General features: G+C 32.8%; 109 protein-coding genes and 1 pseudogene (1 of these 110 running past the window's edge). 56 read left to right on the top strand and 54 right to left on the bottom strand.

The window, feature by feature from the left end; all coding sequences use genetic code 11:
- The 5 genes from Q0828_RS05510 to acs all read left to right on the top strand — a co-directional run.
- Positions 1-36, top strand: partial view of a sensor histidine kinase gene (locus Q0828_RS05510; RefSeq protein ID WP_298418401.1) — the 3' portion only. The gene continues 2,655 nt to the left of window position 1, outside the view; the window shows 36 of its 2,691 coding nt (coding positions 2,656-2,691); its start codon lies beyond the left edge, outside the window; its stop codon occupies positions 34-36.
- A 21-nt stretch (positions 37-57) separates the two neighbouring features.
- Positions 58-420, top strand: coding sequence for a response regulator (locus tag Q0828_RS05505; RefSeq protein WP_298418400.1), 363 nt, complete (start codon positions 58-60; stop codon positions 418-420).
- Positions 421-492: 72 nt separating this feature from the next.
- Complete coding sequence (locus tag Q0828_RS05500) at positions 493-717, top strand: hypothetical protein (RefSeq protein ID WP_298418398.1); 225 nt, start codon at positions 493-495, stop codon at positions 715-717.
- A complete protein-coding gene (locus Q0828_RS05495) occupies positions 714-2,609 on the top strand; it encodes an acetate--CoA ligase (RefSeq protein ID WP_298418397.1) in 1,896 nt (631 codons plus the stop codon). The genes Q0828_RS05500 and Q0828_RS05495 overlap by 4 nt, the downstream gene beginning before the upstream one ends.
- Before the next feature lie 30 nt (positions 2,610-2,639).
- On the top strand, positions 2,640-4,547 hold the full coding sequence (gene acs, locus Q0828_RS05490) for an acetate--CoA ligase (RefSeq protein WP_298418395.1): 1,908 nt from the start codon (positions 2,640-2,642) through the stop codon (positions 4,545-4,547).
- Between the two features lie 79 nt (positions 4,548-4,626).
- On the opposite strand, the gene Q0828_RS05485 is transcribed toward acs, so the two are convergent.
- The 3 genes from Q0828_RS05485 to Q0828_RS05475 all read right to left on the bottom strand — a co-directional run bounded on the left by Q0828_RS05485 (position 4,627) and on the right by Q0828_RS05475 (position 6,518).
- Entirely contained in the window at positions 4,627-5,025 is a 399-nt protein-coding gene (locus tag Q0828_RS05485; RefSeq protein WP_298418393.1) for a heme-binding protein, read from the bottom strand.
- 116 nt (positions 5,026-5,141) lie between these two features.
- Complete coding sequence (locus Q0828_RS05480; protein ID WP_298418391.1) at positions 5,142-5,981, bottom strand: helix-turn-helix domain-containing protein; 840 nt, start codon at positions 5,979-5,981, stop codon at positions 5,142-5,144.
- An 87-nt stretch (positions 5,982-6,068) separates the two neighbouring features.
- Complete coding sequence (locus tag Q0828_RS05475) at positions 6,069-6,518, bottom strand: GNAT family N-acetyltransferase (RefSeq protein WP_298418389.1); 450 nt, start codon at positions 6,516-6,518, stop codon at positions 6,069-6,071.
- Positions 6,519-6,665: 147 nt separating this feature from the next.
- Between Q0828_RS05475 and Q0828_RS05470 the strand changes: the two genes are divergently transcribed.
- Positions 6,666-6,821 carry a hypothetical protein gene (locus tag Q0828_RS05470; RefSeq protein ID WP_298418388.1) on the top strand — a complete coding sequence of 52 codons (156 nt, stop codon included), beginning with the start codon at positions 6,666-6,668 and terminating at the stop codon, positions 6,819-6,821.
- A 47-nt stretch (positions 6,822-6,868) separates the two neighbouring features.
- Here the strand turns inward: Q0828_RS05470 and Q0828_RS05465 are convergent, their stop codons facing one another.
- From Q0828_RS05465 to Q0828_RS05445, 5 genes are all read right to left on the bottom strand, one after another.
- Positions 6,869-8,218, bottom strand: a complete 1,350-nt coding sequence (locus tag Q0828_RS05465; RefSeq protein ID WP_298418387.1) for a DEAD/DEAH box helicase — start codon at positions 8,216-8,218, stop codon at positions 6,869-6,871.
- 56 nt (positions 8,219-8,274) lie between these two features.
- The gene (locus tag Q0828_RS05460; RefSeq protein ID WP_298418386.1) at positions 8,275-9,216 is read right to left on the bottom strand and encodes a YitT family protein; all 942 of its coding nucleotides are present in this window, start codon (positions 9,214-9,216) and stop codon (positions 8,275-8,277) included.
- A gap of 172 nt (positions 9,217-9,388) precedes the next feature.
- Positions 9,389-9,580, bottom strand: a complete 192-nt coding sequence (locus Q0828_RS05455) for a hypothetical protein (RefSeq protein ID WP_298418385.1) — start codon at positions 9,578-9,580, stop codon at positions 9,389-9,391.
- Positions 9,581-9,821: 241 nt separating this feature from the next.
- Positions 9,822-10,019: a hypothetical protein gene (locus Q0828_RS05450; RefSeq protein ID WP_298418384.1), complete on the bottom strand. Its 198-nt coding sequence runs from the start codon at positions 10,017-10,019 to the stop codon at positions 9,822-9,824.
- Between the two features lie 212 nt (positions 10,020-10,231).
- On the bottom strand, positions 10,232-11,770 hold the full coding sequence (locus tag Q0828_RS05445; protein WP_298418383.1) for a sulfatase-like hydrolase/transferase: 1,539 nt from the start codon (positions 11,768-11,770) through the stop codon (positions 10,232-10,234).
- A gap of 209 nt (positions 11,771-11,979) precedes the next feature.
- On the opposite strand from Q0828_RS05445, the gene Q0828_RS05440 reads away from it, so the two are divergent.
- Together Q0828_RS05440 and Q0828_RS05435 are read left to right on the top strand one after the other, a co-directional pair.
- A complete protein-coding gene (locus Q0828_RS05440) occupies positions 11,980-12,315 on the top strand; it encodes a hypothetical protein (protein WP_298418382.1) in 336 nt (111 codons plus the stop codon).
- Positions 12,316-12,325: 10 nt separating this feature from the next.
- Positions 12,326-13,852 (top strand): hypothetical protein, encoded by a 1,527-nt coding sequence (locus Q0828_RS05435; protein ID WP_298418380.1) that lies wholly within the window; start codon positions 12,326-12,328, stop codon positions 13,850-13,852.
- 3 nt (positions 13,853-13,855) lie between these two features.
- Here the strand turns inward: Q0828_RS05435 and Q0828_RS05430 are convergent, their stop codons facing one another.
- The 9 genes from Q0828_RS05430 to Q0828_RS05390 all read right to left on the bottom strand — a co-directional run bounded on the left by Q0828_RS05430 (position 13,856) and on the right by Q0828_RS05390 (position 20,188).
- On the bottom strand, positions 13,856-14,194 hold the full coding sequence (locus Q0828_RS05430; protein WP_298418377.1) for a hypothetical protein: 339 nt from the start codon (positions 14,192-14,194) through the stop codon (positions 13,856-13,858).
- Positions 14,195-14,206: 12 nt separating this feature from the next.
- Positions 14,207-14,740 carry a hypothetical protein gene (locus Q0828_RS05425; protein WP_298418376.1) on the bottom strand — a complete coding sequence of 178 codons (534 nt, stop codon included), beginning with the start codon at positions 14,738-14,740 and terminating at the stop codon, positions 14,207-14,209.
- A gap of 30 nt (positions 14,741-14,770) precedes the next feature.
- Positions 14,771-15,631 carry a GNAT family N-acetyltransferase gene (locus Q0828_RS05420; RefSeq protein WP_298418374.1) on the bottom strand — a complete coding sequence of 287 codons (861 nt, stop codon included), beginning with the start codon at positions 15,629-15,631 and terminating at the stop codon, positions 14,771-14,773.
- A gap of 23 nt (positions 15,632-15,654) precedes the next feature.
- Entirely contained in the window at positions 15,655-16,266 is a 612-nt protein-coding gene (locus Q0828_RS05415; protein ID WP_298418373.1) for a hypothetical protein, read from the bottom strand.
- Between the two features lie 105 nt (positions 16,267-16,371).
- Entirely contained in the window at positions 16,372-17,628 is a 1,257-nt protein-coding gene (locus Q0828_RS05410; protein WP_298418371.1) for an SH3 domain-containing protein, read from the bottom strand.
- 164 nt (positions 17,629-17,792) lie between these two features.
- Positions 17,793-18,185, bottom strand: coding sequence for a hypothetical protein (locus Q0828_RS05405; protein ID WP_298418370.1), 393 nt, complete (start codon positions 18,183-18,185; stop codon positions 17,793-17,795).
- Positions 18,182-19,426 carry a sigma-70 family RNA polymerase sigma factor gene (locus Q0828_RS05400; protein WP_298418369.1) on the bottom strand — a complete coding sequence of 415 codons (1,245 nt, stop codon included), beginning with the start codon at positions 19,424-19,426 and terminating at the stop codon, positions 18,182-18,184. Before Q0828_RS05400 ends, Q0828_RS05405 begins: the two co-directional genes overlap by 4 nt.
- Positions 19,426-19,779, bottom strand: coding sequence for a YciI family protein (locus tag Q0828_RS05395; protein ID WP_298418367.1), 354 nt, complete (start codon positions 19,777-19,779; stop codon positions 19,426-19,428). Before Q0828_RS05395 ends, Q0828_RS05400 begins: the two co-directional genes overlap by 1 nt.
- Positions 19,780-19,849: 70 nt before the next feature.
- Positions 19,850-20,188 carry a helix-turn-helix domain-containing protein gene (locus Q0828_RS05390; RefSeq protein WP_298418365.1) on the bottom strand — a complete coding sequence of 113 codons (339 nt, stop codon included), beginning with the start codon at positions 20,186-20,188 and terminating at the stop codon, positions 19,850-19,852.
- A gap of 104 nt (positions 20,189-20,292) precedes the next feature.
- Here Q0828_RS05390 and Q0828_RS05385 point away from each other — a divergent pair, with 104 nt between their 5' ends.
- A complete protein-coding gene (locus Q0828_RS05385) occupies positions 20,293-21,030 on the top strand; it encodes an SDR family oxidoreductase (RefSeq protein WP_298418363.1) in 738 nt (245 codons plus the stop codon).
- 6 nt (positions 21,031-21,036) lie between these two features.
- On the opposite strand, the gene Q0828_RS05380 is transcribed toward Q0828_RS05385, so the two are convergent.
- The gene (locus tag Q0828_RS05380) at positions 21,037-21,753 is read right to left on the bottom strand and encodes a hypothetical protein (protein ID WP_298418361.1); all 717 of its coding nucleotides are present in this window, start codon (positions 21,751-21,753) and stop codon (positions 21,037-21,039) included.
- Positions 21,754-21,978: 225 nt separating this feature from the next.
- Between Q0828_RS05380 and Q0828_RS05375 the strand changes: the two genes are divergently transcribed.
- Entirely contained in the window at positions 21,979-22,713 is a 735-nt protein-coding gene (locus tag Q0828_RS05375; protein ID WP_298418359.1) for a hypothetical protein, read from the top strand.
- Here the strand turns inward: Q0828_RS05375 and Q0828_RS05370 are convergent.
- Positions 22,706-23,476, bottom strand: a complete 771-nt coding sequence (locus Q0828_RS05370; protein WP_298418357.1) for an SGNH/GDSL hydrolase family protein — start codon at positions 23,474-23,476, stop codon at positions 22,706-22,708. The genes Q0828_RS05375 and Q0828_RS05370 overlap by 8 nt on opposite strands.
- Before the next feature lie 93 nt (positions 23,477-23,569).
- Here Q0828_RS05370 and Q0828_RS05365 point away from each other — a divergent pair, with 93 nt between their 5' ends.
- Genes Q0828_RS05365 through Q0828_RS05350 form a run of 4 tightly spaced genes read left to right on the top strand, consistent with a single transcriptional unit; the run spans position 23,570 to position 26,977 of the window.
- Complete coding sequence (locus tag Q0828_RS05365; RefSeq protein ID WP_298418356.1) at positions 23,570-23,713, top strand: DUF2256 domain-containing protein; 144 nt, start codon at positions 23,570-23,572, stop codon at positions 23,711-23,713.
- Positions 23,706-25,004, top strand: coding sequence for a DASH family cryptochrome (locus Q0828_RS05360; RefSeq protein WP_298418354.1), 1,299 nt, complete (start codon positions 23,706-23,708; stop codon positions 25,002-25,004). Before Q0828_RS05365 ends, Q0828_RS05360 begins: the two co-directional genes overlap by 8 nt.
- Entirely contained in the window at positions 25,005-26,540 is a 1,536-nt protein-coding gene (locus Q0828_RS05355; protein ID WP_298418352.1) for a cryptochrome/photolyase family protein, read from the top strand. It abuts the gene before it with no gap.
- Between the two features lie 17 nt (positions 26,541-26,557).
- Positions 26,558-26,977 carry a DUF2452 domain-containing protein gene (locus Q0828_RS05350; protein ID WP_298418351.1) on the top strand — a complete coding sequence of 140 codons (420 nt, stop codon included), beginning with the start codon at positions 26,558-26,560 and terminating at the stop codon, positions 26,975-26,977.
- A gap of 62 nt (positions 26,978-27,039) precedes the next feature.
- Here the strand turns inward: Q0828_RS05350 and Q0828_RS05345 are convergent, their stop codons facing one another.
- From Q0828_RS05345 to Q0828_RS05330, 4 genes are all read right to left on the bottom strand, one after another.
- Positions 27,040-27,657 (bottom strand): hypothetical protein, encoded by a 618-nt coding sequence (locus tag Q0828_RS05345; RefSeq protein ID WP_298418349.1) that lies wholly within the window; start codon positions 27,655-27,657, stop codon positions 27,040-27,042.
- Positions 27,641-28,135, bottom strand: coding sequence for an RNA polymerase sigma factor (locus tag Q0828_RS05340; protein WP_298418348.1), 495 nt, complete (start codon positions 28,133-28,135; stop codon positions 27,641-27,643). The genes Q0828_RS05345 and Q0828_RS05340 overlap by 17 nt, the downstream gene beginning before the upstream one ends.
- A gap of 236 nt (positions 28,136-28,371) precedes the next feature.
- On the bottom strand, positions 28,372-29,403 hold the full coding sequence (locus Q0828_RS05335; protein WP_298418347.1) for a hypothetical protein: 1,032 nt from the start codon (positions 29,401-29,403) through the stop codon (positions 28,372-28,374).
- A 186-nt stretch (positions 29,404-29,589) separates the two neighbouring features.
- A complete protein-coding gene (locus Q0828_RS05330; RefSeq protein WP_298418345.1) occupies positions 29,590-30,897 on the bottom strand; it encodes an aryl-sulfate sulfotransferase in 1,308 nt (435 codons plus the stop codon).
- Positions 30,898-31,158: 261 nt separating this feature from the next.
- Here Q0828_RS05330 and Q0828_RS05325 point away from each other — a divergent pair, with 261 nt between their 5' ends.
- Positions 31,159-31,905, top strand: a complete 747-nt coding sequence (locus tag Q0828_RS05325) for a zinc-dependent peptidase (RefSeq protein WP_298418343.1) — start codon at positions 31,159-31,161, stop codon at positions 31,903-31,905.
- On the opposite strand, the gene Q0828_RS05320 is transcribed toward Q0828_RS05325, so the two are convergent.
- The 4 genes from Q0828_RS05320 to Q0828_RS05305 form a co-directional block, all read right to left on the bottom strand.
- Entirely contained in the window at positions 31,902-32,558 is a 657-nt protein-coding gene (locus Q0828_RS05320; RefSeq protein ID WP_298418341.1) for a histidine kinase, read from the bottom strand. The genes Q0828_RS05325 and Q0828_RS05320 overlap by 4 nt on opposite strands.
- Before the next feature lie 444 nt (positions 32,559-33,002).
- Complete coding sequence (rpe, locus tag Q0828_RS05315) at positions 33,003-33,662, bottom strand: ribulose-phosphate 3-epimerase (protein ID WP_298418338.1); 660 nt, start codon at positions 33,660-33,662, stop codon at positions 33,003-33,005.
- Between the two features lie 136 nt (positions 33,663-33,798).
- Positions 33,799-34,662, bottom strand: a complete 864-nt coding sequence (locus Q0828_RS05310) for a sigma-70 family RNA polymerase sigma factor (RefSeq protein ID WP_007096854.1) — start codon at positions 34,660-34,662, stop codon at positions 33,799-33,801.
- A 135-nt stretch (positions 34,663-34,797) separates the two neighbouring features.
- Positions 34,798-35,559, bottom strand: coding sequence for a 7-carboxy-7-deazaguanine synthase QueE (locus tag Q0828_RS05305; RefSeq protein ID WP_298418333.1), 762 nt, complete (start codon positions 35,557-35,559; stop codon positions 34,798-34,800).
- A gap of 189 nt (positions 35,560-35,748) precedes the next feature.
- Here Q0828_RS05305 and Q0828_RS05300 point away from each other — a divergent pair, with 189 nt between their 5' ends.
- From Q0828_RS05300 to Q0828_RS05270, 7 genes are all read left to right on the top strand, one after another.
- Positions 35,749-38,058 carry a phosphotransferase gene (locus Q0828_RS05300; protein ID WP_298418331.1) on the top strand — a complete coding sequence of 770 codons (2,310 nt, stop codon included), beginning with the start codon at positions 35,749-35,751 and terminating at the stop codon, positions 38,056-38,058.
- The gene (locus tag Q0828_RS05295) at positions 38,045-38,566 is read left to right on the top strand and encodes a CDP-archaeol synthase (protein WP_366523562.1); all 522 of its coding nucleotides are present in this window, start codon (positions 38,045-38,047) and stop codon (positions 38,564-38,566) included. Before Q0828_RS05300 ends, Q0828_RS05295 begins: the two co-directional genes overlap by 14 nt.
- A 2-nt stretch (positions 38,567-38,568) precedes the next feature.
- Entirely contained in the window at positions 38,569-39,159 is a 591-nt protein-coding gene (locus Q0828_RS05290; RefSeq protein WP_298418328.1) for a CDP-alcohol phosphatidyltransferase family protein, read from the top strand.
- 9 nt (positions 39,160-39,168) lie between these two features.
- Positions 39,169-39,576, top strand: a complete 408-nt coding sequence (locus Q0828_RS05285; RefSeq protein ID WP_298418326.1) for a GtrA family protein — start codon at positions 39,169-39,171, stop codon at positions 39,574-39,576.
- 209 nt (positions 39,577-39,785) lie between these two features.
- On the top strand, positions 39,786-40,892 hold the full coding sequence (locus Q0828_RS05280) for a helix-turn-helix transcriptional regulator (protein ID WP_298418324.1): 1,107 nt from the start codon (positions 39,786-39,788) through the stop codon (positions 40,890-40,892).
- 93 nt (positions 40,893-40,985) lie between these two features.
- Positions 40,986-41,333, top strand: a complete 348-nt coding sequence (locus Q0828_RS05275; protein WP_298418322.1) for a hypothetical protein — start codon at positions 40,986-40,988, stop codon at positions 41,331-41,333.
- A 42-nt stretch (positions 41,334-41,375) separates the two neighbouring features.
- Positions 41,376-41,885 carry a hypothetical protein gene (locus Q0828_RS05270; RefSeq protein ID WP_298418320.1) on the top strand — a complete coding sequence of 170 codons (510 nt, stop codon included), beginning with the start codon at positions 41,376-41,378 and terminating at the stop codon, positions 41,883-41,885.
- Positions 41,886-41,972: 87 nt separating this feature from the next.
- On the opposite strand, the gene Q0828_RS05265 is transcribed toward Q0828_RS05270, so the two are convergent.
- The 6 genes from Q0828_RS05265 to Q0828_RS05240 form a co-directional block, all read right to left on the bottom strand.
- Positions 41,973-44,210, bottom strand: coding sequence for a polyribonucleotide nucleotidyltransferase (locus tag Q0828_RS05265; RefSeq protein WP_298418319.1), 2,238 nt, complete (start codon positions 44,208-44,210; stop codon positions 41,973-41,975).
- Positions 44,211-44,376: 166 nt separating this feature from the next.
- Positions 44,377-44,646 carry a 30S ribosomal protein S15 gene (gene rpsO / locus Q0828_RS05260; RefSeq protein WP_298418317.1) on the bottom strand — a complete coding sequence of 90 codons (270 nt, stop codon included), beginning with the start codon at positions 44,644-44,646 and terminating at the stop codon, positions 44,377-44,379.
- A 190-nt stretch (positions 44,647-44,836) separates the two neighbouring features.
- Positions 44,837-45,451: a hypothetical protein gene (locus Q0828_RS05255; protein ID WP_298418316.1), complete on the bottom strand. Its 615-nt coding sequence runs from the start codon at positions 45,449-45,451 to the stop codon at positions 44,837-44,839.
- 183 nt (positions 45,452-45,634) lie between these two features.
- Entirely contained in the window at positions 45,635-46,492 is an 858-nt protein-coding gene (accD, locus tag Q0828_RS05250; RefSeq protein WP_298418315.1) for an acetyl-CoA carboxylase, carboxyltransferase subunit beta, read from the bottom strand.
- A 462-nt stretch (positions 46,493-46,954) separates the two neighbouring features.
- The gene (gene fbaA, locus Q0828_RS05245; protein WP_298418314.1) at positions 46,955-48,022 is read right to left on the bottom strand and encodes a class II fructose-bisphosphate aldolase; all 1,068 of its coding nucleotides are present in this window, start codon (positions 48,020-48,022) and stop codon (positions 46,955-46,957) included.
- Positions 48,023-48,514: 492 nt separating this feature from the next.
- A complete protein-coding gene (locus Q0828_RS05240) occupies positions 48,515-51,055 on the bottom strand; it encodes a BamA/TamA family outer membrane protein (protein WP_298418312.1) in 2,541 nt (846 codons plus the stop codon).
- 38 nt (positions 51,056-51,093) lie between these two features.
- On the opposite strand from Q0828_RS05240, the gene Q0828_RS05235 reads away from it, so the two are divergent.
- The gene (locus tag Q0828_RS05235) at positions 51,094-51,816 is read left to right on the top strand and encodes an RNA methyltransferase (RefSeq protein ID WP_298418311.1); all 723 of its coding nucleotides are present in this window, start codon (positions 51,094-51,096) and stop codon (positions 51,814-51,816) included.
- A 15-nt stretch (positions 51,817-51,831) separates the two neighbouring features.
- On the opposite strand, the gene Q0828_RS05230 is transcribed toward Q0828_RS05235, so the two are convergent.
- The 5 genes from Q0828_RS05230 to ubiE all read right to left on the bottom strand — a co-directional run bounded on the left by Q0828_RS05230 (position 51,832) and on the right by ubiE (position 55,188).
- Positions 51,832-52,557 carry a GNAT family N-acetyltransferase gene (locus Q0828_RS05230; RefSeq protein WP_298418309.1) on the bottom strand — a complete coding sequence of 242 codons (726 nt, stop codon included), beginning with the start codon at positions 52,555-52,557 and terminating at the stop codon, positions 51,832-51,834.
- Entirely contained in the window at positions 52,554-53,003 is a 450-nt protein-coding gene (locus Q0828_RS05225; protein WP_298418307.1) for a DMT family transporter, read from the bottom strand. The genes Q0828_RS05230 and Q0828_RS05225 overlap by 4 nt, the downstream gene beginning before the upstream one ends.
- Before the next feature lie 115 nt (positions 53,004-53,118).
- On the bottom strand, positions 53,119-53,718 hold the full coding sequence (locus Q0828_RS05220; protein ID WP_298418305.1) for a Crp/Fnr family transcriptional regulator: 600 nt from the start codon (positions 53,716-53,718) through the stop codon (positions 53,119-53,121).
- A 16-nt stretch (positions 53,719-53,734) separates the two neighbouring features.
- Entirely contained in the window at positions 53,735-54,454 is a 720-nt protein-coding gene (locus Q0828_RS05215; protein ID WP_298418303.1) for a porin family protein, read from the bottom strand.
- 5 nt (positions 54,455-54,459) lie between these two features.
- Positions 54,460-55,188, bottom strand: a complete 729-nt coding sequence (gene ubiE, locus Q0828_RS05210) for a bifunctional demethylmenaquinone methyltransferase/2-methoxy-6-polyprenyl-1,4-benzoquinol methylase UbiE (RefSeq protein WP_298418301.1) — start codon at positions 55,186-55,188, stop codon at positions 54,460-54,462.
- Between the two features lie 161 nt (positions 55,189-55,349).
- Between ubiE and trkA the strand changes: the two genes are divergently transcribed.
- The 3 genes from trkA to Q0828_RS05195 all read left to right on the top strand — a co-directional run bounded on the left by trkA (position 55,350) and on the right by Q0828_RS05195 (position 58,538).
- Complete coding sequence (trkA, locus tag Q0828_RS05205; RefSeq protein WP_298418299.1) at positions 55,350-56,699, top strand: Trk system potassium transporter TrkA; 1,350 nt, start codon at positions 55,350-55,352, stop codon at positions 56,697-56,699.
- Positions 56,700-56,708: 9 nt separating this feature from the next.
- Positions 56,709-58,199, top strand: coding sequence for a potassium transporter TrkG (locus Q0828_RS05200; RefSeq protein WP_298418297.1), 1,491 nt, complete (start codon positions 56,709-56,711; stop codon positions 58,197-58,199).
- 105 nt (positions 58,200-58,304) lie between these two features.
- Positions 58,305-58,538 (top strand): hypothetical protein, encoded by a 234-nt coding sequence (locus Q0828_RS05195; protein ID WP_298418295.1) that lies wholly within the window; start codon positions 58,305-58,307, stop codon positions 58,536-58,538.
- 577 nt (positions 58,539-59,115) lie between these two features.
- Here Q0828_RS05195 and Q0828_RS05190 read toward each other — a convergent pair.
- Entirely contained in the window at positions 59,116-60,297 is a 1,182-nt protein-coding gene (locus Q0828_RS05190) for a pyridoxal phosphate-dependent aminotransferase (RefSeq protein ID WP_298418294.1), read from the bottom strand.
- Between the two features lie 100 nt (positions 60,298-60,397).
- Here Q0828_RS05190 and Q0828_RS05185 point away from each other — a divergent pair, with 100 nt between their 5' ends.
- Entirely contained in the window at positions 60,398-61,126 is a 729-nt protein-coding gene (locus Q0828_RS05185) for a hypothetical protein (RefSeq protein ID WP_298418291.1), read from the top strand.
- 46 nt (positions 61,127-61,172) lie between these two features.
- Here Q0828_RS05185 and Q0828_RS05180 read toward each other — a convergent pair whose 3' ends face one another.
- Positions 61,173-62,219, bottom strand: coding sequence for a fatty acid desaturase (locus Q0828_RS05180; RefSeq protein ID WP_298418289.1), 1,047 nt, complete (start codon positions 62,217-62,219; stop codon positions 61,173-61,175).
- Between the two features lie 117 nt (positions 62,220-62,336).
- On the opposite strand from Q0828_RS05180, the gene rsmG reads away from it, so the two are divergent.
- Positions 62,337-62,966 (top strand): 16S rRNA (guanine(527)-N(7))-methyltransferase RsmG, encoded by a 630-nt coding sequence (gene rsmG / locus Q0828_RS05175; RefSeq protein WP_298418288.1) that lies wholly within the window; start codon positions 62,337-62,339, stop codon positions 62,964-62,966.
- Between the two features lie 87 nt (positions 62,967-63,053).
- Here rsmG and Q0828_RS05170 read toward each other — a convergent pair whose 3' ends face one another.
- On the bottom strand, positions 63,054-64,733 hold the full coding sequence (locus tag Q0828_RS05170; protein WP_298418286.1) for a DUF6029 family protein: 1,680 nt from the start codon (positions 64,731-64,733) through the stop codon (positions 63,054-63,056).
- 50 nt (positions 64,734-64,783) lie between these two features.
- Positions 64,784-65,272 carry a TlpA disulfide reductase family protein gene (locus tag Q0828_RS05165; RefSeq protein ID WP_298418285.1) on the bottom strand — a complete coding sequence of 163 codons (489 nt, stop codon included), beginning with the start codon at positions 65,270-65,272 and terminating at the stop codon, positions 64,784-64,786.
- A gap of 230 nt (positions 65,273-65,502) precedes the next feature.
- Between Q0828_RS05165 and Q0828_RS05160 the strand changes: the two genes are divergently transcribed.
- Entirely contained in the window at positions 65,503-66,813 is a 1,311-nt protein-coding gene (locus Q0828_RS05160; RefSeq protein WP_298418283.1) for an Omp28-related outer membrane protein, read from the top strand.
- A gap of 165 nt (positions 66,814-66,978) precedes the next feature.
- Positions 66,979-67,131, top strand: coding sequence for a hypothetical protein (locus Q0828_RS05155; RefSeq protein ID WP_298418281.1), 153 nt, complete (start codon positions 66,979-66,981; stop codon positions 67,129-67,131).
- A 90-nt stretch (positions 67,132-67,221) separates the two neighbouring features.
- On the opposite strand, the gene pruA is transcribed toward Q0828_RS05155, so the two are convergent.
- Positions 67,222-68,847 (bottom strand): L-glutamate gamma-semialdehyde dehydrogenase, encoded by a 1,626-nt coding sequence (gene pruA / locus Q0828_RS05150; protein ID WP_298418280.1) that lies wholly within the window; start codon positions 68,845-68,847, stop codon positions 67,222-67,224.
- 201 nt (positions 68,848-69,048) lie between these two features.
- Between pruA and Q0828_RS05145 the strand changes: the two genes are divergently transcribed.
- Together Q0828_RS05145 and Q0828_RS05140 are read left to right on the top strand one after the other, a co-directional pair.
- Positions 69,049-69,777, top strand: a complete 729-nt coding sequence (locus tag Q0828_RS05145) for an NRDE family protein (RefSeq protein WP_298418279.1) — start codon at positions 69,049-69,051, stop codon at positions 69,775-69,777.
- On the top strand, positions 69,770-70,783 hold the full coding sequence (locus Q0828_RS05140) for a DUF6695 family protein (protein ID WP_298418278.1): 1,014 nt from the start codon (positions 69,770-69,772) through the stop codon (positions 70,781-70,783). The genes Q0828_RS05145 and Q0828_RS05140 overlap by 8 nt, the downstream gene beginning before the upstream one ends.
- A 21-nt stretch (positions 70,784-70,804) precedes the next feature.
- Here Q0828_RS05140 and Q0828_RS05135 read toward each other — a convergent pair whose 3' ends face one another.
- Entirely contained in the window at positions 70,805-71,395 is a 591-nt protein-coding gene (locus Q0828_RS05135) for a hypothetical protein (protein ID WP_298418277.1), read from the bottom strand.
- Between the two features lie 88 nt (positions 71,396-71,483).
- Between Q0828_RS05135 and Q0828_RS05130 the strand changes: the two genes are divergently transcribed.
- On the top strand, positions 71,484-72,464 hold the full coding sequence (locus Q0828_RS05130) for a hypothetical protein (protein ID WP_298418276.1): 981 nt from the start codon (positions 71,484-71,486) through the stop codon (positions 72,462-72,464).
- A 60-nt stretch (positions 72,465-72,524) separates the two neighbouring features.
- Here the strand turns inward: Q0828_RS05130 and apaG are convergent, their stop codons facing one another.
- On the bottom strand, positions 72,525-72,911 hold the full coding sequence (gene apaG, locus Q0828_RS05125) for a Co2+/Mg2+ efflux protein ApaG (RefSeq protein ID WP_046757257.1): 387 nt from the start codon (positions 72,909-72,911) through the stop codon (positions 72,525-72,527).
- A 120-nt stretch (positions 72,912-73,031) separates the two neighbouring features.
- The gene (locus tag Q0828_RS05120) at positions 73,032-74,291 is read right to left on the bottom strand and encodes a DUF5103 domain-containing protein (RefSeq protein ID WP_298418273.1); all 1,260 of its coding nucleotides are present in this window, start codon (positions 74,289-74,291) and stop codon (positions 73,032-73,034) included.
- 190 nt (positions 74,292-74,481) lie between these two features.
- Between Q0828_RS05120 and Q0828_RS05115 the strand changes: the two genes are divergently transcribed.
- The 12 genes from Q0828_RS05115 (at position 74,482) to Q0828_RS05060 (ending at position 86,120) form a co-directional block, all read left to right on the top strand.
- Entirely contained in the window at positions 74,482-75,831 is a 1,350-nt protein-coding gene (locus Q0828_RS05115) for a Na(+)-translocating NADH-quinone reductase subunit A (RefSeq protein WP_298418271.1), read from the top strand.
- Positions 75,831-77,030 carry an NADH:ubiquinone reductase (Na(+)-transporting) subunit B gene (locus tag Q0828_RS05110; RefSeq protein ID WP_298418270.1) on the top strand — a complete coding sequence of 400 codons (1,200 nt, stop codon included), beginning with the start codon at positions 75,831-75,833 and terminating at the stop codon, positions 77,028-77,030. The genes Q0828_RS05115 and Q0828_RS05110 overlap by 1 nt, the downstream gene beginning before the upstream one ends.
- Before the next feature lie 2 nt (positions 77,031-77,032).
- Positions 77,033-77,782, top strand: a complete 750-nt coding sequence (locus Q0828_RS05105; RefSeq protein WP_298418269.1) for a Na(+)-translocating NADH-quinone reductase subunit C — start codon at positions 77,033-77,035, stop codon at positions 77,780-77,782.
- 6 nt (positions 77,783-77,788) lie between these two features.
- Positions 77,789-78,427, top strand: coding sequence for an NADH:ubiquinone reductase (Na(+)-transporting) subunit D (locus Q0828_RS05100; protein ID WP_298418268.1), 639 nt, complete (start codon positions 77,789-77,791; stop codon positions 78,425-78,427).
- Positions 78,428-78,502: 75 nt separating this feature from the next.
- Complete coding sequence (gene nqrE / locus Q0828_RS05095) at positions 78,503-79,228, top strand: NADH:ubiquinone reductase (Na(+)-transporting) subunit E (protein ID WP_298418267.1); 726 nt, start codon at positions 78,503-78,505, stop codon at positions 79,226-79,228.
- 1 nt (position 79,229) lies between these two features.
- Positions 79,230-80,537: an NADH:ubiquinone reductase (Na(+)-transporting) subunit F gene (nqrF, locus tag Q0828_RS05090; RefSeq protein ID WP_298418266.1), complete on the top strand. Its 1,308-nt coding sequence runs from the start codon at positions 79,230-79,232 to the stop codon at positions 80,535-80,537.
- A 184-nt stretch (positions 80,538-80,721) separates the two neighbouring features.
- The gene (locus Q0828_RS05085) at positions 80,722-83,457 is read left to right on the top strand and encodes a prolyl oligopeptidase family serine peptidase (RefSeq protein ID WP_298418265.1); all 2,736 of its coding nucleotides are present in this window, start codon (positions 80,722-80,724) and stop codon (positions 83,455-83,457) included.
- 242 nt (positions 83,458-83,699) lie between these two features.
- Positions 83,700-84,065, top strand: coding sequence for a Na(+)-translocating NADH-quinone reductase subunit F (locus Q0828_RS05080; RefSeq protein WP_298419521.1), 366 nt, complete (start codon positions 83,700-83,702; stop codon positions 84,063-84,065).
- A gap of 3 nt (positions 84,066-84,068) precedes the next feature.
- Positions 84,069-85,091: an FAD:protein FMN transferase gene (locus tag Q0828_RS05075; RefSeq protein ID WP_298418264.1), complete on the top strand. Its 1,023-nt coding sequence runs from the start codon at positions 84,069-84,071 to the stop codon at positions 85,089-85,091.
- A 112-nt stretch (positions 85,092-85,203) separates the two neighbouring features.
- Entirely contained in the window at positions 85,204-85,458 is a 255-nt protein-coding gene (locus Q0828_RS05070) for a class I lanthipeptide (RefSeq protein WP_298418263.1), read from the top strand.
- Positions 85,459-85,558: 100 nt separating this feature from the next.
- The gene (locus tag Q0828_RS05065; RefSeq protein WP_298418262.1) at positions 85,559-85,837 is read left to right on the top strand and encodes a hypothetical protein; all 279 of its coding nucleotides are present in this window, start codon (positions 85,559-85,561) and stop codon (positions 85,835-85,837) included.
- Positions 85,838-85,874: 37 nt separating this feature from the next.
- Entirely contained in the window at positions 85,875-86,120 is a 246-nt protein-coding gene (locus Q0828_RS05060; RefSeq protein WP_298418261.1) for a hypothetical protein, read from the top strand.
- 86 nt (positions 86,121-86,206) lie between these two features.
- Here Q0828_RS05060 and Q0828_RS05055 read toward each other — a convergent pair whose 3' ends face one another.
- Positions 86,207-87,772, bottom strand: coding sequence for a hypothetical protein (locus Q0828_RS05055; RefSeq protein WP_298418260.1), 1,566 nt, complete (start codon positions 87,770-87,772; stop codon positions 86,207-86,209).
- Entirely contained in the window at positions 87,769-88,125 is a 357-nt protein-coding gene (locus Q0828_RS05050; protein WP_298418259.1) for a hypothetical protein, read from the bottom strand. Before Q0828_RS05050 ends, Q0828_RS05055 begins: the two co-directional genes overlap by 4 nt.
- 165 nt (positions 88,126-88,290) lie before the next feature.
- Here Q0828_RS05050 and Q0828_RS05045 point away from each other — a divergent pair, with 165 nt between their 5' ends.
- From Q0828_RS05045 to Q0828_RS05010, 9 genes and pseudogenes are all read left to right on the top strand, one after another.
- Positions 88,291-91,239, top strand: coding sequence for a histidine kinase (locus Q0828_RS05045; protein ID WP_298418257.1), 2,949 nt, complete (start codon positions 88,291-88,293; stop codon positions 91,237-91,239).
- 26 nt (positions 91,240-91,265) lie between these two features.
- Complete coding sequence (locus tag Q0828_RS05040; RefSeq protein ID WP_298418256.1) at positions 91,266-92,018, top strand: LytTR family DNA-binding domain-containing protein; 753 nt, start codon at positions 91,266-91,268, stop codon at positions 92,016-92,018.
- A gap of 96 nt (positions 92,019-92,114) precedes the next feature.
- The gene (locus Q0828_RS05035; protein WP_298418254.1) at positions 92,115-96,623 is read left to right on the top strand and encodes a choice-of-anchor Q domain-containing protein; all 4,509 of its coding nucleotides are present in this window, start codon (positions 92,115-92,117) and stop codon (positions 96,621-96,623) included.
- 44 nt (positions 96,624-96,667) lie between these two features.
- Positions 96,668-96,802 (top strand): annotated as a pseudogene (locus Q0828_RS24505) (T9SS type A sorting domain-containing protein); the annotation flags it as partial.
- A 150-nt stretch (positions 96,803-96,952) separates the two neighbouring features.
- The gene (locus tag Q0828_RS05030; protein WP_298418252.1) at positions 96,953-97,627 is read left to right on the top strand and encodes a T9SS type A sorting domain-containing protein; all 675 of its coding nucleotides are present in this window, start codon (positions 96,953-96,955) and stop codon (positions 97,625-97,627) included.
- 16 nt (positions 97,628-97,643) lie between these two features.
- Complete coding sequence (locus Q0828_RS05025; protein ID WP_298418251.1) at positions 97,644-98,759, top strand: T9SS type A sorting domain-containing protein; 1,116 nt, start codon at positions 97,644-97,646, stop codon at positions 98,757-98,759.
- Between the two features lie 115 nt (positions 98,760-98,874).
- Positions 98,875-99,195: an IPT/TIG domain-containing protein gene (locus Q0828_RS05020; RefSeq protein ID WP_298418249.1), complete on the top strand. Its 321-nt coding sequence runs from the start codon at positions 98,875-98,877 to the stop codon at positions 99,193-99,195.
- Positions 99,196-99,606: 411 nt separating this feature from the next.
- On the top strand, positions 99,607-100,185 hold the full coding sequence (locus Q0828_RS05015) for a Crp/Fnr family transcriptional regulator (RefSeq protein ID WP_298418247.1): 579 nt from the start codon (positions 99,607-99,609) through the stop codon (positions 100,183-100,185).
- 78 nt (positions 100,186-100,263) lie between these two features.
- Entirely contained in the window at positions 100,264-100,953 is a 690-nt protein-coding gene (locus Q0828_RS05010; RefSeq protein ID WP_298418245.1) for a hypothetical protein, read from the top strand.
- A gap of 87 nt (positions 100,954-101,040) precedes the next feature.
- On the opposite strand, the gene Q0828_RS05005 is transcribed toward Q0828_RS05010, so the two are convergent.
- Genes Q0828_RS05005 through gpmI form a run of 5 tightly spaced genes read right to left on the bottom strand, consistent with a single transcriptional unit; the run spans position 101,041 to position 105,183 of the window.
- The gene (locus Q0828_RS05005; RefSeq protein ID WP_298418243.1) at positions 101,041-101,805 is read right to left on the bottom strand and encodes a class I SAM-dependent methyltransferase; all 765 of its coding nucleotides are present in this window, start codon (positions 101,803-101,805) and stop codon (positions 101,041-101,043) included.
- A 17-nt stretch (positions 101,806-101,822) separates the two neighbouring features.
- Positions 101,823-102,626: a type I methionyl aminopeptidase gene (gene map, locus Q0828_RS05000; protein ID WP_298418241.1), complete on the bottom strand. Its 804-nt coding sequence runs from the start codon at positions 102,624-102,626 to the stop codon at positions 101,823-101,825.
- Positions 102,623-103,027 (bottom strand): BT0820 family HAD-type phosphatase, encoded by a 405-nt coding sequence (locus Q0828_RS04995; RefSeq protein ID WP_298418239.1) that lies wholly within the window; start codon positions 103,025-103,027, stop codon positions 102,623-102,625. Before Q0828_RS04995 ends, map begins: the two co-directional genes overlap by 4 nt.
- A gap of 51 nt (positions 103,028-103,078) precedes the next feature.
- Entirely contained in the window at positions 103,079-103,666 is a 588-nt protein-coding gene (locus Q0828_RS04990; RefSeq protein WP_298418237.1) for a thioredoxin family protein, read from the bottom strand.
- Positions 103,666-105,183 (bottom strand): 2,3-bisphosphoglycerate-independent phosphoglycerate mutase, encoded by a 1,518-nt coding sequence (gene gpmI, locus Q0828_RS04985; RefSeq protein ID WP_298418235.1) that lies wholly within the window; start codon positions 105,181-105,183, stop codon positions 103,666-103,668. Before gpmI ends, Q0828_RS04990 begins: the two co-directional genes overlap by 1 nt.
- Positions 105,184-105,532: 349 nt before the next feature.
- On the opposite strand from gpmI, the gene Q0828_RS04980 reads away from it, so the two are divergent.
- Positions 105,533-105,922, top strand: coding sequence for an ankyrin repeat domain-containing protein (locus tag Q0828_RS04980; RefSeq protein ID WP_298418233.1), 390 nt, complete (start codon positions 105,533-105,535; stop codon positions 105,920-105,922).
- A 72-nt stretch (positions 105,923-105,994) separates the two neighbouring features.
- Here Q0828_RS04980 and Q0828_RS04975 read toward each other — a convergent pair whose 3' ends face one another.
- Positions 105,995-106,168 carry a hypothetical protein gene (locus tag Q0828_RS04975; protein ID WP_298418231.1) on the bottom strand — a complete coding sequence of 58 codons (174 nt, stop codon included), beginning with the start codon at positions 106,166-106,168 and terminating at the stop codon, positions 105,995-105,997.
- 1,259 nt (positions 106,169-107,427) lie between these two features.
- Here Q0828_RS04975 and Q0828_RS04970 point away from each other — a divergent pair.
- A partial coding sequence (locus Q0828_RS04970) for a choice-of-anchor U domain-containing protein (protein WP_298418229.1) occupies positions 107,428-115,343 on the top strand: 7,916 nt, incomplete at its 3' end.

The following is a 115,343-nucleotide window of genomic DNA, read 5'->3' as shown; positions in this document are numbered from 1 at the left end:
GGTGCAACACTTGTTTTTACGCTACCTTTTACCTAACTTGTTGTCAGTTACAAAACAATGAGAAAAATTTTAATTGTTGACGACGAACCAAACATTGTAATGTCGTTAGAATACGCTTTCAAAAAACAAAATTTTGAAGTATTCATCGCGCGAGATGGAAGTGAAGCATTAGAAATATTGAAGCATCAAATACCCGATGTGGTTTTGCTTGATATTATGATGCCCAATGTAGATGGTTATCAAACGTTGACACACATAAGAGAAAATGAAAGTCTAAAACATACAAAAGTTGTGTTTTTAACGGCTAAAAATAAAGCTTCAGATATTGAAAAGGGATTAGAACTTGGAGCAGATAAATATTTAACAAAACCCTTTTCAGTCAAAAAAATAATTTCAGAAATGCTGGAATTACTAACATAAAAGTCTTTTACGTCTTTTTTAAAATATTGGTTTTGTGTGCAAACAAACAGTATTTAATTAAAGTTTGAAGACATGAAATTTCGTATCAATCCATTAGCGTCAGACATTATCATAACAATCTACGCTGTCATAACACTATTCGTTCGATTTAAATATGAAAACGAAGCAAATGTAAGCACCATGAATTCTTTAGTTATGGGTATTTGTTTTATTGTATTTATATGGGCACTTATAAAATTGAAAGTGTTAAATCCTAACTGGTTCGGTTTATTCAATCCTAAAAAATCGAAATCATGAAGTATCAAGAATTTTATGATAAAAGTATCAAAGAACCAGAAGTTTTTTGGCGTGAACAAGCCAATAAATTAGATTGGTTTACAAAACCAAATACAATACTTTCCAAAGATGAAAATCACTATGATCAATGGTTTGCCGATGGTGAACTTAATCTAAGTTATTTGTGTATAGACAAACATATTCAAGATGGTTTTGGAGATCAAAATGCAATCATTTACGACTCACCAGTTACGGGAAAAAAACAACACATTAACTTTCATAAACTGCATGAAGAAGTTTCCAAACTTGCTGGCGGATTGCAACAATTAGGATTGCAAAAAGGTGATACATGTATCATCTACATGCCCATGATTCCACAAGCTATATATGCCATGTTAGCCTGTGTACGAATTGGCGTCATTCACTCTGTGGTATTTGGTGGATTTGCGCCGCATGAATTGGCAATTCGTATTGATGATTGCAAGCCAAAAGCGATCATTACAGCTTCCAATGGAATTGAAATCAAACGAATTATTCCATACAAACCATTTGTAGATGAAGCTATTGAAAAAGCAATATATACACCTGAAAAAGTCATTATTTTTGATCGGAAACTAGATGTAGAAATTCCACAAAAAAGCTATGATGTCGATTATGAAACACTCATAAATAATGCGCCTTCGGTTGAAGCAGTTTCGGTAAAATCAACACATCCATCCTACATTTTATACACTTCTGGAACAACAGGAACACCCAAAGGAATCATCAGAGATACTGGCGGTTATGCTACAGCCTTAAAATTTTCAATGAAATATATCTATGGAGTTGATGAAGGCGATACGTATTGGGCGGCAAGTGATGTCGGTTGGGTTGTAGGACACAGTTATATCGTGTACGGACCATTATTAAACCGAAATACAACAATTCTTTTCGAAGGAAAACCTATCAAAACACCTGATGCTTCTACGTTTTGGCGTGTAATAAGTGAACACAAAGTAAAAGTTATGTTTACAGCACCAACAGCGATTAGAGCCATTAAAAAAGAAGATCCAGAAGGAAAATTATTGAGAAAATTTGATGTATCATGTTTACAATATCAATTTCTAGCAGGCGAACGTTGTGATGTAGCTACGCTCAATTGGACAGAAGAAAAACTCAATGTTCCTGTCATTGATCATTGGTGGCAAACGGAAAGTGGCTGGCCAATGTTGGCAAATATGATTGGCGTAGAGTTACAACGAATCAGAGCTGGATCAGCAGGTTTTCCTGTGTGCGGATATGACATTCAAATCTTAAATGAAGCAGGAAAAAAAGTCCTATTCAGTCAAGAAGGTTTTGTAGTAGCCAAGTTGCCTTTGCCTCCTGGAACTTTGCAAAATCTTTGGGGAAATACAGAACGCTTCAAAAAAGGATATTTAGAGCGTTTTCCAGGTTATTATTTCTCTGGCGATGGTGGATGCAAAGATGAAGATGGTTATGTTTTCATAACTGGTAGAGTAGATGACATCATCAATGTGGCTGGACATCGTTTGTCAACGGCAGAAATGGAAGAAATTGTGGCATCGCACAAATCGGTTGCAGAATGTGCTGTATTTGGTGTACATTGTGAAATAAAAGGGCAAAAACCATTAGGTTTGATCGTTTTAAAATCTGGCGAAAGCCTTTCAACAACTCATGTTCAAAACGAAATTATTCAAGAAGTACGACATGAAATTGGCGCTGTAGCTTCTTTTAAAGACGTATTAGTTGTAAATCGATTGCCGAAAACGCGAAGTGGAAAAATTCTTCGTAAATTATTGCGCAATATTGCCGATCAAAACGAATACAAAATACCATCAACCATTGATGATAAAACCATTATAAACGAAATACAAACAATATATAAAAAACACCAGATTGGTATTTACAAGTAGAGATCAATCAATTTAAAAAATAAATTAACCATGAGTAATTATCATATAAAACACTTAGAAGAATACTATCAAGTATACAGAAAGTCAGTTCGAAATCCAGAAGTTTTTTGGGAAGAAATTGCAGAAGAACATTTCATGTGGCGAAAAAAGTGGGACAATGTTTTAAGTTGGGATTTTTCAAAGCCAGAAGTAAAATGGTTTGAAGGTGCACAACTCAATATTACAGAAAACTGTATAGACCGTCATTTATATACGCGTGGCGATAAAACAGCGATTATTTTTGAACCAAACAATCCAGAGGAAGCTGCACAACACATTTCATATAGAGAATTGCACGAAAAAGTATGTCGTTTTGCAAATGTGCTAAAAAATCAAGGCATTCAAAAAGGCGATCGTGTATGTATCTATTTACCAATGATTCCTGAATTGGCAATTTCTGTATTAGCGTGCGCGCGAATTGGAGCAATCCATTCTGTTGTCTTTGCAGGATTCTCCTCCACAGCATTATCAACAAGAATCAATGATGCAACGTGTAAAATGGTCATCACAAGTGACGGTTCATATCGAGGTGCAAAAACGATCGATTTAAAAGGAATTGTAGATGAAGCATTGAAAGATTGTGAGTGTGTTGAATCGGTTTTAGTAGCTAAACGAATCAATTCAGAGATTCATATGGAAGCTGGACGAGATCATTGGTTACAACCTTTATTGGATGAAGCATACACGGATTATGAACCAGAAATTATGAATGCAGAAGATCCTTTATTTATTCTATACACTTCAGGTTCTACAGGAAAACCAAAAGGAATGGTGCACACAACGGCAGGTTACATGGTGTACAGTGCGTATACGTTTAAAAATGTATTTCAATACCGTGAAAAAGATGTTTATTGGTGTACAGCCGATATTGGTTGGATTACAGGACATAGTTACATTGTGTATGGTCCGTTATGTAATGGAGCAACCACTGTAATGTTTGAAGGCGTACCAAGTTATCCAGATTTTGGACGTTTTTGGGAAATAGTAGAAAAACATAAAGTCAATCAATTTTATACAGCACCAACTGCTATTCGTGCGTTGGCAAAAGAAGGTGTAGAACATTTAGAAAAACATGATTTGTCATCGTTAAAAGTATTAGGAACGGTTGGAGAACCAATCAACGAAGAAGCTTGGCATTGGTATGATGACAATGTTGGAAAACGAAAAGCACCTATTGTAGATACTTGGTGGCAAACAGAAACTGGTGGCATTATGATAACGCCAATTGCTTTTGCAACACCAACAAAACCAACGTACGCAACTTTACCTTTTATCGGAATTCAACCTGCATTGATGGACGAAAACGGTAAGGAAATCAAAGGAAATCAAGTAGATGGACGTTTATGTATCAAGTTTCCTTGGCCAAGTATGGCACGAACTATTTGGGGAAATCATCAGCGTTACAAAGACACGTATTTCTCAGCGTATGAAAACAAATACTTTACAGGAGATGGCGCTTTGCGCGATGAAGTTGGGTATTACCGAATTACAGGTAGAGTAGATGATGTCATTATAGTTTCAGGTCACAACTTAGGAACGGCGCCAATTGAAGATGCAATTAACGAACATCCTGCAGTAGCAGAATCAGCAATTGTAGGATTTCCTCACGATGTCAAAGGTAATGCATTGTATGGTTATGTAACTTTAAAAGAAACTGGAGAAAGCAGAAATCATGATAATCTTCGCAAAGAAATCAATCAAATCATTACAGAACAAATAGGTCCGATTGCGAAGCTAAATAAAGTGCAATTTACACAAGGCTTACCAAAAACACGTTCTGGAAAAATCATGCGTCGTATTTTGCGAAAAATTGCAGGGAAAGATGCTGAAAACTTAGGCGATATTAGTACGTTACTAAATCCAGAAGTTGTTCAGGACATAAAGGATAATGCTTTGTAGAAAGTAATAAAATCGAAAAAAAGCGGTTTGCAACTATTATTGTTAAACCGCTTTTTTATTTGTAATCAATCAGTAAATATTAAATTGCCAAAGCTCCAGCTTCTGCAACTGTATGATCGTTTTCTACAGAACTTCCACTCACGCCAATAGCGCCAATAATTTCGCCTGCTGCGTTTTTAATTGGCACACCACCAGGAAACGTAATTAATCCATTATTAGAGTGTTCAATATTGTAAAGTGCGCCACCAGGTTGTGATAACTCTCCAATGATTCCTGTATTCATATCAAAATAACGTGCTGTTTTTGCTTTTTTGATAGAGATGTCTAATGAGCCTAACCAAGCACCATCCATACGTGCAAATGCTACTAAGTTTGCTCCTGCATCAACTATTGCAATATTCATCTTTGTATCTATTTCGATAGATTTACCTTGTGCTATTGAAATTATTTTTTCTGCTTGTTTTAATGTAATATTCATAATTTTCCTTTTTATCATTTATTAATAATGATGCAAAAATAGAAAGACGCTACGCATCTAATATTACTAAATAAGGTCATTAGTTTATGAAAAAAGGTCAAAAATTAGGTAAAGAATTATAAAGAGATTTTACTAGGACTAAATCCGAACTTATTTTTAAAGGCAATACTAAAGTTTGAAAGGTTATTGTAGCCAAAATCTAAATAAATATCTGAAGGCTTACAATCTCCTTGTTCTAACATTTCTTTTGCTTTTTGAAGCCGTTTGTTTTGCAACCATTTCCCTGGAGAAACATCATATTCTTTAATAAAATGACGTTTAAAAGTGGATAAACTCATATTACATAAAAAGGCAATCTCTTCCAATTTTAAATTGGAATGTATTTTACTCTCAACAATTTTTTTAAAAGCAGAAGTCTCTTTAACGATTAAAGATTGTAAATAAAGCTTAAACGTATCTCCGTATTTATTGATAAGATAGAGTAGGAGTTCTTCAAATTTTACAGAAAGTAAGTTTTCCATGAAAATTGCGGGCGCTTCATGAATAGTTACTAACGAATTTAAATAAGAAGTAATATATGCATCATTCCGAATTACAAAATAAGGAACTTCATCTCTTAAAATTGATCTTGCTTCGGTGTGTTTTTCTAAAAATTCTTTAAGAACTTTCTCTGAAAAGAATAAAAGTTTACAATAATAAATGGCTTCTGTTTCTAACAACTCTGTCCACAACCAATTTCCTTTTTTAAGAAGTAAAGATTGATCTTTATTGACAGCAATTGAATTGCCAGCAAAATGAACTTGTTTTTTTCCAACCTGCAAAAAGCTAAACATATTCATGCCTAAGTTGACTTTGCTTTTCACAACGTCATTTGTCATTTTAAAATCGTAGACAAATAGATCAGGTCTCTTTTTAGTGTTACTAAGATAAATTTCGGGTATGTTTTCTATTGCCATATAGCGTTTTTAGCTTGTGATAAACACGAGTACATACGAAGTTCTTACTTATTTTTTAGGATGACTAATTTTATTGTGTAAATAATTCTAAATTCTCCGTTCAAATTTTACTTTCCGAACTCCATGATCGGTGTCCCATTGTTTCACTTCTTTGAAGCCAAATTTCTTATATAATTCAGTAGCAGGTTTATTTTTCAATCCCGTTTCGACCATAAATAAATTTGAATCAAATGTGTCAAAAACGAATTCCATTAGCCGTTTTGCAATACCTTGCCGGAAGAATTTTGGAGCAACAACCAAACTATTAATGTATGTATATTTAGTAGTATGATTAATTTCAATAACTCCTGCGAGTTCATTGTTTTTCAAGTATCCAAAAAATAGGGTGTCACTATTAATATAACTTTCCAGAGGTCTTTTTAAAGGAGGAAAATTAATTGCATTTAATAATTTGGCTTCAACGGCATAAGAAACTTGAAAAACAGCACGTATTTCAGTAGCTACTTCTTTGTTGGTATGTTGAAGTTTCTGTATCATTTTTTTATTGCAGTTGTGTAATTTTCACCTTGTTAAAGATACAGTTTTTAATCACGTTTGATTCATAAAACGGAGGTTATAATTCTTGTTTTTAGCTTTTTGCTGTTATACTTTCATGTCATTATTAACCTTAAAAATCATTTAGATATGAAAAAAAGAAATCTTAAATCATTAGGACTTAAAAAAGAAATTATCTCTAAAATTAACGAGATTGTAAAAGGAGGAAGAGGATACCCAACGTATTTATCTTTACCATATTCAGACTGTTGGTGTTGGAGTGCAGATAAAGATACACAGCCTTAAAATTATTTATAAGCTGAGTGAAATTTCAAGGCTTTACTCAGCTTATTTTACTTTCGCTTCTTGTTACGTTTATTGTAATTTTTATCACCTCTTGTTTTTGGCTTTTTATACTTTTTTGCAATTTCTCTTCGGTATGATCCACCTTGATTGGTTTTCTTATTTTTTTCTTTCTTTTCATGAAAACCAGGCGCTAATCCTGTCGTTTTTGAAGGATTGTTAATCTCGCGAATGCGTGTTTGTTCTTCAGGAGCTAATTCATTAGAAATAGAAACTTCTTCAGGAAATTCTAGTTGTGGAATTTCGTATTTCATTAAAGTTTCAATCGCTTCCTTGTATTCTTTTTCTTTTGCAGTATACAACAAAATAGAATTTCCTTTTGCTTCTGCTCGTCCTGTTCTACCAATACGATGCATGTAGTTTTCAGGATAATTTGGCGTATTAAAATTGAATACATGTGTAATCATTTCCAAATCCAAACCACGCGCCATTACATCAGTAGCAATCAAAATACGATTCATGCCTTCATTAAATTGATTGATAGAACGCAAACGGTAATTTTGTGTTTTGTTCGAATGAATCACACAAGATTCTTCCCCAAATTCAGGTTTTAAACAATCAAACAAACGATCTGCAATACGTTTATTAGAAATAAAGACCAACACTTTGCTATACGTTTCCTTATCTTTTAACAAGTGTTTTAGCAGATTCACTTTCGTGTAAAAGTTTTGAACTGCATAGCAGGTTTGCGAAATATTGTCTAACGGTGTTCCACTTACTGCGATAGAAATTGTGTGTGGAGCAGTAAAGAAATCATCAATCAACACACTAACATCATCTGTCATTGTTGCCGAAAACATAATATTTTGACGATGTTCAGGAAGTAATTCCAAGATATTAGTAATCTGAAAACGAAAACCTAAATCTAACATGACGTCAACTTCATCAATTACTAGTTTCTTAATCGCTTTTAATTGCAAAGCTCTACTCAAAACCAAATCATATAAACGTCCAGGAGTTGCTACAATAATATCAGCACCTTGTTGTAATGATTGTGCTTGTGTATTCATATTCACGCCACCATACACACCAACGGTACGCACATTGATATATTTGGCAAATAATTCAATCTGTTCTACTACTTGGACTACCAATTCACGCGTGGGTACTAGTACTAAAATTCTTGGATTAACTTGCTTTGAAAATTTCAAATCACGTAACAATGGCAACATGTATGCAAATGTTTTTCCTGTTCCAGTTTGTGCAATACCAACCACATCTTTCCCTGAACGAATCACAGAAAATGATTCTTCTTGAATTGGTGTTGGTGTTGTGAAACCTAAATCTTCAATCGCATAATGCAACTGCTTTGATAAGTCAAAATCCTGAAAAGTAGACATAACTGTTTAAATTTTGCGCAAATGTAGTGTATTTCATGATGTTAGGATGCAGAAATCTATTGCTGTTTTGTTTTTTCTGCATTTACAATAGCTTTTTCAACATTTTTATCTTGTTGTGAGTATAAAGCTGGTGTTAATTTTTTGAGTCCTTCTTTGGTCAGGTATTTAGTTAAAATACCACCTTTAATATTGTTTACATCAAATTCTATGATAAAAGCATTGGGATCAACTTTCTCAATTAAGTTATAGGTTCTACGAATGTCAATTCTGTTAATTACGGTGTGGATGATCTCTTTTTCGATTTGCATACCGCGTTTTCCATAACCTCTGGCGCCTTTATATAAAGTGGTTCCTGCTCCGACAGTTTTGATTAATGCTGCTTCTATTTGAGTAGAATACTCTGAGACAATCATCAAACCGACAAAATCTTCAAAACCTTCAATCATTAAATCAATGATTTTGGCAGTGACCAAAAATGTAAGAACCGAATACATGGCAATTTCTACAGAAAGTACTTTGGCAGTAATAGCAAATAATATAGCATTAAATCCTAAAATAATTTTTCCAATACTAATTCCTAAACGATCATTGAGAAAAATTCCTAATATTTCAGAACCATCTAATACAGCTCCGTTTTTTATTGTCAAACCAATTCCTGCGCCTAAGAATAATCCACCAAAAATGGCAATTAGTAATTTGTCATCAGTAACTGAAGAAAAGTTTTCAAAGTGAATAAAAATAGCCAATCCAATAATGGAAAGAATCGATTTAACAAAAATGCGTTTAGAAAGAGTAAACCAAGCTAAGATTAAAAACGGAATGCTTACAATGAGTAAAATAACTGAGATATCAACCTTGTATATTTCACTAAGAAGAATGGCAATTCCTGTAGCACCACCATCTAAAAAACCATTAGGTAATAAAAACATTTTTAGTCCAATACTTGCCAGAAGAATTCCGATAAAGATTTGAAAAATTTCTGAAAAAAGTTGTTTCATATAGCAAGTTTTGAGTTGTAAAATATTTTGTCAAAAATAACGAAAAACTTGCGGCTATAATCATAAGAACTTTTTATGACTGTACTCGACAGGTTCTTATGAGTAGCCTATTTTTTAACCATAAAAAAGAAAAAGCAACCCGAAGATTGCTTTTTAAAATACTATTAATTTACTATTGTTTTGGCTTTGGTACTTGTAAATCACAAACAACGCCATCATATGTATTATTACAACCAGTTTCTGACTGCGCGCATACAAGCGGGTGAATAATAGAAATTAATGTTCCTCCTTTAATAGTAGATGAACTTAAATTTGAAATAGATTTTTTGTTAAGTGTTAATGATTTCAAGTTTCTTTTTTTCATGGTGTAAAAATTTAAAAGTTAGATGGTAAATGTATACGATTGACCTTTTGAAAGCAATAAGTGTAAGTGCCTATTTATAAATGGAGAAGTATGAAAGTAAAAAAATAAGAGGCATAATGAGTTCAAATTAATGATAATATCTTTCTGCAAAAAAGTAAAAATTAGGAGCTACAATCATAAATAAGAAATAAAGAAAAAGCAATCCGAAGATTGCTTTTAAATTACATTACTATTAAATTTATTATTGTTTAGGCTTAGGTGTTTGTAAATCACAAACAATTCCATCTTCACAATGTGTATTGATACAAGTTCCTTCTGACTGCGCACATACAAGCGGATGAATAATAGACACTAATGTACCTCCTTTAATGGCAGCCGAATTAAAATTTGAAATAGACTTTTTATTAAGTTTTAATGTCTTAAGATTTCTTTTTTTCATGATATAAAATTTAAAAAGTTAGATGGTAAATGTATATGATAGATCGGTTGAAAGCAATAAGTACAAGTGCCGATTTATAAATGGAGATGTAAATTTAATATGAATAAAGAATCGGTAAATTAAGTAAAACGTCTAAAAGAGGATATTGCTTCTTTTGTTAAGAAAAAAAGCTACTTATGATGTATAAGTAGCTTTTAGTAGTAAAAAATGGTTTACATATTTTGATTTAATGCAATTGGTCCATCAGATATGGTATTGCGACGTAAGAGACGTTTTTCTGCTTCATGCAACTTTTTAGCTAAGTCATTTCTGATTTCTTTGTATTCAGGATTGTATGCTAAGTTTTCCATTTCATTATCTTCATTATCTGTCAATTTATACAATTCATACATTGTTGGGTAACTTCCTAATGCATGAAAATAATAGGCAAATTTCCATTCTTTAGTTCGAATACAACGAATTCGATTCGCCGCTAAAACTGCCGAAGCATGATCTGCCGAACTTGCTTTGGTATCGTCAAATGTAAACATGATTTCATCCTGAACACCAGTGCCGTTTGTAATGATTGGTAATAAGTTGTTTCCTTGTAATGCTTTAGAAGGGCGTTTTATATTTGCAATTTCCGCCATTGTAGGCATAATATCTATCAACGTTGCTAATTCGTTAGAATTTCGTTGTGGAATTTTTTCTCCGTTTTCATCTTTACTAGGAAATAGAATTGGGTTTGAAAAAACCATAGGAACATTGAGTGTTTCTTCATATACGTTGAATGCTTTTTGACGCATACCGCCATGTGCTAATCCCATTTCTCCATGATCTGAAATACGAATCACTAAAGCATCATCTGCCATTCGGTTTCCAGCTTCACTCACATGATATAATTCAGCAATAAACTCTCCAATTTGTTTGTCAATCTTTGTGAGTGTATGTGCATAGAAGTTAATATAATTTAGCTTTTTTTTATCATCTGGTAAATCGCCTAAAAGTATGTTTGCAGATTGTACAATTTGAAACTGCGCCATTGGTTTTTTATTCTTAAGTAAATCTTCATCTAAAGAATATGGTAATCCAACACTTCTACCAAGCCAATCTTCTTCAGAATACCCATAGTTTACACCATTTGGATAGGCTAATACATCATGCGGATTTACCAATGAAAGGACTAAGCAAAACGGAACACGCTCTTTACCACTTTCACGTGCTGTACGAACTTGTTGTAAAAAATCAATTCCTTGCTGAATGTACATTTCATCATGATTTGCATAACCACCACCAAAATTTTGTGGTTTTACATCTTCTCCCGCATCAGGAGCAACCCAGCCTTTAAAGCCTGTCAAAGCAATCTCGGAAGCTGTTAAACCGTTTTCAGTTTCTCCTTTACTCAAGTGCCATTTTCCACGATATTGCACATCATATCCATCACCTGAAAGCATGCGTGCCATATTATAAATTCTTGGATCAAGTTGTGTTTCGGAGTCAGAATAACGTCCGCCAAAAGTAAGTGTTTGTGTCACTCCATGTTGTGACGGATATACGCCTGTGAATAGTGTTGTTCTACTTGGTGAACACATACAAGAATTACAAAATGCTTTGTTGAATGTAAAACCATTGTCTTTTAAAAATGTCATGGTTTCTAAGTTTTCAGCTTCCCAACCTGTTGGAAAGTTTCGAGTTGCACGTTCTTGATCCGTAATGATTAGAATCATATCTGGTTGTTCAGGTAGTTTGGCTCTTTGTTCAGAAAAATTCATAAGGTTTAGTTTTTATTTAAGTTGAATATCTTATAAATTTCCAAGTTGCATAAGCGTGCAAATACGCTACTCTAAAAGCCAGTAAAAGTACTTGTAGTTGCACTATTTTTTATTGTTGTTATTGGTTGATTTATGGTTTTTTCCTATCTTTTCAGAGTGAAAATTTCTTAAAATCATTAAAATATATATTAACTAATTACATTAACATTATGGGACTTAAAAAAGCAATCGAAGGATTAGATAAAGCAGTTAAAGATTTAACGTCATTACACGTGCAAACTTATACAGGTGAAACAACTATTTCTGTGGATAGTGATAAACCTTTTGCAGATATGCTTGCAGTTATTGAAGCAGGAAAAACAGATGCTAAACTTGTTTTGGTCGCAGAAACGCTTGCCAAATTTGATGGTGACTCGTATAATTTTGTAAAGAAAAACTTAGATGATGTTCCTGATATTGCTTTAGAAGTACATAAAAATGCTGTAAAAGCAGGAATTGAAACACGTATTGGCTTGCTAGGCTTATTTAAAGGACTTATAAAATAAGATCATCTACATGAGTGGATTTCCAGCATATACATATCGGGAAGTATCAGGCACACCAATTAATCAATTAGGAGGTTTTGAAACCATTCTAAATGGTGTTGCAAACAATGGTTTTGTGAATAGAGTACCAGTTGACAAAACTGAAGCTTTTCAGATGCAGCACCAAAAAATTAGAATTCAAACCATTGCTACACGCTTATACTTGCTTGGATATCTACGAAGAGACTTTAAGCCAAAACGAATACATAAGAAAATTGAAAAAATTAAAAGAGCTACACTAGCGTTTCAAAAAGATGCCAACCTAACACAAGATAGTTGGGTTGGCGATGAAACGTGGTATGCACTTGATGAGTTGGTAAGTTTCGAGTCTACATTTACAAATGAAAGGTGGTTTGTAAATGGACGCATAAAGCCAGAAGTGCAACATGCCATGCATAGAGCTATTCAATTACGACTTTGGTCTTTGGGATTATATGGAAAAAAACCAAGGCCGAAATTTAAGTTGTTAACTAGAAGAGCTTTATACAATTTTACACGAATTCTTCACATGTTCGCTATACGAAAACGGAGTTTTGTAAGTGATTTTAATACAGAAACCCTCATACTTCTTTTTGATCAAGAGAAACTAGTTCACTTTATAAAAAAACGAAGTGTCGTAACAAGAAATGTGTTTAACTTGATGCTAGCTACTGATAAAGAAGAGGAAGATGAAACACTGTCTAAAAATTTTATGGTGAATTGTGCCAAAATAGAACTTTGGTTATTAGGCTTTAAACTACGAGTAGATGTAAAACTGAGTTATAATTATGAATATGGAAGCGGTATTTGGAATGCACTTGCTGAGTTTCACAGAGAGTTTGAAGGAAGAAAAGTACATATAGCAGAAAAGCTAGCTAAAAACGTTTCCCCAAGACTTTTTGTAAGTCTGGCAAATGCTTTAAAATCTGAAGAATCGTATAAAGAAGATGATGCAAGTGAAGAAATAGCACAACAACTTTTTGTGAAAAATAATACGGCAGAAACAACAAGTAATATTCAAAAAGCGTGGGGTTTTATAAAAGAAACAGGCATGCGTTTGTGGGATGGATTAAAACGTGTTTGGCGCTGGATTAAAAAAATAGGGAAAAAGGTTGTCACTTTTATTCAACACAATTTATTTAAAGGATTCTACCGTTTTGTATCAAAATCATTTAAAATTGTAACGCGAGGAATTGGTGCTATTGTGAAATCTATTGGTGTCTATATCAAAGGTGGAATGGTAACTGAAGGTATGTTTTTTAAGTTTTCAAAAGACATGGACACTTCTGTATATATTGACGCTAATATAAGTAATGAAAATGCTGAAGCTGGTTCGTTTGCATTATTAAAACAAACAACTGCCTTTAAACTTGGTTGTAAAATTGTAGGATGGATATTCTATATTTTTAAAAACCTTTCTCTTGGATTATGGGGTTGGGCAAAAATTCTCTTTTCATTATTAAAAGGCTATAAGGAATTACGTGTTTTGTATCATGACTTTAAATTGATTGCTAGTTAATGTTTATTGAGTCAGTTCTATGTATTCAGAAGTTCCGCCAGATAAATCTCCATTGAGCCAAACCCAGTTAAAATTTAATTGCAATTTCCCATCAGGATGTTTTGTGATGATTCCTGTAGAACTTCCTACTTTTAACTCACCATCGTTTGTTAAACATTGAAACAATAATTCAATTGTATCGTTCGCAGTTTGTTTTCCAACAATGAAACCTTCTTTAATTTCTCCACCTTTATATGTTCCTGTAATGATTTTTCCATCTTGGAAATAATGAAAAATAGTTTCGTTAGAAGAAAGGCCATTTTTATTTTCGGTGGTAATAAATTTTTTATCGTGTATGTTCAAAAGTAATGTTGTTTAATTTTCGTTATGCGTGTGAATAAAACCGTCAATTAGTTGTTCTAACCAAGCTTCAATAGCTTCTGTTAACTGTAAAAATAATTGATCGACTTCTGTGTTAAATAAATTTTTATCAATACGATCTAAGCTCATTTCCATAGAATAATGAACATTGTTATAATGAATTTGATAATATTTCTGAGTTCTATCAAGAATTCCAAAAAGATTTTTCTCGTTGTAATATGACTGTTTTAATGTAGCTTTTGAAAAACTAAACAATTGTGTAATACGTTCTCTAATGCGTTTTGGGAGTTTACTTTGATGTTCAAAGGTAGTTCTGCTCTCTTTTACCAAGTCTTCATTGATTTCTTCTAAGTTACTTGGTTGTGCATAAAAAAATGTAAACAGTTGATAGTTCAAATTTGTATCGATAAATAAATTAATAATACGAATATTGTCATATAAACCGGGAGTGAAAGAATAGGATAAAAGGTATTCTTCCTTAAGTTTCGTAGAATCATGTTCATAAAAGTCCTCATTTTTAAAATTCATCTAGTATAACTTTTTATGATTAAAAGAAGACTACCCTAACTCAAAAGTAGTTATTCCAAAGATTTTATCGAGCGCAACTGTTGGTGGTGTGCCGTAATACATACGTGCACATTCAAAAATATAAGTTGCTTCATATTTTTTTACAAGTGCTTTTGCAGCTTCATTACTCATAGGAATATCTAAAAATAGCGATTCGTCATTTATAGCATTTAAACACGCTTGATATAATGCTTCTGCAATTGTAGGATTGTCAGCAAATAACGGACAAACTTTGTAACCTGTGGTTGCTTTTCTAATAATTGCAAAACCTTTTAATTGATCGTTTTCAACATATTTAAATGTTTTTGTCAGTGGAAGTTGTAACCAAGGTTTTAGGAATTGTGGACGCGAAAATCCAAAACATTGTTGATCGTACGCTAGGATATTTTCAAAGTCTTCTTTTTCAATAGGAGAAATATTTTTATCAATTTCAAATGAACTTCCTTTTCGTTCATAACGAACATCTCTAAATGCAATTTCAAAACCTCCTTCTCTATAAAATGGTTGCATGTCTACAACGCCGTCCATTCCAATAGCAGCGTCTTTGTGCAAACGAGAAAGTAGTTTGTCACGTCTGTGATACCAAAGTTTTCTGCCAATTCCATGCGTTCTATATGGTGGTTTCACGATGAAGAATCCCATGAATCCAAAATTTCCATTGTAGGAAACAATAGATCCACCAGCTATAAGTTCATCATTGTAATGAAAACCATAAAACCCATCAGGATCAGTTGCAAAGTATGCATGAACATCATGCGGTCCCGGATTCCAGCCTTCTTTTTCTGCCCAAGAAACTAATGTTTTGATACCATTAATATCGAGTTTTTTAAATTTTAAATCATCAATATTCATACGATTACGATTTACTAAAATGGTTACTCATCTGTGTCACGATTCATAAATTGATCTAATAAATCATTCATGTCGGGCATACTTTCAAGATGCGTTTTTACTTTTGTATGAATGTCTTCAAATGTAGCTTCATCATTAAGAACTTTCAGTGCATATTCAATTGGATACAATGACATAACTGTTTGATTTTTGTCATATTTTATAGTCATAGCTCGCAATGGAAACTCTGGCTCGTTATCTTGATAGAGCTTAAAGTCAAATGCTTTAATCATGTAATCTGCAAAAGCCAATGCTAAATACATCATTGTTTCTTTATCTGCTAAATTAAACGCCTTGCAATACATATGAAACCCCATACCATCTTGTACAACTTGATCTAAGTTAATTGGATGATTTAATGGATTTTCTACTTTTTGGTCAATGTTATTATCAATATAAAACCCTTTGATAACTTTTAAACAGCCATCCAGAATAAATTCGTCAATAGTATCTTCAGAATATCTTTTAGCAAAATAATTAGTTGTGTAAATTTCTTTTATTTCACCTTCATTTGCTAGTGACTCTTTCGTTTGTTGAGGTGAATCTTGTTTTTGTGTTGATTTTTTTGAAGAGAACAGTTTTTTGAAAAAATTCATGCAATTTATTTTTTTTGATTACTGAAACCATGTTGTCCATGGAGTTGTTAATGGTAACAAGATAACCTAAATTATAAAGAAAATAGTTATTCTTTTTAGCGTTTATTAGCAGCCGCAGCTCCCAAAAGTATTTATGTTTGTGTCAATTGTTCCATCTTTTGATGTTAAGTGCATGGTTCCTGAATAAATAGTTCCTCCACCATTATCTTTTGCTTCTTCCGTAAGGGTAAGTTTTAGATCATAAATTTCATTGTAATACTGTTTGTGAACACTTCCACGTTTGTCGTCAGTATTTTCAGGTTTTTTACTTTTTAATGAGATGTATTTTCCATCAATTTTTATTACTGCAATTGCTTTTGGTGGATCATCCGTAGTGCCAATAAAAACCATAGTGCCATAATCTTTTGGATGTGTTCTAAATGTACAACTACAGCCATCATCTACAGCAAAACCATCTGGTAAATCGTTCAATGTTGTAATTACTTGTAACGGTTTGGCAAAAGCAGTTTTTTTATCAACTTCTGATTCCGTTTTGTTTTCAGTACTCAATAGAACTGATTCCCATACACCATTTACCATTAAAGGCTTAGCGTTCATTTGCATAAAGTGTTTACTCGTTTTTTGAGAACGTGTGTATTGCACTTTGTTTGTGTAATCTTTTACAATCTCGATTAATTCCATCACTCTATTTTCGTATGCGCCACCATCTACCATGAAGTAAAATTCACGTTCTTTAAGAATATTGTGCTTAGAGTCTTTTAAAACATAACGATATTCGTATCCATACTCACCAAATTCTGACTTGCTAATTTCTAAGATCTTGCCGTCTTTATGATACGTTGTAATTTGTGTTTCAGCATCTCCAGCTTCTTCATTCTTAATACTGATATTTTTCCAAGTAGTTAGATCAAATTTTCCAAAATGAATAAAATCAAACTGTTCATCAGTAATAATTTCATTCCCTATATCATCTCCTTCATTTTTGACAGCGCCGCCATAAACCCAACCCTTTTTGTTGCCTTTGGTTGTTACTTTTAACCAATAATCATCATATACAACGCTACGAAGTACAATAATATCTTTGTTTTCAGATATTGTTCCTGTAAATTTTATCTCTTGAGGTTTATACGTTCCAATTACCTTTCCTTTGGTATTCGGAGTTTTGCGCACATTTATATTATCTACCCAAACATAATAAGTATTGTTATCTTCTTTTTCTGTAGTTGCTTCAGTTTTAGAAGTCGTATCAGTATTTGTTTCAGGAGTTTCTTTTTTGGAAGTGTCGCTTCCGCAAGAAATAAATAAGAAAACTAGAAACAGTATGTTAATTTTTAAAATGGTAGAATGAATTTTTACTTTCATTATGAATTGATTAGCATTGAGTTTAAATTTAAGAAATATTACAGAAATGAATAAGTTAAACATAAAAAATGCTAACAAGAATAATCTAGTTAGCGTTTTATACTATTTTTTGAAGAGATTTTATTTTTATAAGTAAGCCTACAATTTCCTTTAGAATTTAAGAATTACTTTTTGATAATGTTTTTTTGAAATTCTACAATTGAAACTATTATGAGTGCAAATGTTAGTATAACTGTAAAAATATGATTCATAGGAGTTGCTCTGCCTGTAAAACCAAATCCAAAACTGAAAAGTAATAACATATAAAAGCAAAAAAGAGCCATAAATAAGATAGAAACATATAACAACATTGCAATCCAAATATTTAATTTGATACTAAAGCGACTTTTCAAATTAAACTTGAAATATTTGATGATATTTAGGCATAATAATACAGTAATTCCAGTAAAAACAATGCCTTCCATGTGATACTCATTCAATACAAAAAAATCATAGAAAACAGTTAATAGGAGTAATGCCGAAATTGTAATGCTTAGTTGTTTTAGGGGAATGTTCATGTATGTGAAATTAATAGATTTCGTTTCTTTTCCAAATACTCTTTTTCAAGCGAATTTATTACTGTCGCTAACGCTAAATCAATATTAATAATTGCTTTTTCAATATTTTTTGTAGCAAAATAATAGTCAGAAAATGTTCCGTAATACAAATAGCTTCGTTGTGCCAGATCGTTTGCTTCTACTTGATCTAAATACTGTTTTGCTTTCGCGAAGTCTAAATTTTGCAAACAGACAACCGCCATGGTTACAATATAAATCGGCATTGGTTGTATAGCATACAAACATTGATACCAATATAAAATTTTAGTCCAATTAGTTTCGTCAAAATGTGCAGCACGTAAATGTTCGGCAGCAATGGCTGCTTCATAATGGTAACAAGAAAAATTTGTGTCAGAAACAGCTTTATGCATCATCGTATTCCCTAACTGAATTAATGGAAAATGCCACAAACTACGATCCTGATGTTTTAAATTGAGAATTTCATTTTCTGAATTTGTTTTTGCTTCTAATCGCGCAGAATGAAAACACATTAACGCAAATAAGGCATAGGCAGCAGGAATCCGTGTATGCACGTTTTTGAGTAACATTTTACACAATCGCATGGCTTCACCGCATAAATCTTTTCGAATCAATGTTTTTTGTGTATTGGAATGAAAACCTTCATTAAAAATTAAATACAATACTTCCATCACACTTTCCAAACGATCAGGTAATGCTTTTCCTTGTGGAATATGAAACTTTATGTTTGATTCTTTGATGGTTTTGCGTGCGCGTAACAACCGTTTTTTTACGGTTTCTTCTTTGGTTAATAAAGCAGAAGAAATTTCTTTAATACTAAAACCAGAAACAGTTTTTAAGGCAAACGAAATTCTGTCTCTTGGGTCTAAATTTGGATGGCATGCAGTAAAAATCATGCGCAACTGTGCATCTTCAATTTCAGTATCTAAAAACAGTTCATTAACGGCAATAAAATCACGACTTTGTTGAAGATTGGGAAGAAGTTTCTTTTCAGATTTAAGTTTTCTGAAAATATCTAAAACTCTATTTTTTGCAGCTTGTGTAAGCCAAGCTTCTGGGTTTTCTGGTTGTTGTTGTCGCCAAGAAATACTGGCTTTGATAAACGTATCTTGCACTGCATCTTCAATGATTTCAAGATGCGAAAGTCCAAAAATTCGAGTTAACACAGAGACCATTTTTCCACTGTGATAGCGGAATAAATGGTCAATGAGTTTTGATTCCATTACTTGTGGTCTTCAAAAACAGTTACTTCTCTAATTTCAACCGTTCCACCTAAATCATAGTCAGGAAAATCCTGTGCAATTTCTTGAACAGCGTCAAAATCTTTAGCAACAACTAAATAATAACCGCCAATAATTTCTTTTACTTCTGCAGAAGAAAGATCGGTCACAGTACGATTTTCTCCAACAATTCTACGAATTTGAGGATTCAATGCATTTCCACCACGCAAAATTCCAGCTTGTTCCATTTTGCCTCCCCAAGCAAACCACTTTCCCATACGGTTTTGTAATTCTTCTGGCGAAAGCCCTAAATCAGCGTAATCTGCTCCGACGAAAATCATCATAAATTCTTTCATAATAGTGTTTTTTATATTGTTATACCTCTAAGACGTTTGTCAAAATATAAAAGAGGACATTTTTTTTAATTTATTTTAAATATTGTTTACTCCACTGCATCATATCAGTTAGTAATGGTTGTAAAGAAACTCCTTTTTTTGTAAGGCTATATTCTACTTTAGGAGGAATTACAGGATATGATTTTCTTGAAATAAGTTGCAATTTTTCTAAATCTTTTAACTGTTGTGAAAGCATTTTTTGACTAATTCCTTGAATAGATTTATCAAGTTCGTTAAAACGCATTATTTCATTCAAAAGCAAAAGCCAAATGATAACCGGTTTCCATTTACCGCCAATTTGTTCCATAAAAATGGTGATTGGACATTCTTGCGCCTGTTTGTAATTTTTTTCTATTTTTTTTGGTTCCATAAGCGTATTAAAATCGATTTTCCAACGTGGAAGTTCGTTACTAACCTAAAAGTAAGTACTTGACTCAAAGTTAGCTTTAATCTACTTTTGATCAAAAATAAAACATGAAAAATAAAGTAATTGTCATTACTGGTGGAACTTCTGGAATTGGTTTAGCATGTGCAAAATATTTGATAAATGAAGGTTGTAAAGTAATCATCACTGGAAGAACAAAAACTACACTAGAGAACGCTTTAAAAGAACTCGGAATAAATGCTGTAGGATTTGTGTCTGATACTTCAAAACTGTCAGCTATAGATGTATTAGTAACTTCTGTTAAAGAGAAGTTTCAAAAAATAGATGGTCTATTTATTAATGCAGGAATCTTTAAATCGGCAAATTTTGAAGAAACTACAGAAAGCCTATTTGATGAGACAATGCATATAAATTTTAAAGGTGCTTTTTTTACAATTCAAAAATTTATTCCACTATTAAACAATCCGTCAAGTATTGTACTAAATACTTCTATTGTTGTTTTTAAAGCATTTGCAAGTACAAGTGTGTACACAGCAAGTAAAGCTGCGCTAGAAAGTATTGCAAAGGTGTTGAATGTAGAATTAGCGTCAAAAGGAATTAGAGTAAATGTCATAAGTCCTGGTGTTACACAAAGTCCAATTCAGAAAAAATCAGGAATGACAGATGAAGCTATTAATGATTTGCTAACGCACTTTTCAACTACAGCACCAATTGGAAGAATTGTACAACCTGCGGATATTGCGCCAATAGTATCATTTTTACTTTCTGAAAATTCATGGGTATTACGCAATGAAAAAGTAATTATTGATGGAGGAGCAACATTGTGATTAAAGTTATTGTAAAGGCTGAATATCTGTTGGAACCTTATCAATATGAATTTCAAAATGTAACGTTTGATTCTCTTTGATCCCTTTTGTAATATCTGCAATCTTCAAATTGAGTGTGTCTATAGAACCTTTTGTATTGCGTTTGATGTATCCGTGATTATCATTGATTAACTCATAAATATCTAATTGCAAACCACTGTAATAATTATATTTTGCTAAATTATTCTTGATATTATCTTTTGTAGCAAATACATTTGGCAAAATTCCAAAAAGTGTTGAACAGAAGAAAACGCCAATAAAAGTAGCTTTTAAATAATAATTCTTTGTATTATCCCAACCACCTTTTAGTACCAAAAATCCTAATATTCCAGAAAGTACAGAAAAGAAAGTGAAAAAGCCTGAAAATGTATAATTGTAGGCACTATAAGTTTTAAAAATATATAAATATGATTCTTTAATATTAGCAATCATACCGAATTGTTCTTTTAACTGTGCAACTTCACGAAGATCACTTGTGGCAGCATTCAATGCATTTTGTATGGTTTCATCTCGTTTTTCAAAAAGGCTGACCATTGTTTCTGCCGTATCGTAATACAAACGAATGGTAATGATAAAAGCAATGGTAATTACCAATGTGACAAAAACTACATATCCTATTTTTAGGATATTTCCTTTGGAAGCTTTTTTAAAAAAACTAGGTTCTTTTGGTGGGTTATTTTCCATAATTAATATACGTTTAAATTAGTTGGCTACTCAATTGTATATTGGGAGGAATTTTGTTTGTACAAAAATATAAGTTTCTAAAATATAGAACTTCATTGTAAAAATCTAATGTTTCCAGAAAATCATCATAAAATTGTCCGATTTTTTGCTTTATGAATGATTTCGGATATTAAAAAACGGAAGATCAAGTACACTTGTTTCATATTAACTTTAAAATGATTCCATATGAAACCACTTGTAAAATTTTCAATAGTATGTGTGCTTTTAAGTGTATTTCCCTTAGTTGTCTTTTCTCAAAATGATACAATTCCAAAAACAAAAAGTAATAAACTCTATTTTGCTACACATATTTTTTTAGGACAAGGTTTTACCAATGGTTATAAGCCAGAAGGTGCTTTGGGTGTAAACATTCAATTTCAAGGAGAAGAGCGCTTTGGATTTGGATTTGATATGTCATTCATAAGCCCAGAAAGTAAAGGGTTTACTGATAATCCGCCAGCAAATTTAATTTCTAATTATTCAGAAGGCGCTAGTGAGCCTTTTTCGACTGTTAATCAAAATGGAGCACCATATAGTGATCGTTTTCGAGCGTATAGTCTGTATATATCTAAAGGCTTTAAGCCAAGAGATCGAGTAGTGATAGATTTTCAAGCAGGTTTTTCGTTGTATCAAATGAAACGAAGCTCGTATACGTATAGATATTTTCCCAGAATTAATGCTACCTCTGGTTTTTTTGGTACTAGTGGTGGCAAAGCACCATATGTACTAGTAAATGAAATAGAAGGCTCTACAACATTTAGAGTAGGTGCCTATTTTAGAATCAATAGCATTGTTAGATTTCGAAAAAGAACTGTGTTATCATTATCTCCTTTTGCACATTTGAATGGAGAACAATCTTTTTATGGAATACAGCTTGGGATAAGTTTTGGTAGAGAATATAAGTTGAATATACTTAAGTAAGTATCTGTTGTTCTTTAATGTAATTCGCAACATCTCGTGCCCAAACTTGATAAGCCAATTCAGATGGATGCACGCCATCACTGAAAAAGTCTGCTGGCGTGACATTTAAATTCATACGATCAATAAAATCTTCGTAGGTAATTGTGCGTGAATAATAATGGACATTTTCATAATCGTTCACAACTTTTTCAAGTTCTTTACCAAGTAATACTACCAAATTTCCAATGACAAATTTGATTGGACCTGTAAACGCTGGAAATTCTTTAATTGGTGGCATATTGATAAAAACAATCGGAGCTTTTGGATATTTTTCACGAATAGTAGCGATCAATTTTCGAATGGCAGCATTCCATTTTTTTGGAGAATGTAATTTGAAACTATCATTTCCGCCAAGTCCAATAACAATCAAATCTATTGGTTTTTCAGTAATACGCTGTATAATTTTGTCATTTACACGTTTGGCTGTATAACCACTTTTGGCATATACTTTCCATGAAATCGATGTGTCTAAAAGTGTTGACAATGAATTCGCTAACGTGCCTGTAAAACCAGTTTCATGTGTTTTAACACCAACACCAGCAATCGTGCTTTCACCAATTGTAATTAATTGAAAAGATGTTTTGTTTGAAGTTTCTACGATGCCTTCGTTTCCTGTTGCTTCAGGCAACTGAGGAATAGTGTTCCGAATCTTTTTTCCTTGAAAATACAAAAGAGGTAATAACGGAACGGAAACTATCGCGCCAAGCGTATACTTAATATTCATAATCATTTCAAATTAGTAGCTAAAGATACAATTTTGAATCGCAAAAAAGAATTTTGTTTAATAGTTATGTATATTTGTTAAACAAAATAATTTATGAAGAAAACGCACCTTCCATCAAAAGTCTGTAAAGTATGTCAACGACCTTTCAATTGGCGTAAAAAATGGCAGCGTGTTTGGGATGAAGTTCAATATTGTAGTGAACGCTGCCGCAGAAATAAAAATAAAAAGCATGACTAAAACAGGATTGGTTTGGTTTCGAAATGATTTACGCATTCATGATCAAATTTCATTAATAAAAGCAGCCAAAGAAAATAGTTTTGTGATGGGGATTTACTGTTTTGATCCGCGTCATTATGAAAAAGATCGTTTCGGATTTGTGAAAACAGAAAAGTTTCGAGCAATGTTTTTAATTGAAACGATAAACGAACTACAAACAGAATTAAATGATTTAAATATTCCATTATTTGTACATGTTGGAAAGCCGGAAGCTGTTATTCCTCAGTATGTGAATATTCATAAAGTTACTTCAATATATTTACAGAAAGAATGGACTTCGGAAGAAGCTTCTGTGTTTGAAAATGTAAAAAATACGGTTTCCAGCGAAGTCAATTGGGTTGAAAGTTTTGATCAATTTTTATTCCATCCGGAAGATATTTCAATGACAATTGATAAGATTCCCCAAGTATTTACAGTGTTTCGCAAGAAATGTGAAAAATATGCTTCAATTCGTCCGATAGAAACCATTTCTAAAATGCCAGAGAAAAATCGTGTAACACATTTAACAAAGGTACCAACATTACATGATTTGGGTTTGAATGATTTTGAGAAAGATACTCGCACAGCTTTTCCATTCAAAGGTGGCGAAAAAGCGGGTTTGGAACGGTTGAAAAGTTACAGTTGGGACACTAAAAAATTATCCTATTATAAAAAAACTCGGAATGGTTTACTTGGAACTGATTACAGTTCAAAGTTTTCTGCTTGGTTGGCAAACGGAAGTTTATCGCCACGAATGATTTATCATGAGATCAAAAAATACGAGTCGGAAATCGTTAAAAATCAATCCACCTATTGGATGATTTTTGAGTTGATTTGGCGCGACTTTTTTAAATATATTTCCTTTAAACACGGAAATGATATTTTTAAACCGGAAGGAATATTACATCAAACATACGAATGGAATCGTGATGCAAAATTAATTCAACGATGGATAGATGGAGAAACGACTGAACCATTTGTAAATGCAAACATGCTCGAACTCAAACATACAGGTTGGATGAGCAATCGCGGTCGCCAAAACGTAGCTTCGTACTTTGCCAGAACGTTGCAACTTGATTGGCGTATTGGCGCCGCGTACTTTGAATCGCTCTTGCTTGATTATGATGTGCATAGCAACTACGGAAATTGGATGTATGTATCAGGAGTTGGGAACGATCCACGAAACAGAACGTTTAATGTAAAGCTGCAAGCCGAACGTTATGATGCAAACAATAAATTTCAAAATCTTTGGCTACAAACAAGTTTATTTTAGATGAAGACATTACGATTACTTTTAGGCGATCAACTCAATTATGAGCATTCTTGGTATAATGAAACCAATGATGCGGTTGTGTATTTTATGGCTGAAATGAAGCAGGAAACCAATTATGTAAAACATCACATTCAAAAAGTAGTGGCGTTTTTTAAAAGTATGCGATCATTTTCCAGTTGGTTACAAAGTGAAAAACATCAGGTTGTGTATTATACTTTAGATGATGAAAAAAATCAGCATGATTTAATTATAAATTTGAAGCAACTAATCAAAAAATATAAGATTGAAAAGTTTGAATATCAGTTGCCTGATGAATACCGCTTGGACAAACAATTACAAAATTTTTGTACAGAAACCAATATAGAAACAGAAGCTTTTGATACGGAACATTTTTTGACTTCTAGAACTGATTTTGCAGAATTCTTTAAAGGAAAAAAACAAATGGTCATGGAATATTTTTATCGTGATATGCGAAAGAAATATAATATCATGATGATTTCTGATAAAAACCCAGAAGGAGGAAAGTGGAATTTTGATCAGAGCAATCGAAAAAAGTGGAAAGGGACACCTGAAATTCCAACTATAAAAAGCGTAGGAAATTCAGTTTCTGAAATTCATAAAATGATTAAAGAAGCTGATATTGAAACGATTGGTAGTATTGATGAAACCAACTTTCAATGGCCAACAAACAGAAAAGCTTGTTTGGAAATGCTAACATATTTCTGTTCAACATTGTTAGTTCATTTTGGTGATTACCAAGATGCCATGCACACGGAAGAACGTTTTTTATTTCACAGTCGTTTATCGTTTGCAATGAATTCTAAAATGTTGCATCCAAAAGAAGTTATTGAAACAGTTATTTCCTATTGGCGAGAACATAAAGAAATCATTGATATTTCGCAAGTAGAAGGTTTTGTACGACAAATTTTGGGTTGGCGTGAATATATGCGCGGAATGTATTGGAAAGAAATGCCAAATTACAGAACTTTGAACAAGCTAAACAATACAAATTCACTTCCAGACTTTTTCTGGACAGGAAAAACGAAAATGAATTGTTTGAAACATGCCATTACACAGAGTTTAGAAAATGCCTACGCACATCATATTCAACGATTGATGATTACAGGAAATTTTGCTTTGTTAACACAAATGCATCCTGATGAAGTTGATGAATGGTATTTAGGAATTTATATTGACGCCATTGAATGGGTTGAAATTACCAACACACGAGGCATGAGTCAATTTGCAGATGGTGGTTTGGTAGCCACAAAACCTTACGTTTCTAGCGGAAGCTATATCAACAAAATGAGTAATTATTGCAAAGGTTGTATATATAAAGTTGCTAAAAAAGAAACAGACGATGCATGTCCATTCAATTCACTATATTGGAATTTTTTAGATGAAAAACAAGTACATTTTAAAGATAATCAACGCATGTCTATGATGATGAATTTGTTAAATAAAATGGACAAAACAAAATTAACAACATTAAAAAATAGAGCAAAAGCAATCATTGAAAACCCTGATGATTACTAAAAGGAAAAGATAGAACTATGCAAGAGCAAGAAGAAGATAAAAGACCAGATAATGTAGTTTTTGATGAAGAAACCAATACATACAATCCAGGGTTGATGCCGTATGGAACAAATGTTGGCGCACCTGCAATTACAACACCAGATACAGTTACTTGGAAAAATGTAAACATTGATAAAGTCAATAAACAAGTTAAAGCACGCTTCGATGAACTCAAAGCGGAATACGATGCATTGATGGAAAAGTTTGAATACAACAATTTAATCTACAGTGCAAAATTTAACTTTGAACCTATTGTTGGCGAGATTTATCATTTGTATCGAGACAAAAAACAACAACCGTTTTTATCTATCATTGCGCCAAGTCAGTGTAGCTTTGATTTCGTTGGAAGCTTTCGCTTGAGCGCTGATAAAATGTGGGAAGTTGTAGAAGCATCATAAAAAAATAGCAAAGGAAAGCATCATATAACATTATGTTATATGATGCTTTTTTTTATACAAAATTATTGCTGTAATGCTTCTATATCAGAAATGAGTTGTTTCAACTTATTAGCAATTGGTCCGTATCCCATTTTAAATGAAAAACGATAAAATACGACTGAAAATACGGTAGCCAAAGGCACAATAGCAAAGACAAGCTCGTTTGGATAGGCTAAGCTTTCTACACCAAAAATTTCTCCAAATGTTTTATCATATTGATTGTAATAAGTATAAATTGCCATTGGTAAGACTAACATTGGTGTGCCAATCCAAAGCATTTTTGTAATAGATGCTCTGCTTTGTAATAAGAGTTTGTGTAACGATTTTAAGAAATCATGACAGTTTACTTCTTTGTTTGCTTTTTCAATATGTTGGATTTGCTTTTTGATAATAAAATACCAAACAATACACCAAATAGAAGCGATACTTCCTGGCCAAAAACTATTTCCAATAGCGTAATTCCCGAAAAGAAAAACCACAGCCATAATTAGTAGCATTTTTGGTTCTGTATTTAGCATTCGTAAAAGTTTATCACCTAAATGTTTCGATTTCTGATTGTATAAATTTTGAATTTTTGGTGCTACCAATGATTGTGTGTTTATAAATCCTTCTTTCCAGATATGTTCAATTGATTTTTCCATGTAATAATTTTTTAAGCTGTTCTTTAATTCGATTGATGCGTACGCCAATTGTAGTCAATTTCATTCCCATAATATTTGCAATTTCATCATACGACTTCTCTTCTAAATACAATAAAATAATAGCTCTATTGATTTCATTCAATTGTTTGATAGCTTTGTATAATTCATTCAATGATTCTTCATCAAAAACGGCTTGACTATCTTCTATAACTTCTTTTGGAAGCGTGTCAGAAACAAACGTCTTTCCGTTTTTCTTATCTTTTTTTAATAAAGTCAAACATACATTCAATGATATTCTGTAAATCCAAGTAGACCAAGCTGATTTCTGATTAAAATTAGCTCTGCTTCGCCAAATTTGCAAACAAACTTCTTGATAATAATCTTCAAAATCTTCTTGTGAATTACTGTATGCGCGACAAATTTTTATGATGATTGCAGCATGCGGAAGAATATGTGATATGTAAAAATCTTGACTCATTTAAAAAGTACGATTCAAATGATTTATGATACATTTCATAATACCAATACTAAGAAATATACAACCCATAATACTTATAATAGTTGTGTTCATTCCATTGCTCATGATCAATGGAATTAGGTAAAGTAGTATTTTATGAAAAGAAATATACAATAACATTTTTTAGAGCTTTTTATGATAATACAAATGGTGTACACTTCGTTAGTGGCTCAAAAAGTAAATTATTACATAGAGTATTAATTTTTTTCTAAAAAAATGCCTTTTTGATTATCTACAGCAGTTTTAAATGCTCTGTCTTTATCTACATGCAATGCCAATTTTGTAAATGGTTTTTTGATGCCAAATAAACCGTGAAGTATTTGTTTTGTATGTGTTTCAATAAGAATGTTATGACTTTCTAACTCACCTAATAAAGCAAAGTGAAGAATGTTATCTTCTTTTGTAAATGATTTTTTAAACAACTTTATTTCTTTAATTTCACTTAGCGGAATTTCAGCTTCGTGCATAATTCCATAATGTAAAATAAGCGTGTCTTTGGTAATTTCAATTGGTCGCTTCATCAATGATTTTGCATAACCAAATACTTGAAATCCAGAATAGATGCTCAAAATTGTCAGAATCCAAGCTGCAATTGTACTCCATTTAGCCAATAAATGATGAATTGGTGTAATTTCGATTCCAATCAATAAAATTAAGACAAAGAATAAAGCTACCGAACCACTTTCTTTGTGATAACTAAATTCGTTTTTGGCTAATTTTCTGCGTTTCCAATAGAAGAATCCATAATAAAAAACTGAAATTTCAGTTACAAACGGAATTACTAATGGTTTGGGTAAAATTTCAGCACAAGTTTTCTTTAATGCTGTAAAAAAGTCTACAGAACGATCTTTCTGCTTTTTATGAATGAGAATTGCTTTTCGAACTTTTAAGATGATAAACGTTGCAATACTAAGTTCAATTATTGGTAAAAACCACGTTTTGAATAGCTGTAAATATAGCTGATTGCCTTCAGGTAAAATGTACATCCCAACCAATAAACCGAGAACCATCATGGGAACGATCGTAGTTTTTGGAATGTTTGTTTTTCGAATTAATAAGAAGTAGACAAAAGGGATAGTAAGTAACAAATCGAGCGTAACTCCTAAACTTAAAATATCTGAATCTGCTAGAAAGTAAGCCGATTTTACAAAAAGAATAAGTGTTGCAAGTAATGCAATAGGAATTCCAAATCTTACCAAGTTGCGGTTGAATAGCGTTGTGTTGGTCATACGTTTCTTTTTTAGCTTTGGTACTAACAGTTAGTGTATAAAAAGGAGTGTATGTTACACAAAATCAAGGTTATTTTATGATATTTTAAAAATGTGTGTTTAGTATGTCTATGATAAAAAATTTGAAAAAGAATCAGCCTTCAATATTATTATAATTGAAGGCTGTATTTTAACTGATATTAAGTTTTATAAGCCTAAACTATTAACAGCTGCATCATCTACTTCATAATCATAGCATCTCCAAAAAGCCATACCATTTGTGCCTTTGTAGCGCCATGCAATCTCTTTATCTGGTGTAATTTCCCAGAACCCAAAATCACCTTCGCAAATAAGTGTATTTCCATTATTAAGTCGAACCGCACCAGATATTTTACTTGAAAATAAATCAGGGTGACTGTACGACCAAACTAAATTGGGTTCATTGTCAGTATCAGGAGTAAGTGTGAAATTTTGTGGCATTTCAAGTTCTAATATTTTAGAAACATTATCACCTAATCCATTGACAAAAACTAACATGTTTCCATTACCAGGAACGCCGTTTTCTAATAAGTTAGGGAAATGATTACGATCACTTCTAACTTCTCCAACTGTATTTTGGTAAGCTAACGGATTTCCAAAACGATATATTAAATCGCCTCCTTTGCCGTAATTTCCACCAGAATTGGTAGTAGCTTCCATTGTGGTTGTACTGTGATCAATTACCCAAACTTCATCATAGAAGTTTACACTTAAATAAATAACATCTTTATTCGCATCATAATCAAAACCATTAGAATGCATAACATCACCATTTACTATATCAGTTGCATTATAATTGATATCAATTTTTTGAGGGTTTTGACTAATATTTCCATAATTAGGAAGTCCTGAATCAGTATCATGAATGATATGATCAAAACTCCTCCATTCCCAAACAACCGCGTTAGTAGCTGGATTAATTTCCATTAATGTTTCAGGGAAAATATCTCCTGTATTTGTAGAGCCTTGTGCTATTGCAGTATTCTCGGTAATACGCTCCCAAACAAGTAATAATACATTGCCATTTGGTAACATTTCTACATCATGGTGTAATATGAAGTTATTTGTATTTAATGAATATTCCCATTCTATGTTACCTTCAAAATCCATAATGCGAACGATTCCTCCATAACCTCCAAATGTAATGGTTGCGTTTTCGTCTTTAAAAATTCCTAATAGTTTACCGTTTGGTAAAATTTCAAAATCATTACCTAATTGATTCGGGAAGTTGAACTCGTGCAGTTTTTCACCAGTTTTATCCATAATAAAAGCATTATCAGCTCCATTTACAACTGCTAAAGTAAGATTGTTATGAATTTTATCAGCTTCATAAATTTCAACTTCATCTGCTAAAACAAGAGGATCTGGATCAGGCGTTGAATTTGTAGGAGTTACTATATTGTCGTCGCCAGAACAACTTACAAGAATAACTAAAGATACTATAAGTAAGTATTTAATGGTTGATTGTAATTTCATAGTTATTTTTTTATAAATGTATGGAATTATTAAGAAAATTCCATTTAGAATAAAGGCTTTTCCCTTCTGAATTAAAGCTAGCTTTAATTCAGTCAAATTTTTTATAAAAACCTTACGACGTAAAGTATATATTTATAGTGATATAATTATTGAAAGTATTTTACGTTTTGTACGTAAGAATAATTATTTTAGCGAATATCGTTATTTTACAAATCATCTGTTGAAGTCTTTTAGCTTCGCTACTAAATCAAACTACTGCTATTGCTCGGATATCTAATTAAAGATTTTTTATATAAAAGCACTACGTTATATCGTTTTGTGTTGTTTCCTAATAAGTTGACAAAAAATCAGCGTTCCATTCTTGTTAAAGAATTTTCTTTTTACAACAAACTCACGCCAAAAGAACAATGTGTTTTTGAACATAGAGTCATTCGTTTTATTGAGTATCATACATTTGTTGGAAGAGAAGATTTATACGTAACAGAGCGAATGCAATTGTTAATTTCGGCAACGGCTATTATGATTACTTTTGGGTTTGATCGTTATTTACTTTCGAAGTTTGAAACGATTTTGGTATATCCTGAAGATTACTTTTCTAATGTAACACAGCAATATCACAAAGGTGAAGCAAATCCTAAGTATAAAACAATTGTGTTTTCTTGGGAAGATTTTGAAGAAGGAATTAAAATTGAAGATGACAATCTTAATTTGGGAATTCATGAACTTACACATGCAGTTCATTTTAGTTTTCTAACAGAAAAAAGTTACAGTGCTACACACTTTTTAAAACACTATAAACTGTTATTACTTTCACTACGAGCTAAAGAAGCGCAAAAACGATTGATTGAAATGAATTATTTACGTGATTATGCTTTTGAAAATCAATATGAATTTTTGTCAGTATTAGTAGAACATTTTTTCGAAACCCCTGAAGAATTCCGAGCAAAACTACCAAACATATACAATCGTGTAAAAGTAATGCTCAACATGGATGTGGCAGGCTTTTAAAGCTGTATAAGTGGTACTCTAAGACAGCTTTTTGTCCCAAGTGTTAATCCTGCATCAGAAATAATGTTTTGAACCTCTAAAAGTTCTTTTTCGCAATCTTCTCCATTAATGATTTTCAATCGTTCATTGATATTTTTCAATGAAATTCCTGAAGCTTCATGTGCATTATTTTTTGTCTCGGAAATTCCATCTCCATTATCTGTAATACATACATATAGCATTTCGTCTTCTATATCAATAGAAATATGCAATTCACCTTTTCCAGTTTTCTTTTTACTTTTCAATCCATGTAAAATTGCATTTTCAATCAAAGGTTGCAAAATTAAAGGCGGAACTTGTGTGTATTGTAAATCATCTTCTAGGATGTTGTTGATTTTTATAGAATATGAAAAACCATGATCAAACAAATCTTTTTGTAACTCAATATAGAGTCTAGAAATTTCAATCTCATCTTGTAAAGTGATCAATTTTGTTTTAGTCGATTTTTGAACCAAACGGTATAAGTGTGAAAGTCTATTAAGCCAGTTGATAGATTGTGCCACATTCCCTTTTGTGATCGAATTGCAGATACTCTGAATAGCATTATTAATAAAATGCGGATTCATCTGAGAATTCAGAAGATCGTATTTTAATGCTAATTCGTGTGTAGACATATATAAATAAATTTAAGAGTTAAAAAATTTCTATTATTTGGTTAGGCTGGCTGCTTAATGGGTATATGTAAAAGTAATGTTGTTACAGATGGCTGGCAACATGAACTGGTCTTTATTCATGAATTAATGCTCTATATTCACGGAAAGTAGAAATGTGTTTTAAGTTTTAAATGCTTGTTAGTGAGTTATTTGTGGAATTATTGGTGTTTTTTGGTATAAAATCGTTAAACACCCGAAATAGAGGTGCATTTTCCGTGAAAACGCACTATCAATTCATGAATTTTCATTTCGATTTTTTCTCAAAAATGCTAAAAAAAGTAAGTTGTTATCTATTATGTGTAGAAAAATGGCAGCATGAAAAGAAGAAGAAACTATATAAAAAAGCATAAAAAGGTAGCATTTTGTAGATGCTACCTTTGAATTTTTCTGTTAAAAAGTATGGTTTTATGAAACGATATTTTTTAAGTTTTGAATAGTTTCTGTAGGATTTTCTGATTTGAAAACAAAGCTTCCTGCAACCAAAACATCAGCACCAGCATCTACTAATGCTTTTGCATTTTTATCATTTACACCACCGTCAATTTCAATTTCGGTAGTAGCACCTTTTTCAGTAATTAAGGCTTTTAATTTTTTAACTTTAGTATATGTGTTTTCAATAAATGATTGTCCTCCAAAACCAGGATTTACACTCATAATACAAACCAAGTCGATATCATTAATAACGTCTTCTAAGAGATTTACGTTTGTATGAGGATTCAGGGCAACTCCAGCTTTCATTCCGGCTGCTTTAATTGCTTGTAGTGTTCTATGCAAATGTGTACATGCTTCATAATGAACTGTTAATACATTTGCACCTAAATCGGCAAATGTTTGAATATAACGATCAGGATCAACAATCATTAAATGAACATCAATGGTTTTAGTAGCATGTTTATTAATTGCTTTTAAAACTGGCATTCCAAAAGAAATATTCGGAACAAAAACGCCGTCCATAATATCAATGTGAAACCAATCAGCTTCACTTTGGTTAACCATTTCAATATCACGTTGTAAGTTGGCAAAATCTGCGGCTAGGATAGAAGGCGCAATTCGTTTTGTAGACATAATTTTGTAGTGTGTTGTTGTTTGCCGACAAAAGTACTATAAAATAAACGCTCTCGCAATGCGAGAGCGTCATTCATCAATCAAAAAACGAACAGTTATGTTATAAAAACTAAACTGCTGTACGGTTTTTAGGAGTTTATCCTAAATATGTTTTTAATATTTTACTACGTGAAGTATGTTTTAAACGACGAATCGCTTTTTCCTTAATTTGACGTACACGCTCACGAGTTAAGTCGAAAGTTTCACCAATTTCTTCCAAAGTCATTGGATGTTGGTTTCCTAATCCGAAATATAAACGGATTACATCAGCTTCTCTAGGCGTTAATGTTTCTAATGCACGCTCAATTTCTGTTTTTAAAGACTCATGTAATAATTCTTTATCAGGATTTGGTGATTCACCAGAATTTAATACATCATATAAGTTAGAATCTTCTCCTTCTACAAGTGGCGCATCCATAGATACGTGTCTTCCAGAATTCTTCATCGATTCTTTTACATCATTCACAGTCATATCTAATTCCTTAGCAATTTCTTCTGCAGAAGGAATACGCTCATGACTTTGTTCTAAATATGCAAAGGTTTTATTAATCTTGTTAATAGAACCAATTTTGTTTAAAGGTAAACGAACAATACGAGATTGCTCAGCTAATGCTTGAAGGATAGATTGTCTAATCCACCATACAGCATACGAAATAAATTTAAAACCACGTGTTTCATCAAAACGTTGCGCGGCTTTAATAAGACCCAAATTCCCTTCATTAATCAAATCAGGAAGTGTTAATCCTTGATTTTGATACTGCTTTGCAACCGATACTACGAAACGAAGGTTAGCTTTTGTTAATTTCTCTAGCGCTATTTGATCGCCAGCCTTGATTCTTTGTGCTAATTCTACTTCCTCGTCTGCTGTAATAAGGTCAACTTTACCGATTTCTTGAAGATATTTGTCTAAGGATGCAGTTTCCCTGTTGGTAACCTGCTTGGTAATTTTAAGTTGTCTCATGTAATCTACTTGGGATTTTATTCATTTTGCTTACGCTATTAGTTATACGTACAGAGTTACTAAAATGTTACAAAAAGGTGCTAATTATTTTAAATAAAGTTTGTAAGAAAATGTAATATATTAATAATTAATGGATTACACTCCTCTTTTGTCTCCGTAAATATGTACGTGCAAACGATCTGTATAATTAAATTGATACTTTTTACAGATTTCAATCAACCATTGTTGCTTTTTTTGTAATGCTTTAGGATTGGTTCCTTCGGGCATTAAATATACTTTTTCATTGGGTATGTCGTAAGTTTCGCATATTCCTAACACTTCCGTGAGATCGTTTTCAGACGCAATGACAAACTTAAAAACCGCCTTTTTATTGGTAGAAAAATATGTGTAGGCATCTGGCTTTTCACGTAACTTTTTAGGATTGTTTGAATTTGCCAATTTAGGTGATACATTATATTGATGTATTAAGGATTCAAAAGTTGCATCAGGTAAAAGTGTTCCGTTTGTTTCAATCTCAAAGAAATAATCATCCGCTTTGGTGTTGAAATAATCCATTAAGCTAGATAATTCTTCTAATTGCATCATCGGTTCGCCGCCAGTCAGTACAATGTTCTTACAGCCACTTTTAGCAACTTCATCATATATTTCCTCTAGCGTAAGCGAAATAATCATTTCATCCATCTTATACTTTTTATAATCAGGATCTGAATCTTTTACATGTGTAAAGCGTGTTTTTTCCCAATTCCAAGTGTAATCAGTATCACACCATATACAATGCAAATTGCAAAGTGAAGTTCGGATAAACACACTTGGTTGTCCAATATTTTTTCCTTCTCCTTGTATAGAATGAAAAATTTCAGGTTTTCCATCAAGATTTGCAATTTTCAATTTGGTCATACAACACTTCTTAAAGATAGATGGCAAAATTAAAGTATTAATGTCTGAGTGACAAAACTATAATATAATTGAATCCGATTTGATTTTTATTTTGTGATTATCGCAAAAAATAGTTTATCTATTTGTATTGTTTGCCAATTTCACTGTGATTATAACAATAGTTTTGAATTGTATTTAAAGTTTGAAATTATGGAAATACCGATTATACCAGGAAGAGGACTTGTTACAAACACAGCTACACACATGCGTTTGGACTTTCTTAAAACAAATAACATTAAAACAGATTTAATTTCTGAAGCACAATTAGATGTTCAGGATATTAGAAATAATATTGAATCCTATATAGGAAGTGTTGAAATTCCTTTGGGAATTGTGGGGCCGTTACTTTTTAATGATTCTGATAAACAAGAATTAACCTATTGTGTTGCAGGAACCTTAGAAGGCGCTTTGGTTGCTAGTATGAATAGAGGTGCTAAAGTAATTAGTAAGAGCAATGGTTTTTCTGCGGAAGTAAAATGGCAAAAAATGACACGTTCACCTATGTTTATTTTTGAAACAGAAAACGAAGCAAGCATTTTTAAAAAGTATATACAAGAATCTTTTCTAAGTATAAAAAAGGAAGCAGAAGCACATTCCAATCATGGAAAATTAGTAGAAATTGAAAGCATTCAGCAAAACGAAGTTGTGCATTTAAAGTTTACTTACCACACAGGAGATGCGTCTGGACAAAATATGACAACAACCTGTACTTGGTATGCCATGTTACATATTGTAGAAGCGTTTAAAGATGCTACAAATATTGTTCCTGTTGATTTTGTAATTGAAGGAAATGGCGCATCTGATAAAAAAGTGTCACAGTATAATATAGATACTGGAAGAGGAATTCATGTGGTTGCCGAATGTACAATTCCGGAAGAAATCATTACGAAAGTATTGCGAACGAATTCTGATAAGTTGATGAATTGCTTTCATCCTTCCATAAAGCTTGCTGAAAAAGATGGAATGGTTGGTTACAATATTAATGTAGCAAATGCTATTGCGGCAATTTTTGCAGCAACTGGGCAAGACTTGGCGTCAATTCACGAATCAAGTATTGGAATGTTGCATTTAGAACAAAAAAATGAAGGTTTATATATACAATTGACCTTGCCAAATTTAGTTATCGGAAGTGTTGGTGGCGGAACTTCATTGCCAAAACAATCGGAAGCCTTGGAAATTATGAATTGTTATGGAAGTGGAAAAGTGAATCGATTTGCTAAGCTTATCGCTGGTTTTGCTTTAGGTTTAGAAATTTCAACTTATGCGGCCATTGTTAGTGGCGAATTTGCAAAAGCACATGAAAAACTAGGAAGAAATAAACCTGTAAAGTGGTTGTTGAAGTCAGAGATTACACCAGATTTTGTTGAATCGAGTTTAAATGGTTTTTTTCAAGATAAGGAAATTCAGTGTATAGAACCGAAAAAAAGTGATTTGCTAGAAAATGGTATTCTAACCAATATAGCATCAAAAGTGAACAATAAAATTATTGGTTTTATGCCATTTCAAGTTGCATATAAACAACAAAGTGGAATATTTGGAACGAAAAATATTTTAATTAAATCAAAACCTTTAGATGATGAAGTTGTAAAAGGATTGCATACGATTGCAGCTTCTATAAATCCGGAGCTTTCAGATTTATTACGAAAATCTAAACGAAATTTAGAATACCATAAATGTCATCTCAAAGAAATTGAATTGTATGAGTATTTAAACAAAATCGGATTTGAAAATATTCCTAAGTTTTATGGAAAACGTATAAATGCGAAACGAGAGATCTTTATGTTGATTCAAGAGTTTTTAGACACTTCTGAAATGAAAATACTAAATTCTGAAAATCATCCTGAATGTTGGAAACCAGAACATATTCTTTCTGTAATTAAAGCAATTACGAAATTTCATCAACAGACAACTAGTACAGATTGTAAACATGTACAAGAATTTAAACCTTGGAAATCTACCAATTTGTACAAAAAGCTAATGCAAATTTTAATTACTGAATGCGCAGACGCAAAACATCAACTTGTTTTATGTGCGTTGCATGATGAAATTGATAACTTGGAAGTAATAGCTGCTACAATTCAATTTGAAAAAACAATCATTCACAATGATTTCAACCCAAGAAATATAGCAGTTAGAAATGATGGAACTCCTGTTGTTTATGATTGGGAATTGGTCGTAATTGATTTGCCACATAGAGATATTATTGAATTTTTAAGCTTTGCATTGTTGCCAAATTTCAAAAAAGATGAACTCTATTTTTACTTAAAAACACATTATCAATTGTATGATGCTGTTAATTGGGACGAATGGCTAAAAGCATACACGTATTCTTTAAAAATATATATCATTACCAGACTTTCGTTTTATGAAGTTTCTGGAATATTAGTCGCGTATGATTTTTCAAAACGCGTGTTGGATACAGCACTTTCAATGCTTACTTATTTGAATGAAGATGTATAGTTTTTTACAACATATATGCATTGTTTTATTACCATTGTTAATTTCAAATGTTATACACATGCTAGTGATTAAAAAAGATATTTTTCAATGGCTAACATATCCAATTTCTAAAAAACTGTTTGGAATCAATAAAACATGGAGAGGTTTTGTATTTGTACCTGTAATGAATGCTTTTGTTTTACAATTTATAAATTTCATTTTTAGTTTCAATTTAGATGCTGCATTCTATCTTGGTTTTGCACTTGGTTTTGGATATATGTTATTTGAACTGCCAAATTCATTCATGAAGCGACGTTTAGGAATTCAAGCAGGAGCACAAGCAACTTCAAACAAAATAGGATTTGCATTGTTAGACAAAATGGACTCTGCTTTTGGTGTAAATCTAGTCTATTTTTCACTTGGTTTTATTGCTTGGAAATATGCAGTACTTCTCTTTGTATGTAGCAGTTTTACCCATATTATCATCAGTCAGTTATTAGTGCAATTACACATTAAAAAATCATTTTAATCATGAAAAAAGAAAATATATATAACATTCCTAATTTTTTAAGTTTTTACAGATTACTCACATTTCCGTTAATCTTATGGTTTATTTATGTTGGAAAAGAAAACTTGTTTGTGATATTTTTATGCATCAATTTAATCACAGATATTTTAGATGGATTAATTGCACGTGTATTCAATTTAAAAACAAAATTTGGAGCAAAATTAGATTCATTGGCTGACAATGGAACATTTATAGCTGCGTTCATCGGAATCTTTACTTTTAAACTCAATGAAATGACCGATTCTATTTGGATGCTTTGGCTATTTATCACTTTTTTTATATCTGGCTTGATTGTTTCTTTTATCAAATTCAAACAATATCCTAGTTTACATTTATATACCACAAAAATTGGTGGTTACGTACAAGGAATCTTCATTTTTGTATTGTTTGCTTGGAATTTTAACGAATACCTATTTTATGCTGCGATGTTTTTTGGATACGTTTCACACATAGAAGAAATTATTATTCTGCTCATTTCAAAAAAGATGAAAACAGATGCAAAAGGGTTGTATTGGGTTTTGAAAGAAAGAAAACAAAAGATGCAAACAACCTAAATGTAGCAAATGATTTTCCGTTTTTATAAACAATCTGAATCTGTTCGGATGTTATGTATTGCAATTTTAGGTGTGATTTTTGGATTCATAACTTATGAAATGATATATTTTATAAATCCATTTTCTCCAAATGCAACTATTAGTTGGATGTTTGCTTTTGTAGTTGGAATTGCCCGACAACATGCATTGCACAGACATTTTACATTTCAACATAAAACATCTTATTTTAAAAGTTTATACAGAGCTTATGTTGTTGATATAAGTGCATTACTTTTTAGTACAGGATTCAATTGGTTTTTGTCCGAAATTTTAAATATAAATCACAGAATCGTTTGGGTTTGTTGTTTGTTGTCGACGGCTTTGATTAGTTTGGTATTTCTTAAAAAATATATTTTTAGAACTTCTGTAAATTCTTAATAAAAGTTTGTCCGATTTTTTCATCAAAAGAAGATTTCGGACATTAAATTTTAATGAAAAATTAAAATTTAATGTCTAGTTTCAAAAAGGGCATAATTTTGTAATGTAGTGATGTGAAAAATGTTTTTTTACTTTTTTTATCATCAAATAAAACTCAATTTTTTTTCAACTATAGTTTGAGTTTCCTACATTCACAGTAAATAAAATGAATGGGTTCCAATTTTTTTAATTTTTTATTGATCGCTGGTGCGATTCAAGGGTTTATCTTTAATGGCGTAACCTTGTTGTCACAAAAAAAAGTTGATAAGGTTATTATATTTCTAAACCTTACCGTTTTCTTTTTATCGCTCAATAATCTTCAAGCTTGGTTGATTGCAAAGGGCTTTCGATTTGATATGTTCTTTTTGCAACAATTTTTAGTGCCTTGGTATATGCTTATTATGCCAATGTTTTATATGTTTTTAATTCATTATTTGAAGATAAATGATCGTGTCAAAAGTGTGCTGCGTATTGCAATCATACTTTTTATAATTGAATTAATAGTGCGTACGTATCTTATTTTGAATGCGCCAGTTCCTACAATAAAACAGTATACTTTAATAGAAGAAATTGCGAATGCTACTTTTGCTATTTTATTGTTTGTGAAATGTCTTCGAATTGTATTTAAAGAAAGCAAATTACTTGATTTTATTGCCAATTATGATGATATCATGTGGTTGAAACGTTTCCTAATTTTAGGAAGTTTTGTGTTGGGTTTTTGGGTGTTGGCAATTATTTTGAATACGTATTTTGACGATTATAGAGCGTATTATCCACTTCGTTTGGCAACTTCAATATTATTATACTGGATTGGTTATCAAGGATTTTTTAGATACACTTTAGTGAATGATCGTATTTTACTGCGTGGAAAATTGGCAGAACTAAAACCTGAAACTACTGAAAAAGAATTGCCACAAACAGAAAGTAGTTTGTCTGAGAAGCATCAGGAATCGTTTGAAAATATTGCAAGTTATATTGTAAATGAACAACGATTTTTAGACACTTCTCTAAGTTTAGAACAGCTTTCTGATGAGTTGAATATTAGTTCTGGGCATTTATCAAAATTGATTAATACATACAGTGAATATAATTTCTCAGATTATATCAATTCGTTGCGTGTAGCACAAGCAAAGTCATTTCTAAAAGATGATGATTTTGATAATTATACAATAGTTGCTATAGGTTTAGAATGCGGATTCAACTCACGTTCTACCTTTTATACAGCGTTTAAAAAGTTTACCAATCAAACACCTTCCGAATATCGTAAATCACATTAATATGTCTTAAATTTTCATTGAATGAACATTTCGGATGTAGAATTTTCACAAGAAAACTAGATTCGTTTCATACTAATTCTAAAACTATATAGTATGAAAACATTTAAAAAACAATCACGCTGCTTTAGTGTATTCTTAATGGTACTCTTCTTATTTCATAGTTGTAGTGTGTACACACCTGAATCTTCAACTTTAGACGAAGCTACTACAAGTAACAGAAGAGTGAAAATTCATACAAAAGAAGGCAAACGGTTACGTTATAAACGAATTTTTAAAAAGGAAGGATTATATTACGGAATCAAAATGAAGGATACAATACAAATTGACACACAAAATATTGAGCGTTTGCGATTAAAAAATAATGCTTTGTCAGCTATTTATACGGTGTTGGTTTCTATTGTAGGTTCGTTTCCTTTTCTTGTTTATATTTTATGGAGATAATATCACATGGTTTTAAACTTAAATCAAACTTTTAAAATAATTATGAAAAAATATATCATCATTATATTATTATTGATGCCTATATTCTGTAATGCGCAAAGTACAGATCAATTAGAGTTTTCATCTATTTCATTTAATCCTGTATCAGCATATACAGGTAGTAGTGGTGTTGGCGGCGCCGTAGGTGGCGATTTAGCTTTGTCGTATAGAAAGAATATCTTTTTAATATCTGGCTATTTTGGAGAGGGAATTTCATTTTTTTCCTCTTACGAGGATTCATTTTCAGAGTTAAGTTTGTCATGGGGAAGAGCACATCCATTTAACGATTGGTTGCAAATAGAAGGTTTTGTTGGTGCAGGTTATTTTTACTTTAAAAATAGAAATATTAATCTTGAAGGCGCTGAGAAAGATAAAACTGTAGGTTTTCCTTTATTTACAAAGTTAAAATTTATGATAGCAACTAATTTTTCAATTGGAATTCAGGTTAGAGTAAATATCAATTCGATACAAACTATAACTAGTTTTGGTCCGTATTTACAATTAGATTTTTAACTGCTTATTAATTATGATACATAGTATAGATCAAAAAAAAACGCCTCGAAATTCGAGGCGTTTTTTAGTATATTGAGATTGAAAAAATTAATTTTCTTTCTTATCTTCTCTTGGTTTACGATTATCACGTCCGCGATTATCTCTACCTCTGTTGTCGCGTCCTCCACCTTTATTATCTCTTGGTGGTCTTGCAACATATCCTTCAGGTTTTGGCAAGATAGCTTTACGAGAAACTTTATCTTTACGTGTTTTTGGATCAATTCCAAAGTATTTCACGTCTAAGATTTCTCCCATTTTCACTACATCGCTTACATTATCTGTACGCTCCCAAGCTAATTCAGAAATGTGTAATAATACTTCGTTTCCTGGTGCTTCTGTATATTCTACAACAGCTCCGAAATCTAACATTTTTACAACTTTCACTTCGTAAATGCTTCCTTTTTCTGGTTTAAAAGTGATTGAATCAATTTTAGCCAATACTGCATCAATTCCTTCTTGATCAGTTCCTAAAATTTCAACAATTCCTTCTTCCGTTACAGGATCTTCATTAATTACAATTGTAGTATTTGTTTCTTTCTGTAATTCTTGAATTACTTTTCCACCAGGACCAATTAACGCACCAATATAATCTCCAGGAATAGTTCTGGTAATCATTTTTGGAGCATGTGCTTTCACATCAGTGTTAGGTGTTTCAATAGTGTCTGTAAGTTTACTTAAGATATGTAAACGACCATCACGTGCTTGTTGTAACGCATTTACAAGAATTTCGTATGATAATCCTTTTACTTTAATATCCATCTGACAAGCAGTAATACCATCAGCAGTACCTGTAACTTTAAAGTCCATATCTCCTAAGTGATCTTCATCACCTAAAATATCAGATAAAACCGCATATTTTCCAGAATCAGCATCAGAAATTAATCCCATTGCAATACCAGAAACTGGCTTCTTTAATTGTACACCTGCATCCATTATTGCCATTGTACCAGCACAAACAGTTGCCATTGAAGAAGAACCATTAGATTCTAATACTTCAGAAACGACACGTACAGTATATGGGCAATCATCAGGAACCATACCTTTTAAAGCTCGTTGTGCTAAGTTACCATGTCCAACTTCACGACGAGATGTTCCACGAATTGGTCGTGCTTCACCCGTTGAGAAAGGAGGAAAGTTATAATGTAAATAGAAACGCTCTTCGCCTTCATATGATGGCATATCTATTTGGTTTGCTTCTCTTGATGTTCCTAGAGTAACAGTTGCTAAAGCTTGCGTTTCTCCACGAGTAAAGATTGAAGAACCATGTGTTGATGGTAAGTAATCAACTTCACACCAAATTGGTCTAATTTCGTCTGTCTTACGACCATCTAAACGTAAACCTTCATTCAATGTTAAGTCACGAACAGCTGCTTTTTCTGCTTTGCTGTAATACTTAGAAACCAATCCGCCGAAATCTTCTAATTCTTCTTCTGTGAATGTAGCTTTGATTTCTTCTTTAATTTCTCCGAAAGCAGTACTTCTTTCATGTTTAGCAGAACCAGCTTTTGCTACAGCATATACTTTATCGTATGCCATGTCATACACTTTTTTCTCTAAATCTTCATCAGCTCTTTCAGGATCGTACTCACGTGTTTCTTTTTTACCAAATGCTTCCGCTAAACGAAGTTGTGCAGCACATTGAACTTTAATAGCTTCGTGCGCAAACTTGATTGCTTCTGTCATTTCTTCTTCAGAAATCTCATCCATTTCACCTTCAACCATCATTACAGAATCAGCAGAAGCTCCAATCATCATATCGATATCAGATTCTTCTAATTGTGCTCTTGTTGGGTTGATAACAAATTCTCCATTAATACGTCCAACTCTAGCTTCAGAGATTGCACATTCAAAAGGAAAATCAGACAATTGAATAGCAGCAGAAGCTGCTAAACCAGCCATTGCATCTGGCATTACATCAGGGTCATGAGACATTAACTGAATCATCACTTGTGTTTCTGCGTGATAATCTTTTGGGAATAATGGACGTAATACACGGTCTACTAAACGCATTGTTAATACTTCACCGTCACTTGGTCTTGCTTCTCTTTTAAAGAAACCACCAGGATAACGACCTGCTGCCGCAAATTTTTCACGGTAATCAACTGTTAAAGGTAAAAAGTCAACATCGCTTTGCTTGTAGTTAGAAACCACTGTACATAATAGCATACATTTTCCAGACTGTACTACTACAGATCCATGAGCTTGCTTTGCTAACTTTCCGGTTTCGATAGAGATTTCTCTCCCGTCACCTAGGTCTATGACCTCTCTAAAAACTTTTGGAATCATAAATTTTTTTTAATTCTAATTAAACAAAGGTCGTTGTGTTGTTGTGTGTGTAGTTGTTGTTTTGACCCAATGAAAAACCAGTAATTATAGCTTTTTATTACTTCTGATACTTAGTTAGAAGTGTACTTTTATATATTAAAAAAAGAGGCACGAAGCCTCTTTAGTTTTATTTTCTTAATCCTAATTCTTTTATGATCGCACGATATCTGTTGATATCTTTTTTCTTTAGGTAATCTAGTAAGCTTTTTCTTTTACCTACTAACATTACAAGAGAACGCTCAGTGTTATAATCTTTACGATTTTTCTTTAAGTGTCCTGTTAAGTGATTAATTCTGTGCGTGAATAACGCGATCTGACCTTCTGAAGAACCTGTGTCTGTTGCAGACTTTCCGTGCTTAGCGAAGATTTCAGCTTTTACTTCTTTAGTTAAGTACATGCCAATATTGTTTTTAATAATTTTTATGTAATGATACGTTTCTCATATCAAGCGGCAAATATACTATTATTTTTTTAAAATGAATTGTTTATTACTTCTTTTTGAATGTATTGTATTTGGAAGTTTGTGTTGATGTGGTTTTTTAGTTTTAAGGAATTGAAAATTAGTGAGTTATTTGTTGTTTGGGTAATTATATTGTTGGCGCTATTGTCCATGTATTATCAGGATTCAATGTTGCTGTCATACTATATACATTTGCGGGAAAATTAATAGACCCAACTAGGTATAAGAGCGATGGATCTATAACTTGCCCTTGTATAAAGTTTCCAAATGTAATTTTATAATTAGATTTTGTTTCAAATCTATAATTCATATTCGGTTGCGCTTGAGCTACCAATGTGCCAGCACCAGACATACCAATGCCTACAGAAGCTTGGTTTTGTGGAATGGTTTGGTCGCATATGATTGTTAATGCACCTGTATTTGGATCTGTTGTTAAATCTTTAAATTGAAAGGCTCCATCTTCTTTGGTGAATGTAATATTATTGTCTTTTTCTAAACCTGCTTCAACTACTTGCGAAGATTCAAAAGTAACACCAGGAACTAATACACCAGTTTCACTCCATACAAAACAAGGAGCTGTAGTCCATTGAAATTTATCAGTTACTTGCGGATTTGTTCTTTTTGTAAGCCATGCTAAGGTATGTATATTTGGATCTTTTGTGTCAGCATATTCTTGAAATATACAAACGTCTCCAACACGAGTACTATTATTAATGAAAATTAGTTCATATTTGGTAGCCATAATTTTGATTTTTTAGCGTAAAAAGATTGAAAATGATTTTACAAAGTTAGTTGACTAAATTAGTTGATTCCTCTTGAAAATTATAGCGTATTTATACTCGTTTTCTAATGGTTTAACTAGAGTGAAGGGTATAAAAAAAGCATCCTTAATAGGATGCTTTTAATTATATATTTAAAACAATAATTATGCGCGTACAGGTTGATTTTGAATTAAATCAATGTAAAGGTTAATTCTGTTTTTCAATTCTTTTCTATGTGTGATAAAATCCAAGAATCCGTGTTCTAATAGAAATTCAGAAGTTTGGAAACCTTCTGGTAAATCTTTCCCTGTAGTATCACGCACAACTCTTGGTCCTGCAAAACCAATTAAGGCACCAGGTTCCGAAATATTGATGTCTCCAAGCATTGCAAAAGATGCAGTTGTTCCTCCAGTTGTAGGATCAGTACATAATGAAATGTACGGAATTCCAGCATCTGCTAATTGAGCTAACTTTGATGATGTTTTTGCTAATTGCATTAATGATAATGCAGCTTCCATCATACGAGCACCACCAGATTTTGAGATAATCATGAATGGAATATTATTTTTTAATGAATAATCTGCAGCACGTGCAATTTTTTCACCAACAACACTTCCCATTGATCCTCCAATGAAAGAGAAGTCCATACAAGCGATGACTAAATCTTTTCCTTTTGATTTTCCAACACCAGTTTTTACAGCATCTTTTAATCCAGTTTTTTCTTTGGCAGCTTTTAATCTATCAACGTATTTTTTGCTGTCTTCAAATTTTAAAGGATCTTTTGAAGTTAGATTTTTATCTAATTCTTTATATTTTCCTTCGTCAAATAATATTTCGAAATATTCTTTACTTCCAATACGAACGTGATAACCATCTTCAGGACTTACGTAGTAGTTTTTTGCTAATTCTTCAGAATCTACAATTTTACCCGTTGGTGATTTGTACCAAAGTCCTTTGGGCGTGTCTTTTTTATCTTCCGTAGAAGTTTGAATTCCTTTTTCTTTTCTTTTAAACCAAGCCATATGATTTATGAGTTATGATATACAATGTTTAGATTGTAGTTGCAATACAATCATTATTACTGTGATCAATTAGTTAGTTTCGTTTTTTCACTAGCGTACAAAATTACTGTTTTTTTTTAAAGAAACAGAATATTTGATTTTGCTATCTGTAAATCCGTTTGGTTTATACATAAAAAACCTCGTTAACGTGTTGTTATTCAGTGTTAACGAGGTTTTTTTAGTTTTCTGCTTTCTTTAAGATTCCTTGTTAGGAACTTTTCTTCATTCTTTGGTTTTCCGAAGTTGTTTACACTTTTGTGAGAACTAAGGTGGTTACTTCAATTTCTCTCAGTAACTTTTAATTTACGTTAGGGATAGAGGTTTTGTTGGAGCTCTTTTATAAGATGAATTTCTGCATAAGCAGAAAGACAGCTGGGGAAAAGCGACTGCCGAAAGCCCGACCCAACGGGAAACGCCCAAATATTATAGCGTATTTACATTGTTTAAATCTTCGAAAGCTTGCTTTAAACGTGTTTTGAATGTTAGTTCACCTTCACGTAACCATTTTCTTGGATCGTATGTTTTTTTGTTTGGAATGTCATCTCCATCAGGATTTCCAATTTGAGCTGCTAAATAGTCTTTTTTCGTAAGTATGTAATCACGAATTCCTGTCATGAATGCAAATTGCAAGTCTGTATCAATGTTCATTTTGATAACTCCATATCCAATAGCTTCTCTAATTTCTTCTAATGTAGAACCTGAACCACCGTGGAATACAAAGTCAATATGGTTGTGACCAACATTATATTTTTTAGAAATATGCTCTTGCGAGTTTTTTAAGATTTTTGGTGTTAGTTTTACGTTTCCTGGTTTGTATACACCATGAACATTTCCAAAAGCTGCAGCAATTGTAAATCTTGGACTTACCTTCATTAACTCTTCGTACGCGTATGCTACTTCTTCAGGTTGTGTGTATAGTTTTGAGTCATCAACATCACTATTGTCAACACCATCTTCTTCACCACCTGTAATTCCTAGTTCGATTTCGAGCGTCATACCCATTTTGCTCATACGTGCTAGGTATTCTTTACATATTTCGATATTTTCCTCTAATGGTTCTTCCGAAAGATCGATCATGTGTGAACTATATAATGGTTTTCCAGTTTCAGCAAAGTGCTTTTCACTTGCATCTAATAAACCATCAATCCAAGGCAATAACTTTTTTGCACAGTGATCTGTGTGTAAAATTACAGGAACTCCGTAAGCTTCTGCCATTTCATGAACGTGTTTTGCACCAGCAATAGAACCAGCAATTGCTGATTTTTGATTTTCATTGCTCAATCCTTTTCCTGCATTGAATTGCGCACCTCCATTTGAGAATTGTATGATTACAGGAGCATTTAGCTCAGCTGCTGTTTCTAAAACTCCATTGATAGAGTTAGAACCTACAACATTTACTGCTGGTAAAGCAAAGCCTTTTTCTTTGGCTAGCTTAAATATTTCTTGTACTTCATCTCCAGTAGCAACTCCTGCTTTAATAGTATGACTCATCGTCTTTGGTTTTTTTGTTTGGATTACAAAAGTAATAAAAATGTGAAGAGTTTTTGTGTAGTTGACAATTTTAGAAGTGAAACTATGATGACTTTTACGAATTTGATAATTTTAGTCGTTTTTTGACTTATATTCCTGTCAAAATGTTTGTGTTTTTGAAGAATTATTGATTTGTTTTTGATACAAATAAAACGCTGTTTTGTAGCCGTTTGAGAGCGCAAACGTTTTAGTATTTTTAGATTGTAAATATTGAATGCTAGATTTTGAATTAAAAAGTGCTTTTAAGGGTGTTATTGAAATCGTAAAACATCTCGATACAAATTTCTTTCAGAAATTAACTCGATGTGGCGTTTTTTTGCAAGTTTAGGTTTTCTGTGAAAACTGAAGAGTAAATAAAGCAGGATTAACAAATCAACAGAATAACAAATACTAAATACTGAAATTTAAAATGGAAAACTCAAGATGTAAAAGTAACTCCAAATACAAAAAAAACTAAAAAGGATAATTAATACCAATATTATACACTGCGTTTCCGAAGTTGTAATCTTTAAACCAACGATTGCCAATGTCATATGCAGGATCGTATGTTTTGAAACCAACATCAAAACGGAGTACGAAGAAACTAAAATCGTAACGCAAACCAAATCCAGTTCCTAAAGCAAGATCTTGTAATGATTCAAGACCATTAAATTTTCGATCTTCGTCTTCAATATCATCAAAAACATTCCAAATATTTCCAGCGTCAGCAAATAAGGCACCTTTAAAACTTCCGAATAAGTCAAAACGATATTCTACGTTTGACGTTATTTTTAAGTTCGCTTCATTAAAATCTAAAATACTAGCTGATCGTCCAGGGCCTAATTGATATGCACTCCAAGCTCTGTTATCATTTGATCCACCACCAAAGTAACTTCGAGCAAATGGAATATTGTCTGAGTTCCCATAAGGAATGGCAATTCCGAAAAACGTACGAAACGCTAATACATCTCGTTTTCCTGAAAGTTCCCAGTGTTTTATAAAATCGAATTCTGTTTTTACATATTGCGAATAGGGAACGCCAAATAATTTGTACTTTCCACGATCATTTTTTTGAAGGTTTGCAGTACTTGCAATCGTAGATAATAAGTTTCCAGCTAATTCTAATTCGGTTCTAAATTGATAGAAATTATTATCAGAAAGACTTTCTTTGTTATTATGTGTAAAGTTAATTTTCGACGAAGCAATTAAGTTGTCTTGCGTTAATCGAAATTGTCGTTGTGCTACACTTAACACTGTTGAAAGTTCACTTGGTGATACAGGATAATTGTTAGATACAACCTCTGAAATAAATGTGTCCGTTTCGCCAGAAGCGATATTTAACGAAGCATCTTGGTCAATATAATCAGAGCTTCGGGCAACCGTATTTAAACGATCGTATGAACTTTGATATACGTTAAAATAGTTACTCGTATTCAAGTTTCTAATAAATTGTAGATTGAACAATTCTAAGTTGAACGAATTCTTTTTACTAGGTGTCCAATTATATCGTATTAGTCCTGTAAAGTTTTGTCGATCCAAACCAATATTTTGTTGCACACTCGTTCCTAACGAAACCACTGTAGTTGGCAACATGTATTTAGGAATAATCTTTTCTGTATTAAACGGAAAAAAGAAACGAGGAAAATTTAACTTAATATCAGTTCCAATTTCAGAAATATTAAAGAATTGATCTTCCGAATCGGCAACATCTTTGGAAGCTCCTAAAGTTCCACGTGCCGAAATTTCTAAGGTTTCAGCACCACGAAATACGTTTCTACTAATTAAAGATGTACTAAACGAAAAACCGTAATCCTGAATGTTAGAATGTGTAATGTCAATATCAAAACCAAGCGAAAATTTCTTTAGTGGAGTCAAATATATATTTGTTGTCAAATCCGTTAAACTGTCGTTTTCATACTGATATTGTATGTTAGGATACTTAAATGTTCGTAAATTACTGATATGTTTATACGTTAATGTTCGATCATTATCTCTGTAAATTTCCCCTGGATTGATAAAAATTGCATTCGTAATCGCTTTTGGACGAAAACGTAATTTATCATTCGAATAAATAGTGAAGTTCTTATATGTTACGGAGTCTACATAGGTTTTTTGAGAATTTTCATAGGTGTAATCCGTATAGATATTTACTTTTTTAATCTTATGAACTTTGTATTCCTTTTCAACAATAGAATCATTTTCTCGAACTTGTAAATTGTTCACTTTTAGTTCCACTGCCAATTTGTAATCTTTGTTAATTGTATCCAATCCAACAGTAGGTTTGATGGAGTTCAATTGAAAGTTATAAATTCCTGAGTTTCTGAATAAAACCGTCAAACGTTCTCGTTCATTATAAAAATCACTTGTATTGAATTGATTTCCAACTTTTAAAAACGACTTGTCTTTGCTTAGGTTGTAGATAGAGTCTAAATCAGGCGATTTTACAATTACATCTAAACTATCAATGAAATAAGGATTTCCTGTGTTTATAGAGTATTTAATGCTAGCTCTTTTTTCTTTGTCAGAAGGGATAATTTCGTACTTCGTTTTTGCATTAAAGTATCCTTTATTTTTGTAATATACCTTTAAACGTTTGGTTGTTTTTCTTGTTTTGATTGAATCAATAATTACGGGTGCTTCTCCTGTTTTTTTTAGCCAATTATTAAATCCTCTTTTGTAATTAGCCATTTCTCTAATTTGTTTTTTAGAGTAACGTCTTTTTAAACGATCGTAACGTTTTGGATTTTTATTAATCCAGGCATTAAAAACGGAATCAGGATTTTCTCCTGCCAAATTATAAATATTGAGTCGTAACGGATAATTTAAAAAACGACTATTCGGTTTTTGATACATTTGACTCAACGCATCTAGATCGTTTGATTTTTCATCATTGACGATCAAATGGTTCTTAACTAGCAACAATTCACCATCTTTTACACGCTTGATAGAATTACAAGCGCTAATCAATGTGAGAATTATAATAAATAATGATATTTTTGCTAAAACAGATTTCAATAAGAGATGTTTTTCGAATTCAAAATTAAACTATTTGCATGATTAGCAAAAGACAAATCAAAACAATAACGAGCTTACATCAAAAAAAGTACCGAAAATTAACAGGACTCTTTGTTGCAGAAGGTAAAAAAGTCATTGAAGAGTTTTTAAACTCTAATTTTGAATTAGATACATTGTTTACTACAGATGTTGATTTATTCGCTTCAGATCGAAAAATAACACTAATTTCTGAACCAGAACTCAAAAAGATAAGTTTTTTAAAAACACCGAATACTTCGTTAGCTTTATTTAAGGTAAAAGAAGTCTCAACTATAGCCACAGAAGGACTCATTGTGACTTTAGATGATGTACGCGATCCTGGAAATTTAGGAACGATTATTCGTTTGTGTGATTGGTTTGGTGTAAAACATCTTGTATGTTCACAAGCTACGGTTGATTGTTACAACCCGAAAGTGATTCAAGCAACCATGGGTTCGCTAACACGTGTAAATGTAGTGTATACAGATTTGAAAAAATACCTTTCAGAAACAAACTTACCAATCTACGGCGCGTTTATGGATGGAAGTAATGTGTATAAAACCAATTTGCCAGCTACTGGAATTCTTGTAATGGGGAATGAAGCTAATGGCGTTTCAGAAGAAATTTCAAATTTAATTACTGAAAAAATTTCAATTCCACGTTTTGGAGAAATTCAACAAACAGAGAGTTTAAATGTAGCCATGGCTACAGGAATTTTATTGAGTGAGTTTAGAAGAGCTTAAACAAATTATAATTAGTTAATCTAAAGCGTAATTTTTCATTATAAATTGTTCTTCAAATCCTAGTTTTAAATACAAACCTTTTCCCATGTTTGACGATTGCAAAGTAATTAATTCGCTATTCATGTTAATAGATTGATTAATCAATATTTTCATTATCTGTTCCGCGTAGCCTTTTCTTCGATGTTCAGGAATGATTCCTACTGCGTGAATTCCCGAAATTCTATTGGTTGTGTATAAAATACCTGTTCCAATTGCTTCATGTAAGTGGTATGCAATATAGAAATCAGCATTTTTTGGTAACGAATTCAATATTGATGGATGCAAGTGATATCCAAAAGATTTAGAAAATAATATAGACCATAGCTTTGCGTCTTTTTCAGTGGTTACTTTTTTTAAATGAATGTTGTTTAATTCTTCATACAATTGATTTCTTTTTAAGAACATTCCTATTTGTTCAAACTTTAGGCTAAACCCGTTTTTCTCTATTATTTTAAAAGAATCATCATTATAAATATCCCAATATGGAATAATTAAATTTTTAGAGATGGATGCCATTTTCTCTTTAGCTAATAGTACAGTTTCATTAGTAACTTCTTGATCAAACCATAACCTATTTGGCCAATCTGAATGTTTAATAAAGCTGTAATTAAAATAAGGTTCTTTAAAATACGAATTGAAAGGTTCGCTTGCTGTTTGCCAAAGAGATGTTAAGTTTTCGATATTCGCCTTGATGTTATTCATTTGATGTTGATTAATATAGCTCCAGAAATCATTGCTATAGTTCCTATGATTTTTTTAAATGTTACGGGTTCTAATGGTAAATTTAGCCAACCATAATTTCCTGCAACAACAGCAAATATCAGTTGACCAGAAAGTCCAATTGAAATCATTGTAGAAATTCCTAACTTCGGTATTGTGTAGTAATACAAACTAATGCCAATAACACTAAACAAACCTCCTGTAAACCATAAGTAAAAAGGAATTTCTTGTAATTGTACTTTTGTTGGAAACGATTTTAAATTGATTAAGACAAACATAAAAGCAAATACAGTGCTACAGCAAAAAGCAATAAAACTTGCCAATAGCGGATTTTTTAGCAAAATGCCCAATTGCGCATTTAATCCACCTTGCATAGCTAAAAAAACACCACCTAAAAATGCTAAAACTAATAAACCGTAATTATTCATATGTTTATATTTATCTCAGTATTTGCCATAAACTAAATAGTTGTTACAATAAATACAATGATTAGTTCTGCAAAGATAAAATGCGGCATTGGTCTGTGCCTTTACATATGTTGATTTAGGAATTTTTTGATATATTTTTCCTAATTCTACTCAATTGAGTTGGCGTAATTCCTAAGTGTGAAGCAATATGGAGTTTTTGAATTCTTTGATCAATAGTAGGATGCTTTTTAAGTAGTTTTAAATAGCGTTCAGTTGCGTTTTCCATTACTAAAGATACTTCTCGTTGTTCTTTGTCAATAACCCAATTTTTTTCTAGGTAAGCAATGTAGAAATTTTTCAGATCGATATTTTCTTCAATAAAACTTCGATACTTTTTGTAATCAAGACTAATAATGAAGGTTTTTTCAAGTGCTTCTAAGGTGAAGTTTGAAGGAGTTGTTCGTAGATATGAAACCATTGAGCCCGCAAAATCAGTTTCAAGAAAAATATTTTTAGTGTAAACGTTTCCGTTGTAGTCTGTTATGTAAGCTCTTAAAGCACCTTTGCAAATAAAATGAACGTTTTTAGCAATCTGTCCGTTTCTTAACAAAATTTCATCTTTTGCTAAATCTTGAAATGTAATTATTGATTTGATTAATGACCAAGATTTATCTGAAAGAGGTGCATAACTTTCAAATTTTAATTTTAATTCTGAAATATATATTTCTTCAGTCAAGAAAAAGGTTTTGAATCTATTGAAACGTAAAGTTGATAAAAATTCCGCGCGTTTGCATTTTCTGAATGTTACTTGTCCAAGGACTGTTTGGATCAACATCTCTAACCAACTCATCATTCAATGCAAATACACCACGAATAGAAGGTGTGAATTTGAAATAATATAAATAGAAATCAACTCCAAAACCTAATTCATAATAATACGTAGTACGCTTCATACGAAACTGATTATTACTATTATCATCAGGGTTTTTTTCATTACTAGATAAATTCAACGAAGTTGAAAATCCACCTACAATAAATGGTTTGATATTATTAATACGTTTTGTCCCAATCTTTAAAAGTAATGGAATATGTACATAACTCGATTTTATTTCACGTACACGATCTACAGGGTCTATAAGTCCGTAACTTTCAGGATATTCTATATTACGTGAAGAAAAGAAAATTCCTGGTTCCAAACGCAAATTCATAAAGTTGTTCAACTTTACATCACCTACCAACCCTACATTAAAACCTGTTGAGGGTTTTAACTGAATGGCGTCTGCATTGTTGTTATATGTAAATTTAAAATCGTAACTATTAAATCCTAAAAAATAACCCCATGTAAGTAAGTTATTATCAATTTGCCCTTTTCCTCCACTTGCATCATTTAAGACTTTTTTCTTGCTAAATAATTGAGCAGAAACAGATTGAAGTGCAAAAACACAACATATGATTACTAAAATCTTCTTCATAAAATCTATTTTGTTGCGGTGTAAATAGTCGCTACACCAAACGTTTGTGGTTTATCTTTCACATCTATAAACCCAATTTTTCGTAAAATATTGTTGAAGTTCTCTCCATAAGGGAATGCAGCAGCAGATTCTGATAAATATCCGTAGGCAGAATTGTCTTTAGAAAAGAGTTTCCCGATTAATGGTAGAATATTTTTTGTGTAAAATTTATAAAACTGTTTAAAAGGTGTTTTGGTAGGAACTGAAGTTTCTAACACTACAAAAATTCCAGTTGGTTTTAAAACACGTAGAATTTCTTGCAAACCTTGCTCTAAATTTTCAAAATTTCGAACACCAAAAGCAACTGTAATTGCATCAAAAGAATTGTCTTCAAACGGGAGTTTTTCACCATCGCCTAAAACCATTTCTATCTTATCATTCAATGCTTTCTTTTTAATTTTTTGTTTTCCAACTTCTAGCATTCCAGGAGAAATATCCAATCCAACAATACGTTCAGCATTTGTTTCTGCTAAATTAATTGCTAAGTCGGCAGTTCCGGTAGCAATATCCAAAATTGTTTTTGGTTGTTGATTCCCAACAAGCTTCACTACTTTTTTTCGCCATTTAATATCAATACCAAAAGAAATTACACGATTCAGGCCATCATAATTTTCTGAAATCGTATCAAACATCTCCGTAACTTGTTCTTTTTTACCCAGATTTGACTCTTTGTATGGTGTTACATTCTTCGACATATAGGAAATTTTGGCAAATATAGACATTCCTAAGATGAATGACCTATTGCAAAGCCTATAATTTACATAGGATATACAATTCTGATACTCAATATAGAAAGTATGCTTTACTAATAGCTTTTTTATCGTATATTTGTCTTCTTTTTTCAATAGATTATTCAATGAAAATTATTATTGCTGGAGCTGGTGAGGTAGGATATCATTTAGCAAAACTCCTTTCTTACGAATCCCAAGATATAACTCTGATAGACTGTGACAAGGACAATCTTACGTATGCAGATACACATTTAGATATTCGTGTTATCAAAGGCGATGCTACATCTATAAATATCTTAAAAGAAGCTCGAGTCGATTCTGCCGATTTGGTAATTACAGTAACTTCCTCAGAAACTACAAACATTACTATTTGTGTATTGGCAAAACAATTAGGCTGTAAACGTACTATTGCACGTATTTCAAATACTGAATTTATTGATAATCAAAAAGAATTGCGTTTTTCAGACTTAGGAATTGACGAATTAATTTCTCCTGAAAAGTTGGCTGCTGCCGAAATAAAATTATTGCTAGATCAATCTGCATTTAATGATAGTTATGAATTTGAAGATGGCGCGTTAACAATGGTGGGAACAACATTACAACGTACCGCTCCATTTGTTGGAAAAAGCGTAAAAGAAGCAGCAAATATTTTTCCAGAATTACACTTTGTGCCTATTGCAATTCAGCGATTTGGAACACAATACACTTTAATTCCACGAGGAGATACACTTTTTAAAGAAGGTGATCAAGTCTATTTCATTACCTCAAAAGGAGGTGTGGAAGAATTATACAAATTGATTGGAAAAGTGAAAGAAGAAATCAGGAATGTAATGATTCTTGGTGGAAGCAATATTGGAATCAAAACATCTAATGATTTATGCAGAAATCGATTTAATGTAAAATTGATTGAAAAAGATAAATCAAAAGCTTTTGAATTGGCAGATGATCTTCCAAATGCATTAATTATCCATGGTGATGGACGAAATGTAGAACTGTTAGAAGAAGAAGGTGTGTACGATATGGATGCCTTTATTGCAGTGACTGGAAATTCAGAAACGAATATTATGTCGTGTTTGGTAGCCAAATCAAAAAACATTAGAAAAACTATTGCACTTGTAGAAAATATGGATTACTTCCAATTATCACAATCTATTGGAATTGATACATTAATCAATAAAAAACTACTTGCAGCAAACAATATATTTAGGCACATTCGTAAAGGAGAAGTTGTCGATATGACTCGCCTGAACAACATGAATGCCGAATTATTAGAGTTTATCGTAAAACGAACTTCTCGCGTATGCGGTAAAAAAGTAAAAGATCTCGATTTTCCACGTTCAGCCATTATTGGTGGTGTCATTCGTGAAGGCGAAGGATTAATTGCTTTGGGCGATTTTCAAATTCAAGAAGGCGATAGAGTTGTAGTATGTAGTCTTCCAAGATCTATAAATAAAGTAGAACGCATGTTTCTATAGTTGTTACCAATGAGAGTAAATTACAAAATCATTTTTCACCTCATGGGACTATTATTACTTTGTAATGGTGGTTTTATGTTTTTGGCTACGCTCATTAGTTTTATTTACAAAGATGGTGTCACTTTGGAAATGTTCTTAGCAGGATTGGTGACTATTATAGGAGGAGCATTATTTATGCTAACAACGCGCGATCATAAAAAAGAAATCAAAAAACGAGAAGGATATATTGTGGTAACCTTCGGTTGGATTTTTATGTCGCTTTCAGGAACGTTTCCGTATCTCTTTACAGAAACAATTCCGAGTTTTACCAATGCGTTTTTTGAAACCATGTCCGGATATACAACAACTGGTGCCACTATTCTTGAAAAAATAGAAGGTTTGCCAGAAGGAATACTGTTCTGGCGAAGTCTTACACATTGGATTGGAGGAATGGGAATCATTGTATTAGCTATTGCTATATTACCATTGTTGGGAATAGGAGGAATGCAGCTATTTGCAGCAGAAGCACCTGGGCCAAGTGCTGATAAATTGCATCCAAGAATTACGGATACAGCAAAGCGTTTATGGTTAATTTACTTTGGATATACTGTCGCTGAAACCATTTTGCTAAACTTAGCAGGAATGTCCTTTTTTGATGCTATAAACCATGCATTGTGTACCTTGTCTACAGGCGGGTTTTCAACAAAAGATGCTAGTGTAGCGTATTGGAATGGGCAGCCAATTATTCAATATATTATCATTCTATTCATGTTCTTAGCAGGAACAAATTTTGTTTTGAGTTACTTTGCATTCAAGGGAAAAATTCAGAAAATCATAAAAGATGAAGAATTTAAAATTTATGCAATTCTTACACTCATATTTACTTTAATTGCTACTGCAATTATTTATACGCAAGCAAATGTACAACCTTCTGATTATCATCCGATGGTTTGGGGTGAATTGGAAAGTGACTTCCGACATTCATTATTTTCGGTAATTGCCGTGATTACAACCACAGGTTTTGTAACCGCTGATTTTACTTCATGGACGACATTTTTAACAATTTTCTTTTTTGGTTTAATGTTTCTTGGAGGTTCTGCAGGTTCAACTTCTGGAGGTGTAAAAGTGGTAAGACACTTATTAATGATTAAAAATGGATTGCTGGAATTTAAACGAACATTGCATCCAAGAGCAATTATTCCTGTACGATACAACAACAAATCGGTTTCAGAACATATTGTATACAATATCTTAGGCTTCTTTATCCTATATATGTTATTATTTATTATTGGAGCGCTAGTATTAGGTTTCGTAGGATTAGATTTTGAATCTGCCGTAGGTGGAGCCGCTTCTTCTTTAGGAAATGTAGGGCCTGCTTTGGGTAAATTGAATCCGTTAGAGAATTATAATGTAATACCTTCATTTGGAAAATGGTGGTGTGCCTTTTTGATGCTTTTAGGACGTTTGGAATTATTTACAGTATTAATTCTTTTAACGCCATTTTTCTGGAGAAATCGTTAGTCTACAGTGGTTTAAAAAATAAATTTGTATATTTTTTTTAAAAAGAGTGTAACATTTTTTGTATTTGTCCGTCATACATGTGTAAATCAATCAAAAAACAATATTATGAAAACTACACATCAATTACACACAAATTCAGTTCCCGTCGAAACAAATCAAGAAGATGCAAACAACGTTCAAAGAGGTTTGTTAACATCAACATATAAACAACAAATTCGATCAAATACATTTGGTTTAAAACAACGTATTAAGAAAAATCGTCATCATTTAACTTCTGTAACAGGAACAATCCTAAAAGTTTCAGTATTTGTGATTGCATATCTTATTGCTTTCGTATAAATCATTTTGAAAAAAGGGGAAAAATCCCCTGTAAAAGGGTTTTTTAACTTCAAATGTTTTAATCATCTTTACATCAGTAAAAAAAGAGATTAAAACACAATGCGAAAAACATTTAACTTTCTGGAATTTTGTTTGTTAGCAAGTATACTTTTGTTGACAAGTACAGTGGTTATGATTTTTACAAATATGGATGTTTCCATAGAAACTCCTGTGTCAAGAACACTATTCGGTATCGATTTAAATTATTGTATAGTTATCTTTTACGCCTTCAATTTATTCTTATTCTTTGGAATTAAAGAGTTTTTTTGGCGATACAAACGAAAGTTTCCAAATACCATTATTTTAACTAGTGGTATCATATTAACGATTTCACTTTTAATACTTAATATTATATAGTTAGTCTCAATCAAGATAAAAGGTGTCCTTATCAAACACCTTTTATCTTATTTATTTCTACATCTTGGGTTAGTTAGTCTTGGTGTAGTGCCAAAGTGAAAAATCCTTTTAGTTTAACGAATTAAAAAAGCTGTTCTCTTTTCAGAAAACAGCTTTTTTTATAGATGTTTTTTAATTTTTTTTAAAGCACGTCTTTAATTTGTTGAATGGCAGCTCTTAGTTGTTCTTCTGAAGCGGCATATGAAATACGAATACAGTTTGGGTTTCCAAATGCAACACCTGTTACGGTAGCTACGTTTGCTTTTTCTAACAAATACATTGAAAAGTCCGTTGCGTCATTAATGATTGTTCCGTGAAGTGTTTTTCCAAAGAATGATGATACATCTGGGAATACATAAAATGCGCCTTCAGGTGTGTTTACATTAAATCCTTCAATATCTCTTAAAAGTTCTAAAACAATATCTCTACGTTTTAAAAACTCATCCATCATGTATTGAATTTTATCTTTAGAGGCTCCTAAAGCGGCAATTGTAGCGCGTTGAGCGATACAATTAGCGCCACTTGTTACTTGCCCTTGAATTTTATTACAGGCTCTTGCTACTGCTGTTGGAGCGCCAATGTATCCAATACGCCATCCAGTCATGGCAAAAGCTTTAGAAACACCATTTACGGTAATGGTTCTATCGTACATTGATGGAATTCGGGCAATACTAAAGTGTTCTTTTGTAAAATTGATATGTTCGTAAATTTCATCTGAAACGACATATATATTTGGATGTTTTTCTAAAACTTCTGCTAATGCTCTTAATTCGGCTTCACTATATACTGAACCACTTGGGTTGCAAGGTGAGCTAAACCAAATCATTTTAGTTTTTGGTGTAATAGCTGCTTCTAATTGCTTAGGTGTCATTTTAAAGTCTGTTTCAATAGAAGTAGTCACTTGCACAGGAACGCCTTCAGCAAGCTTTACAATATCACTATAACTTACCCAAAATGGAGCAGGAAGAATTACTTCGTCACCTTCATTTAATAAAACCATTGCGATATTTGCTAACGATTGTTTTGCACCAGTAGAAACTACAATTTGTGAAGCTTCGTACGTTAATTGGTTATCGCGTTGAAACTTATTGATAATGGCTTCTTTTAAATCAGCATATCCATCTACAGGAGTGTAGCTATTATAATTGTCATTAATTGCTTCAATTGCTGCTTCTTTAATAAAATCAGGTGTGTTAAAGTCAGGTTCTCCTAAACTTAATCCAATAATATTTTTTCCTTCGTTTCTTAATTCTCTAGCTTTTGCAGCCATTGCTAGGGTTGCTGAAGTGGCCATGTTTAATACGCGCTCAGATAATAGTGCCATTGTTGTGTTGTGTTTAATCTGTGTATAAATAACTGAATTGTGCGAAATTAGTTATTTTTGGTTAAGGATAAAAAATAGTTATCAATAATCACAAGAAGAAATGACAAACGAAGAAAAGCTAAATTCTGAAACCTATTTTGTTGAAACTGTAACAACACAAATTATAGAAACCAAAAAACGATTGGATCGTTTAGTATTTCTTTTGATTTTGTTTAGTGCTGTTGGTGCTATTTATTATAAAGAACCGCCAGAAGGATTAAACATTGTAGTGTCCAAAATTACGCCATTCGGTTATCATTTGGGTATTAGTTTTGGCTTACTTGGGATTTTTGCTTTGATAGGATCAAAATTTATTGATTATATCACAAAGCGAAAAAAAATAGACGACTACTTGCTAAATAATGATTTTTTAATATCAAATTACAAATTATCGTATATTCCGTATCCTGATGAACCTACTCCAAATCAGATAGAGATCAATAAGTTACACTATATTTCAAGAACAGTTGTGCCAAGTTCTTTTTATGAGTTTTTCTACACTTTGTTTTTTTCAAAAAAAGATTTGCGACTACCTTCAGTATATGTCTTAATGACCATTTTTATGATCTCTCATGCAGTTTCTATTATTCATGCAGTTCAAGTTTTCGAAGGAGATTTTGACTTTTTAGCAGCTATTGTATTGTTTGCTGTATATACTGTTTTGTATGGAGGTTTTTTAAATTCTATAAAAAAATATAGAGAAGCACTTCATTTGCCAGCTTACAAATATGCTGCATTTTTTGGAATTTTGACATTGCTAGCTTTAATGATATTAAAAGCATGTAATTAAAAAAAGTCTACCAATTGGTAGACTTTTATATGAAGTTATTTTTTATTTAATTAGAAAAGCGCATCTTTTCTAACTTGTAATATTCTCTAAAAGTAATCATACGTTGTTGTTCTTCATCCCATAATTTGTGGAACATCATTTTTAAACCATCTTTAAAAGAAAGTGTGGTTACGTATTTTGATAAAATTTTGTTTTCAGTAAAACATTTTTTTAAGTTATAGTTTGGAATTCTACTGTTTAAATGGTGAATATGGTGAATTCCAATATGTCCAGTAAACCATTCCATGATTCTTGGTAATTTTAAATACGAACTACCTTTAATTGCAGATAGTACAAAATCCCAGTCTTTTTTCCATTTCTTATATGAAAATTCATGTTGATGTTGAATGTAAAAAAACCAAAAGGCAATAATTCCGAAGAAAAATAAAATGATAAATTGAACAGCGAAAAAACTTGCCCAACCTGTTAAGTATCCTAGAATCACATAAGGAACAATGATTACAAGATTATCTTTTAATAAAAGATATGTAGTCCTTCTCCAGTTATTAAATGTTAAGAAAGGATATTTTGTGGTAATGATTAAATAATATACTGGCGCGATTATAAAAATTACAATTGGACTTCTAAATACTTTGTATTTAAACTTTCCCCACCAATTTTTGGCTCTAAATTCTTCTACTGTTAAGGTTGGTAAATCTCCAACTTGCCTTGTTTCAAGTTGCCCGTTATGTCCGTGATGAAACGTATGAGTTTCTGCCCAGTATTTGAAGGGTAAAAAACTAAATACGCTACAAATGTATCCGATAGCGTCGCTTGCTTTTTTCGATTTAATAAATGAATTGTGCCCGCAATCATGTTGAATGATGAAGATTCGAACTAAAAAGAATGCATTAACAATTCCTAATAAAAAAGTGAGAATTAAAGAAAATTCAAGTGTAAAATACATTAAAACCCAAACGGCTATGAATGGCAAAAATGAAGAAGCCATTTGTCCGATTGCTTTTTTAGTACTCTTTTTTTTGTATTTGGCTATGATAGACTTCCAATTTCTTAGAGAGTCTTTAATTTCTTGATCAACATTTTGCTGCGTCATGGAGGAAACTATTTTGTCGTTACTTAGTAACGATGTACATTATTTTATATTGCAAATATCGTAATTTGAAACAATAAATTTACATAATCATAAATAAAGATTAGTTTTGTCGTAGATATGGAAATTATACAAAAATATTTTACCGATTTAACAGAGGAGCAAATTGAGCAATTTGGTCAATTGGAAGTGTTATATAAAGAATGGAATGCACAAATTAATGTCATTTCTAGAAAAGATATAGATGAGTTATATATAAGACACGTACTGCATGCGTTGGCAATTGCAAAAGTGCAACCGTTTAGTGCAGGTACACGAATTTTAGATGTTGGAACCGGAGGTGGATTCCCGGGGATTCCATTGGCAATATTGTTTCCTGAAGTTCAATTTGTATTGGTTGATGCTATTGGTAAAAAGATAAAAGTTGTACAAGCTGTAGCTGAAAGTATAGGGCTGACAAATGTTTCTGCACACCATATGCGCGCTGAAAAAGTAAAAGGTGAATTTGACTTTATTGTAAGTAGAGCAGTAACTAATATGCCTGATTTTGTAAAATGGGTTCGGAAAAAAGTTGCAAAAAAACAACGACATGAACTCAAAAATGGAATCTTATATCTAAAGGGAGGAGATTTAACAGAAGAACTCAAAGATTTTGTGCGAGCACAATTGTTTTCAATTCCAGATTTCTTTGAAGAAGAATTTTTTGAAACTAAAAAAGTGGTGCATTTACCATTAAAATATAAACCATAAATTAAAAATCCCTTACAAATAAAATTGCAAGGGATTTTTCGTGTTTAGTTTGTTGGTTTGGTTATTGAGAAATCTTTTGTTTCTTTTTTAGAATGCTGTAGTAATATTTACGGTCAAGCCTGTACTTTGTGGTACAAAACGACAAACTCCTCCAACACATACAAGTCCACCACGTTGTCTCCCATAGTTTAAGGCAAGTCTGGTTGCACCTCTTGCATAACTACCTCCAACATTATAATAGTGAATTTGCTCGTCTTCTACGTCATTTCCGTAGTTGTAAATATCTGTAGCATAAAATGACAATCTAGGTGTTACGTTGAACTCTATAGTTCCACCAGCCCAGTTTTTGTCATCATCCGGAGTCCATAAATGTTGTAATTCAAATCGAAGTGATCTTTTTGAATTGATTTTATATGTTCCTTCTACAACAGCAATATTTGAGTTTACAACACCACGTTCATCAATAATAAAGCGTTGGTTGTAATATTGATTTACAAAGTAAAAGATACTTTGCCATTTCTTATTCCATTTTTTTCTGACTTCTAAACTGAATTCAGAAAAATATTTTCTACCAAAACCAAAATATTCTATTTCAGCATCTCTCTCAGTAAAATCAAAATCTCCGCGTAATCCTGCCCAATAAGAAGCGTTTACAGCAACTTTAGTTCCGTATTTACCTCCAAGTGTACTTCCTTTTTTGAAATTGTAAAACATGTCTATTTGTCCACCAATTTCTCCAAATTTATTTAATGTTGGATCGGGAACAGAAATAGCTGCTTGTGCTTGGTATACGTAAATATTTGTTAATGCATAATCGTGCTGTTTTGTTAAACCAGGTAAATAGTTCATGATATTTTCATTGAAAACATTTCCAGCAGCTTCTCTTTCAGAAAAGAAGTTCATATTTTCTAATCTTCTAAAAGTAGCATCAATTCCAAGTCCTTTTTGAGAATATCCTACATTTACTAAAAGTGCGTTACCTTTTTCTACGAAGTTTTCAATATATCGTTGAGAATTTACAACGGCATCTTTTCCTTTAGTAATGTATTCAATACCAGAATAAAAAGAATTTCCAGAATAATCTAATCGTGCAGAAAAAGCATTTGTCAATTCATCAAATCCAGTATTTTGGAAATCTTCAGGAATATCTTGTTTTCTTCCTACATAACTTAAACCAGCTGAAACTGTAGAAGAATCTAAACTCAATGCGTTTGACAAGTCAATTTCTGAATTGAATCCGAAAATTTCTCCATCCGAAACTTTAAAACCATCACGTTGTTGTGCGTACATTGCTGTAAAAGCTAATGCATTTGATGGTTGATATTTAATGCGTCCACCTCTAAAAGCATTGTTAATACCTAAAGGTCTGTTTTCCCATCCTCTTAAGATAAGTCCGCTTCCAAATTGCTCATAGAAATAACCAGCAGTTACTTCAAGCTTTTTGGTTTTGTACATTGCATAATAAGTTGCAATGCCTGTATCATCAAGTTTTGGAGAATAGTTTAATAGTGGCATTGGTGCATAAGATTCAACTTGAATTCCTGCAAACCATTTTCCGTAATTGTAGTCTAATTTTAGGTAGTTGTTAGATCTAAAGTGTTCGTCTTCGGCAAACTTTCCAAGTGATGTGTCATCATTATACCATTGTATATTTGATTCAAATCCACCAGAAATAGTTCCCCAGTCTTTCTTTTTTTCTTCATCCTGTTCTTGTGCAATTCCAACGGAAAAAGCGAGTGCAAAAGATAGGTATAGTAATTTTTTCATTTAATTCGTGTGAGTTAGTTTAATTTTGGTTGGCTAGTTTGGTGAAAATACTATTTGGCATTTTTCTTAACTACATCATACAATTGATCTTCAGCTCCAGGTTGATATCCTGTATGGCGCCAAACAACTTTACCATCTTTAATTACGATTACGTGTGGAATAACAGAGATGTTTAAAGATCGTTGTAAATCTTGATTTTCATCTAAAAGAATATTGTATTCCCAACCTTTACCATTAATTAATGGTTTGATTCTTTTTTTAGTTCTAGCATCATCTGTAGCAATTGCGATTAGCTCAACATTTGTTTCATCAATCCAATCTTCATAAACTTCACTAATAGCATCTAGTTCGTTAATACATGGTACGCACCAAGTAGCCCAAAAGCTAATTATTTTTACACCTTCTCCTTTGGTGATTTCGTCCATTGAAATTGAAGTTCCATTTAATTTCTTTACCGTAATATTCGGAATTTCTTTTTGTGCATTTGCTTGTATTGTGCATAATAGGAATATGGCAACAATACTCATAATTGACTTCATAATATTTAGTTTAATAGTGAGAATGCTGTAAATATATAAAAGCTCACGTTAAAAAAGCAATAAAAATAAAATAATTCGTTTTTTGCATTTTCTAGACATTCTCTATATGAATAGTAGGCTATTTATTTGATTTACTGTTTATTAGATTTTTCTTTTTTTTAACAAAAATTTAATATAAATTAGACCCCAATTACACCAAAACCAAACTTTATAAACAAAAAAAAAGTCTTATGAAAACAAAAAACATCTTAAAATGTTTAGTTGCTGTTTGTGCTTTATTCGTTTACTCTTGTAGTAGCGATTCAGACGGCGACGGAGGAACAACTCCAGCTCCAGGAGGAGGAGGATCTGCAATTACTTCAATTACTGTAACGGCAAGTAGTAATTCAGTAGAAGTAGGTAATGCTGTTACTTTTACAGTAAAAGGAAATGATGGAACTGATGTAACTTCTAGTTCTACAATATCAATTAACAATGCTGATATTACAGGAAGCTCTTTCACGGCTAGTGCACCAGGAACATACACAGTAAAAGCTACGTATGAGCAATTAACAAGTGTTCAGCTTTTTATCGAAGTAACTGCTGGACCTATTACTGCATTACGAGTTGAAAGTGCTACTACTAGTATAAAAGTAGGAGATACTGCTGACTTTACAGTTATCGGAACTGATGCTTTAGGAAATGAATATACAATTACAAGTGATGCAAGTCTTTCTGTAAACGGAACTGCAATTACAGGTAATAGATTTATGGCTACTCAAATGGGTGATCTTACAGTTGTAGCAACAAAAGATGCTATTACTTCTGATGATTTTATGGTTGCTGTAACTGGTGAAACTGCGCCGGGAACATTTGCTAAAAATGCATTAATTGAAGATTATACAGGAACATGGTGTGGATGGTGCCCGAGAGTAGCATATGCTATTGAGCTTGTTGAAGCACAATCTGATAGAGTATTTGTTAATGCTGTGCATAGTGGTGATCCAATGGCGAACAGCTATGGAGCTACTTTAGATAATATATATGTTACATCTGGATATCCTACAGCGGTATTAAATAGAGATGTTGATTGGACATACCCAGAGCCAAGTAATGTTGCACAAGCTACAAACTTAGCTACCGGAACTACAACTTCAGGTTTATCTATAAACTCTTTATTAAAAGGAAATCAATTAGATGTATATGTAAGTACAGCATTTGCTGCAAACGCACCAGGCGCTAAATTAGTAGTAATGATTCTTGAAGATGGAATCGTAGCTTCTCAAGCTAACTATACAAGTTATTATGGTGCAGCTGATCCAATTTCTCAATTTGTACACAACCATACTTTAAGACACTCTATTACAAATGTTTTAGGTGATGCTATCCCTAACATTGCAGGTGGTACTAAGAATGAAGAAGTGTTTAGTATTCCTGTTCCAAGTACAGTAAACAATGCAAACGAAATGTCAATTCTTGCTTTAATCGTAGCAGCAGACGGAAAAGTTCTTAACGTGAACGGTGCGCATGTAGGAGTAGATAAAGATTTCCAAGCAAACTAATAATTATAATTAGCTAGAATTCTCTTGGATTCTTAAAAATAGAAAGCGACTCAATTGAGTCGCTTTTTTTATTCATATGTTTGAGATATAGATTCTTACGGTGAAACCGTACCGAAAAATGATTTTGAGTGTGTATTTTTAAAACATTAATCAAAATTTTATATCATGAAAAAAAGAAATTTAAAAAAGATTAGCTTAAACAAGAAAGTAGTTTCAAACTTTGAGGTAGAAGAATTAAAAGGAGGAGCGCTTAGTGATTTATGGCATTATGATGAAAATGGAATGGGCGTTTGCTGTACTTTTTTTGGGCCATGTTAAATCCATAGAACCATAAATAACAATAATATAAAGAATAAAAAAAGCCAGTATAAATTTATACTGGCTTTTGAATTTATATAATTATTAGGATTATCCTAAGAATGGGTATCTGTAATCTATAGGAGTAACAAAAGTTTCCTTAATTAAACGAGGAGAAACCCAACGCAATAAGTTTTGAGCAGAACCAGCTTTATCATTAGTTCCTGAAGCTCTTGCGCCTCCAAATGGTTGTTGTCCTACAACTGCACCAGTGGGTTTGTCATTTACGTAAAAGTTTCCAGCGCAGTTTTCCAATGCTTTTGTAGCTTCGTCAATAGCATAACGATCTCCAGAGAATACAGCTCCTGTTAAAGCGTATTCGGAAGTTTCATCAACTAATTTTAATGTTGCTGACCAATCTGCATCTTCATATACATATATAGTCATCACTGGACCGAATAATTCAGTCTCCATAGTTGTGTATTTAGGATCTTTTGCAATAATAACTGTTGGTTCTATAAAATATCCTTTCGATTTGTCATAACCTCCACCTATAATAACTTCTGCATCGGCATCCGCTTTAGCTTGATCAATATATTTAGCAAGTTTGTCAAATGAACCTTCGTGAATTACCGCCGTAATATAGTTTCCTAAATCGCCAGGTGATCCCATTTTGAAAGAAGCAACATCTTCTTTTACATAATTGATAACTTCGTCAGCCATTGACTTAGGTAAATATGCTCTTGAAGCAGCACTACATTTTTGTCCTTGGAATTCAAAAGCACCACGTGTAATTCCTGTAGCAACTTGTTTAGGGTTTGCACTTGGGTGCGCAACGATGAAATCTTTTCCGCCAGTTTCCCCAACAATTTTAGGATAAGTTTTATAATTGTGAATGTTGTTTCCGATCTTTTTCCAAAGTTCTTTAAAAACATAAGTAGAACCTGTAAAGTGAACTCCTGCAAAATCTGGGCTATCCAAAACAGTATCTGTAATCATAACTGGATCACCATATACAACATTAATAACACCATCTGGTACTCCAGCTTCTTTAAAAATATCTACAATTACTTTTGCAGAGAAAATTTGACTATCACTTGGTTTCCAAACAACAGTATTCCCCATCATGGCAGCGCTTGCAGGTAAGTTAGCAGCAATAGCTGTAAAGTTGAAAGGTGTAATTGCATATACAAAACCTTCTAATGGCCTGTACTCAACACGATTCCAGATACCTTCAGCTGAATCTGGTTGCTCTTCATAAATTTGAGACATAAATTCTACGTTGAAACGTAAAAAGTCAATCAATTCACAAGCAGAGTCAATTTCTGCCTGATGCACAGTTTTAGATTGTGCAATCATTGTAGCGGCATTAATCTTAGCTCTGTACGGTCCAGCGATTAATTCAGCAGCTTTTAAAAAGATAGCTGCACGTTGTTCCCATGTTAATTGCGCCCACTTTTCTCTTGCTTCTAAGGCAGTTTCAATAGCTTGTGTTACATGCTTTTTTTCTGCTAAATGATACGTTCCTACAACATGTTGGTGATCGTGTGGAGGTGTCATTGTTCTGGTATTTCCAGTTTTTACCTCTTCACTACCAATGTACATAGGAACATCTACGTTTCCATTAAAATAAGCATCGTATTGCGCAGTAACAGCTGCTCTCTCAGGTGTTCCTGGTGCGTACGATTTTACCGTCTCATTTATAGCAGTTGGAACTTGAAAAAATCCTTTTCCCATAGGTGATATATTTAATTGTGTATTGATTAAAAATTTGCGATGCAAAGATACAAAAAAATGTGCCGTAAAAGGCAGTCCATTTTTTGTTGTCTCAAACCTTTTATAAGTCGGTTTTTATGAAAAAACATACATTTGTATAATTAAGCAATAACTACAGAAAAATTTTGTAAGTTGCTCACTTAAAGTTAGACCAAGCTTTCTATGTGCACAGTAAGTTTTATTTATAAAGGAAATCAGGAGTTTGTATTAACTTCAAGTCGTGATGAATTCCCTGCACGTGTTGCAAATATGCCCGCTACATATGATGTGTTAGGTGCAAAAATGGTTTACCCGAAAGATGTGCTTTCTGGAGGAACTTGGATAGGAATGAGTAATAAAAAACGTGTTGTTTGTTTACTAAATGGAGGTTTTGAAACTCATGAGCGTTTGCCGGAATATCGTCATAGTAGAGGAATTGTAGTGAAAGATTTTTTAGCAACAAATACTATCCAGGAAACGGTAAAAATTTATAATCTTAACGAAATAGAACCATTTACAATGGTAATTGTTGATTGGAATAATGAAATTCAATTGTTTGAATTCGTTTGGGATGGAACTCAAAAACACTTTCGAAAACTATCGTTAATAATTCCGCATATTTGGTCGTCTTCTACGTTGTATACAGGTGAAATGAAGCAATTGCGACGTGAATGGTTTACAGATTTTCAACAAAAAAACGAACTTACTGCAATGTCAATATTAGATTTTCATCAAAATGCAGGAATAGGCGATCCTAGTATTGATGCAATGATGGATAGAGGAATAGTGAAAACAATTAGTATCACGCAAGTGGAAAAAAAAGAAGATGCAATTACGATGAAATATCTAGATGTTAACGCAGATTCAAAAAGTGAAATTTCTTTAAATTCAGCAGTTATAGTACATGAGTAATACTGGTACAATACTAACATTAGCATATCCTGACACTATTGTGATGACTGCGGCAGAATGGTACTCTCCATATCTTCGGTTCATTGGTATTGGTAAGAAAAAATATGTACGAGCTGGGCATGCTGCTTTGGTGCTCATTGATAATAAAACAGGAGATTTAGCGTATCATGACTTTGGTCGATATATCACAAAAGAACCACATGGAAGAATTAGAGGAAAGAAAAGAGACCGTGAACTCGATTTTCCTTTGAAAGCAAAAATTGTAGGTGGGAAAATCACCAATCTTGATGAAATTCTACAATTCTTAGCAACAAATCCACAACTTACACATGGAGAAGGGAAGTTGTTAGCTTCTGTTTGCGATGCAGTAAATTATGAAAAAGCATTAACATGTATAGCCCAATTGCAGCGAAAAGGTTCTATGTATTATGCGGCTTTTCGAAAGGAATCGTGTAATTGTGCTCGATTTGTCACAACAACATTAATAGCTTCTTTAACAGATGATAAGGTTAGAAAAGCTTTAAAAAAATCTACTTGGTTTACGCCAAGTACTGTTGGGAACGTTATGTTGGCTAATACACAAACTGACGTGTATGAAGTTACTGAAAAAGGTATTGGGCTATTTACATCAACTTCACGAAAAGAAACATTGCGATGTTTTTTAGATAAATTAAAAGGATACGAACCAAATTTTGTCGGAACTTTAAAACCTAAACATGTTGAAGGAGTTGCAGACAATGCACAATGGTTACCTGGAATTGCTTGCGGAACTTGGTTTGAAATTCATCCGCTTCCGGCAATGTCATTTAGTTATAGGATTCGTAGAATAGCACCATATGGTAATATAGATGTAGATGGTATTTTTAAAGTGAACGATCCTACTTTTGACATTCAACAACCGTATCAATTCATACACAATTCAAACTGTTTGTATTGTAATATTAAACAAGGTGATACAATTTATTACTTTAGTTTCGAAAAAGATTATTTGTTAGCTATTGAGTAATTTGTATTTAGTTAATGCTATTTATTGAACTTTTTTGAAATAGAATGTTTGATTAAGTCTTCTGTCATCACCAAATAAAACCAAAGCAGTTCTTTGGGAATAGTGCACGGAATTAATAAACAATTCATTTTCTGTGCTAAGTCCAATTCTTGATCTTGAAATATCAACTCCACCAAAAATCAATGGTACGCCAGTTATATGTGTGTGTCTGTTTTTCAAATGCAACATTCCATTGCCTCTAATCTTTAATTTGACAGTTTCTTTATGGACTATAGAATCTTGGTTTCTGTAGATGAAAGTAATTTTATTCTTCTTTAGAATTTTAATGTCAACAACTAATTTTTCTATACTTAATGAATCAAACATTTTTTTGGTTGTTAAAACGTCTATAGTTGAGTTTCTTTTAAGATTTGTATAAGATATCACTTTTCTGTTGTTTGATAAAAAAGTAGCTTTATGAGATTTTATAGCATAAGTTCCTTCAATAGATTGAACATTTTCTTTGGTAAGTTTTGTTGTTTTATCTTGAATGATTTTTGTTGAAAAAGAAGCGCAACTTGATAAACTTAATGTTGCGATAAATAACAGAAATATATAATGTATGTTTTTCATATTGATTCAGTTTTAATGTGATAATTCAAAAGTATTGTAATAAATACAAGGAAAATCATAGGAATAGCAATTGGTAATATTTATTTTTGTGAAAATCACAAATGAAATGCAAGAGTTCTTTCTGTCAAAAATAAAAGAAGTATTACCGAAAAACACTTCGTTAATTGATACGGTTGCTGAAGTGTTGGATATTAGTTACGATGCTGCGCACAGGCGTACAAGTTTGAAAAGTAAATTATCATTGGAAGAATCAATCAAATTGTCAAGACATTTTAACATGTCTATAGATCAATTGTACGAAATCGGTTTGCAAAATGTGGTAGCAGTGGAAAAAACACAAGTAATTACTTCGCAGGAAGATTTAGAAACTTACTTTAAAGCTTCTCATGAAAATTTGAGGCAAATCTTAGCAATGAAAGATTCTGAAATTATTTATTCTGCAAAAGATTTACCTATTTTCTATACTTCTTCAGATAACTTACTATCACGTTTTAAAATGTATGTTTGGCTGCAGTTATTATCTGAAGAAAATAATGGAATTGCATTTGAAAACTTTGCACCTTCGGTTTCTTTAGTAAGTGCAGCTTCTCGTTTGGGAGAATTATATGCAAACTTAAAAGTGACTGAAATCTGGGATATAACTACTATTAATAGTACGTTAAAGCAAATTCATTTCTATTACAAATCAACATTGTTGACAAATGATATCGCAATAAAACTGTGTAATGATTTGAAGAAATTAGTGGAAATGGTAGAAGAAAAAGTTGCTAATGATCTACAATATCAACTTTATTACAATGAATTATTATTGATGAATAATACGGTTTTGGTTAAAACACCAATTATAAAAACACTTTTTGTTCCGTATACAATTCTGTCGTACTATAAAACAAGTGATACACAAACTTTAACGCAAGTTGATCAGCATTTACAACGACAAATGCGAAACTCAAAACTATTATCTAGTGCAGGAAAAAAAGAACAACGTATTTTTTTTAACAAAATGTATAAAAAAATTGATGCCTTAACTTATCTAATTGATGCAGAAAATGTATTAGATTTTGAGTAACTTGTTAATACAGAGTTAGTTGTTTTCTTTGAATCTTAAATTTGTATGCTGAGCTAAATACTAATTAAGTGCAAATGGCGCACTTAACTTAAAGGTAGGAATAACAACTCTAAACTTTTTTGTAGTTGTGAAATTGACCATGTTATAATGTCCGCGCATGGCTCCAATAGGAGATGAAAGTAAACAACCTGATTGATACGTGTGCGATTCACCTGGCTTTAAAACTGGTTTTTTTCCAATAACGCCTTCGCCATCAACAATTTCAATGCTATTTAAAGCGTCAAAAATTTGCCAATGCCTAGAAGTAAGTTGAACAGAATCTTTACTTTGATTTTCAATCGTGATTTCATAACCAAATGCGAAATGCATTTTGTAGTTTTTGTAGAAAGTGCCTTCAAAGCTAGTCTCTACTGAAATTTTAATACCTCTGGTTACTTGTTGAATCATTCGAAATAAAGGTAATTGCAAATTGTGGTTATAAATGCAATACACTCAAAAATACGAATTTTATAATTATTTTCTAAAACCCGACTGAAAATTTAACGTATTTGTAAGAGAAAGTTGGTTTTAATTCTTAATTACGCTTGAATTTGTAGAGCCAATTCCGATAATGCTATCGTATACTTCTCCGAATTTTCTAAAATAGACAATGATTAAATAATCGTTTTCTGTTTGAAAATAAGAGCCGCTAATTTTTGCATGTTCCAATTCGTTTTTACCATTTACAACTACATATTTGTAATTGTAGAAGCCTTGCTTTAGCAAAATTTCAGCTTCATATAAATCTGTTTCAGGGTTGTAAAATAGTTGGTTTTCTTCTGTCAAAGCATAATTGTTAAATCGTCCGTATACGTATACTTTACTGTTTTTTAGTGTCATGTAATTATTTAGTGAGAAATGTACTTTGGCATAATCTGCCTCAATAGAAGGATCGTCACCTTGAATAGTGTTTACTAAAAAGTTACCATTTACATCCGGATTGAAAGTGTAAGGTTCGTTTGCGCGTGTACCATTTGTATGTAAAAAATTGTGATACACATCACGTAATTCAATTCGGGCAATACTAATATTTCCTCCTCTAATCTCTTTATTGTCAAAATTGAAAAATTCGTTTCCACCTCTGAAACTTGTTTCAGTATTATAGCGATACATCAATTTAGAGCCTAAAGTATACTGAGGTTTTATATTCATAATGGCTCTATTCCATTGGTAATTCTGTAAAATGGCAACCTTAACTTCACGTTCAGGATTTCTCAAAAATAGATTTGGCGAATTAATCTCAAACTGAATCAACTGATCTTTATCAATAGTGCTCAAATCGCGTGTGCGATGTACGGCAGCACTCACATTAACAGCATTTTGGTATACAATAAACTTTCTAGAAAACATCAATTCGTCATCATCATTATAAATTGAAAGCATGTAGTTTCCGGTAAGCAGTAGTGTAGTAAAATTATTAGGAATCGTCAATCTATAATTAGAATATAATTGTAAGGTGTTAAATGAGTTCTCATAATTTATAATACGTTGATTGTCAAAACCTCTCATGTATTGTGCTTTCGCAAGATTGGAAGGCGTCCAATCGTAATTACAATGTACAATCTTATAATAATAATCAACTTCATCACCATTCACATCATCAAAAGTAATGCGTAAAGGATCTCCTAATTGCAAAACGGGAAACTGATCTCCGTCATTTGATCCTGATAAAATAATACTTTTAATAAAATTTGGAGGTGCAACTTCTTCTAATGGCTTGGCTTGAGCATTTACAGAAAGAGTGCAACTCAATAAGAAAATAAAAATGTAAAAATTACGAAGCATCATTGATTTCAATTTTTACAAAGATACGCAAAATGCATGCCTAAACTAGGTTTCATCAATAATGGGGAGAAAACGAGGTGGTAAAATGTTAATTTAGAATCAATATAAATAAATTTTATAGTTCTTCAATGACTTTCAGTTGAGTGTATAAATGCTTAAATTTGCACGTTTTTTAGAAAAAAAATCCATAACTATGTCAAAAGACATTCGCATAAAAAAAGGCTTAGATATTAAGCTTGTTGGCGAAGCAGAAACTACTACGATTGCAGCGAAAGCGAGTAGTGTTTATGTGGTAAAGCCAGAAGATTTTCACGGAATCATCCCTAAGTTGTTAGTGAAAGTTGGTCATAAAATCAAAGCCGGTGAGGCACTATTCCATTCTAAATCAGACGAAGCATTACTTTTTCCTTCTCCAGTAAGTGGAGAAATTGCAGAAATCGTTAGAGGAGCTAAGCGAAAAATTCTAGAAATTAGAATTTCAGCAGCAGCAACTCAAGAACACCACGATTTTGGCAAAAAAGATGCTGCAAAAATGTCTGGTGATGAAGTAAAAGCACATTTGCTAGCTGCAGGTTGTTGGCCATTTATCAAACAACGTCCATATGATGTTATTGCTAATCCAGCGAAAGCTCCTAAAGCAATTTTTGTTTCAGGATACAATAGTGCTCCTTTAGCTCCAGATTACGATTATGTATTAGCTGGAAAAGAAGCAGCATTGAAAGCAGCATTGACAGCATTGACGCAACTAACAGAAGGTAGTGTGCATGTAACAACTAAGAAAGGCGGAAACTCACCGTTAGCAAATGTTGCAGGAACACAATCACATACGGTTTCAGGACCGCATCCTTCAGGAAACGTAGGAACGCATATCAACAAAATTGATCCTGTAAACAAAGGAGAAGTTGTTTGGACCGTTACTGCACAAGACTTAGTAGTCATTGGTGAAGTGTTACTTACAGGTAAATTCAATGCTACACGTACAGTTGCTATCACAGGTTCTCAAATAACAAATCCAAAGTATGTAACAGCAATTGCTGGTGCAAGTATGAAAGATTTAGTTGCAGGAAACATTAATGCAGATAACACACGAATTATTAGTGGGAATGTATTAAGCGGAAAGCAACAAGGAGAAACAGGAACTTTAGGATATTATGACAACCAAGTAACTGCAATTCCTGAAGGAGACGATTACGAGTTTTTTGGATGGAATAAGCCAATCTTCAATAAAGTAAGTGTATCTAGAGCACTTACATTTTCTTGGTTGAAGCCAAATAAAAAATATGATCTAAATACAAATACAAACGGTGAACATCGTGCATTTGTTACAACTGGGACGTACGAAAAAGTATTTCCGTTAGATATTTATCCAATGCAAACATTAAAAGCATGTATGTACAAGGATTTAGACGAAATGGAAGCTTTAGGAATGTACGAAGTTGCTCCTGAAGATTTTGCATTGACAGAATTTGTGTGTGTGTCAAAACAACCACATCAAAAGATTATTAGAGAAGGTTTAGACTTAATGCTTAAAGAAATCGGATAATGAGTTTAAAAAATAATTTACATAATTTCAAAGAAAAGAATAAAGACAAAAAATGGTTGCCAGCATTTAATGCGTTGCATACGTTTTTATTCTTACCTAACGAAACAACGCATAATGGAACGCACATTAAAGTAGCGGACGATTTAAAGCGTACGATGAATACGGTAATCATGGCAATGGTTCCATGTTTAATATTCGGAATATTCAATGCAGGTTATCAGCATTTTAATGCTATTGGAGAACCAGTAGATTTCTTATCATGGGATGCAGCTTGGATTGGTATAATCAAAGTATTACCACTACTACTAGTATCTTATGGAGTTGGTTTAGCAATTGAAGTATTATTTGCGATCATTAAAAAGCATGAAGTAGAAGAAGGATACTTAGTAACAGGAATGTTAGTTCCATTGATTGTTCCAATTGATACACCACTTTGGATGCTTGCAGTAGCAGTTGCTTTTGGAGTTGTGATTGGAAAAGAAGTTTTTGGAGGAACAGGAATGAATATCTTGAATCCAGCATTAACAATTAGAGCTTTCTTATTCTTTGCATATCCAACATGGATGTCAGGGGATAAGGTTTGGGTTCATGGAGCAGATCCAAGAGTTCAAAATCTTGCAGAAGGAGTTGCACCTGACGTAATATCAGGAGAAACAATTCTTGGAGGATTGGCACAAGGAAAAGAATTAGGATATTCAGTATCAGATATGTTCTTAGGGTTTATTCCTGGTTCAATAGGAGAAACATCAACTTTGTTAATCGTGTTAGCTGGATTGTTTTTAATCTTCACGAAAATTGGAAGTTGGAGAATTATGTTGTCAGCTGCTTTAGGAGCATTGGCAATGGGATTAATATTCAATGGAGTTGCTGCTTCTAATTTAATTAGTGAATCAAGTAAGTTCTACGCTTTAATGAATACTGAATTTTGGCATCACCTAATCATTGGTGGATTTGCTTTTGGAGCTGTATTTATGGCAACAGATCCAGTTACCGCAGCACAAACAAATAAAGGGAAGTGGATATATGGTTTCTTAATAGGTTTTATATCAATTATGATTCGTGTATTCAACCCAGCATATCCAGAAGGAGTAATGTTAGCAATATTGTTAATGAATGTATTTGCTCCAACAATTGACCATTACGTGGTTCAAGGAAACGTAAAGAAAAGATTGAAACGTCTAAAAGTAAAAACAGCTTAACGATGGAAAAGAGAACAGATAAAAATTCATATACCATAATCTTTGCCATAGGAATGGTATTGATCGTAGGTGCGTTATTAGCGTATTTAGCATCAGCACTAAAGCCAATGATTCAAGAAAATGAGCGTTTAGAAAAGCAACAAAATATTTTGTATGCTATGGGTGTAAACGAGAATGAAGGTACAAGTGCAAATTTTGTATCTACTGAAGACGCTCCTAAATTATTTGGACAGTATATCAAAAAGCAGCTTGTAATTGAAAATGGTAGTGTAGCTGAAGATACTACAGCTTATTTAATAGATGTTAAAAAAGAACAAGCAAAAGCAAAAGCTGGAAAAACTAGAAGGCTTCCGTTATTTGTTGGTGAAAAAGATGGGAAAACATTTTATATAGCACCAATTAGAGGAAAAGGTCTTTGGGATGCAATTTGGGGTTATGTAGCTTTAGATGAAAATATGGTCGTACAAGGAGCGTATTTTGATCATAAAGGAGAAACACCAGGTTTAGGAGCAAACATTAAGCAACGTTTCTTTATGGACGATTTTATTGGAGAACATTTATTAAATGCAAATGGTGAATTCAAAGGAATTACTGTTGCAAAAGGAAATGGTGATCCAAAAAATAACGATAAACTCGATAATGAAGTTGACGCTATTGCAGGAGCAACAATTACAGGAGATGGTGTTACAGTAATGATCAAAAAAGATTTGAAATTGTATTTACCATATTTCAATAAATTAAAAAACAAATAATAAGTTATGGGAAAAGATAGCAGATTAATTTTAGACCCATTAGCAGACAATAACCCAATTACAATTCAGGTATTAGGTATTTGTTCAGCTTTGGCAATTACGGCAGAACTAGAAGCTTCTATTGTAATGTCTATATCCGTATTATTTGTATTGGCAGTAGGTAACGTGGTGATCTCATTAATGAGAAACATTATTCCATCAAAAATTAGAATTATTGTACAGCTAATTGTTGTAGCAACACTTGTAATTATTGTAGATTTAGTGCTAAAAGCATTTGCTTACGAACTAAGTAAGACACTTTCTGTATTTGTTGGATTAATTATTACAAACTGTATCATCATGGGGCGTTTTGAAGCGTTTGCATTAGGAAACGGACCTTGGCGTTCATTCTTAGATGGAATTGGAAATTCATTAGGATATGCAATTATCTTAATTATTGTAGGATTCTTTAGAGAATTATTAGGTTCAGGAACGTTATTAGGATATCCTGTATTAGGAAATCCAATCCCAGGAGAGCTAACAGGATTATATGCTTATGGATACGAAAACAACGGTTTTATGTTATTATCACCAATGGCATTAATCGTAGTAGGAATTATCATTTGGATCCAACGTACAAGAAACAAAGCGTTAATAGAAGACTAAAAATAGTAGTGAGATGTTAGTTATGAGAATTGAAACTTCTCAACACTAATTACTCAAAACTCAATACTAAAACATATGGAACATATAGAATTATTTTTCAAATCAATATTTATAGATAACATGGTATTTGCAACATTCTTAGGAATGTGTTCATACTTAGCTGTATCTAAAAAAGTATCTACAGCCGTTGGTCTTGGAGCCGCAGTTATTTTTGTACTTGCGATTACCGTACCATTGAACTGGCTATTAGATCAATACATCTTACAGCCTGGAGCACTATCTTGGTTAGGAGCAGAATATGCAGATTACGACTTAAGTTTCTTATCATTCATCATGTTTATTGCAACTATTGCAACCATGGTACAATTGGTGGAAATTATTGTAGAGAAGTTTTCTCCATCACTATACAACTCATTAGGTATCTTTTTACCATTAATTGCAGTAAACTGTGCAATCTTAGGTGGATCATTATTTATGCAATCAAGAGAAATTGCAACCTTAGGATTGGCAACTACATACGGAGTTGGTTCAGGAATTGGATGGTTTTTAGCAATCTTAGCTATTGCAGCTATTCGTGAAAAAATCAGATACTCTAACGTGCCACCAGCATTAAGAGGTTTAGGAATTACATTTATCATTACTGGTTTAATGGCAATTGGATTTATGAGCTTTGGAGGAATGTTAACTGGTGGAGATGATGAAGGAGACAAAAAAGACAAAGAGAAAACAGCTCAAGTAGAAACTGTGCAAAAAAACAGTATTACAAATGAAATCGCTAACAATACAAAAGTAATTGAGTAATATGATATTAGCAGCAAGTACATTAGGAACAGTAGTAGCAACGGTAGCGGCCTTTTTACTAATCACTTTAGTATTGGTTTCTCTATTGCTATTTGTTAAGCAAAAATTATCACCATCAGGACCTGTAAAAATTACAATTAATGGTGAGCGTGAAATTGAAGTAGCTTCAGGAAGTACACTTTTAACTACTTTAGGTGGAGAAAAAATATTCTTACCATCAGCTTGTGGTGGTGGTGGAACATGTATTCAATGTGAATGCCACGTATTAGAAGGTGGTGGAGAAGCATTGCCAACGGAAGTTCCTCACTTTACAAGAAAAGAGTTACAGCATGGAGCGCGTTTAGCTTGTCAAGTAAAAGTAAAGCAAGACATGAACATTACAATTCCAGAAGAAGTATTTGGAATTAAAAAGTGGGAAGCTACTGTTGTTCGTAACTATAATGTAGCATCATTCATTAAGGAATTTGTAGTTGAAATTCCAGAAGATATGGGTTACAAAGCAGGTGGATACATTCAGATTGAAATTCCTCAATGTGAAATAAAATATAGTGATATTGATATCACTGCGCATCCTGAAGAACATGAAACTCCAGACAAATTCCAGAAAGAATGGGATAAGTTCGGATTATGGCCTTTAGTGATGAAAAACAATGAAACTGTTGAACGTGCATACTCTATGGCTTCCTTCCCAGCGGAAGGACGTGAAATTATGTTAAATGTTCGTATTGCTACGCCACCATGGGATAGAGCTAAAAACGCTTGGATGGATGTAAATCCAGGAGTAGCATCATCATATATATTTGCACAAAAACCGGGTGACAAAGTAACAATTTCAGGACCTTATGGTGAGTTCTTTATCAATGAGTCTGAAGCTGAAATGTTATATGTTGGAGGTGGAGCTGGAATGGCACCAATGCGTTCACACTTGTATCACTTATTCAAAACCTTAAAAACGGGACGTAAAGTTACGTATTGGTATGGAGGACGTTCTAAGCGTGAATTATTCTATCTAGAGCACTTCTATGAATTAGAAAGAGAATTTCCAAACTTTAAGTTCTACTTAGCGTTATCTGAACCATTAGAAGAAGATAATTGGAAAATCAAAGAAAACATTGATGCTGAAGGAGATGGTTTCGTAGGATTTGTTCACAACTGTGTAATTGAAAACTACTTAAATCATCATGAAACACCAGAAGATATTGAACTATACTTCTGTGGACCACCATTAATGAACCAAGCGGTTCAGAAAATGGGAGAAGATTTCGGAATTCCAGATGAAAATATCCGATTTGATGATTTCGGAGGATAGAAATTATAATTCAACACATATTAAAAAGATCGTTTACTCAATAAACGATCTTTTTTTTGTCAGAAATATTGTTAAGATGACAGAAAAAGCGAATAAAAAAGAATAATCTAGCTATATTTAATTCTTAAAATACTCAACCAATACAATGACGCATAAAATATTACTACTACTTTGTTGTTTAACAATGGGAATTACGTTCGCACAGAAAAGAGCAATCACACACGATGATTATGACTTATGGAAAAACATCAACAATACTAAAGTTTCTGAAAATGGAAAACTCATAGTAACAACCATAAGAACAACAACTAAAAGAGGTGATGGTTATCTTGAAATTTACAATACAGAAACGAAACAAAAAGCTACGTATTTCAATGGCATTTCTAGTAATATATCACAAGATGAAAAATTTGTAATTTTTCAAAAACCTGCAACATATGCTGAAAAAAGAAGAGAAAAGAAAGAGAAAGTAAAAGATAAAAACAAAGTAAAAGATGTACTCTACATATACGATGCGGTAAATAATTCGCTTTACGACTCTATTCATCACGTAAAAAAGTATACTCTTCCAAAAAAGAATAGCAAGTACATCGTTATTGAAAAATTTAAAAACAAAAAAGATTCTATAAAAGGCGATAGTTTGCCAGCTTGGAAAAATGATTATGCACTTGTATATCATCTTCAAACGAAACAACAAGACACTATTTTTGACATAAAAAATGTTATACTTCCAGAAGAAGGAACTACATTTTATTACACAAAAAAAAGTAAAAAACGTAAGAAAAAAGCAAAAGGAGTATTTGCTTATAACGTAGCTTCAAAATCAAAAAAAGTAATTGACACATCACTATTCGATTACAAAAAACTAAGTGTAAACAAACAAGGGAATCAACTTGCGTATCTTGCTGAAAGAGATTCTGTTAAAACGGATTCTGTGCCGTTAAAATTATTTGTATACCATAAAAATAATGTATTGCCTTTAGTTGAAAATGAAGAATTGCGCTTAGGTAAAAAGCAAACACTTAGTACTAAAAGCAGTCTTAGATTCTCTGAAGATGGAAAACGATTGTACTTTTACTCCAAAATAAAAAGCAACTATAAAAAAGATACAACGCTTATCGCAGAGGAAATTCCAGATGTAGATGTGTGGAATTGGAATGATAAAATAACACAACCAAGACAAAAAGTACTTGAAGATTTGCTAGAAGAAGAAACACGTTTGTACTATTTTGACTTAGAAGGTAGAAAATATGTTCAACTTCAGGACGATATTATTGATAATGTAATATTGAATGATAAATATACAAACAAGTATGCCTTAGGAATTGATGACACACCTTACAAACTAGAAACTTGGTTAGCACGATCTAGAAAAGATTATTATGTCATTGATCTTGAAACAGGGAACAAGCGTTTATTATTCAAAAAAACCATCACAAGATTAGATATAACTAATGATGGTAAACATGCCGTATATTTTGATTATGACACCAAAAATTGGATGTCTGTCAACCTAAAAACATTTAAAAAATACAACCTTACAAAAGATATCAAGGTTGCTTTTGATAACGAAGACCATGATACACCATCAATTCCTTATTTCTACGGTTCCTCCGGATTAGATAAAGAAGGAAACATATTATTTAATGATAAATATGATATTTGGAGCGTTCCTATCGACGGATCAAAAAAAGCTAAAAATATTACCAAAATTGGAAGGAAACAAAAAATAACATTTAGAACAAGAAGATTCGATAGAGAAAATTATTGGAATGCAGGTTACATAGATAACAAACTATTCTTGGTAGGATTTGATGAAAAAGTAAAAGCGAATGGTATTTATTTTTTAGATAATGGAAAACTTGTTGAAAAAATAAAACCAGAGAAAAATATAGTTTTCAATATCCAAAAAGCGACGTCCAACAATATAGTCATATACCAGAAGGAAAGCTTTACAGATTACGGTGATCTGTATGTCACAACGGATAATTTTAAAACAGGTGAAAAAATTACTGACGTCAATTCGCATCAAAAAGATTTTAAATGGGGAACTTCTGAGCTTGTTTCATGGAAATCATACGATGGAAAAAAATTAGAAGGAATTGTACACAAACCTGAAAATTTTGATCCTTCTAAAAAATATCCAATGATTGTATACTTCTACGAAAGAAGTTCTCAAGGTCTCAACTATCATACAATTCCAAAACCGAGTGCATCAACAATAAATGAAACATACTTGGTAAGTAATGATTACATTGTTTTTACACCAGACATTGTATACAATACAGGTCAGCCAGGAAAAGATGCGTTCAATTGTATAATTTCTGGTGTAGAAGCAATGGAAAAGAAAGGCTATGTTGACAGCAGTAGAATGGCGATACAAGGACAAAGTTGGGGAGGATATCAAGTAGCATACCTTGTTACGAAAACAAACAAATTCAAAGCTGCTATGGCTGGAGCGCCCGTAAGTAATATGACATCTGCGTATGGTGGTATTCGTTGGGGAAGTGGAATGAGTCGTATGTTTCAATATGAAAAAACACAAAGTCGTATAGGAAAAACACTTTGGGAAGGGTTTGATCAATACATAGAAAGCTCTCCGTTATTCAGTTTGCCTAATGTGCAAACACCTTTACTCATAATGCATAACGACAATGATGGAGCCGTTCCGTATTACCAAGGAATAGAACTCTTTATGGGAATGCGACGCTTACAAAAACCAGCTTGGATGTTAGTGTATAATAATGAAGCGCACAACTTGCGTAAAATGAAAAACAAACAAGACCTTTCTATTCGAATGATGCAGTTTTTTGATCACTATTTAAAAAATGCACCAGCTCCAACATGGATGACAAAAGGAGTTCCACGTTCGCAAAAAGGAATCAACTTTGGATACGATTTAGACGAAGAAAAACCTTAAAAATATTTTATCAAATTAGCCTTTATTGCGGATAAATTTGATAAATACCATTAAAATTCGGAAAATACTAGTATAGCAACTACCTTTGTGAAAAAATAATATCTCGTATTGTGAGGCATTGATATTGAGTTTGTTCGGTGAAAAATGCATTTTATCGATATTCGTCAAAAAAATAATGTTAAAAATGAGATACACTACTATTAACCAATACTTTCGTAGTTGTTAGTATTGGATTCATGTATATTATGGAAAAACTAACAGAACAAGAATTACATAATCTTGCGATGAATATCGTAGGAAAAGAATTGGAAGAAAAGGGATATGAATTTCTAGCAGTAAATAGTAAGCTCAAAAAACATCCTCAATTTGTATGTATTGATAAAAACAACAAAAAGAAGTTTGTGCTTGTAAAAGCTGTGATGTATCCAGAAGATCCAAAAGAATATGATGCCATATGGATGGAAACATTCAAACAACATGTAGAAAAATTTGAAGCAGAATTATTTTTCGCTGGTGTTGGATTAGGAAATGCAGATAATCCTTTAGAAGAAGTAAAAAAGAATCAACCATACATATTAGATTATGATGGTTTAATACAAATAAGATAATAGATGAAAGCAATTACATTACCCCTATACATGTGCATAGCTTTTTTAATAACATCGTGTGGGAAGCCGCAAGATATTATCATGCAAACAAATACTGGCTTTGCACTAGGTACGACGTATACCATTCAATATGAAACTTCAAATGAAAATGTTAATTATCAAAATGAAATTGAAAACGTATTTCATGAAGTAAATCAATCAATTTCAGCATATCTACCAACTTCTGATATTTCTCGAATCAATAGAGGAGAAAAAGAAGTTGTAATTGACGATTATTTTAAAACTGTATATGATTTCTCAAGAGAAGTCTATGAGAAAACGGATGGTTTCTTTGATCCAAGTGTAGGCGCTTTAGTAAATGCTTGGGGATTTGGTCCAGAAAAACCAATCAATAACCTAACGGAACAACAAGTGGACAGTATCATGCTTTTTACAGGATTTGATAAGGTAAGTATAACAAGTGAAGGGAAAGTAATTAAACAACATCCATCAATGACTTTCGATTTTAACTCGCTTGGGAAAGGATATGCAATTGACTTAATTGGTGAAATGTTTGATAAAAACGGTATCAAAAACTATATTATTGAAGTTGGTGGTGAAATTCTATCAAAAGGTAAGAACACCAAAAAAGTAAAAAAATGGACAGTAGCTATCGATAGTCCAATTCAAGATAGTGACGAACGTCAATACATAGAATTAATTACGCTTGAAAATAAAGCGATGGCAACTTCGGGAAACTACAGAAAATTTAGAGTAGACCCAGAAACGGGAGATCACTACGTACATATCCTAAATGCTAAAACAGGATATCCAATGAAAAACAACGTATTAAGTGTTTCTGTAATTGCAGAAAACTGTATGAAAGCAGATGCATATGCTACAGCATTTATGGTAATGCCATATGAAAAAACAAAAAAACTTTTAAGTGAATTAAAAGATGTAGATGCATATGTGGTGAGTAGAGATCAATACGGAAATATTCAAAAATACATTACAAAAGGTTTTCAGGATCTAATCATTCAATAAAATCTAATTAAATGTTAATTAGGGTTTTAGAGTAAAATTAGTCAGGTTTTTTATGCGTAACAGATTTTAAATAGAAGTAACTTGTGTTATTAACTTTTTAAAATAACATACCATGAAAAAAAAGAACTTCAAACACAACGGACTTAGTTTAAACAAAAAAGTAGTATCAAGCCTTTCAGTAGAAGAGTTGAAAGGAGGAACCTTAGGTACTTTTTCCAACTTTGCAGACGCAGATACTAATTGTGGCGCTTTAACAGGAACGTGTCAAACAGCATTGGGTTGTCCGTATACAAACACATGTCCACCAACAGAGTTATGTATTCCGTCAATTTCTTGTCAACCAGTAGGAATTTGTGGATTAAATTAAAATGTTAAATAAGGTTTGTAGATACAATAAGTGAGGTTTTCTATGCGTAAGATGATTGTAAATACGAGTACATTTATCGTATAAACCAAAAATCAGGATCATGAAAAAAAAGAACTTACATCGCAATGGACTCAAATTAAACAAAAGAGCAATTTCTAGCTTAGAATCTGGATCAGTAACTGGAGGAGCAACAAACTCGTGTTTTCAATATGTAGATACAGGCTGTGCAAAAACAGTAGGTTGTAATCACACAAATAATTGTCCTTCTGGCGCATGCCCTACAAATGTATGTCCTACAAACGGATGTCCTCCACAAACAGCAAACTGTGGTACCATTTCTTGTCAACCAATAGGAATCTGTTCAGCACCAATAGATTAATATAGTTAAGATTAAACCAAATTAAATACACAAAATCATGAAAAAAAAGAATCTTAAACACAACGGACTTACCTTAAACAAAAACATTGTTTCTAATTTGAAATCATCAGAAGTAACAGGAGGAAGAGGAACACGATCTTGTCTTGCTGACATAGAAACTAACTGTGCTACAGTGAATTGTGGGTCTAATGCTTGTCCAAGTGCAGCGTGTCCAACAAATGGATGCCCTCCAACAGCAAACTGTCCACTAAGTATATCTTGTCAGCCAGTAGGAATTTGTTAAGAAAATAACATCTTATGATAGTGTAAAAGCGACTTTTAGTGTACACACTAAAGGTCGCTTTTTTATAAGTTTTATACTCAAAATTATCAATCTCTTATAATGGGATGATACATGACTAATTTGAATCCACAAAATATTTTTTTCAAGTCATTATTTTTAAATATTTGAATTGTATTTTGATGCATTTCTTCTAAAGAAGCTATAGGAATAGAAGTTCCCAAATCATCTTTTAAATATTCCAGAAGTTTATAATTATCATCTCTCACTAATAATAGTTTTCCTTTTAGGATTTTCATTGTGTACGAAGGTATTTTTCTAAAATAATTATAACCGTAGTATCTTCTAAGTGCATTTGAAAAACTTCCTTTTTTTGAAGAATCAAACTTCAAAAGCGGGACAATTTTATCTGTATATTCAATACCGATAATAGTGTCGTTCAAAACTACCTGATCTAGAATGCCTTTTTTCATTTTTTCTTTATTCGCTAGCTTTAACTTGATGCCTTCAAAGTATCGATCCTTTATTTCTTTATGATAAAAATTATGATTTAAAAAAGAAATTTCATTTTCTTCAACGTCAGTTTTAATATTAGATTCGGGACCAAAAAGATAGTCTCTAGATAAAATCCCTTTAAAACCACGTATCATATTATCAAATCGAGCTTTATAAATAAAAGAATTCCATTGTTGAATATGCGGGATAAAAAATGGCCATTCTTCCTCAACATAGTACACTTCTCTTTGCTTGCCTGATGCTGCAATATCAACACATCCATCCATATACGAACTTAAATATCCTCTTGCAGGTGTAGGATCATTTTCATGCTGAGCAAGTGTTTGTTTTATAAGTGTTTCATATTGTATAGGAACTCTGTTTGCAAACCAATCTTCAATAGCTGCTTTACTTCCTTTATTTCTTTGTATCAATCGATACTCTTCTAAATAGGCAAGCGCTTCTAAAATATTTGTGTAGCTATAAAAAGGTTGATTTGGCTTAAATAGCTTTTCTGACGGATTTAATCGTGTTTTCCATATAAAACCATCATCCATATCTAAAAACTCCTTAGAATAGTCTAAATCGATATCAGAACGTCTTCTAAGGTATTGAAAAGAATTGTTTAGCAAATCACAAAACTCTTTCACGGTCATATCTTCAAATTCCGGAGGCAAGCGCTTAGCTGTTAGTAAAGATAAAAGCTTTTCTAAATTTTCCATGCCTGGAATAATTTCATGCATGGTATACATAAATAGATTTTTTGCTTTTTCCTGATCATCATACATTTTTAAAAGTGCAAGAAGATCAGTAGAAGATTTCAGCCAATCGGTAAGTTTTGTGCCTGTGTTTTCAATTTTTAATCCTTTCTCACAAAACTTATTTGAAAACCATTGGACTTCCATTCCTAAAACCGTATGAATTCGGTATAATAATATACCAGCAGTGCTCGAAATCAATTGATAAAAATGATCAAACTCATGTCTGTCTGTCAAAATCATCTCCTTGTCTTCAGCAGAAATAGAATTCCAATTTAATGTTGATTGATTTGTAGCTTTGCCATATTTCCTAAACATAGCAACCATTTGCTGATGCGTATATTGCGGAAATGAAATAAACAATGAATGTGTAGATACTATACCAAATGCTTTCTTTTTCATACTTTTTTTACTTCTTGAGAATCGTCTTTTATATAATAATTAACTTGATATTTCTCATTGAGAATAGTAACATTTACACTAATTGAATCATTCGTTATCTGTTTCTTTTGGCTATAACCTTTTAGTTTCTTTTTCAAAATTTCAAAAAACCAACCGACACTTTCCTTTATAACAGCTCCAGAGACCAACCCTACTACAAGCATAAGTGTTAACGGATCTTCTGAATAGAGTTCATCACTGTTTTCATCAAATATGATGTCTTTATGTGTATCATTTGCTAACTGTTGTTCAATAGCACTTTTAATATCTAATGACTCGAATTGTAAAGCTATTTCGTAATATTTTTTTTCCATCCTTTTTTCTGTAAAAGATTAAATGTATTTTTAAAGTAAATTACTACAATTTACGTATTGTAATCGTATTAGAAAATATATTTAGCTACAACTTGCTTGTGTTTAGCAATTCAAAAACTGTTTTCGGCAAAAAAGGTAAAAGATGAAAAATATAAAATCGTAGCTTTGAAAGTTAAAAATGTAGATACATTGGTCAAAAAAATATCCTACCTACTTATATATCTTTTCACTTGGGTTGCTTTTGCACAACATCCAATATACACACAGTTTACAGAAAAAGACGATTTGCCTGATGTAGAATTCTACAACATGATGGAAGATAGTAAAGGTTTTATATGGCTTGCCGCTGATAAAGGATTTTACAGATATGATGGAAATGAATTTAAAGTGTTTACCAACAAAGACAAGAGAGGTTTATCTGTTTTTGAACCCAAAGAAGATCATTTAGGAAGAGTATGGTGTTGTAATATTTCAGGGCAATTTTTTTATGTAAAAGGTAATGAACTCATAACATTTGTTGATTTAGGTCAGGAGATAAGTTGGCAATTGGCAAGCTTTTTAATCACAGAAAAACACTTACTAGTATTTACTGCATTGGTCGCTTATAAAATTTCATTGGAAACCAAAGAAATAGAAGCACGTATCAAGCTGTCTGATGCACTTCTTGGAAATCCCGAAAGATTTGAAGATGTCATATTCATCACGGATTGTAAAGCAATTTTAACACTAGATTTAGAGTTAAATATCATCAATAGACTTACTTCTGAAGAAATATACCACGATTTATCATATAGAACGCTTGGAAAAACCATTATTGAAAGTCATCAAGGAAGATCGTATATGAGATTTATAGATAGAAAGAATCATTCAAACCTCTATTTATTTGATGCAAATTCTGGGCGATATGAAAAACAAAAACTAGAACAAGAATTGGCGGAGAGTTATATTGTTGGATTAGATTTTTATGGAGATAAAATACTAGTTTCTTCTTCTAATGGCGTTTGGGTTTACATATTGAAAGAAGGTGAAATGGTCTACGAAAATAGATATTTTACAGATCAGTATATAACAAAAGTGGTAATTGACGTCAATGAAAATTACTGGTTTACAACACTGCGAAATGGAGTTTTTGTAGTTCCAAATATAAATAACAATTCCTATAAATTTCCAAACGGAATAGAAGATTTTAAATGTACTATAAAAATAAATGATGAATCATTTTTCTTCGGAACAGCCAAAGGAGAAGCTGGTATATATAATATATATACGAATGAAATAGAATATATCGATTTGCACAATAATACTTTAATAGACTGTGCTTTTTACGATAAAAACGAACAACTACTTTACATAAGTCAGCAAAGTCAAGGTGTTATTTATGATTTAAAAACCAAACAATATCGATTAGAAGGGAAGATTCAAAATGTACGAAGTTTGTCATACTTAGAAAAGGATACGTATTTCTATACCAATTTTCAAGGAGCTGTGAAAGTTAAAAATGGAGAACGAGTCCACCGAATGGGAAATGTTCGTGCATACATAGGATTTCACGACACCATTAGCAAGAATAGTTATGTGTGTTATGTTGATGATTTAGTGAAATATGATCGTGAATTTAATAAAACAAAGATTCGCTATCAAGGAAAGCGAATTCATTCGGTAGATATCACCAAAACAGCCGATGGAATTATTTGGGTTTCTACTTTTAAAGATGGCTTATATGGGATCCGAAACGATAGTGTAATCGTCAATTACCAAAAAGAAAATGGCTTAAATTCTAATTTTATACAAAAAATAAAAGGAGATGGCAACGATATATGGATTGTTACTAACAAAGGAATTCAACTCTTAAATACGAAAACAAAAACATTCAAAACCTTAACAAAAGGTAATGGAGTTAGTACCTATTTAGTCAATGATATTGTTCCTTTTAAAGACAAAGTTGTATTTGCTACCAATAAAAATATATTTACACTAGATCGTGAAACGGTATTTCAATCAAGACCAAGACCAGAAATATACTTTACAGGGATTCAAATCAATGAAAAAGATACGTTATTGCAAAGAGCATACAAACTTCCATATTCTCAAAATGCCATAAAACTAAGCTTTAATTCAAATGGTTTTCGATCAAAAGAAGACATTCGATACCAAAGTAGATTGCTCGGATTTAATGAAAATTGGATTCCCGTAGATGAAGGAATTGATTTTGTGAAATACAACAGTTTGCCAGTCGGAAATTATACATTTCAAGTAAAAGCAGTTTCAATGTCCTTGGCAGGAGAATCTGAAGTAATATCAGTTGATTTTTCCATAAAAAGCCCTTTTTGGAAACGTCCATGGTTTATTATAAGTTCAGTTTTATCTATGTTATTGTTGATTGTGTTGTATTACCGAAACACTCTTAAAAAGAGAGATAAACAAAAAAACAAAGAGCTAGAGAAATTGGCGCAAGAACGCGAATTGGTATTTTTAAAACTAGAAAATTTACGTTCGCAAATGAATCCACATTTCATATTCAATGCGTTGAATTCGATTCAAGAATACATTATTCTTAATAAAAAAAACTTGGCAAGTGATTATCTGGGGAAATTCGCCGATTTAATTCGTACCTATCTGAATCATAGTAATAAAGGGATGATTTCTGTTCAAGATGAAGTTGATTGTTTAGAAATGTATTTAGAATTAGAACAACTTCGTTTTGAAGATAAACTTAAATACTTCATGCACATTCGCAACATAGATACAGAAACGTGCATGATCCCAACCATGTTGATTCAACCATATGTAGAAAACGCTCTAAAACATGGGCTGTTACACAAAAAAGACAATCGTTTGCTAACGATTGAATTGAAAGGTTCAGAAACAGAAAGCACCATCATTTGTATTATTGAAGACAATGGTGTGGGAAGAGAAAAAGCGCTAGAGTTAAAAGCAAAAAAAGATAAAATGTATAAATCGTTTGGAACACAAGCTACACAAGATCGATTGAATTTACTCAATTATGGAAAAGAAAAACGTGTAGGAGTTACCATAGAAGATTTACACGATAAAAATACAAAACAACCAAATGGAACAAAAGTGATTATCACAATTCCAATTACAAAAAATTAGCAGCTAAAGCATACAACAAAAATAACATGAAAGTAATCATCATTGACGACGAACGAAAAGCAAGGAATCTACTCCAGATTTTAATTTCAGAGAATTGCCCAAAAATCACTGAAATATTTGAAGCTGAAGATTTACTTTCGGGTATAAAATTGATCAAAGAAAAACAACCACAAATTGTATTTTTAGACATTGAAATGCCACAGCATTCTGGATTAGAAATCTTAAATTTTATAGAAAAAGATAATTTTAACTTTGAAATCATATTTACAACGGCATATAGTGAATATGCTATCAAAGCATTTCAATTGTCAGCAATTGATTACCTCCTAAAACCTGTACGCGCAACACAAGTGCAAGAATCAGTAGAAAAAGCCCTTAAACACATTGGGAAATCACAAATAAACATAAAGCTGGAAGAACTCAAATCGAGTTTAGCATCTTCTAATTTTAACAAAATAGGATTGCCGTTTTCAGACGGATTCAAATTTGTAGATTTTAATGAAATCATTATTCTAGAAGCTGACGGAATGTACACGAAAATTACCACAGTTAACGATTCTGAAATATTGGTTAGTAAGCCATTAAAGCATTTTGTGTCCTTATTAGAAAAAATAAATATCTTCTACAGGCCGCATCGTTCCTACCTTATCAATCTAAAATATATAAAAGAATATATCAAAAAAGATGGCGGTTATATTGTGATGGATAATAACGAAACGGTTTCTATTTCTAAAGACAAAAAAGAAGAATTTTTAGCCATTGTACAAAACATAGGATAATCGTTTAGCAGTTCAAAACTGACTTTCAGAAGATGAAGTACAAAATAGGTAAACTGGTAAATATTTTTGCTGTCATAAACTATAAATTATATTATAATGAAGGCAAAAGTATTTTCCCTATTTCTCTTTGTTGTAAGTGTTTCATTTGCGCAAATCCCAACTAATGGATTAACGCATGAATACCTATTTACAAACGGAAGCTATAATACAACTGTTGGATCTGATAACCTAACACAATCAGGAGGAACAATTACCACAGTAACGGATCGTGAAGGCGCTCCTGTAAATGCAATAGCATTAAACAATTCCTTTTTATTTACGTCACAAGTTGTTTCTGGTTACAGAGCATCTGTGAGTTTTTGGATTAAAACAAATACAAACGATACTTTTGATCGTGCTATTATTGATTATCATGGACGAACTGTGCGAATTCCAACTAGTACACAAACAGGTTTTTTTCTAGCCTTAGATGAAGGGAAAATTGACTTAAATGCAAATTATCAATATGGATATAATTTCATGCAAGCTTCAGAAACTACATTCTTTACAGGCGCTCACGGCTTTAGAAGTAATGCTTTTGTGGCCGATAACAATTGGCATCATGTTACATTAACAATAGATACAGGAGCTATTGGAGGAAACATACACTATCAGTACAACTTATACATTGATGGTATTTTAGATAATACATTGACAAGAACAAGTACGCCGCCAGCGCAAGCAGGACAAATTTATGCAATACTATTCCCTAATGAACGTGTAACTGTTGGGAATAACAAAAACGGAAATTTAATCTCCGATCGTGTGTACGGAGACGCAATTGACGATATTCGTTGGTATAACAGAACGTTAAGTACAGCAGAAGTAAGTTTACTCTTAAATGATGTTGATAGCTGTATACCTACACAATTTACAGCTACAAATGTGCAATCAAATTCAGTTGATTTATCTTGGATGGGCACACCAGATCAAACTTCTTGGGATGTTTCTTATACAACTCCAGGCGGAGATCCAACAACAGGAACAATTGTTTCAAACGTAGGCGCAAGTCCATATACATTAAACAATTTAATGCCAACAACGGCGTATGACATTTACGTAAGAAGTATATGTAATGGAGTTTTATCTGGTTGGTCAAATGTTGCTTCTATCACAACAACTGCTGTACAAGAAAGAGTCTATGTTGATATTAATGCTACAGGCGCTAATGACGGTTCTAGTTGGACGAATGCTTATACTAGTTTAAATGATGCGCTAATAGGAATTGCTGTAGGAACAGAACGTACCATTTGGATAGCTGACGGAACATATATACCTGTAACTACAAATCCAGACCCGAAAACAGCAACATTTACCATTCCAACACTAGTAAAAATATATGGCGGATTTAACGGAACGGAAACAATGTTGTCACAACGTGACCCTGCAACAAATATCACAAAACTTAGTGGAGATATACAAGGAAATGATAACGGAACAGTTAATATAACAGACAGCAGTAGAGCTGATAATATTTATCATTTAATCTCTTTAAGAGAAGATATGACGGATGTTTTAATTGATGGAATTACCATTGCAGATGCAAATGCTCCTGGTGGAGGAACATTAACAGGATCTGTAGCAAATCGAATTGATAACGGAAATGGCGCTGCAATCTATACAGCATTAGTAAATAATGGTGATCGAGTAGAGGCTCGATTTAATAATTGTATCATAGAAAATAACAGTTCCAACTACGGAAGTGGTTTTGGTTCATACATACAAAATCCTTCATCATCAGTTAGTTATAAAGTAGATTTTACAAACTCTAAAATACGTTCTAACTATTCCGAAAGAGGATCAGCATTATATTATTTAGGATTAAATGGAGCTACTATTGCTGGACAAATTGTAAACTGTGTTTTCACAGAAAATACTTCGCAAATATTTAGAGACACGCCTTCATGTATTACTTTATTCAGAGCAAATGGAGGAGCAAATGTAGTATTGGTAGATATCATAAATAGTACATTTACAAATAATACGGCACAAAATGGAAAAGTAATTTCGGCAAGAGCTACTTCTTCTTCAACCATCAGTAACTGTATCATTTACGGAAACGGAAGTAATACACCATTAAACACGATAGTAGCTCCTTTTGCAGTCGTAAGTAATTCTATAGTGGAAGGAGGACAAGAAGGAGGAATCAATCTCGATCCCTTATTTACTAGCGCAACCGACTTAACACTGCAACTTGCTTCACCAGGAATTAACGCAGGAAATAACAACTTTTTACCTGTAGATATTACAGAAGATATAGATGGTAATCAACGTATTTTTGACACTACTGTAGATTTGGGAGCGTATGAATTCAGTGCGAATTGTGGCGAATTCTTTAACGTAACACTTACACCAAGTACAACTGTTGCTACTGAAGCAACACTTACTTGGAATCATCCATTTGATACGGGAGATACAATTGATTTAGTATATGTAGTAAGCGGAATGCCTATTGGGAACGGAACAGCAATCAATGGAATCTCAGGAAACAGTCAGCTACTTACAGGATTAAGTTCTAACTTTTATGATATCTACTTACGTGCAAACTGCTCAGGAAATCCGAGTGCGTTTGAACTACATACAGTAGGGTTTAAAGTGCCAATTTTTGTAAATGCAAATGCTACAGGCGCAAATAATGGAAGTGGTTGGGCAAATGCTTATACATCATTAGAAACGGCTTTAGCTGTTGCAAGTGATGATGATGTATTATGGATTGCTGCCGGAACCTACAAGCCAGCAGGAACAAGTCGTTCAAACTCTTTTATGATTACAAATGACAACATAACAATTTATGGAGGATTCAACGGAACAGAAACACAACTTTCGGAACGTGATTTTGTTACAAATGAAACCATTCTTTCAGGAGATGTAAATGGAGATGATACCGTACTAACTTTTAATGGTGGTGGACGTAATGAAAACTTATATCATGTGGTTGAGGTAACAGGGCAAAGTGTTACTATTGATGGAATTGTAGTTTCTGGAGGACAAGCTACGGCGAGTTCTGGAGACGATCGTTTAGGAGGAGGAATTTATAAAAACACAGGTGTAAATAATTTAGTCATTACAAATAGTAAATTCCGTGAAAATGTTTCCGTAGGTGGCTCAGCAATATTTGCACGATGTGCTAATGGTGAAACAATAAGTGTCTTAAACAGTATTTTTTATGATAATTTAGGAAACTATGCCGCAGGAGTATATACCATTAATGAAAATAATGTGAATTACACCGTTACATTGGCAAACAGTTTATTCTATAATAATACAACAAGAGACTCAGGAGTTAATCAAGGATTTACAGGAAGTGCTGCTTGGTTACGTGCTAATGGAACAAGTAGTTCATTAACATCAACAGTAAGTAACTGTACATTTGTTGATAATACAGATATTGGAACACGCGCATCTACAAATAGAGGAACATTTAGCGCAAGTCGTTCTATCAATGGAGGAACACACGCATTGACAGTTTCAAATTCAATATTTTATGGAAATAGAGGTGCAAGTAATGCTGTTACTCGTCCTATTACAAACGGACATACAGTTGCTGTAACAAGTATGACTGTAAATAATTCAATTGATGAAAGTAACTTTACGGGTGTTTCAGCAGGAAATCAAACCAGCACATCTAACGCAAATCCTATGTTTACAGATGCTGCTTCGGGAGATTATACACTAATGGGTTCATCACCAGCAATCAATGCTGGAAATAATACATATGTAATTGGTACTACCGATGTTGTAAATAACAATCGTATACAAGACACAACCGTAGATATAGGAGCTTACGAAAACGCAGCATCACTTTCTGTGTTGCCAAGAGTGTTTTTACAAGGTGCACTTTTAGGAGTTAGCGGTACCATAATGAATGACAATTTAAGAGATGGAAACGATTTGCCAACAACAACTCCATATACAGATGGAGCAACATGTGATGCTGCGGTCTTTACTATTACAGGAAATGATGCAATTGTAGATTGGATTTGGGTTGAATTAAGAGATGCTACAACCAATACAACCATTTTGGATGCGCAATCGGCATTAATACAACGTGATGGAGATATTGTTGGAGTAGATGGAACTTCTTCTTTAGTCTTTACACAAAGCGCTGGTAATTATTATGTAGCAATTAAGCATAGAAATCATTTAGGTATTATGACAAATAATACCATCAATTTAAACGGAACAGCTACAGTAGTCGATTTTACTGATGCGAATAATCAAATTACTTTTGGAAGTAATTCGCAAACAACTTTTGGAATGCCAAGTGGTATTATTGCAATGTGGGCAGGTAATGTAAATGGTGATGACATCGTACAATATTCAGGAACTACTCCTGATACGCCTAGTATTTTGTCTATAGTATTAAATGATTCAGGAAACTTTCTTAATTTTCCTACATACCTTTTAGAAGGATATGATATACATGATATCAATATGGATGGTAATACGCAATATACAGGAACGACACCTGATACACCTTTCATTCTTCAAAATGTACTGGCACATCCAGGAAACTTTTTGAACTTTAGTACATATCAAATTCAAGAACAATTACCAGAAAACTAAATCATAGATTAACAACAATAATTATTTAAAAAGTTGCGGTTTATAATGTAATAGAAAAACAAGTTTTACGAAGTAATTCCATTACGTTTTCTATTTCTGAGCTTATCAATGGAATATATCTCATGAAAATTACCTCAGAAAAAGGACTAGTAATTACAAAACAATTCATTAAGCAATAATTTATAGTTTACAATTATTGTATGAATCCTGTAAGTGAGTCGATACTTGCAGGATTTTTTTATTCAGAAATTCAAAAGCGCTTTTCAGAAAGTTATAGCACATATCATATAAACAATAAAGTATTTTCAAGCTCTGAAAAATTGATGCATATGAAATTAAAATTACTCTTTTTATGCTTGCTATTTACGAGCATATTAACAGCACAAATTACCTTTCAAGGATGTCCTGCTGTTTTGGGCGCACAAAATTTTGTGTTAACCAATACAGGTACAAATACGGATGAAGGCATCGTTAGAAATACTTATGAAAGCACACCTTTAAATTTTGGACAAAGTTGTCCTGCGGGAGTTTGCGAAATTAGAATAATTTGGAATGATGTAGCTGATCGATGGGAAATACAATTAGATAATGACGGACCAATAAATACACCCAATTATACAACAGGGGTTTTATACTTCAGCACAGCAACGTCAAGCCCGAATCCGCCAGATATAGCTTCTGGAAATTGGCAAGATGGTGGTTTTTGTCCAACCGGAATTGCGACTATGAATGGTGATGTAGATGATGGAAGCGCATTAAGCATTGAAGATATTTCAAATATAGAGAATGCAATTAGAATATATCCAAACCCTGCAAAAGATATAGTCACTATTGAAACAATGATTTCACTATCAAAAACAGAAATATACACGTTGCTTGGAAAGAAAGTCTTAACAAGCAATTCAAAACAAATAGATGTATCTGTATTGCAAGAAGGAATATATCTCATGAGAATAAAATCTTCTAAAGGAAAAGAAACTATCAAACGTTTTATTAAGCAATAAGTATCAAATTACAAACATGAAACTACGATTCCTCTACCTTGTAATTTTATTAATCACAATCAAATTACAAGCACAAATAGTGAACATTCCGGATGCTAATTTTAAAGCATATTTAGTTGGAAACACTGCCGTAAATACAAATGGTGATGGAGAAATTCAAGTAAGCGAAGCAAATTCATTTTCAGGAATTATATATCCAAACAACAGATCAATTGCCGATTTAACAGGAATAGAAGCGTTTACAGCATTAACAGGTTTGTATTGTAATAACAATCAGTTAACGAGTTTAGACGTGTCTGCAAATACGGCATTAACTATTTTAGACTGTCATCGCAATCAACTTACAAGTATAGATATAGCTTCCAACACAGCGCTGACACACTTTGATTGTAACAATAATTCAATTAGTGTTGTGGATGTTTCTACCAATGTATTACTAGAAAAATTATACGTTCATTTCAATCAACTCACAGCTATAGACGTTTCAGTAAATACAGCTTTGTTAGAAATAGGAACCAACAGTAATCCAATAACATCATTAAACCTTTCTACTAATACTGCGCTAACAGCTATCAATTGTAATTCTAATTTATTAACAAGTTTAGATGTTTCTGCAAATACTGATGTATTGTATTTATACTGTTCTTATAACATGTTATCAAGTTTGGATGTGTCAGCAAATACGATGTTAGTTCGCATGTATTGTAACAATAACTTATTAACTTCCTTAAACGTTGCAAACGGTTTTAATAATACCATTACAGGTGCAAATATCAACATGAGGAGTAATCCCAATTTAGCTTGTGTTACTGTGGATGATATTGCTTACAGTAATACGAATTGGGCAAATAAAGATGCAACGACAGCATACGGAACAAATTGTGGAACATTAACAGTTGCTGAAGTAGTAAAAAAAATGATTCATGTATATCCAAATCCTGCAAAAGATTTTATCCATATTGAAATGGATTCAGTGTTGAAATCAGCAAGATTATACACAGTTTTAGGAACAATAATGACGAAAGTAAATTCAAAAACAATTGACGTTTCTAAGCTTGCTAAAGGAATATATATATTACAAATTGAAACTCAAAATGGAGCTATAATTACCAAACAAATCAGTAAACAATAATAACCCAAGCCAACAATTAGACTGATTCCGGTCATTTCTAGTAAAACACAATCGGATTGTAGGTAATTGCAATTCGATTGTTTTCAAACACATAAAATAACTTAAAACAATTCATATGAAATTAACAATTACAATACTCAGTTTAGTTGCAATGTTTTCTTTTGCAGAAATCCAGCAAGATGCAATTCCAACAACAGAAAAAACAGTAGCAATCTACGGAAGTAATTTTTCATTAGTAAACGATACAAAAAGTAAAATCTCTATCTATACTGGAAGCGGATATGTAACTTTAAATAAAGGTAGTAAAACGAGTATTTCTTGTAAAGTAGGGAAAACGGTGCACTGGGCAAGCAAAGGAAGAAAAGGAGACGTAATTTTTAAAATTACAAGCGATATGTGTGGAGAAACTATTAAGCTTTCCAAAGTAATGGATTAATTATAATAAATATTTTTTAAAAGCATATAACCAACCAACAAGTTTAGTTTTAAAAAGGGGAAGAAAGTGCAAACTTTCTTTGTTAATTGTAAAGAGAATCTACCTCGATGGATTCTCTTTTTTTAGTTTAACATGGCTAAACTAAAAATAGAACTTTTATCAAACTAAATTTGATTCAGTTTCGCATAATCGTTGGAAATGAGTTTCTGAATACGATTTTCTGTAAAAATCACTCGAAATGATGTTTGTAAGTTATAAATGTAAAATGTTTTTTGAGAACAAATAACCAACACAACGAATTGAAAATTTATACATGATTTTGACATCAATAAAGAAACGTGTACCTTGTGCTATCAACAAGAAATTAAAAGAAAAAGTTGATGCTTACATACGTTAATGACAATTTGAAACATGAATAAAAAGCAAGCTTCATTACTAAATTTCATTCAACAAGTCATTCCCATAAATGAAATTGAAGCCCAAGAAATTGCAAATACATTTCACTTTACAGAAATTAAAAAGAACACGTTACTTTTAAAAGAAAATGACATAAGTGACGATTATTTTTACCTTGAAAAAGGATTAATGCGAGTTTTTCTGTATGATTTAGAAGGTAATGAAATCACGACAGATATCTTTACAGAAAATAATATCGTTTTTGAAATCACTTCTTTTTTCAATAGAGTTACGTCTGAAACCAACATTCAAGCTATAACGGATTGTATAGGTTATAGGATTTCTTACAAAGAACTAAACAGATTGTTTCATGATAAACCAACGTTTAGAGATTTTGGTAGGGCTATTTTAGTCAAAGAGTTTATAGCTTCTAAAAAGAGAAACTATGCTATGATTAATCAAACTGCTGAGCAGCGTTACCAACATTTATTAACTTCTAGGCCAGAAATATTAAAACATGTACCCTTAAAATACATTGCTTCTTACTTAGGAATTACGGATAGTACCTTAAGCAGGATTCGAAAGAAAAAGTAATAATTTCTTTTCTTGCCTTTTGTCAAGTAGAAACCATTTTTGACTGCCTAATTTTGAATTTCATAAAACTATTACAAAATGGCAGAAATTTCAATTTTTATAATTCTTGGCTTTGTTGTGACAACTTTGCTCACTCTTTGGTTGTTTTTCAAAGCTTCAAACAACAAAAACATCCTGTATGGTTGTATCGTTTGGATTAGTATTGTTGGTGTATTGGGAATAAACGGATTTTATCAAAAGCAAGGAACGTTTCCTCCAAGATTTGCTTTATTATTAGCGCCGACTATTCTATTTATTCTTTTACTCTTTACGAATAAAAAGAGCAGAGATTTAATGAACAATTTTAGTTTAAAATGGTTAACCATAATTCACATTGTTCGTATTCCTGTAGAAATTACGTTGTATAATGTTTTCTTAGCTGGATTAATTCCTGACTTAATGACTTTTGAAGGCTATAACTTTGATATCCTATCTGGGATTACTGGACCAATACTATATTACCTTGTGTTTGTTAAGAAAATAATAGGGCGAAAAGGTTTACTACTATGGAATATTGTGTGCTTAGGACTTTTGATTACCATATTAACTATAGCAGTATTAAGTGCACAAACACCATTACAACAACTTGCTTTTGATCAACCAAATATTGGAGTAACCTATTTTCCTTTTGTATGGCTTCCAGCGATTATAGTTCCGATAGTGTTGTTTTCACACTTAGTTAGTGTTAAACAATTGATAGTGGGTAAAAAAGGTGCTAGCGCTATATAGAAATACTTTGTATTGAATACTTCGATCATTAAAAGAAAAGATGTCATTTTTAAGTTTAAACTTGAAAATTATCTTAGTGAAACCTATCTATTTAAAACAAACGGGAATAACTTCGCCTTTCATTAAACAATATTTTTTAATGTCTGTTTTGGAGAATTTTGTTGTATAATCTTCTTCTTTTACAATAAATCCGATACTTCGTAATTTGTCAAAATAATCACGTCCATACACACGTACATGATCATATTGACCAAAGATCTTTGTACGTTCTTTTGGATCTGTAATAGAATCGTCTTCAAAAGTGATTTCACGTCTTAAATCTTGTGGAATTTGCAAAATTGCCATTCCATTAGGTTTTAAAACTCGATACAATTCTTGCATCGCTTTTGTATCATCAGGAATGTGTTCCAATACATGATTACATAAAATAGTATCAAACGAATTATCCTCAAATGGTAAGTTGCAAATATCAGCTTTTACATCTGCCAAAGGCGAAAATAAATCTGTTGTAGTATAATCTAGATTTTTTTGATTTCGAAAACGCTTGTAAAATGCTTGTTCAGGAGCAAAGTGTAATACTTTCTGTGGTTTTGTAAAGAAATCTGTTTCGTTTTGTAAATACAACCATAACAAACGATGACGTTCTAAAGAAAGTGTACTTGGTGATAATGCATTTTCACGATTGACTGCATATCCGTATGATAGAAATTTTCGAAAACTTTTTCCATCAATAGGATCTGTGAATTTTTTTCCTTTTAATGCAAAAGCAATTAGTGGACGTACCCAATAACTCATCTTAATTAAAAGTGGTCTTGGAATTGTATTTAGTATGAGTTTAAAAAGCTTTTTCACGAAAAAATCGAAGTAGTTTATTGTCTAAATTCGGCTTCTTCGTCACTTTCAATACCTAATGCATCATAAATATATTGGAAAGTAGATAATAATTCTGGTTTTCCGTTTACAATAGCAACATCATGTTCAAAGTGCGCACTTGGTTTTCCATCACGCGTTAAAATGGTCCAACCATCACGTAATTGCTTGATGTTTTTTGTGCCCATATTGATCATAGGTTCAATAGCAACAACCATTCCTTCAATGAACTTCTTTCCACGTCCACGACGTCCGTAGTTTGGCATTTCTGGATCTTCGTGCATTTTTCTTCCCAATCCATGACCAACCAATTCACGCACAACTCCATATCCATGTGCTTCCGTATATTGTTGAATAGCATAACCAACATCGCCAACACGATTTCCAACCTTCAATTCACGAATTCCAGCGTATAAAGATTCTTTCGTTACCGTTAACAGTTTGATGACTTCAATCGGCACTTCTCCCACAGGAAATGTATACGCATGATCTCCGTAAAAATCATTCTTAATAGCACCACAATCTATGGAAATAATATCTCCTTCTACTAACGGCGTATTGTTTGGAATTCCGTGCACTACTTGTGCGTTAGGACTCATACACAACGTATTTGGAAAATCGTATAAACCTAAAAACCCAGGAATGGCACCTTGTTCACGAATAAATTCTTCTGCTAATTTATCTAAATATAATGTGGTAACACCAGGCTTTACTTCACTGGCTAACATTCCTAATGTTTTGGAAACAACTAAAGCACTTTCGCGCATTAATTCAATTTCTTCTTTTGTCTTCGCTATGATCATTTTTTCAGAAAGGAGAATATTCCTTTTTTCTTTTTTAATTGTACGTTTGGCGTTTCTTTGGTTAGTAACTGATATATTTCGCCCCAGCCTATAAAACCACCAATATTTCTATCATCAATAAAATAGTCAGCATTAATTTTCCTGCTTACATCGCCTTCATATACTTCTTCAGGATAACTATTGTTTACAGCGTAAAAAACAATGCCGTTTTCTTTACAGAAATCTACGGCTTCTGTTAATTTTTTTCCAGATCGGTATGTCCATAAAATTAAGCGATGTCCATCTTGTTCTAATCGTTTCAAGGTTTCAAACGCAAATATTTTAGGCGCACCAATTTTAGGATACGCGTCTTCAACAATAGTTCCATCAAAATCGACTGCTATTAATAAGCTCTCTTTCATAATTAATACATCTACCTATTTTGGACAGCAAAGTTACAAAGAATTCGTGTCTTATTCAGCATAACTATGTTTGTATGCTTCGCCAGATAAAATTTGTAACATATCTTTTTCTAAAGATGTTACTGGGAATTCAACAATTCTATTCATTTCTTTTCCATCTTTCATAAAGATAAATGTAGGAACATTGGTAATATTGAAACCATCTTCTAAATGCTTTGGAGTTTCTTTTTCTTCATCAACAGTAATCAATTCAATGTTTGCGTCGTCTAATTTTAAAACATCAACAATTTTGTAAAAATGTGGTACTTCACGTTGACTATCTTCACACCAAGTTCCCATAAATATTTTCACTTTTACACCATTTGTTAACGGTTTTACAGCGTCTAAAGTTTCTTTATCTGCAGCATATACAGCGTATGTTGTTCCAAACCAACTATCATATGGAGCAGACGCAATTGCTTTACGCGATTGAACTCCTGTTAAAATAGGTAACTTTTCTGCTGACTCTTCGGCTTCAGAGGTTGTTTCTTCCGTAGTTGCAGTTGTTTCCTCTTGAACAGATTCAGGAGTCGCTGTTTTCTTTTCTTCTTTACACGCAAAAAAAGCAAGTGTTATACATATATATAGTAGTCTTTTCATTATATAAGTGATTTTTGTGTCATTAATTCAGGTTGAGGTATTCCAATCATAGCTAAGACTGTTGGTGCAATGTCTCCTAAAACACCATTTTTTATCGTTTTGATATCTTCGTCTACTAATATAATAGGAACCGGATTTGTAGTATGTGCTGTATTTGGGCTTCCATCCGGGTTGATCATTGTATCACAATTTCCATGATCAGCAATTACAATAGTACTATAACCATGTTGTTGTGCAACTTCAATAATAGCTTTGCTACATTCGTCTACAACTTCACATGCTTTTACAGCAGCTTGAAAATCTCCAGTGTGTCCAACCATATCCGGATTGGCAAAATTTAGACATACAAAGTCTGCTTCTTCCGTTTTTAATTCAGGAATAATTGCATCACGGATATCGTACGCACTCATTTCTGGTTGTAAATCGTATGTAGCTACTTTTGGAGATGGACATAACAATCGTTTTTCTCCATCAAAAGGAGTTTCTTGTCCACCATTAAAGAAAAACGTAACATGTGGATATTTTTCTGTTTCCGCAATACGAATTTGTTTCTTTCCATGACTTGCTAATACTTCACCTAAAGTATCTTTTATATTTTCTTTATTAAATACAACATGTACATTTTTATAGGAAGCATCATAGTTTGTTAATGTAACATAATAGAGTGGAAGTGTTTTCATGCCAAAATCAGGAAAATTTTGCTGCGACAATACTTCTGTTAATTCTCGCCCACGATCGGTTCTAAAATTGAAAAAGATTACAACATCATCTTCCTTAATGTTTCCAATAGGTTTTTGATTAGCATCTGTCATGATAATTGGTTTGATGAATTCATCTGTAACATCAGCATCATAACTTTTTTGAATACTTTCCGTAGCGTTTGAACTTGGAACTCCTTTTCCATGTACCAAAGCGTCATAGGCAAGTTGGACACGTTCCCAACGTTTATCTCTGTCCATTGCATAATAACGTCCAGTAATAGTAGCTATTTTTGCATTGGTATTTTTACAAAATGCTTCTGTTTGTGCAATAAAACCTTTTCCAGATTTTGGATCAACATCTCTTCCATCTGTAAACGCATGAATAAAAACATCTGATAGTCCATAAGAATCTGCAATATTTACGAGTCCTTCTAAATGATTAATGTGAGAATGTACGCCTCCGTTAGAAACCAAACCTAAAAAATGAACAGCTTTGTTATTTGCTTTTGCATGTTCGAACGCATTTTTTAAAATGACTTCATCTTTTAAAGTATCATTTTGAATGGCTAAGTTGATTTTTGCTAAATCTTGATATACAATGCGTCCTGCGCCTAAGTTCATATGTCCAACTTCACTATTCCCCATTTGTCCTTCAGGCAAACCAACATTCATTCCGTCTGTCAATAAATTAGCATTTGGGTATTTAGTATATAAACTATTAATAAATGGAACGTTTGCATTTGCGATAGCAGAAACGGCAGGATTGGGAGATTTTCCCCATCCATCCAAAATCATTAAAATAACTTTCTTATTCATTCGAGATTGTTCTTTATTTAAAAAACTAAAATAAGTGTATTTGATTACATAATAACAACGCAAACTCAAAAAACCATGCTTTTTGATGAAGGTTTATCAAATTCATAATGAAAGGTTGTTTTTTCTTATAAAACGTCAAAAAAAGCATGTTAAGTAATTCTTAAAAATTTACTTACAAAATCTTAACGAATTACTGTTTTTTAAGATGACTTTAACAGATTTCTGTTCGAAAAGTTAAGAATGTGTTATAATCGAAAATAGTTTGCAACAATTTATGTCAACTGTCGTCTCTTTACTGTAATCAAGTTACAAAAATCGACAATCATCAATTAGAAAAACAACAAACATTATGAAAAAAACAATCTTTATGATCGCTCTTATAGTAGGAGCTTCATTCACTACGGCAAACGCAACTGAAACAAACAACGAAACAGTAAACAACGAAGTAACAGTTACTAAAATTGTGAAAGTAAATCCATTTTGTGTAGCAATCGCAAAAGGTGATTTTGATACTGTAAAAAGAATGATCCAGTTTGGAGAAAATGTAAATAAAAGATCCAATGGAAAAACACCATTAATGTACGCAGCACGCTACAATAGAGTAAAAATTGCTTCATTATTATTAGATAATGGTGCAAAATTGAGTCCAAGAGACGATAATGGACAAACTGCTATTGATTATGCAGATTCTGCAAAAGCAAAAGAAGTAAAGAAAGTATTAGTAGAAGCATCGAAGTAAATACAGAATTCCCTAAACGAAAAGCCGTTTCTAAAAAGAAACGGCTTTTTTTATGTTTTAGAAAGAAATCAATTAATCTTGACCAGGCCATTTCTGACAAACATTAGCTCCATAACATCTTGTTATGTTAATCGTTTGTACCGGGCATTGATTTGAAAATTGTGGTCTTCCTCCAGAAATTTTTCTTTGATTTAAAACACTAACTTGTTTTTTGTTTAACTGTAATTGGTTTCTCTTTTTTTTCATGGTTAAAGTTTTTAAGTTAATAACATCGAACAAGGTAAAAATTTAAAAAAAAAGCTGAGTACAGTTTTACCGCCATTTATGGTAGTGTTAAAGGGTAAATATATTCTTGTATAGATATAGTACTTATTATTTACATATATTATATGTGAAGAAAAATGAAAAAACATTGTAAGAAAAATGCTTTGCTGGAAGAAAGTATTAAAAACTGTTTAATAATTCTTTTATAAAAATAAACATTAGGTAGCTGTTTACATGTAACTCTTCATTTATTTACAATCTGTAAAGTGTCATAAATACAATATGTAATCGATAAACTGCATACTGATTTGTGCTTGTTCATTTAAATAATTTGATTTTAAGAAAATATTAACTATATTTAATATGTGAAAAATAAATAGATATTTGTGTTTCTATAAGTGCAAAAATATATCTTCACACAATTGGGGGCAATAAAGATAAAAATAATATAAAGGTTTTAGCTTTACCAGAGCAGATTACAAAAACCATACTTAAAGTAGGGTTTAACCGTCTTTATGTATTATTATTTATCTTAATTTTATGACAGTTATTTCTTTCTTGTAGGGAAGAGGAAATTTAACCATAATATTTTTTTTGAAAATTAGATAATAACCATAAAAACCCGAATGACCCATGAGTATAATTTTACATCTCTCTAAAACTTAGTATTGATAAAACCTCTAATAGTTTTTCTTTAAAAACTATCATACCAACTATTAATAAAAGATCAAAAATATATTTGCTTATCTAGATAGGCAAACATACAGCTATAATGTGTTTACATGACTTGTGTATATAAGTCATAGTAACTTTATATATAAATATAAAAAACCCCGCAATTGTGTGACTTTGGCGAGACAACAAAAGCAGGGCAGGATAACAGTTAATTTAATTAAAAATCAACCGTATTATGTTACATCTTTATTTCAGTAGAAGTCAGGTAAGTAAAACTGATTCAATTCCTAATATACATAAAATACGAAAATTGCGAATTTACTTATAAATGGTAGGTAAGTTGTAAATAACTTCAATTCGTATTTAAATATAAAGCCAATATTCTAACTAACCAAATATACTTCTATGAAAATAGAAGTGTGCTAATATACTTTTCACTTATGTTAAGATATCTTTTAATTATTTATTCAAGAGTTAGGCTGTTTTTTGAGGAAATGAGTAGTCACCATGACTCGATAAAAAAGAGAATTACTACACTTAAAAAACACAAACTTCAGTTTGCATTAATGCTAACTGCGTTCATATTCATAATCCCTAATGAATCTGAAGCACAAGTGGTAACAACTTGGGGAGGTTTGTCAGGAACTGTCCCAGAAACTAATTATCAAACAAGTAGTTTTTCTGCAATAGGAGACGGAAGTACATATGTTTTAGTTGATATCACAAGAGCTGGTTCGGCAACGGTTGGAGGTGCGGAAAATGCAATTCCTCCCACAGTTGTATTGACAAACAGTTTTGACAATACTAGAGCAAGTACAGGTATTTCAGGAAACACATATACTTATACGTTTAGTGAACCTGTACATGTCATTCTTAGCTCGCAAGAACATAGTGAGTTAGTTAGAACTGAAAATATAAAAATCTCAAGTTCAGATGCAGGTGCACTTTTTACGGGAAGTCTTACTGGTGGTCAATCTGGGCATTTTATAAATAATAACAATACCTCAGAAATTCATATAGGTTCTTCAAGTGCAATTACAGCAGCTGGAACCTATTGGACAGTGGAAAGTAATATAGCGGTCACAACACTTTCCGTAGAATATTATGTAACAGATGGAGCAGAAGTTGCTTCTGGCGAACCATTCACATTAGATTTGGCTCCAGTTCCATATGTGCGTTTAGATGATACAGATGTCACAGGTGCTGGCGGAATAAACATAAATGTGCCTGGATGTTCTAAAAGTGCTGAATTCTTAGATACAGCTAGTACTTTAGCAACATCTATATTTAATGCACCTCATGGTCTTGACTTCATGACTATAGCATTAACCAATCCCCAAGATGCAGGAGATGAAACATTAAGTATCAAAGGAATCTTTCCAGGGATATCAGTAGCCGGGAATGGCACTACTACACTAACAGTAACAAATGTAAGTGCAGATGTAAATACATTACGAAATACACTAGACGATTTAGTCTATGTCAATAGTGCGGCAGTTCCAGAAATTGCCACAGCAAGAACAGTAGATATTACAGTGACTGATCCCTTTGGAAATACATCGGCAACAGTAACAGCAACGTTAGCATTAACAAATCCCCCTAACTCCGGAGCAACTTCTGGGCCATTTTATGTGTTTACAACAGACACTACAGCAGATTTATTCAATGCGTTGGATGGTTCGGAAGATGTAGGAGGAACATGGATAGATAATGATACAACTGGAGCTTTATCAGGAAGTACGCTAACAGTGTCAAGTTTACCGCTTGGCCCCTCAACATTTAACTATGTAGTAACAGGAACTGGTCCATGTAGTGATGAAATTACAACAGTATTAGTTATAAAATTGGAAGGAAGTGAAATTGCCTTAACGGCTCCAACAGCTTCTTCAAATTGTGGAACATTAACAACAAGCTATACAAACCCTATATTTTCAGCAAATTCAGATGACCCAATATTTGTTTTTGATGGAGGAGTTAATGTAGGACAATTAGAGTGTCCAGCAGGAGCTGGAATTACAACGTATGATTGGTATGTATTCAACCCAACCACAAATTCTTATGTAGACTATGCCTTAAACTCAACCAGAATTCAAACTGGATTAGCTGATGGTGGTTATTTAGTGGTTAGAAATGACGGAGGAACAATAGAAGAAGGAAGAGCTTGGGTTTGGAATACATCCATTCAAACACAAGCAGGCTCAGATTTTTTAGCTTGCTCAGGAGATACAGTAATGTTAAATGGAGTTGCAGCAAACAATACAGATTTTACTTTCTATGACCCAGTAGAAAGACCATTTACCATAACAAACTCTACAATTGTATCAGTTACGTTTAATGTAACGCACACATATATATCTGATGTAGGTTACTTTCTAGTGTCACCAGATGGTTTAGTAACTATTCCATTAGGACTCAATGAAACTGGAAGCCCATGTTATGCAGCAGATAATGCTGTGAATTTGACTTTTACAAACGATCAAACCATTACACCAACACTACCTGTTTTTGACATATGTGAATTTGCAAGAAATAATGCTTGTAGCGGTGCTGGTCCTGCATTAACAGGAACATATAATGCATATTATGCAGACCCATCTAACAATTCAACAGTATGTACGATATTTTCTCCAGCAGCAGGAATTAACTTAATAGATATGACGCCACTAAATGGATACAATGCAAGGCAAGGTGGCTGGAAAGTACAAATATATGACTGTGAATTTCAGGATTTTGGAGAAATAGATTCTGTAATTATAAGTTTTGCAGATGGAGGCAATACATCCACATTTACAAGTGGAACGATTCCGAACGGAACACCTTCTGCTCAAATTAATGATGATTCTTGTAATGCAGCAACAGCTTCCATATATGAAGTGCCATTTACAACAGCAGTATCACTTAGTGAAGCATTAAATATTCAAGACAATATAGGTGTAAACGGTTCAGGAGGATATGCTTGGTCTTACAGTACAGATGGCCCAACAGGTCCTTGGAGTGCCCCTTTTGAAATAGCAACCTTAACACCTTCAGTAACAGTAAACGAAACAACTTGGTTTAGATTAAATGCAGACAATGGTACTATGTGTGCAGGAGAAGATGTGATTCAAGTTACGGTGGTAGATAAACCAGTTTCAGGAAGCGGAACCGATAACTATGCTTGTGCAGGAGATGCATTAGTTGATTTAAATACATTACTAACAGGAGCAGATATTGGAGGAAATTGGACTGTTTCTGGAAGTTCACCTAACAATCCAGGCGGAGATTTTAGCGCTGGAGCTGGAACTTACGATCCAACAACAGGAGGTGTGTATATTTTTGATTATACAGTGAATGCTATGACACCTTGTATAGGTAGTGAAACAACTTCAATAACGATATCGGTTCAAGCAGCACCAGACTCTGGAACAGATAATACAATAAACGCGACAACAGCCTCAGGGACAATAGATTTATTTACAAATTTAAATGGCTCTCCAGATACAGGAGGAACATGGAGTGTAAATGGAGGTTCGGATGCACCAGGTACAAATTTCGATCAAAGTGCAGGGACACTAGATAGTTCTGGCCTTGCAACAGGAACATATATATTCGATTATACGGTAACAAGTTGTTTAGCTTCTATAAGTTCTGTCACAATTAACTTTACAGGTGTCATGAATGACATGGACAATGTAGATGAAGCTATAGAAGACGGCGCACCAAATGGCGGAGATGGAAACAATGATGGAACACCAGACAGTCAACAACCAGATGTAGCTTCTATTCCAGATGCGAATGGAAACTATGTAACTATTGAGGTAACCTCTCCAAATATTGGAGAAGATTGTAATCAAATCACATCCATGGTATTAGTGGCAGAAGCTTCCTTAGCAAGTCAAGATGCTGTATACGAATATCCATATGGTTTAATTGACTTCTCATTAGCCTGTGCAGGTGATGGACAAACAGCAACTGTAAAATACTATTGGTACGGGATTTCTTCACTAAATGATTTTGATGCCTACCGAAAATTTGGACCTTCAACAGCTGGTGGCTCTGATCTTGATTACAGAAGCAACATCATTGAAACAACTAGACAAATAGAAAATATAAATGGCACAGATGTATTAACCGTAACATATACAATCACAGATGATGCCGTAGGAGATGATAACACAGAAATTGCAGGAGTAATTGAAGATCCTACAGGACCTGCAGTATTCCTAGCAAGAGATACAGATGGTGACACAATTCCAGATATTGTAGATTTAGATGATGATAATGATGGTATTCTTGATACAGATGAATGCATGGCAATATCAGGAGCAATAAGCCCTCAATTAGATGCTATTAACTATCAAGTAGGTGATTATAGTATGTATGTCATTGGAGGAAATACGAATGGTCTAGGGTATCAAGAATCTGGTTTTCAACAAGCAGCATTTAACAGAGGAATGCCATTACAAGTTTTAAATGGAGGCAATGAATTTAATGTTACTGGAGCAACTGGAGATGGTTCAGCTTCTGTAAGTACTGTATCATTCAGTAATGGTACAATGACATATAGTATTAACTATGCATCATCTACTAATAATGATGAATTTAGAACAACTACAGCGGCTAATTTTTTCTCAGGAGATACAGGAGAAGGTGTATTTGTTGATCCATATCAAGGAGGAGTTGCAGGAGATAACTATACGATTACTATTAATTTTACAGAAGCAGTTGTTGCTTTTAGTTTAGATTTAATAGACATATTTGATACAATTCCAACAGGAACTCCAAATGTAAGCTATGAAATGGTTATTGATGGAGTTGTGGTTGCTAGATTAAATGGGTTATTTTTTGGAGATGATGCTACAGGTAACTTAACAGTATTTGATAATACAGGAACAAGTCAAGGAACAGTTTTAGCTGGTCAAAATATTGAAAATACAATTAGTTTTATCTCGGAAAAACCAGTTTCTTCTATCCAAATAATACATAGAGTAGAAAGCGGAAGTATTTTAGCATCAGCGAGAGATCCGCATGGAATAGATGCTTTATCATTTACAACAGTTTCAGCTGCCTGTGATAATAATAAAAATACAGATAGTGATGGCGATGGCTGTCCAGATGCAGTCGAAGCCGCAGGAAGTTTTACCACAGCTGATCTTGATGGAGATGATAGCCTAGGAGATACAGTAGGAACAACAGCAGGAGTTGATGAAGGTGTACCAACGGTGGCAGGAACTGGACAAGCAACAACTTTAGATGTAACAACCATTGGTCCAGATGTAGATAATGATGGAATCGCTGATGCCTGTGATGATTTTAATGATTCAGATGGAGATGGTGTAGAAGACCGCGTTGATGTATGCCCAGGAGGCGATGATACAGCAGATGCTGACGTCGACGGAATCCCAGACGGATGTGATTTAGATGATGACAATGATGGAATCTTAGATGTTGATGAAAGAATTTGTGACACTTATACGTTCAGTCAAGCAGGGAGTGTAGTAACTCAAGTTGCTGGGTCTGGAAGTATTGCAGATGTTGCTGTAAACGATAAATATGTATTTTCAAATGCTTTAACTTCAGGATTAGGAAACTATGACATTTTATTAACGATTGTGAACCGTTCATCAAGTGGACCTGTAATTATATCAGCAAGTTCTCTACTCACATTAAATGGAGCTACAATAGATGATAATTGGGTTGAATTTACAGTAGAAATTGTTGAGTCAGGGTCAGCAACAGTTGCAACCCCAACAGGAATATTGGTTACATTATATAACTTTACCTTAGTACTAGGAGATATTGATAGTGTTGGAGGAGTAGATGTAGGAGAAATAGTCGGTTTTAAACCAACAGGAGTCTCTACTAGCATAGTTGGAACAAGTTTAGAAGCAGGAGGTTTTGATAATGGAGGAACACTGAGTAGTCCATACCAACTATATAGACTTCGTAAAGATATTGCAGGTAATACAATCGATTGGACAGATGAAGTAAATAATGCACCACCTTTTGGAGGTACTTCTGCAACAGATTTTGCTATAAGATTAACATATCCTATTTTCAACGGAGGAACATATGTATATGGAAGCACAGGAAGTGCAACAGCAACAGGACAATCAAGAGGAATGGTACTCATTAGTGATACTACTTCTTGTGTCGATGCAGATTTTGATATGGATAACGTGCCAAATGCACTTGATATTGATTCCGATAATGACGGAATCTACGATGTTGTTGAAGCCAATGGTACAGATGTAAATAATGATGGAATCGCAGATGGATTACCAGATACAGTAACAGGAATTCCAAGCAGTGCTGGAACAGGATTATCAGTTGTAGAAACAACATCAGGAACCTCCAATCACTTGAATACAGACAGTGATGGCGACGGTTGTAGTGATGCAAACGAATATTACAATGATAGCAGTGCTGACGGTAGTGATGGAGGACAAAATCAATATGGTACTGGCGAACCAGCAGCAGTCAATACTAATGGTACAGTCATAGCAGCGAGTTATCCAGCAACAGCAGGAGATACAGATACCAATGGAACAGCGGACTACTTAGAATCTGGTCCAGATCCAGACACAGATACTATAGCGAATATTTGTGATTTAGATGATGATAATGATGGAAATCCAGATAGTACAGATACAAATCCACAAACACCAGTAGCCGAAGACGATGCTGCAAATGCTACAGCAGGCGTATCTGAAATCATTCAAATATTGTCAAATGATGATTTTACAGACAATACAGATGGTAACTCTGATCCAGATAACAATGATCCTACGAGTATAACAACAATAGAAACAGTAGCTGGAGCAAACACAACAGCTACCGGTTCTATCGTATATGATCCAGCAACAGGTGAGTTAACCTATACACCAACATTTGGAGAAGGCGGAAGCACAGTAACAATTGAATATCGAGTATGTAATGATGTTAACGGAGATAGTCCAGGCATAATTACAGATGATGTGTGCGATACTGCAATAGTAAGAATAACAGTAGCAGAAGGAGATCAAGATGGTGATGGCGTACTAGACAGTGTTGATATTTGTCCAAATGGGGATGATACTGCAGATATTGATGCAGATGGAGTTCCAGATTTCTGTGACTTAGATGATGATAATGACGGAATTCCTGATGCAATAGAAAATACATGTGCAGTAACCGAACCATTAGCAGGTGCTGCAAACAATATAGCTGTTTGGGAACACCAACGAAATAACCTGTCAGACTTCTTCGTCCCAGTTGGACTAAACAGCACATACATAAGTTCAGCAGGACCAGAAACTGCTGGAGCAGGATTAACAATAGCACCAGTTTCAACAGCAGATGTTGGGTTTGGAAACTTAACAATAAGTGATGTAGATCAACCAGATTTAGCAAGCGCACAAGCAAATGGTGATTACTTAGAATATTCTTTTGTAGCAGGAAGTCAACCATGGAGAGTAGGTCGTTTATTTGCATTCGATACACCACCAAGTGTATTTAGTGGCGGAGGAACAATCTACAATGGATATGATATAACTATTGAGATGTCTAATGATAATTTTGCAACATCTACATTAGTATATCAAGATACAGACAACCCACAAGATATCAATCCAGGTCATGCAGGAGAAAACTATTTTACAACTTCTCCTACAGATGTATTTATAGATGCAGGAAGTGCATGGAAAATACGAATATATTTCTACGGAAATCCAGTTAGTAACGCTGGAAATGCAACATGGGATAACTTTGTGTTAGCAGGTCGTTTATGTATTGATGATTTTGATGGTGATGGAATTCCAAATAATCTTGATTTAGATTCAGATAATGATGGAATTTATGATACAGCTGAAGCTGGAGGAACTGATGCAGATAATGATGGTATTGCAGATGGAATCGATAATGATGATAATGGAATTCCAGATTCTGCAGGAATAGGATTAACACCAACGGATAGCGGATCTACACTAGGGACGCCAGATTTCTTAGACAGTGATAGTGATGATGATGGTTGTAGTGATGCCAATGAATACTATGGAGATGACACAGCTGATGGCGGCGATGGCGGCGAATATGGAAGCGATCCAGCAGCAGTCAATGCTAATGGTACGGTAACAGCGGCAAGCTACCCAATGACAGGTGTTGATACAGATAGCAATGGTACAGCAGACTATGCAGAAGTAGGTCCAGATCCAGATATGGACGGAACGGCTAACGCATGTGATTTAGATGATGACAATGACGGAAACCCAGATACGAGTGATTCAAATCCATTAACTCCAGTAGCAGAAGAAGACAATGCTACGGCAATGGTAGGAATTTCAGAGACGATTGATATCATAACCAACGATGATTTTGTGGCAGACAATACAGGGACTCCTGGGAGTGATATCTACATTAGTGATGCCGGCACAGGAACAGGGGTAGGCATCATTAACTTTGATGAAAACACAGGGGAACTGATCTACACACCAGCAGCAAGTGAAAGCGGCATGAGTGTTACGGT

This window comes from uncultured Kordia sp. (assembly GCF_947496985.1).
In the GTDB taxonomy this organism is placed as follows: Bacteria; Bacteroidota; Bacteroidia; order Flavobacteriales; family Flavobacteriaceae; genus Kordia.
The sequence above is the reverse complement of the archived record's forward strand: the minus strand, read 5'-3'. Positions and strand labels throughout refer to the sequence as shown.

Coding starts and splice junctions, on each gene's coding strand:
- Q0828_RS05505 (WP_298418400.1), top strand. CDS start 58: ATGAGAAAAATTTTAATTGTTGACGACGAACCAAACATTGTAATGTCG.
- Q0828_RS05500 (WP_298418398.1), top strand. CDS start 493: ATGAAATTTCGTATCAATCCATTAGCGTCAGACATTATCATAACAATC.
- Q0828_RS05495 (WP_298418397.1), top strand. CDS start 714: ATGAAGTATCAAGAATTTTATGATAAAAGTATCAAAGAACCAGAAGTT.
- acs (WP_298418395.1), top strand. CDS start 2,640: ATGAGTAATTATCATATAAAACACTTAGAAGAATACTATCAAGTATAC.
- Q0828_RS05485 (WP_298418393.1), bottom strand. CDS start 5,025: ATGAATATTACATTAAAACAAGCAGAAAAAATAATTTCAATAGCACAA.
- Q0828_RS05480 (WP_298418391.1), bottom strand. CDS start 5,981: ATGGCAATAGAAAACATACCCGAAATTTATCTTAGTAACACTAAAAAG.
- Q0828_RS05475 (WP_298418389.1), bottom strand. CDS start 6,518: ATGATACAGAAACTTCAACATACCAACAAAGAAGTAGCTACTGAAATA.
- Q0828_RS05470 (WP_298418388.1), top strand. CDS start 6,666: ATGAAAAAAAGAAATCTTAAATCATTAGGACTTAAAAAAGAAATTATC.
- Q0828_RS05465 (WP_298418387.1), bottom strand. CDS start 8,218: ATGTCTACTTTTCAGGATTTTGACTTATCAAAGCAGTTGCATTATGCG.
- Q0828_RS05460 (WP_298418386.1), bottom strand. CDS start 9,216: ATGAAACAACTTTTTTCAGAAATTTTTCAAATCTTTATCGGAATTCTT.
- Q0828_RS05455 (WP_298418385.1), bottom strand. CDS start 9,580: ATGAAAAAAAGAAACTTGAAATCATTAACACTTAACAAAAAATCTATT.
- Q0828_RS05450 (WP_298418384.1), bottom strand. CDS start 10,019: ATGAAAAAAAGAAATCTTAAGACATTAAAACTTAATAAAAAGTCTATT.
- Q0828_RS05445 (WP_298418383.1), bottom strand. CDS start 11,770: ATGAATTTTTCTGAACAAAGAGCCAAACTACCTGAACAACCAGATATG.
- Q0828_RS05440 (WP_298418382.1), top strand. CDS start 11,980: ATGGGACTTAAAAAAGCAATCGAAGGATTAGATAAAGCAGTTAAAGAT.
- Q0828_RS05435 (WP_298418380.1), top strand. CDS start 12,326: ATGAGTGGATTTCCAGCATATACATATCGGGAAGTATCAGGCACACCA.
- Q0828_RS05425 (WP_298418376.1), bottom strand. CDS start 14,740: ATGAATTTTAAAAATGAGGACTTTTATGAACATGATTCTACGAAACTT.
- Q0828_RS05420 (WP_298418374.1), bottom strand. CDS start 15,631: ATGAATATTGATGATTTAAAATTTAAAAAACTCGATATTAATGGTATC.
- Q0828_RS05415 (WP_298418373.1), bottom strand. CDS start 16,266: ATGAATTTTTTCAAAAAACTGTTCTCTTCAAAAAAATCAACACAAAAA.
- Q0828_RS05410 (WP_298418371.1), bottom strand. CDS start 17,628: ATGAAAGTAAAAATTCATTCTACCATTTTAAAAATTAACATACTGTTT.
- Q0828_RS05405 (WP_298418370.1), bottom strand. CDS start 18,185: ATGAACATTCCCCTAAAACAACTAAGCATTACAATTTCGGCATTACTC.
- Q0828_RS05400 (WP_298418369.1), bottom strand. CDS start 19,426: ATGGAATCAAAACTCATTGACCATTTATTCCGCTATCACAGTGGAAAA.
- Q0828_RS05395 (WP_298418367.1), bottom strand. CDS start 19,779: ATGAAAGAATTTATGATGATTTTCGTCGGAGCAGATTACGCTGATTTA.
- Q0828_RS05390 (WP_298418365.1), bottom strand. CDS start 20,188: ATGGAACCAAAAAAAATAGAAAAAAATTACAAACAGGCGCAAGAATGT.
- Q0828_RS05385 (WP_298418363.1), top strand. CDS start 20,293: ATGAAAAATAAAGTAATTGTCATTACTGGTGGAACTTCTGGAATTGGT.
- Q0828_RS05380 (WP_298418361.1), bottom strand. CDS start 21,753: ATGGAAAATAACCCACCAAAAGAACCTAGTTTTTTTAAAAAAGCTTCC.
- Q0828_RS05375 (WP_298418359.1), top strand. CDS start 21,979: ATGAAACCACTTGTAAAATTTTCAATAGTATGTGTGCTTTTAAGTGTA.
- Q0828_RS05370 (WP_298418357.1), bottom strand. CDS start 23,476: ATGAATATTAAGTATACGCTTGGCGCGATAGTTTCCGTTCCGTTATTA.
- Q0828_RS05365 (WP_298418356.1), top strand. CDS start 23,570: ATGAAGAAAACGCACCTTCCATCAAAAGTCTGTAAAGTATGTCAACGA.
- Q0828_RS05360 (WP_298418354.1), top strand. CDS start 23,706: ATGACTAAAACAGGATTGGTTTGGTTTCGAAATGATTTACGCATTCAT.
- Q0828_RS05355 (WP_298418352.1), top strand. CDS start 25,005: ATGAAGACATTACGATTACTTTTAGGCGATCAACTCAATTATGAGCAT.
- Q0828_RS05350 (WP_298418351.1), top strand. CDS start 26,558: ATGCAAGAGCAAGAAGAAGATAAAAGACCAGATAATGTAGTTTTTGAT.
- Q0828_RS05345 (WP_298418349.1), bottom strand. CDS start 27,657: ATGGAAAAATCAATTGAACATATCTGGAAAGAAGGATTTATAAACACA.
- Q0828_RS05340 (WP_298418348.1), bottom strand. CDS start 28,135: ATGAGTCAAGATTTTTACATATCACATATTCTTCCGCATGCTGCAATC.
- Q0828_RS05335 (WP_298418347.1), bottom strand. CDS start 29,403: ATGACCAACACAACGCTATTCAACCGCAACTTGGTAAGATTTGGAATT.
- Q0828_RS05330 (WP_298418345.1), bottom strand. CDS start 30,897: ATGAAATTACAATCAACCATTAAATACTTACTTATAGTATCTTTAGTT.
- Q0828_RS05320 (WP_298418341.1), bottom strand. CDS start 32,558: ATGTCTACACACGAATTAGCATTAAAATACGATCTTCTGAATTCTCAG.
- rpe (WP_298418338.1), bottom strand. CDS start 33,662: ATGTCTACAAAACGAATTGCGCCTTCTATCCTAGCCGCAGATTTTGCC.
- Q0828_RS05310 (WP_007096854.1), bottom strand. CDS start 34,662: ATGAGACAACTTAAAATTACCAAGCAGGTTACCAACAGGGAAACTGCA.
- Q0828_RS05305 (WP_298418333.1), bottom strand. CDS start 35,559: ATGACCAAATTGAAAATTGCAAATCTTGATGGAAAACCTGAAATTTTT.
- Q0828_RS05300 (WP_298418331.1), top strand. CDS start 35,749: ATGGAAATACCGATTATACCAGGAAGAGGACTTGTTACAAACACAGCT.
- Q0828_RS05295 (WP_366523562.1), top strand. CDS start 38,045: ATGAAGATGTATAGTTTTTTACAACATATATGCATTGTTTTATTACCA.
- Q0828_RS05290 (WP_298418328.1), top strand. CDS start 38,569: ATGAAAAAAGAAAATATATATAACATTCCTAATTTTTTAAGTTTTTAC.
- Q0828_RS05285 (WP_298418326.1), top strand. CDS start 39,169: ATGATTTTCCGTTTTTATAAACAATCTGAATCTGTTCGGATGTTATGT.
- Q0828_RS05280 (WP_298418324.1), top strand. CDS start 39,786: ATGGGTTCCAATTTTTTTAATTTTTTATTGATCGCTGGTGCGATTCAA.
- Q0828_RS05275 (WP_298418322.1), top strand. CDS start 40,986: ATGAAAACATTTAAAAAACAATCACGCTGCTTTAGTGTATTCTTAATG.
- Q0828_RS05270 (WP_298418320.1), top strand. CDS start 41,376: ATGAAAAAATATATCATCATTATATTATTATTGATGCCTATATTCTGT.
- Q0828_RS05265 (WP_298418319.1), bottom strand. CDS start 44,210: ATGATTCCAAAAGTTTTTAGAGAGGTCATAGACCTAGGTGACGGGAGA.
- rpsO (WP_298418317.1), bottom strand. CDS start 44,646: ATGTACTTAACTAAAGAAGTAAAAGCTGAAATCTTCGCTAAGCACGGA.
- Q0828_RS05255 (WP_298418316.1), bottom strand. CDS start 45,451: ATGGCTACCAAATATGAACTAATTTTCATTAATAATAGTACTCGTGTT.
- accD (WP_298418315.1), bottom strand. CDS start 46,492: ATGGCTTGGTTTAAAAGAAAAGAAAAAGGAATTCAAACTTCTACGGAA.
- fbaA (WP_298418314.1), bottom strand. CDS start 48,022: ATGAGTCATACTATTAAAGCAGGAGTTGCTACTGGAGATGAAGTACAA.
- Q0828_RS05235 (WP_298418311.1), top strand. CDS start 51,094: ATGATTAGCAAAAGACAAATCAAAACAATAACGAGCTTACATCAAAAA.
- Q0828_RS05230 (WP_298418309.1), bottom strand. CDS start 52,557: ATGAATAACATCAAGGCGAATATCGAAAACTTAACATCTCTTTGGCAA.
- Q0828_RS05225 (WP_298418307.1), bottom strand. CDS start 53,003: ATGAATAATTACGGTTTATTAGTTTTAGCATTTTTAGGTGGTGTTTTT.
- Q0828_RS05215 (WP_298418303.1), bottom strand. CDS start 54,454: ATGAAGAAGATTTTAGTAATCATATGTTGTGTTTTTGCACTTCAATCT.
- ubiE (WP_298418301.1), bottom strand. CDS start 55,188: ATGTCGAAGAATGTAACACCATACAAAGAGTCAAATCTGGGTAAAAAA.
- trkA (WP_298418299.1), top strand. CDS start 55,350: ATGAAAATTATTATTGCTGGAGCTGGTGAGGTAGGATATCATTTAGCA.
- Q0828_RS05200 (WP_298418297.1), top strand. CDS start 56,709: ATGAGAGTAAATTACAAAATCATTTTTCACCTCATGGGACTATTATTA.
- Q0828_RS05195 (WP_298418295.1), top strand. CDS start 58,305: ATGAAAACTACACATCAATTACACACAAATTCAGTTCCCGTCGAAACA.
- Q0828_RS05190 (WP_298418294.1), bottom strand. CDS start 60,297: ATGGCACTATTATCTGAGCGCGTATTAAACATGGCCACTTCAGCAACC.
- Q0828_RS05185 (WP_298418291.1), top strand. CDS start 60,398: ATGACAAACGAAGAAAAGCTAAATTCTGAAACCTATTTTGTTGAAACT.
- Q0828_RS05180 (WP_298418289.1), bottom strand. CDS start 62,219: ATGACGCAGCAAAATGTTGATCAAGAAATTAAAGACTCTCTAAGAAAT.
- rsmG (WP_298418288.1), top strand. CDS start 62,337: ATGGAAATTATACAAAAATATTTTACCGATTTAACAGAGGAGCAAATT.
- Q0828_RS05170 (WP_298418286.1), bottom strand. CDS start 64,733: ATGAAAAAATTACTATACCTATCTTTTGCACTCGCTTTTTCCGTTGGA.
- Q0828_RS05165 (WP_298418285.1), bottom strand. CDS start 65,272: ATGAAGTCAATTATGAGTATTGTTGCCATATTCCTATTATGCACAATA.
- Q0828_RS05160 (WP_298418283.1), top strand. CDS start 65,503: ATGAAAACAAAAAACATCTTAAAATGTTTAGTTGCTGTTTGTGCTTTA.
- Q0828_RS05155 (WP_298418281.1), top strand. CDS start 66,979: ATGAAAAAAAGAAATTTAAAAAAGATTAGCTTAAACAAGAAAGTAGTT.
- pruA (WP_298418280.1), bottom strand. CDS start 68,847: ATGGGAAAAGGATTTTTTCAAGTTCCAACTGCTATAAATGAGACGGTA.
- Q0828_RS05145 (WP_298418279.1), top strand. CDS start 69,049: ATGTGCACAGTAAGTTTTATTTATAAAGGAAATCAGGAGTTTGTATTA.
- Q0828_RS05140 (WP_298418278.1), top strand. CDS start 69,770: ATGAGTAATACTGGTACAATACTAACATTAGCATATCCTGACACTATT.
- Q0828_RS05135 (WP_298418277.1), bottom strand. CDS start 71,395: ATGAAAAACATACATTATATATTTCTGTTATTTATCGCAACATTAAGT.
- apaG (WP_046757257.1), bottom strand. CDS start 72,911: ATGATTCAACAAGTAACCAGAGGTATTAAAATTTCAGTAGAGACTAGC.
- Q0828_RS05120 (WP_298418273.1), bottom strand. CDS start 74,291: ATGATGCTTCGTAATTTTTACATTTTTATTTTCTTATTGAGTTGCACT.
- Q0828_RS05115 (WP_298418271.1), top strand. CDS start 74,482: ATGTCAAAAGACATTCGCATAAAAAAAGGCTTAGATATTAAGCTTGTT.
- Q0828_RS05110 (WP_298418270.1), top strand. CDS start 75,831: ATGAGTTTAAAAAATAATTTACATAATTTCAAAGAAAAGAATAAAGAC.
- Q0828_RS05105 (WP_298418269.1), top strand. CDS start 77,033: ATGGAAAAGAGAACAGATAAAAATTCATATACCATAATCTTTGCCATA.
- Q0828_RS05100 (WP_298418268.1), top strand. CDS start 77,789: ATGGGAAAAGATAGCAGATTAATTTTAGACCCATTAGCAGACAATAAC.
- nqrE (WP_298418267.1), top strand. CDS start 78,503: ATGGAACATATAGAATTATTTTTCAAATCAATATTTATAGATAACATG.
- nqrF (WP_298418266.1), top strand. CDS start 79,230: ATGATATTAGCAGCAAGTACATTAGGAACAGTAGTAGCAACGGTAGCG.
- Q0828_RS05085 (WP_298418265.1), top strand. CDS start 80,722: ATGGGAATTACGTTCGCACAGAAAAGAGCAATCACACACGATGATTAT.
- Q0828_RS05075 (WP_298418264.1), top strand. CDS start 84,069: ATGAAAGCAATTACATTACCCCTATACATGTGCATAGCTTTTTTAATA.
- Q0828_RS05070 (WP_298418263.1), top strand. CDS start 85,204: ATGAAAAAAAAGAACTTCAAACACAACGGACTTAGTTTAAACAAAAAA.
- Q0828_RS05065 (WP_298418262.1), top strand. CDS start 85,559: ATGAAAAAAAAGAACTTACATCGCAATGGACTCAAATTAAACAAAAGA.
- Q0828_RS05060 (WP_298418261.1), top strand. CDS start 85,875: ATGAAAAAAAAGAATCTTAAACACAACGGACTTACCTTAAACAAAAAC.
- Q0828_RS05055 (WP_298418260.1), bottom strand. CDS start 87,772: ATGAAAAAGAAAGCATTTGGTATAGTATCTACACATTCATTGTTTATT.
- Q0828_RS05050 (WP_298418259.1), bottom strand. CDS start 88,125: ATGGAAAAAAAATATTACGAAATAGCTTTACAATTCGAGTCATTAGAT.
- Q0828_RS05040 (WP_298418256.1), top strand. CDS start 91,266: ATGAAAGTAATCATCATTGACGACGAACGAAAAGCAAGGAATCTACTC.
- Q0828_RS05035 (WP_298418254.1), top strand. CDS start 92,115: ATGAAGGCAAAAGTATTTTCCCTATTTCTCTTTGTTGTAAGTGTTTCA.
- Q0828_RS05030 (WP_298418252.1), top strand. CDS start 96,953: ATGAAATTAAAATTACTCTTTTTATGCTTGCTATTTACGAGCATATTA.
- Q0828_RS05025 (WP_298418251.1), top strand. CDS start 97,644: ATGAAACTACGATTCCTCTACCTTGTAATTTTATTAATCACAATCAAA.
- Q0828_RS05020 (WP_298418249.1), top strand. CDS start 98,875: ATGAAATTAACAATTACAATACTCAGTTTAGTTGCAATGTTTTCTTTT.
- Q0828_RS05015 (WP_298418247.1), top strand. CDS start 99,607: ATGAATAAAAAGCAAGCTTCATTACTAAATTTCATTCAACAAGTCATT.
- Q0828_RS05010 (WP_298418245.1), top strand. CDS start 100,264: ATGGCAGAAATTTCAATTTTTATAATTCTTGGCTTTGTTGTGACAACT.
- map (WP_298418241.1), bottom strand. CDS start 102,626: ATGATCATAGCGAAGACAAAAGAAGAAATTGAATTAATGCGCGAAAGT.
- Q0828_RS04995 (WP_298418239.1), bottom strand. CDS start 103,027: ATGAAAGAGAGCTTATTAATAGCAGTCGATTTTGATGGAACTATTGTT.
- Q0828_RS04990 (WP_298418237.1), bottom strand. CDS start 103,666: ATGAAAAGACTACTATATATATGTATAACACTTGCTTTTTTTGCGTGT.
- gpmI (WP_298418235.1), bottom strand. CDS start 105,183: ATGAATAAGAAAGTTATTTTAATGATTTTGGATGGATGGGGAAAATCT.
- Q0828_RS04980 (WP_298418233.1), top strand. CDS start 105,533: ATGAAAAAAACAATCTTTATGATCGCTCTTATAGTAGGAGCTTCATTC.
- Q0828_RS04975 (WP_298418231.1), bottom strand. CDS start 106,168: ATGAAAAAAAAGAGAAACCAATTACAGTTAAACAAAAAACAAGTTAGT.